This window comes from Pseudomonas sp. B414 (genome assembly GCF_055408445.1).
This window is the reverse complement of the sequence record NZ_JBUZTQ010000015.1, coordinates 1-112,366: the sequence shown is the minus strand read 5'-3', so window position 1 is coordinate 112,366 and position 112,366 is coordinate 1. Positions and strand designations below refer to the sequence as shown.

At 58.1% G+C, this 112,366-nt stretch carries 112 protein-coding genes, 3 tRNA genes, 1 rRNA gene and 2 pseudogenes (1 of these 118 cut by a window edge); 56 read left to right on the top strand and 62 right to left on the bottom strand.

The genetic code is table 11. The annotated features are described in order from the left end of the window. Nucleotides 1–261, bottom strand: partial view of a Nif3-like dinuclear metal center hexameric protein gene (locus ACZRMH_RS14765; RefSeq protein WP_464014003.1) — the beginning only. 498 nt of this gene lie to the left of the window's left edge; the window shows 261 of its 759 coding nt (coding positions 1–261); the start codon lies at nt 259–261; its stop codon lies beyond the left edge, outside the window. Between the two features lie 100 nt (nt 262–361). On the opposite strand from ACZRMH_RS14765, the gene algW reads away from it, so the two are divergent. Further along, a complete protein-coding gene (gene algW / locus ACZRMH_RS14760) occupies nt 362–1,519 on the top strand; it encodes a Do family serine endopeptidase AlgW (protein ID WP_464014002.1) in 1,158 nt (385 codons plus the stop codon). Nucleotides 1,520–1,640: 121 nt separating this feature from the next. On the opposite strand, the gene hisC is transcribed toward algW, so the two are convergent. The 10 genes from hisC to ACZRMH_RS14710 all read right to left on the bottom strand — a co-directional run bounded on the left by hisC (nt 1,641) and on the right by ACZRMH_RS14710 (nt 9,699). Next, entirely contained in the window at nt 1,641–2,693 is a 1,053-nt protein-coding gene (gene hisC / locus ACZRMH_RS14755) for a histidinol-phosphate transaminase (RefSeq protein ID WP_464014001.1), read from the bottom strand. 2 nt (nt 2,694–2,695) lie between these two features. Beyond that, nucleotides 2,696–4,021, bottom strand: a complete 1,326-nt coding sequence (gene hisD, locus ACZRMH_RS14750) for a histidinol dehydrogenase (protein ID WP_464014000.1) — start codon at nt 4,019–4,021, stop codon at nt 2,696–2,698. Between the two features lie 163 nt (nt 4,022–4,184). After that, nucleotides 4,185–4,820, bottom strand: a complete 636-nt coding sequence (gene hisG / locus ACZRMH_RS14745) for an ATP phosphoribosyltransferase (protein WP_016781809.1) — start codon at nt 4,818–4,820, stop codon at nt 4,185–4,187. Nucleotides 4,821–5,001: 181 nt separating this feature from the next. Beyond that, on the bottom strand, nt 5,002–6,267 hold the full coding sequence (murA, locus tag ACZRMH_RS14740) for a UDP-N-acetylglucosamine 1-carboxyvinyltransferase (protein WP_464013999.1): 1,266 nt from the start codon (nt 6,265–6,267) through the stop codon (nt 5,002–5,004). 31 nt (nt 6,268–6,298) lie between these two features. Next, nucleotides 6,299–6,538, bottom strand: coding sequence for a BolA family protein (locus ACZRMH_RS14735; RefSeq protein ID WP_003439919.1), 240 nt, complete (start codon nt 6,536–6,538; stop codon nt 6,299–6,301). 114 nt (nt 6,539–6,652) lie between these two features. Then, the gene (locus ACZRMH_RS14730; protein ID WP_464013998.1) at nt 6,653–6,958 is read right to left on the bottom strand and encodes an STAS domain-containing protein; all 306 of its coding nucleotides are present in this window, start codon (nt 6,956–6,958) and stop codon (nt 6,653–6,655) included. Beyond that, nucleotides 6,955–7,614, bottom strand: a complete 660-nt coding sequence (locus ACZRMH_RS14725) for an MlaC/ttg2D family ABC transporter substrate-binding protein (protein WP_464013997.1) — start codon at nt 7,612–7,614, stop codon at nt 6,955–6,957. Before ACZRMH_RS14725 ends, ACZRMH_RS14730 begins: the two co-directional genes overlap by 4 nt. 11 nt (nt 7,615–7,625) lie before the next feature. Beyond that, nucleotides 7,626–8,093, bottom strand: a complete 468-nt coding sequence (gene mlaD, locus ACZRMH_RS14720; protein WP_464013996.1) for an outer membrane lipid asymmetry maintenance protein MlaD — start codon at nt 8,091–8,093, stop codon at nt 7,626–7,628. Continuing rightward, a complete protein-coding gene (gene mlaE / locus ACZRMH_RS14715) occupies nt 8,093–8,890 on the bottom strand; it encodes a lipid asymmetry maintenance ABC transporter permease subunit MlaE (protein ID WP_464013995.1) in 798 nt (265 codons plus the stop codon). Before mlaE ends, mlaD begins: the two co-directional genes overlap by 1 nt. Next, nucleotides 8,890–9,699, bottom strand: coding sequence for an ATP-binding cassette domain-containing protein (locus ACZRMH_RS14710; protein WP_464013994.1), 810 nt, complete (start codon nt 9,697–9,699; stop codon nt 8,890–8,892). The genes mlaE and ACZRMH_RS14710 overlap by 1 nt, the downstream gene beginning before the upstream one ends. 293 nt (nt 9,700–9,992) lie before the next feature. Here ACZRMH_RS14710 and ACZRMH_RS14705 point away from each other — a divergent pair, with 293 nt between their 5' ends. The 10 genes from ACZRMH_RS14705 to ACZRMH_RS14660 all read left to right on the top strand — a co-directional run bounded on the left by ACZRMH_RS14705 (nt 9,993) and on the right by ACZRMH_RS14660 (nt 17,068). Next, complete coding sequence (locus ACZRMH_RS14705; protein ID WP_464013993.1) at nt 9,993–10,967, top strand: KpsF/GutQ family sugar-phosphate isomerase; 975 nt, start codon at nt 9,993–9,995, stop codon at nt 10,965–10,967. Next, complete coding sequence (locus ACZRMH_RS14700; protein ID WP_016781801.1) at nt 10,967–11,491, top strand: KdsC family phosphatase; 525 nt, start codon at nt 10,967–10,969, stop codon at nt 11,489–11,491. The genes ACZRMH_RS14705 and ACZRMH_RS14700 overlap by 1 nt, the downstream gene beginning before the upstream one ends. Before the next feature lie 8 nt (nt 11,492–11,499). Further along, nucleotides 11,500–12,072 carry an LPS export ABC transporter periplasmic protein LptC gene (gene lptC, locus ACZRMH_RS14695; protein ID WP_464013992.1) on the top strand — a complete coding sequence of 191 codons (573 nt, stop codon included), beginning with the start codon at nt 11,500–11,502 and terminating at the stop codon, nt 12,070–12,072. Beyond that, the gene (gene lptA / locus ACZRMH_RS14690) at nt 12,059–12,604 is read left to right on the top strand and encodes a lipopolysaccharide transport periplasmic protein LptA (protein WP_464013991.1); all 546 of its coding nucleotides are present in this window, start codon (nt 12,059–12,061) and stop codon (nt 12,602–12,604) included. The genes lptC and lptA overlap by 14 nt, the downstream gene beginning before the upstream one ends. Then, nucleotides 12,604–13,329 carry an LPS export ABC transporter ATP-binding protein gene (lptB, locus tag ACZRMH_RS14685; RefSeq protein WP_464013990.1) on the top strand — a complete coding sequence of 242 codons (726 nt, stop codon included), beginning with the start codon at nt 12,604–12,606 and terminating at the stop codon, nt 13,327–13,329. The genes lptA and lptB overlap by 1 nt, the downstream gene beginning before the upstream one ends. 236 nt (nt 13,330–13,565) lie before the next feature. Next, nucleotides 13,566–15,059, top strand: a complete 1,494-nt coding sequence (locus ACZRMH_RS14680) for an RNA polymerase factor sigma-54 (protein ID WP_464013989.1) — start codon at nt 13,566–13,568, stop codon at nt 15,057–15,059. 75 nt (nt 15,060–15,134) lie between these two features. After that, complete coding sequence (gene hpf / locus ACZRMH_RS14675) at nt 15,135–15,443, top strand: ribosome hibernation-promoting factor, HPF/YfiA family (protein WP_016781796.1); 309 nt, start codon at nt 15,135–15,137, stop codon at nt 15,441–15,443. A gap of 12 nt (nt 15,444–15,455) precedes the next feature. Beyond that, on the top strand, nt 15,456–15,920 hold the full coding sequence (gene ptsN / locus ACZRMH_RS14670) for a PTS IIA-like nitrogen regulatory protein PtsN (protein WP_095001138.1): 465 nt from the start codon (nt 15,456–15,458) through the stop codon (nt 15,918–15,920). Nucleotides 15,921–15,922: 2 nt separating this feature from the next. After that, the gene (rapZ, locus tag ACZRMH_RS14665) at nt 15,923–16,780 is read left to right on the top strand and encodes an RNase adapter RapZ (protein ID WP_464013988.1); all 858 of its coding nucleotides are present in this window, start codon (nt 15,923–15,925) and stop codon (nt 16,778–16,780) included. 15 nt (nt 16,781–16,795) lie between these two features. Further along, nucleotides 16,796–17,068, top strand: coding sequence for an HPr family phosphocarrier protein (locus tag ACZRMH_RS14660; protein ID WP_464013987.1), 273 nt, complete (start codon nt 16,796–16,798; stop codon nt 17,066–17,068). A 111-nt stretch (nt 17,069–17,179) separates the two neighbouring features. On the opposite strand, the gene ACZRMH_RS14655 is transcribed toward ACZRMH_RS14660, so the two are convergent. From ACZRMH_RS14655 to pmbA, 6 genes are all read right to left on the bottom strand, one after another. Next, a complete protein-coding gene (locus ACZRMH_RS14655) occupies nt 17,180–18,073 on the bottom strand; it encodes a ZIP family metal transporter (RefSeq protein WP_464013986.1) in 894 nt (297 codons plus the stop codon). A 27-nt stretch (nt 18,074–18,100) separates the two neighbouring features. Continuing rightward, on the bottom strand, nt 18,101–18,712 hold the full coding sequence (locus ACZRMH_RS14650) for a superoxide dismutase (RefSeq protein ID WP_464013985.1): 612 nt from the start codon (nt 18,710–18,712) through the stop codon (nt 18,101–18,103). A 1-nt stretch (nt 18,713) separates the two neighbouring features. Continuing rightward, nucleotides 18,714–19,163: a hypothetical protein gene (locus tag ACZRMH_RS14645; protein WP_464013984.1), complete on the bottom strand. Its 450-nt coding sequence runs from the start codon at nt 19,161–19,163 to the stop codon at nt 18,714–18,716. Between the two features lie 27 nt (nt 19,164–19,190). Continuing rightward, the gene (locus ACZRMH_RS14640) at nt 19,191–20,567 is read right to left on the bottom strand and encodes a class II fumarate hydratase (protein WP_464013983.1); all 1,377 of its coding nucleotides are present in this window, start codon (nt 20,565–20,567) and stop codon (nt 19,191–19,193) included. Continuing rightward, on the bottom strand, nt 20,560–20,955 hold the full coding sequence (locus ACZRMH_RS14635; protein WP_464013982.1) for a FagA protein: 396 nt from the start codon (nt 20,953–20,955) through the stop codon (nt 20,560–20,562). Before ACZRMH_RS14635 ends, ACZRMH_RS14640 begins: the two co-directional genes overlap by 8 nt. 141 nt (nt 20,956–21,096) lie before the next feature. After that, nucleotides 21,097–22,443, bottom strand: a complete 1,347-nt coding sequence (gene pmbA / locus ACZRMH_RS14630; protein ID WP_464013981.1) for a metalloprotease PmbA — start codon at nt 22,441–22,443, stop codon at nt 21,097–21,099. A gap of 107 nt (nt 22,444–22,550) precedes the next feature. On the opposite strand from pmbA, the gene yjgA reads away from it, so the two are divergent. After that, nucleotides 22,551–23,072, top strand: a complete 522-nt coding sequence (gene yjgA, locus ACZRMH_RS14625) for a ribosome biogenesis factor YjgA (protein WP_464013980.1) — start codon at nt 22,551–22,553, stop codon at nt 23,070–23,072. Nucleotides 23,073–23,119: 47 nt separating this feature from the next. On the opposite strand, the gene tldD is transcribed toward yjgA, so the two are convergent. The 8 genes from tldD to mreB all read right to left on the bottom strand — a co-directional run bounded on the left by tldD (nt 23,120) and on the right by mreB (nt 34,439). Then, nucleotides 23,120–24,562, bottom strand: a complete 1,443-nt coding sequence (tldD, locus tag ACZRMH_RS14620) for a metalloprotease TldD (RefSeq protein WP_464013979.1) — start codon at nt 24,560–24,562, stop codon at nt 23,120–23,122. 106 nt (nt 24,563–24,668) lie between these two features. Then, on the bottom strand, nt 24,669–25,496 hold the full coding sequence (locus tag ACZRMH_RS14615; RefSeq protein WP_464013978.1) for a carbon-nitrogen hydrolase family protein: 828 nt from the start codon (nt 25,494–25,496) through the stop codon (nt 24,669–24,671). A 153-nt stretch (nt 25,497–25,649) separates the two neighbouring features. After that, nucleotides 25,650–29,462 carry a YhdP family protein gene (locus tag ACZRMH_RS14610; protein WP_464013977.1) on the bottom strand — a complete coding sequence of 1,271 codons (3,813 nt, stop codon included), beginning with the start codon at nt 29,460–29,462 and terminating at the stop codon, nt 25,650–25,652. 75 nt (nt 29,463–29,537) lie between these two features. Beyond that, nucleotides 29,538–30,995: a ribonuclease G gene (gene rng / locus ACZRMH_RS14605; protein WP_464013976.1), complete on the bottom strand. Its 1,458-nt coding sequence runs from the start codon at nt 30,993–30,995 to the stop codon at nt 29,538–29,540. 56 nt (nt 30,996–31,051) lie between these two features. Then, a complete protein-coding gene (locus tag ACZRMH_RS14600) occupies nt 31,052–31,657 on the bottom strand; it encodes a Maf family protein (protein ID WP_464013975.1) in 606 nt (201 codons plus the stop codon). Nucleotides 31,658–31,708: 51 nt separating this feature from the next. Continuing rightward, a complete protein-coding gene (gene mreD, locus ACZRMH_RS14595; protein WP_464013974.1) occupies nt 31,709–32,197 on the bottom strand; it encodes a rod shape-determining protein MreD in 489 nt (162 codons plus the stop codon). Continuing rightward, the gene (gene mreC / locus ACZRMH_RS14590) at nt 32,197–33,210 is read right to left on the bottom strand and encodes a rod shape-determining protein MreC (RefSeq protein ID WP_464014012.1); all 1,014 of its coding nucleotides are present in this window, start codon (nt 33,208–33,210) and stop codon (nt 32,197–32,199) included. Before mreC ends, mreD begins: the two co-directional genes overlap by 1 nt. 191 nt (nt 33,211–33,401) lie before the next feature. Further along, nucleotides 33,402–34,439, bottom strand: a complete 1,038-nt coding sequence (gene mreB, locus ACZRMH_RS14585) for a rod shape-determining protein MreB (RefSeq protein WP_003439856.1) — start codon at nt 34,437–34,439, stop codon at nt 33,402–33,404. Between the two features lie 210 nt (nt 34,440–34,649). On the opposite strand from mreB, the gene gatC reads away from it, so the two are divergent. The 5 genes from gatC (at nt 34,650) to ACZRMH_RS14560 (ending at nt 39,455) form a co-directional block, all read left to right on the top strand. Next, a complete protein-coding gene (gene gatC / locus ACZRMH_RS14580; protein WP_016781778.1) occupies nt 34,650–34,937 on the top strand; it encodes an Asp-tRNA(Asn)/Glu-tRNA(Gln) amidotransferase subunit GatC in 288 nt (95 codons plus the stop codon). A 15-nt stretch (nt 34,938–34,952) separates the two neighbouring features. Continuing rightward, complete coding sequence (gene gatA, locus ACZRMH_RS14575) at nt 34,953–36,404, top strand: Asp-tRNA(Asn)/Glu-tRNA(Gln) amidotransferase subunit GatA (protein ID WP_464013973.1); 1,452 nt, start codon at nt 34,953–34,955, stop codon at nt 36,402–36,404. A 10-nt stretch (nt 36,405–36,414) separates the two neighbouring features. Then, nucleotides 36,415–37,860: an Asp-tRNA(Asn)/Glu-tRNA(Gln) amidotransferase subunit GatB gene (gene gatB / locus ACZRMH_RS14570; protein WP_464013972.1), complete on the top strand. Its 1,446-nt coding sequence runs from the start codon at nt 36,415–36,417 to the stop codon at nt 37,858–37,860. A gap of 135 nt (nt 37,861–37,995) precedes the next feature. Beyond that, nucleotides 37,996–38,367 (top strand): septal ring lytic transglycosylase RlpA family protein, encoded by a 372-nt coding sequence (locus ACZRMH_RS14565; RefSeq protein ID WP_464013971.1) that lies wholly within the window; start codon nt 37,996–37,998, stop codon nt 38,365–38,367. Nucleotides 38,368–38,417: 50 nt separating this feature from the next. Further along, the gene (locus tag ACZRMH_RS14560; RefSeq protein WP_464014011.1) at nt 38,418–39,455 is read left to right on the top strand and encodes a calcium/sodium antiporter; all 1,038 of its coding nucleotides are present in this window, start codon (nt 38,418–38,420) and stop codon (nt 39,453–39,455) included. Between the two features lie 2 nt (nt 39,456–39,457). Here ACZRMH_RS14560 and ACZRMH_RS14555 read toward each other — a convergent pair whose 3' ends face one another. Next, the gene (locus tag ACZRMH_RS14555) at nt 39,458–40,399 is read right to left on the bottom strand and encodes an AEC family transporter (protein WP_464013970.1); all 942 of its coding nucleotides are present in this window, start codon (nt 40,397–40,399) and stop codon (nt 39,458–39,460) included. Between the two features lie 64 nt (nt 40,400–40,463). Beyond that, entirely contained in the window at nt 40,464–41,021 is a 558-nt protein-coding gene (locus tag ACZRMH_RS14550; RefSeq protein WP_464013969.1) for a hypoxanthine-guanine phosphoribosyltransferase, read from the bottom strand. Nucleotides 41,022–41,186: 165 nt separating this feature from the next. Between ACZRMH_RS14550 and upp the strand changes: the two genes are divergently transcribed. Then, complete coding sequence (gene upp / locus ACZRMH_RS14545) at nt 41,187–41,825, top strand: uracil phosphoribosyltransferase (RefSeq protein WP_095001117.1); 639 nt, start codon at nt 41,187–41,189, stop codon at nt 41,823–41,825. Nucleotide 41,826: 1 nt separating this feature from the next. Then, a complete protein-coding gene (locus ACZRMH_RS14540) occupies nt 41,827–43,101 on the top strand; it encodes a uracil-xanthine permease family protein (protein ID WP_464013968.1) in 1,275 nt (424 codons plus the stop codon). Between the two features lie 125 nt (nt 43,102–43,226). On the opposite strand, the gene hemH is transcribed toward ACZRMH_RS14540, so the two are convergent. Together hemH and ACZRMH_RS14530 are read right to left on the bottom strand one after the other, a co-directional pair. After that, nucleotides 43,227–44,252: a ferrochelatase gene (hemH, locus tag ACZRMH_RS14535; RefSeq protein ID WP_464013967.1), complete on the bottom strand. Its 1,026-nt coding sequence runs from the start codon at nt 44,250–44,252 to the stop codon at nt 43,227–43,229. Nucleotides 44,253–44,260: 8 nt separating this feature from the next. Beyond that, nucleotides 44,261–45,169 carry a TIGR01777 family oxidoreductase gene (locus ACZRMH_RS14530; protein WP_464013966.1) on the bottom strand — a complete coding sequence of 303 codons (909 nt, stop codon included), beginning with the start codon at nt 45,167–45,169 and terminating at the stop codon, nt 44,261–44,263. Between the two features lie 192 nt (nt 45,170–45,361). On the opposite strand from ACZRMH_RS14530, the gene ACZRMH_RS14525 reads away from it, so the two are divergent. The 10 genes from ACZRMH_RS14525 to ACZRMH_RS14480 all read left to right on the top strand — a co-directional run bounded on the left by ACZRMH_RS14525 (nt 45,362) and on the right by ACZRMH_RS14480 (nt 54,788). After that, complete coding sequence (locus ACZRMH_RS14525) at nt 45,362–46,348, top strand: NAD(P)/FAD-dependent oxidoreductase (protein ID WP_464013965.1); 987 nt, start codon at nt 45,362–45,364, stop codon at nt 46,346–46,348. 170 nt (nt 46,349–46,518) lie between these two features. Further along, nucleotides 46,519–47,487, top strand: coding sequence for a YbgA family protein (locus tag ACZRMH_RS14520; protein ID WP_464013964.1), 969 nt, complete (start codon nt 46,519–46,521; stop codon nt 47,485–47,487). 2 nt (nt 47,488–47,489) lie between these two features. Further along, entirely contained in the window at nt 47,490–48,425 is a 936-nt protein-coding gene (locus tag ACZRMH_RS14515) for a MerR family transcriptional regulator (protein WP_464013963.1), read from the top strand. A gap of 12 nt (nt 48,426–48,437) precedes the next feature. Then, on the top strand, nt 48,438–49,883 hold the full coding sequence (gene phrB / locus ACZRMH_RS14510; RefSeq protein WP_464013962.1) for a deoxyribodipyrimidine photo-lyase: 1,446 nt from the start codon (nt 48,438–48,440) through the stop codon (nt 49,881–49,883). Next, the gene (locus ACZRMH_RS14505) at nt 49,876–50,646 is read left to right on the top strand and encodes an SDR family NAD(P)-dependent oxidoreductase (protein ID WP_464013961.1); all 771 of its coding nucleotides are present in this window, start codon (nt 49,876–49,878) and stop codon (nt 50,644–50,646) included. The genes phrB and ACZRMH_RS14505 overlap by 8 nt, the downstream gene beginning before the upstream one ends. Further along, complete coding sequence (locus ACZRMH_RS14500; protein ID WP_464013960.1) at nt 50,643–51,890, top strand: NAD(P)/FAD-dependent oxidoreductase; 1,248 nt, start codon at nt 50,643–50,645, stop codon at nt 51,888–51,890. The genes ACZRMH_RS14505 and ACZRMH_RS14500 overlap by 4 nt, the downstream gene beginning before the upstream one ends. Then, nucleotides 51,887–52,687 (top strand): DUF1365 domain-containing protein, encoded by an 801-nt coding sequence (locus ACZRMH_RS14495; RefSeq protein ID WP_464013959.1) that lies wholly within the window; start codon nt 51,887–51,889, stop codon nt 52,685–52,687. The genes ACZRMH_RS14500 and ACZRMH_RS14495 overlap by 4 nt, the downstream gene beginning before the upstream one ends. Then, nucleotides 52,674–53,945 carry a class I SAM-dependent methyltransferase gene (locus ACZRMH_RS14490; protein ID WP_464013958.1) on the top strand — a complete coding sequence of 424 codons (1,272 nt, stop codon included), beginning with the start codon at nt 52,674–52,676 and terminating at the stop codon, nt 53,943–53,945. Before ACZRMH_RS14495 ends, ACZRMH_RS14490 begins: the two co-directional genes overlap by 14 nt. Next, entirely contained in the window at nt 53,938–54,426 is a 489-nt protein-coding gene (locus ACZRMH_RS14485; RefSeq protein ID WP_464013957.1) for a DUF2878 domain-containing protein, read from the top strand. The genes ACZRMH_RS14490 and ACZRMH_RS14485 overlap by 8 nt, the downstream gene beginning before the upstream one ends. Nucleotides 54,427–54,482: 56 nt before the next feature. Next, the gene (locus ACZRMH_RS14480) at nt 54,483–54,788 is read left to right on the top strand and encodes a YkgJ family cysteine cluster protein (protein ID WP_261739662.1); all 306 of its coding nucleotides are present in this window, start codon (nt 54,483–54,485) and stop codon (nt 54,786–54,788) included. 167 nt (nt 54,789–54,955) lie between these two features. Here the strand turns inward: ACZRMH_RS14480 and ACZRMH_RS14475 are convergent, their stop codons facing one another. The 6 genes from ACZRMH_RS14475 to hemA form a co-directional block, all read right to left on the bottom strand. Then, a complete protein-coding gene (locus ACZRMH_RS14475; protein WP_464013956.1) occupies nt 54,956–55,474 on the bottom strand; it encodes an acyloxyacyl hydrolase in 519 nt (172 codons plus the stop codon). Between the two features lie 82 nt (nt 55,475–55,556). Next, entirely contained in the window at nt 55,557–56,348 is a 792-nt protein-coding gene (gene murI, locus ACZRMH_RS14470; RefSeq protein ID WP_464013955.1) for a glutamate racemase, read from the bottom strand. Further along, nucleotides 56,341–57,096, bottom strand: coding sequence for a molybdopterin-synthase adenylyltransferase MoeB (locus ACZRMH_RS14465; protein WP_464013954.1), 756 nt, complete (start codon nt 57,094–57,096; stop codon nt 56,341–56,343). Before ACZRMH_RS14465 ends, murI begins: the two co-directional genes overlap by 8 nt. Beyond that, a complete protein-coding gene (gene prmC / locus ACZRMH_RS14460) occupies nt 57,090–57,920 on the bottom strand; it encodes a peptide chain release factor N(5)-glutamine methyltransferase (protein WP_464013953.1) in 831 nt (276 codons plus the stop codon). Before prmC ends, ACZRMH_RS14465 begins: the two co-directional genes overlap by 7 nt. Continuing rightward, entirely contained in the window at nt 57,921–59,003 is a 1,083-nt protein-coding gene (prfA, locus tag ACZRMH_RS14455; protein WP_464013952.1) for a peptide chain release factor 1, read from the bottom strand. Nucleotides 59,004–59,005: 2 nt separating this feature from the next. Next, on the bottom strand, nt 59,006–60,289 hold the full coding sequence (hemA, locus tag ACZRMH_RS14450; protein WP_464013951.1) for a glutamyl-tRNA reductase: 1,284 nt from the start codon (nt 60,287–60,289) through the stop codon (nt 59,006–59,008). Between the two features lie 202 nt (nt 60,290–60,491). Between hemA and ACZRMH_RS14445 the strand changes: the two genes are divergently transcribed. The 19 genes from ACZRMH_RS14445 to ACZRMH_RS14355 all read left to right on the top strand — a co-directional run bounded on the left by ACZRMH_RS14445 (nt 60,492) and on the right by ACZRMH_RS14355 (nt 75,586). Next, nucleotides 60,492–62,216, top strand: a complete 1,725-nt coding sequence (locus ACZRMH_RS14445) for a tetratricopeptide repeat protein (protein ID WP_464013950.1) — start codon at nt 60,492–60,494, stop codon at nt 62,214–62,216. A gap of 3 nt (nt 62,217–62,219) precedes the next feature. Further along, the gene (lolB, locus tag ACZRMH_RS14440) at nt 62,220–62,846 is read left to right on the top strand and encodes a lipoprotein insertase outer membrane protein LolB (RefSeq protein WP_464013949.1); all 627 of its coding nucleotides are present in this window, start codon (nt 62,220–62,222) and stop codon (nt 62,844–62,846) included. Nucleotide 62,847: 1 nt separating this feature from the next. Further along, complete coding sequence (gene ispE, locus ACZRMH_RS14435; protein WP_464013948.1) at nt 62,848–63,708, top strand: 4-(cytidine 5'-diphospho)-2-C-methyl-D-erythritol kinase; 861 nt, start codon at nt 62,848–62,850, stop codon at nt 63,706–63,708. 37 nt (nt 63,709–63,745) lie between these two features. After that, nucleotides 63,746–63,820, top strand: a tRNA-Gln gene (locus tag ACZRMH_RS14430). A 45-nt stretch (nt 63,821–63,865) separates the two neighbouring features. After that, nucleotides 63,866–64,807 carry a ribose-phosphate pyrophosphokinase gene (locus ACZRMH_RS14425; RefSeq protein ID WP_019825119.1) on the top strand — a complete coding sequence of 314 codons (942 nt, stop codon included), beginning with the start codon at nt 63,866–63,868 and terminating at the stop codon, nt 64,805–64,807. Between the two features lie 139 nt (nt 64,808–64,946). Continuing rightward, nucleotides 64,947–65,534 (top strand): 50S ribosomal protein L25/general stress protein Ctc, encoded by a 588-nt coding sequence (locus ACZRMH_RS14420; RefSeq protein WP_016781750.1) that lies wholly within the window; start codon nt 64,947–64,949, stop codon nt 65,532–65,534. 165 nt (nt 65,535–65,699) lie between these two features. Then, nucleotides 65,700–66,284, top strand: a complete 585-nt coding sequence (gene pth, locus ACZRMH_RS14415) for an aminoacyl-tRNA hydrolase (protein ID WP_003439790.1) — start codon at nt 65,700–65,702, stop codon at nt 66,282–66,284. 23 nt (nt 66,285–66,307) lie between these two features. Then, complete coding sequence (ychF, locus tag ACZRMH_RS14410; protein WP_464013947.1) at nt 66,308–67,408, top strand: redox-regulated ATPase YchF; 1,101 nt, start codon at nt 66,308–66,310, stop codon at nt 67,406–67,408. A gap of 131 nt (nt 67,409–67,539) precedes the next feature. Then, nucleotides 67,540–68,613 carry an FUSC family protein gene (locus ACZRMH_RS14405; RefSeq protein ID WP_464013946.1) on the top strand — a complete coding sequence of 358 codons (1,074 nt, stop codon included), beginning with the start codon at nt 67,540–67,542 and terminating at the stop codon, nt 68,611–68,613. A 234-nt stretch (nt 68,614–68,847) separates the two neighbouring features. Further along, on the top strand, nt 68,848–69,765 hold the full coding sequence (locus tag ACZRMH_RS14400) for a sigma 54-interacting transcriptional regulator (RefSeq protein WP_464013945.1): 918 nt from the start codon (nt 68,848–68,850) through the stop codon (nt 69,763–69,765). Nucleotides 69,766–70,075: 310 nt separating this feature from the next. Beyond that, on the top strand, nt 70,076–70,312 hold the full coding sequence (locus ACZRMH_RS14395; protein WP_464013944.1) for a hypothetical protein: 237 nt from the start codon (nt 70,076–70,078) through the stop codon (nt 70,310–70,312). A gap of 78 nt (nt 70,313–70,390) precedes the next feature. Beyond that, nucleotides 70,391–70,759 carry an EscI/YscI/HrpB family type III secretion system inner rod protein gene (locus ACZRMH_RS14390; RefSeq protein WP_464013943.1) on the top strand — a complete coding sequence of 123 codons (369 nt, stop codon included), beginning with the start codon at nt 70,391–70,393 and terminating at the stop codon, nt 70,757–70,759. Between the two features lie 8 nt (nt 70,760–70,767). Then, entirely contained in the window at nt 70,768–71,550 is a 783-nt protein-coding gene (gene sctJ, locus ACZRMH_RS14385; RefSeq protein WP_464013942.1) for a type III secretion system inner membrane ring lipoprotein SctJ, read from the top strand. After that, nucleotides 71,537–72,103 carry a type III secretion protein gene (locus tag ACZRMH_RS14380; protein WP_464013941.1) on the top strand — a complete coding sequence of 189 codons (567 nt, stop codon included), beginning with the start codon at nt 71,537–71,539 and terminating at the stop codon, nt 72,101–72,103. Before sctJ ends, ACZRMH_RS14380 begins: the two co-directional genes overlap by 14 nt. Next, complete coding sequence (gene sctL / locus ACZRMH_RS14375) at nt 72,081–72,698, top strand: type III secretion system stator protein SctL (RefSeq protein ID WP_464013940.1); 618 nt, start codon at nt 72,081–72,083, stop codon at nt 72,696–72,698. Before ACZRMH_RS14380 ends, sctL begins: the two co-directional genes overlap by 23 nt. Nucleotides 72,699–72,713: 15 nt before the next feature. Next, nucleotides 72,714–72,932, top strand: coding sequence for a type III secretion protein (locus tag ACZRMH_RS14370; RefSeq protein ID WP_464013939.1), 219 nt, complete (start codon nt 72,714–72,716; stop codon nt 72,930–72,932). After that, entirely contained in the window at nt 72,932–74,968 is a 2,037-nt protein-coding gene (gene sctC, locus ACZRMH_RS14365; protein ID WP_464013938.1) for a type III secretion system outer membrane ring subunit SctC, read from the top strand. The genes ACZRMH_RS14370 and sctC overlap by 1 nt, the downstream gene beginning before the upstream one ends. After that, nucleotides 74,965–75,165 (top strand): HrpT family type III secretion system protein, encoded by a 201-nt coding sequence (hrpT, locus tag ACZRMH_RS14360; RefSeq protein WP_464013937.1) that lies wholly within the window; start codon nt 74,965–74,967, stop codon nt 75,163–75,165. Before sctC ends, hrpT begins: the two co-directional genes overlap by 4 nt. Nucleotides 75,166–75,199: 34 nt before the next feature. Continuing rightward, on the top strand, nt 75,200–75,586 hold the full coding sequence (locus ACZRMH_RS14355; protein ID WP_464013936.1) for a type III secretion system chaperone: 387 nt from the start codon (nt 75,200–75,202) through the stop codon (nt 75,584–75,586). Nucleotides 75,587–75,610: 24 nt separating this feature from the next. On the opposite strand, the gene ACZRMH_RS14350 is transcribed toward ACZRMH_RS14355, so the two are convergent. The 12 genes from ACZRMH_RS14350 to sctW form a co-directional block, all read right to left on the bottom strand. Next, entirely contained in the window at nt 75,611–79,996 is a 4,386-nt protein-coding gene (locus ACZRMH_RS14350; protein WP_464013935.1) for an AvrE-family type 3 secretion system effector, read from the bottom strand. 68 nt (nt 79,997–80,064) lie between these two features. Further along, nucleotides 80,065–81,165 carry a type III secretion system export apparatus subunit SctU gene (gene sctU, locus ACZRMH_RS14345; RefSeq protein ID WP_464013934.1) on the bottom strand — a complete coding sequence of 367 codons (1,101 nt, stop codon included), beginning with the start codon at nt 81,163–81,165 and terminating at the stop codon, nt 80,065–80,067. Further along, entirely contained in the window at nt 81,162–81,959 is a 798-nt protein-coding gene (gene sctT / locus ACZRMH_RS14340; RefSeq protein ID WP_464013933.1) for a type III secretion system export apparatus subunit SctT, read from the bottom strand. Before sctT ends, sctU begins: the two co-directional genes overlap by 4 nt. Nucleotides 81,960–81,972: 13 nt before the next feature. Beyond that, on the bottom strand, nt 81,973–82,233 hold the full coding sequence (gene sctS / locus ACZRMH_RS14335; protein WP_464013932.1) for a type III secretion system export apparatus subunit SctS: 261 nt from the start codon (nt 82,231–82,233) through the stop codon (nt 81,973–81,975). A 7-nt stretch (nt 82,234–82,240) separates the two neighbouring features. Then, nucleotides 82,241–82,894 carry a type III secretion system export apparatus subunit SctR gene (sctR, locus tag ACZRMH_RS14330; protein WP_464013931.1) on the bottom strand — a complete coding sequence of 218 codons (654 nt, stop codon included), beginning with the start codon at nt 82,892–82,894 and terminating at the stop codon, nt 82,241–82,243. Continuing rightward, a complete protein-coding gene (locus tag ACZRMH_RS14325; RefSeq protein WP_464013930.1) occupies nt 82,891–83,883 on the bottom strand; it encodes a FliM/FliN family flagellar motor switch protein in 993 nt (330 codons plus the stop codon). The genes sctR and ACZRMH_RS14325 overlap by 4 nt, the downstream gene beginning before the upstream one ends. Next, a complete protein-coding gene (locus ACZRMH_RS14320) occupies nt 83,880–84,266 on the bottom strand; it encodes a type III secretion system HrpP C-terminal domain-containing protein (RefSeq protein ID WP_464013929.1) in 387 nt (128 codons plus the stop codon). The genes ACZRMH_RS14325 and ACZRMH_RS14320 overlap by 4 nt, the downstream gene beginning before the upstream one ends. After that, the gene (locus ACZRMH_RS14315) at nt 84,245–84,691 is read right to left on the bottom strand and encodes a hypothetical protein (protein WP_464013928.1); all 447 of its coding nucleotides are present in this window, start codon (nt 84,689–84,691) and stop codon (nt 84,245–84,247) included. Before ACZRMH_RS14315 ends, ACZRMH_RS14320 begins: the two co-directional genes overlap by 22 nt. Then, nucleotides 84,678–86,036 (bottom strand): FliI/YscN family ATPase, encoded by a 1,359-nt coding sequence (locus tag ACZRMH_RS14310; RefSeq protein ID WP_464013927.1) that lies wholly within the window; start codon nt 86,034–86,036, stop codon nt 84,678–84,680. Before ACZRMH_RS14310 ends, ACZRMH_RS14315 begins: the two co-directional genes overlap by 14 nt. Then, nucleotides 86,033–86,980 (bottom strand): FHA domain-containing protein, encoded by a 948-nt coding sequence (locus ACZRMH_RS14305; RefSeq protein WP_464013926.1) that lies wholly within the window; start codon nt 86,978–86,980, stop codon nt 86,033–86,035. The genes ACZRMH_RS14310 and ACZRMH_RS14305 overlap by 4 nt, the downstream gene beginning before the upstream one ends. Beyond that, on the bottom strand, nt 86,977–89,070 hold the full coding sequence (gene sctV / locus ACZRMH_RS14300) for a type III secretion system export apparatus subunit SctV (protein WP_464013925.1): 2,094 nt from the start codon (nt 89,068–89,070) through the stop codon (nt 86,977–86,979). Before sctV ends, ACZRMH_RS14305 begins: the two co-directional genes overlap by 4 nt. After that, nucleotides 89,067–90,173, bottom strand: a complete 1,107-nt coding sequence (sctW, locus tag ACZRMH_RS14295) for a type III secretion system gatekeeper subunit SctW (protein ID WP_464013924.1) — start codon at nt 90,171–90,173, stop codon at nt 89,067–89,069. Before sctW ends, sctV begins: the two co-directional genes overlap by 4 nt. Nucleotides 90,174–90,438: 265 nt before the next feature. Here sctW and ACZRMH_RS14290 point away from each other — a divergent pair, with 265 nt between their 5' ends. After that, nucleotides 90,439–90,963, top strand: a complete 525-nt coding sequence (locus ACZRMH_RS14290; RefSeq protein WP_464013923.1) for an RNA polymerase sigma factor — start codon at nt 90,439–90,441, stop codon at nt 90,961–90,963. Nucleotides 90,964–91,046: 83 nt separating this feature from the next. On the opposite strand, the gene ACZRMH_RS14285 is transcribed toward ACZRMH_RS14290, so the two are convergent. After that, nucleotides 91,047–92,264: an MFS transporter gene (locus ACZRMH_RS14285; RefSeq protein ID WP_464013922.1), complete on the bottom strand. Its 1,218-nt coding sequence runs from the start codon at nt 92,262–92,264 to the stop codon at nt 91,047–91,049. Nucleotides 92,265–92,436: 172 nt separating this feature from the next. Between ACZRMH_RS14285 and ACZRMH_RS14280 the strand changes: the two genes are divergently transcribed. Further along, a tRNA-Met gene (locus ACZRMH_RS14280) sits at nt 92,437–92,513 on the top strand. 763 nt (nt 92,514–93,276) lie between these two features. After that, nucleotides 93,277–93,561: a DUF3077 domain-containing protein gene (locus ACZRMH_RS14275; protein ID WP_464013921.1), complete on the top strand. Its 285-nt coding sequence runs from the start codon at nt 93,277–93,279 to the stop codon at nt 93,559–93,561. A gap of 210 nt (nt 93,562–93,771) precedes the next feature. Here ACZRMH_RS14275 and ACZRMH_RS14270 read toward each other — a convergent pair whose 3' ends face one another. The 6 genes and pseudogenes from ACZRMH_RS14270 to ACZRMH_RS14245 all read right to left on the bottom strand — a co-directional run. After that, complete coding sequence (locus tag ACZRMH_RS14270; protein WP_464013920.1) at nt 93,772–94,116, bottom strand: cupin domain-containing protein; 345 nt, start codon at nt 94,114–94,116, stop codon at nt 93,772–93,774. A 186-nt stretch (nt 94,117–94,302) separates the two neighbouring features. Continuing rightward, nucleotides 94,303–94,378 (bottom strand) — tRNA-Phe (locus ACZRMH_RS14265). A 98-nt stretch (nt 94,379–94,476) separates the two neighbouring features. Then, entirely contained in the window at nt 94,477–95,877 is a 1,401-nt protein-coding gene (locus ACZRMH_RS14260; RefSeq protein WP_464013919.1) for an FAD-binding oxidoreductase, read from the bottom strand. A 291-nt stretch (nt 95,878–96,168) separates the two neighbouring features. Further along, the gene (locus ACZRMH_RS14255) at nt 96,169–97,047 is read right to left on the bottom strand and encodes a Dyp-type peroxidase (protein ID WP_464013918.1); all 879 of its coding nucleotides are present in this window, start codon (nt 97,045–97,047) and stop codon (nt 96,169–96,171) included. 97 nt (nt 97,048–97,144) lie between these two features. After that, nucleotides 97,145–97,576: pseudogene (locus tag ACZRMH_RS14250) on the bottom strand (methyl-accepting chemotaxis protein); the annotation flags it as partial. A 108-nt stretch (nt 97,577–97,684) separates the two neighbouring features. Further along, a pseudogene (locus tag ACZRMH_RS14245) lies at nt 97,685–98,371 on the bottom strand (PAS domain-containing protein); the annotation flags it as partial. Between the two features lie 323 nt (nt 98,372–98,694). Here ACZRMH_RS14245 and ACZRMH_RS14240 point away from each other — a divergent pair. Continuing rightward, nucleotides 98,695–100,113, top strand: a complete 1,419-nt coding sequence (locus tag ACZRMH_RS14240) for a short-chain fatty acid transporter (RefSeq protein WP_464013917.1) — start codon at nt 98,695–98,697, stop codon at nt 100,111–100,113. Nucleotides 100,114–100,218: 105 nt separating this feature from the next. Here the strand turns inward: ACZRMH_RS14240 and ACZRMH_RS14235 are convergent, their stop codons facing one another. After that, a complete protein-coding gene (locus tag ACZRMH_RS14235) occupies nt 100,219–100,518 on the bottom strand; it encodes a DUF3077 domain-containing protein (protein ID WP_464013916.1) in 300 nt (99 codons plus the stop codon). Nucleotides 100,519–101,051: 533 nt separating this feature from the next. Next, on the bottom strand, nt 101,052–101,696 hold the full coding sequence (can, locus tag ACZRMH_RS14230) for a carbonate dehydratase (protein WP_464013915.1): 645 nt from the start codon (nt 101,694–101,696) through the stop codon (nt 101,052–101,054). 151 nt (nt 101,697–101,847) lie between these two features. Here can and ACZRMH_RS14225 point away from each other — a divergent pair, with 151 nt between their 5' ends. Continuing rightward, the gene (locus ACZRMH_RS14225) at nt 101,848–102,231 is read left to right on the top strand and encodes a serine kinase/phosphatase (protein WP_464013914.1); all 384 of its coding nucleotides are present in this window, start codon (nt 101,848–101,850) and stop codon (nt 102,229–102,231) included. Nucleotides 102,232–102,347: 116 nt separating this feature from the next. On the opposite strand, the gene rimI is transcribed toward ACZRMH_RS14225, so the two are convergent. Beyond that, nucleotides 102,348–102,800, bottom strand: coding sequence for a ribosomal protein S18-alanine N-acetyltransferase (rimI, locus tag ACZRMH_RS14220; RefSeq protein ID WP_464013913.1), 453 nt, complete (start codon nt 102,798–102,800; stop codon nt 102,348–102,350). Continuing rightward, entirely contained in the window at nt 102,793–103,569 is a 777-nt protein-coding gene (locus ACZRMH_RS14215; protein ID WP_464013912.1) for an energy transducer TonB, read from the bottom strand. Before ACZRMH_RS14215 ends, rimI begins: the two co-directional genes overlap by 8 nt. Nucleotides 103,570–103,713: 144 nt before the next feature. Between ACZRMH_RS14215 and mksB the strand changes: the two genes are divergently transcribed. The 3 genes from mksB to mksF are packed head-to-tail and all read left to right on the top strand — an operon-like array spanning nt 103,714 to nt 108,468. Beyond that, complete coding sequence (mksB, locus tag ACZRMH_RS14210; protein ID WP_464013911.1) at nt 103,714–104,991, top strand: Mks condensin complex protein MksB; 1,278 nt, start codon at nt 103,714–103,716, stop codon at nt 104,989–104,991. Further along, the gene (gene mksE, locus ACZRMH_RS14205) at nt 104,981–105,631 is read left to right on the top strand and encodes an Mks condensin complex protein MksE (protein ID WP_464013910.1); all 651 of its coding nucleotides are present in this window, start codon (nt 104,981–104,983) and stop codon (nt 105,629–105,631) included. Before mksB ends, mksE begins: the two co-directional genes overlap by 11 nt. Next, nucleotides 105,628–108,468 carry an Mks condensin complex protein MksF gene (gene mksF, locus ACZRMH_RS14200; protein ID WP_464013909.1) on the top strand — a complete coding sequence of 947 codons (2,841 nt, stop codon included), beginning with the start codon at nt 105,628–105,630 and terminating at the stop codon, nt 108,466–108,468. Before mksE ends, mksF begins: the two co-directional genes overlap by 4 nt. 56 nt (nt 108,469–108,524) lie before the next feature. Here mksF and ACZRMH_RS14195 read toward each other — a convergent pair whose 3' ends face one another. From ACZRMH_RS14195 to rrf, 4 genes are all read right to left on the bottom strand, one after another. Further along, on the bottom strand, nt 108,525–110,828 hold the full coding sequence (locus tag ACZRMH_RS14195) for a PqiB family protein (protein WP_464013908.1): 2,304 nt from the start codon (nt 110,826–110,828) through the stop codon (nt 108,525–108,527). Further along, entirely contained in the window at nt 110,821–111,444 is a 624-nt protein-coding gene (locus ACZRMH_RS14190; RefSeq protein ID WP_464013907.1) for a paraquat-inducible protein A, read from the bottom strand. Before ACZRMH_RS14190 ends, ACZRMH_RS14195 begins: the two co-directional genes overlap by 8 nt. Beyond that, nucleotides 111,431–112,090 carry a paraquat-inducible protein A gene (locus ACZRMH_RS14185; protein WP_464013906.1) on the bottom strand — a complete coding sequence of 220 codons (660 nt, stop codon included), beginning with the start codon at nt 112,088–112,090 and terminating at the stop codon, nt 111,431–111,433. Before ACZRMH_RS14185 ends, ACZRMH_RS14190 begins: the two co-directional genes overlap by 14 nt. Before the next feature lie 189 nt (nt 112,091–112,279). Then, nucleotides 112,280–112,366, bottom strand: a 5S ribosomal RNA gene (gene rrf / locus ACZRMH_RS14180); the annotation flags it as partial.

Genomic DNA, 112,366 nt, shown 5'->3' with positions numbered 1-112,366 from the left:
GGTTTTCAGGCGGCGCTGCTTCATGCCGGTAACGCACGGATCTTCACCTTTCCAGAAGTAGCCATGATGCACCAGCACTAGATCAGCCTGAGCCTCGACTGCGGCATCCAGCAATGCCTGGCTGGCGGTCACACCACTGACAATACGCATCACCTGCGGGCGGCCTTCGACCTGCAGGCCATTGGGGCAATAATCGGCGATGGCGGCACAGTTAAGGTAACGATTTGCTTCTTCTACCAGCGTGCTCAGGGAGACAGCCATAAAAGACTCCTAAATATAGCGTTCAGAGCCGGGCGGCCCTCGTATAATGGCGCCATTATGGGCCGTCAGAATGGCTCTGCAACCTTCAGGACTGAGTTCAATGTTTAAGGCTTTGCGTTTCTTTGGCTGGCCACTGCTGGCTGGCGTGCTTATCGCTTTGCTGATTATTCAGCGTTACCCGCAATGGGTTGGGCTGCCGAGCCTGGACGTCAATCTGCAACAAGCCCCGCAAACCAGCTACATGCAGCAAGGGCCGGTGACCTACGCCGATGCCGTGGTGCGTGCGGCTCCGGCGGTGGCCAACCTGTACACCACCAAAGTGGTGAATAAAAACGCCCGCCCATTGTTTGAGGATCCGCAGTTTCGCCACTTTTTCGGTAACAACGAACCCAAGCAGCGACGCATGGAGTCCAGCCTGGGTTCGGCAGTACTGATGAGTCCCGAAGGCTATCTGCTGACCAACAACCACGTGGTCGCCGGTGCCGATCAGATTGTGGTAGCGCTCAAGGATGGCCGTGAAACCCACGCCCGGGTTATCGGCAGCGACCCGGAGACCGATCTGGCGGTACTGAAGATCGACCTGAAAAACCTGCCGGCCATTACCATTGGCCGCTCGGACACCCTGCGCATCGGTGATATTGCCCTGGCCATCGGTAACCCGTTTGGCGTTGGCCAAACCACCACCATGGGCATCATCAGTGCCACCGGGCGCAATCAGTTGGGCCTGAACAATTACGAAGACTTTATCCAGACCGATGCCGCGATCAACCCCGGCAACTCGGGTGGTGCGCTGGTAGATGCCAACGGCAATCTGACCGGGATCAACACCGCGATCTTCTCCAAGTCCGGCGGCTCGCAAGGCATCGGCTTTGCCATCCCGATCAACCTGGCCATGGAAGTCATGAAATCGATTATCGAGCACGGTCAGGTGATTCGTGGCTGGCTAGGGATCGAGGTGCAGCCGCTGACCCAGGAACTGGCCGAGTCGTTTGGCCTGAGTGGTCGTCCGGGGATTGTTGTGGCGGGGATTTTCCGTGATGGCCCGGCACAGAAAGCCGGTTTGCAGCTGGGGGATGTGATTCTGAGTATTGATGGCGAGCCTGCCAGCGATGGTCGTCGCTCGATGAATCAGGTGGCGCGGATCAAGCCTTCGGACAAGATCACGATCCAGGTAATGCGCAACGGCAAAGAGCTCAAGCTTACTGCCGAAGTAGGTCTGCGCCCGCCGCAGGAACAACCGCCGCAGACGCAAGAATAAACGGTAAATACCCTGTGGGAGCGGGCTTGCTCGCGATAATATCGACACGGTTTGACTGAGTGACCGCGCCGCCTGCATCGCGAGCAAGCCCGCTCCCACACCCTGGTTAAAGGGGCGGGCTTTAAATATCTGACAACCCTTCAATCAACGCCGCATTCTGCTCCGGCGTACCAATGCTGATCCGCAGGAACTGGGCAATGCGCAGTTGCTTGAAGTGACGCACGATCACACCCTGTTCGCGCAATTTGGCCGCCAGCGCCGCCGCATCGTGTTCCGGGTGACGGGCGAAGATAAAGTTCGCCGCCGACGGCAGCACTTCAAAGCCCAGCGCCTGCAACTGCCCGACAACCTGTTCGCGACTGTCGATCACCAACTGGCAGGTCTGCTCGAAATACTCACGATCAGCAAACGCGGCCGCAGCACCGGCAATCGCGATACGATCCAGCGGATAGGAGTTGAAGCTGTTCTTGATCCGCTCCAGCGCTTCGATCAGATCCGGGTGACCCACCGCCAGCCCGACCCGCAAGCCGGCCAGGGAACGGGACTTGGACAGGGTCTGGGTCACCAGCAGGTTCGGGTAGCGATCCACCAGGCTGATGGCCGTCTCGCCACCAAAGTCGATATAGGCCTCATCCACCACCACCACTGAATCGGGGCTGGCCTTGAGGATCTGCTCAATGGCGTCCAGCGCCAGCAGGCAACCGGTCGGGGCGTTGGGGTTCGGGAAGATAATTCCGCCATTGGGCCGGGCATAGTCCGCAGGCTGGATCTGGAATTGTTCATCCAGCGCTACAGCGTCAAATTCGATGCCGTACAAACCGCAGTAAACCGGATAGAAGCTGTAGCTGATATCCGGAAACAGCAGCGGCTTGTCGTGCTGAAACAGGCCATTGAACACATGGGCCAGCACTTCGTCCGAACCGTTGCCCAAAAACACCTGGGCGGTCTGCACAGCGTAGTAGTCAGCCACTGCCTGCTTGAGCAGATCGCTGTTCGGGTCGGGGTACAAACGCAGGTTGTCGTTGATCTCGCCCTGCATCGCTGCCAGCGCTTTAGGCGATGGCCCGTAGGGGTTTTCATTGGTGTTGAGCTTGACCAGTTTGGTCAGCTTCGGCTGCTCGCCCGGTACATAAGGCACCAGCTCTTTAACGAATGGACTCCAGAACTTGCTCATGCTTATTGCCCCTGTTCGTCGGCGATGATGCGGTATTCGGCACTGCGGGCGTGGCCGGTGAGCGATTCGCCGCGTGCGAGAATCGAGGCGGTCTTGCCCAGGTCGGAAGCACCCTGCTCGGAGCAGAAGATGATCGAGGAGCGCTTCTGGAAGTCATACACACCCAGCGGTGACGAAAAACGCGCGGTGCCGGAAGTCGGCAATACGTGGTTCGGCCCCGCACAGTAATCACCCAGGGCCTCGGAGGTGTGACGGCCCATAAAGATCGCGCCCGCATGGCGGATCTGCGGCAGCCAGGCTTGCGGGTCGGCCACCGACAGCTCCAGGTGCTCCGGGGCAATGCGGTTGGCAACGTCGATGGCTTGCTGCATGTCGTTAACCAAAATCAACGCACCACGACCATTGATCGAGGTTTCGATGATTTCGGCTCGCTCCATGGTCGGCAGCAGTTTGGCGATGCTGGCCGCCACCTTGTCGAGGAACTCGGCATCGGGGCTGACCAGAATCGCTTGCGCGTCTTCGTCGTGCTCGGCCTGGGAGAACAGGTCCATGGCAATCCAGTCCGGGTCGGTCTGGCCGTCGCACACCACGAGAATTTCCGAAGGACCGGCAATCATGTCGATACCGACCTGGCCAAATACATGGCGCTTGGCAGTCGCAACATAGATATTGCCCGGCCCGACCACCTTGTCGACTTTCGGCACGCTTTCAGTGCCATAGGCCAGTGCCGCAACGGCTTGCGCGCCGCCGATGGTGAACACCCGGTCAACGCCAGCGATGCAGGCGGCGGCCAGCACCAGTTCATTGATTTCACCACGGGGGGTTGGCACCACCATCACCACTTCGGTGACACCGGCGACCTTGGCAGGAATGGCGTTCATCAGCACCGACGACGGGTACGAGGCTTTACCACCCGGCACGTACAGGCCGGCACGGTCCAGTGGCGTGACTTTCTGGCCCAGCACCGTGCCGTCTGCTTCGGTGTAGCTCCAGGAGTCCTGCTTCTGTTTCTCGTGGTAGCTGCGTACACGCTGCGCGGCTTTTTCCAGCGCTTCACGTTGTGGCGCGGTGATGCGGGTCAGGGCCAGCTCCAGACGCTCGCGTGGCAGGATCAAGTCCGCCATGGAGTTAACGGCCAGCCCGTCAAAGCGCTGGGTGAACTCAACCAGGGCAGCGTCGCCCCGCTCACGCACGGCTTTGATGATATCGAGCACACGCTGGTTGACCGAGTCGTCAGACACACTTTCCCAGCTCAGCAGATGATCCAGATGCTGCGCGAAATCCGGGTCAGCAGCGTTGAGTCGGCGAATTGCAGTGGGAGCGGTCATAGCGAGGGCCTCGGTAATGGGCGAATGCTGGGAATTTATGATGTTGCAGATCTCAGGCACCACAAGACTACCAAGCCATCCGCGTGGGTACCTGAGATTTCTGGCGGTTACACGGATGGGTGGGCGCAACGTCGGGCTCTATGCCGGTAGTCGCGCGGGCGGGTCAGCCGCGGTGTCGCGATTCCACTGCCTTGCGCAGGGTATCGATCAGGGCTTGAATGCGGGCGTGCTGCATTTTCATCGAAGCCTTGTTGACCACCAGACGGGAGCTGATGGCGGCAATGAATTCCTGGGGTTCCAGGCCATTGGCACGCAAGGTGTTGCCGGTATCGACCACGTCGATGATCTTGTCCGCCAGGCCAATAAGCGGCGCCAGCTCCATCGAGCCGTACAGCTTGATGATGTCGACCTGACGGCCTTGCTCGGCGTAGTAGCGCTTGGCGACATTGACGAACTTGGTGGCAACGCGCAGGCGACCTTTGGGTTCAGCGACACCGATGGCACCGGCAGTCATCAGCTTGCACTGGGCAATCTGAAGGTCCAGCGGCTCGTAAAGGCCCTGGCCACCGTACTCCATCAGCACGTCTTTGCCGGCCACACCGAGGTCTGCCGCACCATGTTCAACATAGGTAGGCACGTCGGTAGCACGAACGATCAGCAGGCGTACATCCGGCTGGGAGGTCGGGATAATCAGCTTGCGGCTTTTGTCCGGATTCTCGGTCGGCACAATGCCCGCTTCAGCCAGAAGCGGCAGGGTGTCGTCAAGGATACGGCCCTTGGACAGTGCAATGGTCAACATGGGAAACGTAAGTCCTTATCAGGGTACTTTTGCCCGGTCGCAATCGGCGCCGGACAAGCATCGAGCCTGATATCAGGCTCGACTTGAACGATTCGAGGCCAGGTAAGGTAACGCTTGCAAGCCGTTACGTCACCTGGCAGCTGGACACTATCCCTGTGCCCATGCAGCCAGACAGCAAAAACTAGCCCGGAACGCGGCGGATTTTGGCGCCCAGCATTTGCAGTTTCTCTTCGATGCACTCATAGCCACGATCTATGTGGTAGATGCGATCGATCAGGGTGTCGCCTTCAGCTACCAGAGCCGAGATCACCAGGCTGGCCGAGGCACGCAGGTCGGTCGCCATGACTGGCGCGCCCTTGAGGGTTTCAGTGCCGGTAACGATGGCCGTGTTGCCTTCAACCTGGATCTTGGCGCCCATGCGGTGCAGTTCGTACACATGCATGAAACGGTTTTCGAAGATCGTCTCGATCACTGCGCCCGTGCCTTCGGCAATGGCGTTGAGGGAGATGAACTGCGCCTGCATGTCGGTCGGGAACGCCGGGTACGGAGCTGTACGCACGTTCACCGCTTTAGGGCGCTTGCCGTGCATGTTCAGTTCGATCCAGTCTTCACCACAGGTGATTTCAGCACCCGCTTCCTTGAGCTTTTCCAGTACGGCTTCAAGGATGGTCGGATCAGTGTCCTTGACCTTCACACGGCCACCGGTCACGGCTGCGGCTACCAGGTAAGTACCGGTTTCGATACGGTCCGGCATGACGCGGTAGGTCGCTGGGTGCAGCTCTTTGACGCCATCGATGGTGATGGTGTCAGTGCCGGCACCGCTGACCTTGGCGCCCATGGCGTTAAGGAAGTTGGCCAGGTCGACGACTTCAGGCTCGCGTGCAGAGTTCTGCAATACGCTGCGGCCATTGGCCAGAGCTGCGGCCATCATGATGTTTTCAGTACCGGTCACACTGACTGTATCGAAGAAGAAGTTGGCACCGTGCAAGCCGCCTTCAGGCGCTTTGGCTTTGATGTAGCCGCCTTCAACGTCAATCACTGCACCCATGGCTTCAAGGCCGCGGATGTGCAGGTCAACCGGACGCGAACCAATGGCGCAACCGCCTGGCAACGCCACTTCGGCGTAACCGAAGCGGGCAACCATCGGCCCCAGCACCAGGATCGACGCACGCATGGTTTTCACCAGTTCGTACGGGGCAACCAGGGTCTTGATGGTGTTCGGGTTGATTTCGACGCTGAGCTTTTCATCGATCACCGGCTCAATGCCCATGCGACCGAACAGCTCGATCATGGTGGTGATGTCATGCAAATGCGGCAGGTTGGCTACAGTCACCGGCCCATTGCACAGCAGGGTCGCTGCCAGGATCGGCAGGGCGGAGTTCTTCGCCCCGGAAATGCGGATTTCGCCATCAAGACGGGCACCGCCGGTAATAATCAATTTATCCATAACAATCTCGACGCCAATGGGCTCAGGGGGCTCAGGTGCGCTCGGCCCAGGCCGCGCTGCTGAAGAATTTCATAGTGACCGCATGGATGCTGCCATCAGCGATCCACGGGTTCAAATGGGCATAGATGCTTTGTTGACGTTTGACCGGGCTCAGAGCCACCAGTTCGTCACTAATCACGTTCAGCTGAAAGTTGCAGCCTTCGCCCTCAACTTCTACCTGGGTACCAGGCAGCTTTCCTTCAAGAAAGCTCTTCACTTCTACGGCCTGCATGCTCAACCTCAATCGGCGCCTAACGCGCGCGGGTCGGCCATCATACAAAAAAGCCCCGCGCCTGCGAACCCCGCATAGCAGGACTCTGACGGGGGGCTTTTGTATAAGTGGCTATTAATGATGTGCCAACAGTTCGGTCAAACCCGAGACCTGGGCGATTTCGCGCATGTCTTCGGGCATGGCACGAATGCTCAATGGCTTGTTCAGGGCTTGCGCATCACGGATGTAACACAGCAACAGTGACAAACCGACGCTGCTGGATTTTGTGACCGCAGAGCAATCTACAACCAGCTCCCTGGCCAGGGCTTTGTTGATCAGGGCCTGGCCATCAGAACGCAAACGAGGGCCCGTGCGAAAATCGAGTACGCCACTGAGACGCAGCTCGCTCTCGCCGGCCAGTGTTACAGCCGCCTCGCTCATTGGCCTGCAGCCTTGGGCGAAGCCGCATCGGTGGTCTGCTTGGCCTTGGCCACTTCGCCAGCCCAGTTATCGATGGTTTTATCCAGGTTGTTACCGTTGCGCTGCATGGCATCGGCGAACTGGTCACGGAACAGCTTGCCAATATTGATGCCGTTGATGATCACGTTGCGCACTTTCCACTCGCCGTTAACCTTGTTAAGGGTATAGGACAAAGGATAAATGGCACCGCTATCGCCTTTTACGGTCATGTCGACGCTGGTGCGATCGCCGCTTTCATCCTTGGCTGGCCCAACGGTGATGCCCTGATTCTTGAATTCAAGCAAGGCGTTGCCGTAGAACTGCATCAGGCTGCGCTTGAAGTTCTCTTGAAAACGCTGCATCTGCGCAGGCGTGGCATTGCGCGAGTACTTGACGGTCATGATGCTTTTGGAGATGCCATCAACATCTACAGCAGGGCCGACAATTTCGTTCAGGGCATCGTAGAACTTGCTCGGGCTTTGCTTGTACTGTTCTTTGTTGGCAGCCAGGTCGGCCAGCAACCGGGTCGTTGTGTCTGAAACGATGTCATGGGCAGACTGCCCTGGCGCAGCATTCGCCGCCAGCGGAAGAGCTGCAGCCAGAATTACCAGCAGGCCACGGCGCAAGAGAGAAATCATCTGAAAGCTCCTTATTTGGCTTCTTTGCTAACGGTATTGAGCAGGAATTTACCAATCAGGTCTTCAAGAACCAAGGACGACTGAGTGTCGTGAATGGTGTCCCCATCCTTGAGCACGGCGTCTTCACCGCCCACGCTCAGACCAATGTATTTTTCGCCCAGCAGGCCCGCGGTGAGAATAGACGCTGTCGAATCGACCGGCAGATTATCCACCGCCTTCCCCACCTGAAGAGTGACACGGGCCCTATAGTTGTCACGGTCCAGATCAATCGCCGTTACCTTGCCGATAGTCACGCCAGCCATGGTGACTTTGGCGCGCACGGTCAGGCCGGCAATATTGTCAAAATCGGCATAAAGCTTATAGGTATCGGTGCTCGCAGTCGGGGACAGTCCGCTGACCCGCAGGGCAAGCAACAGCAAAGCCAGGATGCCAGCCAGCAGGAACAGGCCGACACCGATTTCCATGGTGCGGTTTTGCATCAGAAATCTCCAAACATCAAGGCAGTCAAAATAAAGTCCAGGCCGAGGACTGCCAGTGAGGCATACACCACGGTCTTGGTAGTGGCACGGCTGATCCCCTCTGAAGTGGGCTCGCAGTCATAACCTTGAAACACGGCAATCCAGGTCACCACAAAGGCAAAAACGATGCTTTTGATGATCCCGTTAAGTACGTCACCACTGAAGGTTACGCTGTTTTGCATATTGGCCCAGTAGGAGCCGTCGTAGACGCCCAGCCAGTCCACTGCAACCCACGATCCGCCCCAGATGCCGACCACACTGAAAATCATCGCCAGCACCGGCAGGGAAATAAACCCGGCCCACAACCGCGGCGCAACGATGTACTTGAGCGGGTCGACCCCGATCATTTCAAGGCTCGACAGTTGCTCGGTGGATTTCATGTTGCCGATTTCAGCCGTCAGCGCAGACCCGGCACGACCGGCAAACAGCAAAGCCGTGACCACCGGCCCCAGCTCGCGCAGCAGGGTCAGGGCAACCATCTGCCCTACCGCCTGCTCGGAACCATAGCTGGAGAGGATACTGAAGCCTTGCAGCGCCAGTACCATGCCGATAAAAATGCCGGACACAACAATAATCACCAGCGACATGACGCCGACGGAGTGCAGTTGCTTGAGCAAGAGCCCAAAACTGCCACCGATACCGCCACGCCCCAGCAATGCATGAAACAGGAAAACCGTCGAACGCCCCAGCACCGCGACGATATCGATCCCGGCCCGACCAAACAGGCCGATACGGTCCATTAATGAAGTCTTGCGCATCAGCGCTTCCCCAGTAGATCGGTTCGGTAGTCCGACGCCGGAAAGTGAAACGGAACCGGGCCATCCGGATCGCCGGTCATAAACTGACGAATGCGCGGATTATCGGCGTTCATCAATTCTTCAGGCGTACCCTGCCCCAGCACCTGGCCATCACCAACGACATAAAGATAGTCGGCGATACTCGCGGTTTCGGCCAGATCGTGGGAAACCACAATACTGGTGATACCCAGCGCATCGTTGAGCAGACGAATCAGGCGCACCAACACGCCCATGGCAATGGGATCCTGGCCCACGAAGGGCTCGTCATACATCAGGATTTGTGGATCCAGGGCAATCGCCCGCGCCAAGGCCACCCGACGCTTCATGCCGCCGGACAACTCATCGGGCATCAGGTCGATAGCCCCGCGCAAGCCCACCGCCTGCAATTTCAGCAACACGATGTCACGAATCATTTCTTCCGGCAGCTGGGTATGCACCCGCAGCGGGAAGGCAACGTTCTCGAACACGTCCAGATCGGTAAACAGCGCACCGCTCTGAAACAGCACACCCATATCCTTGCGGGCATCAAACAAATCACTGCGCGACAGGGTCGGCAGGTTTTGATTGTTGACCCACACTTCGCCGCTGCTGGGACGCAGTTGCATGCCCATCAGGCGCAATAGTGTGGTTTTGCCGCAGCCCGACGGGCCCATGATTCCCGTGACCTTGCCACGAGGAATACGAATATCGACATTATTGAAGATGCTGCGCGTACCGCGCTTGAAGGACACTCCCTTCAGCTCGACCGCGTAGGCGTTATCGGCGCTCATCTAAACTCCTTGCGATGCAGCCTCTGCCTCTCACCCGGACACCAAACTTCATATTAAAGAAGCACGCGTTCCCTGGCGGGCCGAACTGGCGGCGAACTATACCACTGCTGATAGTGACCGCCCAAGACCGAAGGAGTGCCGCTTCAGCCTCAATACAGTGAAATAAAGAGGTTTTTTCTGTAAGCAGGTGAGTAGTTTGCGTATTGAGACAACAAAGCACTGCGATCAAGCGTGAGGGAACGTCGCATAACCGCTATAATCCTGGCCTTTTCTCAGGCTACCCGACTTCAACCATGAGCCAATCCAGCGACCTGATTCAATCCGCCCAACGCACCATCCGCCTCGAAATGGAAGCCGTAGAGGGCTTGCTGGCCCATATCGACGCAGATTTCGTACGCGCTTGCGAGATGATTCTGGCAAGTAAAGGCAGGGTAGTCGTGGTCGGCATGGGCAAGTCAGGGCATATCGGCAACAAGATTGCCGCTACCTTGGCCAGCACCGGCACCACGGCGTTTTTCGTCCATCCGGCAGAAGCCAGCCACGGCGACATGGGCATGATCACCCGCGATGACATCATCCTCGCCCTGTCCAACTCCGGTTCAACCGCCGAAATCGTTACCTTGCTGCCCCTGATCAAACGCCTGGGCATCAAGCTGATCAGCATGACCGGCAACCCTGAGTCGCCGCTGGCCAAGGCCGCCGATGTCAGCCTTGACGCACGTGTAGCCCAGGAAGCGTGCCCATTAAATCTGGCACCAACCTCCTCCACTACCGCGACCCTGGTACTGGGTGATGCCCTGGCCATTGCGCTGCTGGAAGCCCGCGGCTTTACGGCGGAAGACTTTGCCTTCTCGCACCCTGGTGGCGCACTGGGCCGTCGCCTGCTGCTCAAGGTTGAGAACGTCATGCACTCCGGCGAAGAGCTGCCGCAAGTCGTACGCGGTACCTTGCTCAAGGAAGCCCTGATGGAAATGACCCACAAGGGCCTGGGCATGACTGTGGTGATTGAAGAAGACGGTCGACTGGCCGGGATCTTTACTGACGGCGACTTGCGCCGCACCCTGGACCGCGAAATCGATATCCGCAATGCCACCATCGATGCCGTCATGACCCCACACGGCAAGACCGCCCGCGCGGACATGCTGGCGGCAGAAGCCCTGAAAATCATGGAAGACCACAAAATCAGCGCGCTGGTGGTGGTCGACCAGCAAGACCGCCCGGTGGGCGCCTTGAACATGCACGATCTGCTACGCGCAGGAGTAATGTAATGACCCAGGAACTTCTCAAGCGCGGCAAAGGCATCAAACTGGCCATTTTTGACGTTGACGGCGTGTTGACCGACGGTCGCCTGTACTTCCTCGAAGATGGCAGCGAATTCAAGACCTTCAACACCCTCGACGGCCAGGGCATCAAAATGCTCATGGCCGCCGGAGTGCAGACGGCAATCATCAGCGGTCGCAAAACCCCGGTAGTCGAGCGTCGCGCGCAAAACCTGGGCATCCCGTACCTGTACCAGGGCCGTGAAGACAAATTGGTGGTACTGGACGAGCTTCTTGGCCAACTCAACCTAAGCTATGAGCAGGTTGCCTACCTTGGCGATGACTTGCCTGACCTGCCGGTTATCCGCCGGGTGGGGCTGGGCATGGCAGTGGCCAACGCCGCCAGCTTTGTCCGCGAACATGCCCACGGTGTTACCCAGGCACGTGGCGGTGAAGGTGCCGCCCGCGAATTCTGCGAGCTGATTCTGCGTGCCCAGGGCAGCCTGGACGCAGCCCACGCCGCCTACCTATAGAGCCTTCTATGCTGAGCAAAAAGATTCGCCAAATAGTGCTGTTCGCAGTGATTGCTTCGCTGTTTGCAGCTGTTGGCTACTGGAATATCAGACCGGAGCGTTTTCTCGACACCCCTACCCTGGCTGTTGATGAACACGCTATCGACTACTACGCCACCAATGCCCGCAGCCTGCAGTTTTTACCCGACGGCAAGCTGCAGTACGAATTGACCTCCGACAAGCTTGAACATTTGAAGGCTTCAGAGGTCACTCTTTTGACCAACCCCGACATGAACCTGTATCGCGGCACGGTCTACCCGTGGCACGTGCAGAGCGAACGCGGCGAAGTCAACCCGGACGGTACCGAAGTCGAGCTGATCGATTCGGTGCGCATTGCGCGCACCGACGAGAAAAAACGCACCACCATTATCACCAGTACCCGCATGACTGTATTCCCGCAGAAGGAATATGCGCAGACCGAGCGAGACGTTAGAATCGACGGCGCTGGCGGCGTAACGACTGGCAAGGGCATGAAAGCATATTTGAAAGACGGCAGGATGGACCTGCTGTCCAACGTAAGAGGACAGTATGAGTCTCGTTAAAACCCTCCCTTTATTGCTCAGTTTGAGCGCAGCACTGGGAAGCGTGAGCGCCTGGGCTCTGCCGAACGACAACGAACAACCTATCCGCATCCAGGCCAACGAGGCGCAACTGGATGACAAGCAAGGCGTTGCCACCTACAAGGGCGATGTCATCATCACCCAGGGCTCGATGAAAATCACCGGCAACACTGTGACCATTACTCGCAACGCAGCGGGCGAAATCGACGTGGTGACTTCCGTCGGTAACCTGGCTTACTTCGAGCAATTGCAAAAAGCTACCGACCCTAAACCGGTCCAGGCTTATGCCGTCACCATTCAATACCATGCGCCGCAAAACCGCATCGTGCTGATCGACAAGGCCAAGGTCATCAACGACGGCAACACCACCGAAGGCGAGAAAATCGTCTACGACACGGTCAAGCAAGTCGCCAACGCCGGCCGGGCCACGGGTGCCAATGTCACCGCGCCACGCCCGCGCATTGACATGGTAATCCAGCCCAAGAAGAAAACCGACCAGCAGAAGGCCCAGTAATGGCAACTCTGAAAGCCCAGCATCTGGCCAAAAGCTACAAGAGCCGTCAGGTCGTGCGTGATGTCAGCCTGTCGATCGACAGCGGGCAAATCGTGGGCCTGCTCGGCCCTAACGGCGCGGGTAAAACCACGTGTTTCTACATGATCGTCGGCCTGGTGCATGCCGATCAGGGCCGCGTCCTGATCGACGATCTGGACGTCAGCCATGAACCAATGCACGGTCGCGCACGCGCCGGTATCGGTTACTTGCCGCAGGAAGCCTCGATCTTTCGCAAGTTGTCGGTCGCCGACAACATCATGGCGATCCTCGAAACCCGCAAGGAACTCGACAAGGCAGGCCGGCGCAAAGAGCTGGAAAGCCTGCTGCAGGAATTCCACATCAACCACATTCGCGACAACCTGGGCATGAGCCTGTCGGGTGGTGAGCGTCGCCGGGTAGAAATTGCCCGCGCACTGGCCACCGCGCCCAAGTTTATCCTGCTCGACGAACCCTTTGCCGGGGTTGACCCGATCTCGGTCGGCGATATCAAGCAAATCATTCACCACCTCAAGGCCAAGGGCATTGGCGTACTGATCACCGATCACAATGTGCGCGAAACCCTCGATATCTGCGAAACCGCCTATATCGTCAACGACGGCCAACTGATCGCCGAAGGTGATGCTGAAACGATTCTGGCCAACAAGTTGGTGAGAGAAGTTTACCTGGGTCACGAGTTCCGCCTGTAAGGCAAGGCAACTCCCGGACACCAAAGCGCCTGACCAGCAAAAAGCCTACCGGCTATTTACTGGCCCGGCGCGCGACAGGCCGCACAAAACTGACGCCATGGCCACTAAACTAATTTAGACCGCCCCCTAGGCAAACGCACCAGTTTCAGGCATATAATTTGCTTATGTTTGGCGCTCACGCGCCCTGTAGTGGATGGCGCCATGTGCGCCGGCGAATAAGGTGTTAAGCCCCTGCCATGAAACCATCGCTAGTCCTGAGAATGGGCCAGCAGCTGACAATGACACCTCAGCTGCAACAGGCCATCCGCCTGCTCCAATTGTCGACCCTCGATCTGCAACAGGAAATCCAGGAAGCTCTGGAATCCAACCCGATGCTCGAGCGCCAAGAAGAAGGCGACGACTTCGACAACGCAGACCCTCTTGCCGACAACATTGAGCAAAAACCCAATACCGACGTTCAGGAACCCACCTATCAGGAGTCCGCGCAAACCGTAGACAACCTGGAAGAAGGCGACTGGAACGACCGCATCCCCAATGAATTGCCGGTCGACACCGCCTGGGAAGACGTCTACCAGACCAGCGCCAGCAGCCTGCCAAGCAACGATGACGACGAGTGGGACTTCACCACCCGCACCTCTGTCGGTGAAAGCCTGCAAAGCCACCTGCTCTGGCAATTGAACCTGGTGCCGATGTCGGATACCGACCGCCTGATCGGCGTAACCCTGATTGATTGCATCAACAACCAGGGCTACCTGGACGAAAGCCTCGAAGAAATTCTCGAAGCGTTCGACCCGGAACTGGATATCGAGCTCGATGAAATCGAAGCCGTTCTGCACCGTATTCAGCAGTTCGAGCCTTCGGGCATTGGTGCACGCAATCTGGGCGAGTGCCTGCTGCTGCAATTGCGTCAGCTGTCAGCCAAGACACCCTGGCTGAACGAAGCCAAGCGCCTGGTCACGGACTACATCGACCTGCTGGGCGCACGCGACTACAGCCAGCTTATGCGTCGCATGAAGCTCAAAGAGGATGAACTGCGCCAGGTCATCGAACTGGTACAAAGCCTCAATCCGCGCCCGGGCTCGCAGATCGAATCCAGCGAAGCCGAATACGTCGTACCTGACGTGATCGTGCGCAAGGACAATGACCGCTGGCTGGTAGAACTCAACCAGGAGTCGGTGCCGCGCCTGCGGGTGAACGCGCAGTACGCAGGTTTTGTGCGCCGCGCCGACACCAGCGCCGACAACACCTTTATGCGCAACCAGCTGCAAGAAGCCCGCTGGTTTATCAAAAGCCTGCAAAGCCGCAACGAAACCCTGATGAAAGTGGCGACCCAGATCGTCGAGCATCAGCGCGGGTTTCTGGAGTATGGCGACGAGGCCATGAAGCCTCTGGTGCTGCACGACATCGCCGAAGCGGTGGGCATGCACGAATCCACCATCTCGCGGGTGACCACGCAAAAATTCATGCATACCCCACGGGGTATTTATGAGCTGAAGTACTTTTTCTCCAGCCACGTCAGCACCTCTGAAGGCGGTGAATGCTCCTCCACCGCGATCCGCGCCATCATCAAAAAACTGGTTGCTGCGGAAAATCAGAAAAAGCCGTTGAGTGACAGCAAGATCGCTGGTTTACTGGAGGCACAAGGTATTCAGGTAGCCCGTCGCACCGTCGCCAAGTACCGCGAATCCCTCGGGATAGCGCCTTCGAGCGAACGCAAGCGTTTGATGTAAGCCACGGACCCCGGCGTTTCAGTGGCAGGCTGCTCGGCCTGCTGCTTTATGCAATGGCATCAAAGGAGAAACTGTATGCAAGTCAACATCAGTGGACACCAACTGGAAGTCACCGAACCGCTACGCGCATACATCGGCGAAAAACTCGACCGACTGGAGCGTCACTTCGACAAGATTACCAACGTACAGGTAACGATGGCGGTCGAAAAACTGAAACAGAAAATCGAGGCCACCTTGCACATCCATGGAGGAGAAGTCGTTGCCAACGCCGAGCATGACGACATGTATGCCGCCATTGATCTGCTCACTGACAAGCTTGATCGCCAACTGAAAAAGCATAAGGAAAAGACCCAAAGCCTGCTCCAGGGCGCAACCGGTCGTTAATACTCCCTACCCATGATCCGACTTGAAAGTATCCTGACCCCCGGCCGTTCCTTGGTGAACGCGCCGGGCGGCAGTAAAAAGCGCGCACTCGAACACATTGCCAACCTGATCAGCCGCGAAGTGCCTGGTCTGGAAATGCAGGATGTATTCGAGAGCCTGATTGCCCGTGAAAAACTGGGATCCACCGGTTTTGGCAACGGCATCGCCATACCCCATTGCCGCCTCAAGGGCTGCGAGTCGCCTGTCAGCGCCTTGCTGCACCTCGATGCTCCCATAGATTTCGACGCCATCGATGGCGCGCCGGTCGACCTGCTGTTCGTTTTGCTGGTGCCAGAAGCGGCAACCGATGCACATCTGGAACTGCTCCGGCAGATCGCCAGCATGCTCGATCGTAAAGACGTACGCGAAAGACTGCGTAATGCACCCAGCAACGAAGCGTTGTATCAGGTTGTTCTGGACGTACAGAACGGTCATTAATCATGCGCTTAGTCATAGTCAGCGGACGCTCCGGCTCCGGTAAAAGCACTGCCCTCGCCGTTCTTGAAGACAACGGTTTCTATTGCATCGACAACCTGCCTGCCGGTTTGCTGCCTGAACTGGCCGAGCGGGCGCTGATTCATACTGAATTGGCGCAACCGCTGGTAGCCGTGTCGATCGATGCACGCAACCTGCCAAGCCATCTGTCGCGCTTCCCGCAGTTGCTTGAAGAGGTTCGCAGCCGTCATATCCAGTGCGATGTCCTGTACCTGGATGCCGACGAGGAGACCCTGCTCAAGCGCTTCTCGGAAACACGCAGGCGCCACCCGCTCAGCAGCGCAAGCCGCTCGCTGGCCGAAGCCATTCGCGATGAAACCCAGTTGCTTGGGCCAATCGTTGACCTCGCTGACCTGACCATCAACACCACCAATCTGAACCTGTATCAGCTACGTGACACCATCAAGTTGCGCCTGCTGAACAAGCCTGAGCCCGGCACCGCCTTTTTGGTCGAGTCGTTTGGCTTCAAGCGCGGGATGCCGGTAGATGCCGATTTGGTGTTTGACGTGCGCTGCCTGCCCAACCCCTACTGGAAGCCCGAGTTGCGTGAGCAATCCGGGCTGGACCAGCCGGTGGCGGAGTATCTGGCCGCACAACCAGATGTAGAGGAGATGTTTCAGGACATCTCCAGCTACCTGCTTAAGTGGCTGCCGCGCTTTGCTGCCAGCAACCGTGCCTATGTGACCATTGGTATTGGCTGCACAGGCGGGCATCACCGCTCGGTGTACCTGACTGAACGCCTGGGCAAATGCCTGCAAGAAACTCTGAAGAACGTCCAGGTTCGCCACCGCGACCTAACTTGAAGGATCTACCCCGCGATGCCTGCACTGGAAATTGAAATCATCAACAAACTGGGCCTGCACGCCCGGGCGTCAGCAAAGTTCGTCGGTGTCGCAGGGCAGTTTCCGTGTCAGGTCCGGGCAGGTCGCACACCTGAGTCCATGGTCGATGGCAAAAGTATCATGGCCATGATGATGCTTGCAGCTGGCAAGGGCACCACCATCCACCTAAAGACCGAGGGTGAGCAAGAGCAGGAAGCGCTGGATGCGCTGGCCAAGCTCATCAACAACTTCTTTGATGAAGGCGAATAAAGCAGCAACACCGATCCTGTGGGAGCGGGCTTGCTCGCGATTCAGGCGCCTCGGTCTATCTGATTGATCGAGGTGATGCTATCGCGAGCAAGCCCGCTCCCACAGTAGTTTTTACCCCAGCGCCGTATCCATCACCATCATCAGGCAAAAGCCGACACACAAGCCCAGGCTCGCCAGTTTCTCGTGACCATTGCGCCGGGACTCCGGTATCACTTCCTGGGTCACCACCAGCAGCATCGCCCCTGCGGCCAATGCCAGCCCCAACGGCAACAACACCTCAGCCAGATTCACCAGCCAGGCGCAGAGCACAGCAAACACCGGCTCAACCAAACCTGAAGCCGCACCAATCAGGAACGCCTTGACCCGCGACATCCCCGCCCCAGCCAGCACCAGAGCAATCACCAGACCTTCCGGCACATCCTGCAAGGCAATGCCCATGGCCAGGCTATCGGCATCAGGCATGCCGCCACCTGCCGACACCCCTACCGCCATGCCCTCGGGAATGTTATGCGCCACTATCGCAATCACAAACAACCAGATGCGCGGAGCAATGACCGGCTCACCGGGGCGGCCGACAAAAACCTCCGGCCCTGCACCCGAGACCTTGCGATCCACCAGAAACAGGCAGAATGCGCCCAGCAAAATACCTGCGCTGACCAGCCCGCTGGAAGCCCAGGGTGACAAACCCAGGCTTTGGGCGGCAGCAATGCCCGGCACGATCAACGAAAAAGCCGTAGCTGCCAGCATTACCCCGGCACCAAAGCCAAGCAAGGTATCACTGACCGCCATCGGCATCTTGCGAATCACCAGCACCGGCACCGCACCCAATGCAGTCCCCAGCGCACAGAGCGAACCACCCTGCAGCGCCCGCAGCAACTTCGGCTCCAGATCCAGCCAGACCAGACCCTTGGCCACCAGCAAGGCCATGCCCGCTAACAGCAAGAGCGTGCCGAGGGCATAGCGAAACATTCGTACCCCACCGACCGCCATTATTTGCGTGCCCATAATCCGCCTGAATCCTTTTAAGTGGGCTCAGCCGATCGCTGCTTGATAACGGCGCGCCACTTCGGGCCAATTAATCACGTTATAGAACGCGTTAATGTATTCCGGACGGCGATTCTGATAACGAAGGTAGTAGGCATGTTCCCAAACGTCCAGCCCCAGAATCGGCGTATTACCGTTCATCAGTGGGCTGTCCTGGTTGCCACTGCTTTCGATCACCAGTTTTTTTTGCGGGGTCACGCTCAGCCAGGCCCAACCACTGCCAAAACGGGTCAACGCCGCCTTGGTGAAGTTCTCCTTGAATACCTCAAGGCCACCCAGTTGCTCATCAATGGCCTTGGCCAGCGCACCTTCAGGCTTGCCCCCGCCTTTAGGGCTCATGACTTCCCAGAACAACGAGTGGTTGGCATGCCCGCCGCCCTGGTTAATCACGGCAGCCCGCAGCTTTTCGGGCAACTGGTTGACACTGGCTACCAGTTTTTCCACCGGCCACTGTGCCCACTCCGTGCCCTCCACTGCCGCGTTCAGGTTGTTGATGTAAGTCTGGTGATGCTTGGTGTAGTGGATTTCCATGGTTTGCGCATCGATATGCGGTTCAAGCGCGTCGTAGGCATAAGGCAAGGCAGGCAAGGTATAAGTCATATCAATGTGCTCCTAAGTGATGGCCGCTAACAGTCGAGAACTCATGGCTGGTCTGAGCCACATTGCTTTTGAGCAACAGATTGGAGCGCGGGTATTCACCGTGCTCGCTGATGAAGTTCAAAAGCTCTACATAGGTTTTGCTGCTCTGGCGCAGCGCAGCTTCACGCAGTGCTAGCGTCAGGCGCGTGTTCTGCATGGTTTGCAGCAACCTCTGATGGATCGCACAGAGGTACTCCACGCTTTCCTCTGGCTGGTTGAGGCGCAAATGCAGATCCGCCAGGTTGTGGTGCGAAATGACACAGGCCGCCACTGCTTCGTCGGCATCACTCCAGCGCTCGAACAACACCTGTGCCAGCGCGAGCGCCTGCAGGTAATGCTCTCGGGCATCAACCAGCTCGCCTTCGGCGAAACAGCGATTGGCTCTTTCGATCGTGCGTTTCCAGTGCTCCATGTGAGCCTCCAAAGCAGTGTCGATGGGTTAAACGCCGCCAGCAGTCAACTTCTCGGGATCGAGTAATACTTCAAGCTGGCTACGTGGCAGATCGGTGTACTCAAGCGCCACATCAATCACCGGGCGCCCTTGCTGGTAGGCGGTCTTGGCGATTTCAGCGGCCTTCTGATAGCCGATGATCGGGTTAAGCGCCGTCACCAGAATCGGGTTGCGCGACAGCGCCTCTTTGAGCTTGGCCTCGTTGACCTTGAAGCTGGCAATGGCCTTGTCGGCCAGCAAGCGGCTGGAGTTGGCCAACAACTCGATGCTGCTCAGCAGGTTCTGGGCAATCACCGGTAACATCACGTTCAGCTCGAAGTTGCCGGACTGACCGGCGATGGTGATCACCGTGTCGTTACCGATCACCTGGGCGGCAACCATTGCCGTGGCTTCCGGGATTACCGGGTTGACCTTGCCCGGCATGATCGAGGAGCCTGGCTGCAAGGCTTCAAGCTCGATCTCGCCCAGGCCGGCCAAGGGACCGGAGTTCATCCAGCGCAGGTCGTTGGCAATTTTCATCAGCGACACCGCGGTGGCCTTAAGCTGCCCCGATACGGATACGGCGGTGTCCTGCGAACCGATCAGGGCAAACAGGTCCTTGCCCGGGGTGAACTTCACCTGGGTCAAAGCACTAAGCTGCTGGCTGAACAAGGCAGCAAACTGCGGGTGCGCGTTAATCCCGGTGCCTACCGCCGTGCCACCCTGGGCCAGCGACTGCAATGCTGGCTGCAAGTTGTGCAGGTGCTCGATATTGGCCTTGAGTTGCTGCGCCCAGCCGTTGAGCACCTGGCTCATACGCACAGGCATGGCGTCCATCAAGTGGGTTCGGCCAGTTTTGACGTAGACGTGAACCTGTTCGGCCTTGTGCTCGATAACCTGCACCAGATGCGTCAGTGCCGGCAGCAACTGTTCATGCAGGCCCAAAGCGGCGCTGACGTGAATGGTGGTGGGGATAATGTCGTTGCTGCTTTGCCCGCAGTTGACGTGATCATTGGGGTTGACCGGCTCACCCAGCAGACGCGTGGCCAGGGTTGCGATCACTTCATTGGCGTTCATGTTGGAGCTGGTGCCCGAACCGGTCTGGAAAATATCCACCGGAAAGTGCTCCATGAAGTCACCCGTCAGCAGGATCTGCGCAGCCTCGACAATGGCCTCGCCCTGGGCCGCACTGATCTGCTTGAGCTCGACGTTAGCCTGGGCAGCGGCGGCCTTGGCCAGAATCAGTGCGCGAATGAATTGCGCAGGCATGCGTTGATGGCTGATGGGGAAGTTGTCCACTGCACGCTGGGTCTGTGCGCCATACAGCGCCGCCTCAGGCACGCGCAACTCGCCCATGCTGTCACGTTCGATACGAGTGTTACTCATCGGGAAATCCTTGCACCAGTTCTGTTAAAGAAATTGAAGGTTCGAGCTCGCAGGTCGCCAACTGCCAGGCAAAGCTTTGCCAGCGCTTGAGTCGGCAGTTGCAAAGGGCTTGGGTTTCGAGGTCGCGCAGCGGACGCCAGGCGTGGTCCAGACACTGGGTGCGCCAGTGCCACGGCAGCGCGGTGTCGGTTGCAGTGTCCAGCAGCAGCCGGAAGGTGGTGACGGCAATCATCCACGGCGAGGTTGCCGTGCAGCCCGCAAGGTAGCGGCCTTCAGCCAGGTAGTGCTCGATCAGGCGCGGCTCGTTTGGCGCCAGCCCGCAACGGATCTGGCGGCTCATCCAGCGCCAGCTTTCTAGATAAGGCCCTTCACGCAAGGCAGAACTCATGACCCAGGCTCACTCGATAATGAGATTCATTATTAAGCGATATTGATTATCAAAACAAGCCTGCCAAAGGATGAGATGCACAAACACAAAAAAGGCGTATCACCGATTCAGTGATACGCCTTGGCATGGAACAGCGCAGCGTTAGCTACCCGCCACCATCATGCGCTCGATCAACACCGAGCCGGTGCGGATGTTGCTGCGCAGTTCCAGATCGTTGCCCACAGCCACGATCTGCTTGAACATGTCGCGCATGTTGCCGGCAATGGTCACTTCCTGCACCGGGAACTGGATCTCGCCGTTTTCCACCCAGAAGCCCGCTGCGCCACGGGAGTAATCGCCCGTAACCATATTCAGGCCACTGCCCATCAGTTCGGTAACAAACAAGCCGCGGCCCATGCGACGAATCAATGCAGCTTGATCCTCGTCACCGTGAGTCACGAACAGGTTATGCACACCGCCCGCGTTGGCGGTGCTTGGCATGCCCAGCTTACGGCCCGAATAAGTGCTGAGGATGTAGGACACCAGTTCGCCATCCTTGATAAACGGCTTGGCGTAGGTGGCCAGGCCATCGTTATCGAACGACGAACTGCCCATGGCGCGCATCAAATGCGGACGCTCATCCAGGGTCAGCCATTCAGGGAAGATCTGCTGGCCCATGGCATCCAGCAAGAACGACGATTTGCGGTACAGGTTGCCTCCCGAGATCGCCCCCAGGAAGCTGCCAAACAAACCACCGGCCAGTTCGGCCGAGAACAGCACCGGCACTTCACAGGTCGGCACCGGGCGCGAGCCCAGACGGCGAGCAGCGCGTTCAGCGGCGCGCTGGCCAATGGTGGCTGCGTCCATCAACAACTCACCCTGGCAATTGACGTCATACCAGTAGTCGCGCTGCATCTGGCCGTCGCCTTCAGCGATCATCACGCAGCTCAGGCTGTGGCGGGTCGAGGCCGAGCCGCCGATAAAGCCGTTGCTGTTGCCGTATACGCGACAACCCTGATGGGTGCTCAGCGTGGTGCCATCGGCATTCTTGATCCGGCTGTCTGCCTCGAACGCTGCCGCCTCACAGGCCAGGGCCTTTTCAATAGCCTGCTCCGGGGTAATGTCCCAGGTGTGGAATACATCGAAGTCTTTCAGGTCACGGGCCATCAGGCTGGCATCTGCCAGGCCCGAGCTCTCGTCTTCAGAGGTGTGTTTGGCAATTGCCAACGCTGCCGCAACCGTTTCGCGGATAGCATCCGGGCCGGTGGCCGAGGTGCTGGCCGAGCCTTTGCGCTGGCCAACATAGAGGGTGATGCCAAAACCCTGGTCGCGATTGAACTCGACGGTTTCGACTTCACGCTGACGTACCGAGGTCGACAAACCCTGCTCCAGCGACACCGCAACTTCGCAGGCACTGGCGCCCTGGCGCTTGGCTTCGGCAATGATTTGCTCGACCTGCTCCTGCAGTGCCGGCAAGGCCTGCGGGCCGACGCTTTGTACTGCACTCATGGTTTTCTCCACTCAAATTCTGTTTTCGGCAGGGCCGCCGAGCGACCGGGCCGGACAAGCGGCCCCCGACTGGTTATCATGGCGGCGTTTCTTTGCGGACTGCCACCATGGTTGATTCTTACGACGACGCCTTCGACGGCGAAAAAAGCAAATCGCAGGTCAAACGCGAGCTTCATGCTCTGGTTGATCTGGGCGAGCGTCTCACGACACTCAAGCCTGACTTGCTGAACAAAATGCCCCTGACTGACGCTATGCGTAAGGCTTTGGCAGATGCTCCAAAACACACGGCCAATATTGCGCGCAAGCGCCATATGATGTTCATCGGCAAATTGATGCGCGATCAACCGCTTGAAGAAATTCTTGCCATGATCGATCAAGTCGATGCCTCTTCTCGCCAGTACAACGAACGCTTCCATAACCTCGAGCGCTGGCGTGATCGCCTGATCGAAGGTGATGACGCGGTACTGGAAAAGTTTGTTGCCGAGTTCCCTGAGGCTGACCGCCAGCAAATGCGCTCGGTTATCCGTCAGGCCAAACACGAGCTGGCTCATAACAAGGCACCGGCCTCTAGCCGCAAATTGTTCAAGTACATCCGTGGGTTGGACGAGACTCAACGCGGTCTGCGTTAAGCCTCGTACCCGCAAAGGCTGCCTTGCAGCCTTTGCGGGACTCTTTATCAACCGCCTGTACCGCCCACTGTAATCGCGTCAATCTTCAGGGTTGGCTGCCCAACGCCTACCGGCACCGACTGCCCGTCCTTGCCACAAGTCCCCACGCCGCTGTCCAGCGACAGGTCGTTACCGACCATCGACACCTTGCTCATCGCTTCCGGCCCGTTGCCAATCAGGGTTGCGCCTTTGATCGGGTAGGTGATTTTGCCGTCTTCGATCATGTACGCCTCGCTGGTGGAGAACACGAACTTGCCGCTGGTGATATCGACTTGCCCACCACCCAGGTTGGCGCAGTAAATGCCCTTTTTCACCGAGGCGATAATTTCGCCCGGATCACTCTCACCACCCAGCATGTAGGTGTTGGTCATACGTGGCATCGGCAGATGTGCGTAGGACTCACGCCGACCGTTACCGGTGCGGGCCACGCCCATCAGGCGGGCGTTGAGCTTGTCTTGCATATAGCCCTTGAGCACGCCGTTTTCGATCAGTGTGGTGCACTCGGTCGGGGTGCCTTCGTCGTCCACGCTCAAGGAGCCACGGCGACCGGCCAGGGTACCGTCATCGACGATGGTACAGAGCTTGGAAGCGACCATTTCACCCATACGGCCACTGTAGGCCGAACTGCCCTTGCGGTTGAAGTCACCTTCCAGGCCATGGCCCACGGCTTCGTGCAGCAATACACCGGACCAGCCCGAACCCAGCACCACAGGCATGGTGCCTGCCGGTGCTGGCACAGCTTCAAGGTTGACCAGAGCCTGGCGCAGCGCTTCACGGGCATAGCCCATGGCGCGGTCATCTGTAAGGAAATAACGGTAGTCGGTACGCCCGCCGCCGCCATGCCCGCCGCGCTCACGACGGCCGTTTTGCTCGACGATGACGCTGACATTGAAACGCACCAGCGGGCGAACGTCGGCAGCCAGGCCACCGTCAGTAGAAGCTACCAGAATCCGCTCCCAGACCCCGGCCATGCTCACGGTCACTTGCTGGATACGCGGGTCGAGGGCACGGGTGGCCGCATCGATACGCTTGAGCAGTTCGACTTTTTCAGCGCGGCTGATGACTTCCAGCGGGTTGTCCGAGCCGTAGAGCTGGGCCACGTCCTGGCTGGTGAACGCCTGCACCGTGCCGTTTTGCCCGGCGCGGGAGATCGAGCGGGCAGCACGGGCGGCCAGCCCCAGGGCTTCCAGGGTGATGGCGTTGCTGTAGGCAAAACCGGTTTTCTCGCCAGACTGGGCGCGTACGCCCACGCCCTGATCGAGGTTGAAGCTGCCTTCCTTGACGATGCCGTCTTCCAGAGCCCAGGACTCGGAAATCTGACCCTGGAAATACAGGTCTGCCGCATCAATGCCCGGCCCGGCCAGGTCGCCCAGTACGTTTTGCAGGCTTTCAATGGTGACACCGCCCGGTGCCAACAGGTGTTCGCTGACTGAGGTCAACAACTCGCTCATATTCACTCCGTCTTGGCCCTTGCATCAGCATCTTTGAGTGCTGAACCCACGGGCCTGAAAATTGGTCTTGCCTTGAACCTGCGGGAGCGGGCTTGCCCGCTCCCGCCTAAATCAAATGGGTGTTGAACCGCCGATGGCTCACCACCGGCATGCGCGCCCTGATATCCGCCTGCTCAACGGCGTCACGCGCGGCCAACAATACGCCCTCACCTTGCGCCTGCTCGGCCAGCACGCGCCCCCAGGGATCGACAATGGCTGCATGGCCCCAGGTTTCCCGCGGGCCCGGGTGTACGCCACCCTGGGCCGCTGCGAGCACATAGCATTGGGTTTCAATCGCACGCGCACGAATCAGGATGTCCCAATGCGCCGCCCCCGTCACGGCCGTAAATGCCGAGGGCGCGGTAATCAGCTCAGCGCCAGCAGCGCGCAACTCGCTGTACAACTCGGGAAAGCGCAGATCGTAACAGACGCTCAGGCCCAGCTTGCCCACTGGCGTATCCGCCACCACTACGCGTTTACCCTGAGCATAGTCGTCGGACTCACGGTAACGCCCACGATTGTCTGACACATCCACGTCAAACAAGTGCAGTTTGTCGTAGCGGGCCACTTGCTCGCCCTCGCCGTTGATCAACAGTGAGCAGGCATTGACCCTGGCTTCAGGCTGGCCCTCGGGCGGCAAGGGTAAAGTCCCGGCCACTATCCATAAGTTGAGGTCGCGGGCAGTCTGTTTCAACCATGGCAGGATCGGGCCCTGGCCCAATGCCTCGGCGCGACCGATATCGGCAGTATCGCGACGGCCCATGGCGGCGAAGTTCTCGGGCAGCACCGCCAGTTGCGCGCCGCCAGCAGCCGCCTGTTCCAGCAGCCGCCGAGCCTGAACCAGATTGGCCAGCACATCGCTCTGGCTAACCATTTGAATGACTGCTAGCGACATGGTGAATTCCTGATCGAGATAAACCTTATGTGGGAGTCGGGCTTGCCCGCGATGCAGGCGACCCGGTTGTTCTGACCGATCGCAGTGAGGCCATCGCCGGCAAGCCGACTCCCACAGATGTTGTGAGGCCCGAGCCTGCCGGCAATGCTACTCCTAGTTTTTTTCAAAAGGCTTGTCGAAGGTGATCTTCGGATCGTTCCACGGGCCTTGAATGCTGTATTGCACACTGGCGAAGCGCGAAACCTGATCACCGATCAGCTTGTTGAGCAAAAACACCGCACCGCCTACCGCCGGGCCACCCACCAGCAATGCGGCCAGGGGCAGGTTGTTGGTCACCGGCAAGGTCACCAGCAGCTTGGCATTGACCCGGTCGGTGACCATGTTCAAGGTGCCATTAAGCTCCAGATTGGTAGACGGCCCGGTCATCAGGATCGGTTTGCCAGTGGTGTATACACCGTTGCTGGCATTGAGTACGCCCTTGACCCGGTCATAACTCAAACCTTTGCCAAACAGGTCGGAGAAGTCCAGGCGCAGACGGCGACCAATGGCGTTGAAGTTCAGCAGGCCAAAGATGCGCAGCACCTGAGCGCTGCCATCGACCTCGACAAACTGGCCTTTATTGAGCGTGGCGTCCAGTGTGCCGGAGAAACGCTTGAGGCCGATCCAGGCCGGTGAACCCGGCCAGTTGCCGTCCACGTCCAGATGAAAATTTTCACTGGTCACACTGGGTGCAAAGCCCCAGTTCTTCAATACGTTGCCCAGGTTGCCGCCGCCCAGGCGCCCCTGATACCAGCTCTTGCTATTACCTGCGACGCCTTCCCAGCCGCCCGAGCCTTCGAGGAGCAAGCCCTTAAGACCCAGATTGAGACTGTTAAGAGCAATACCGCGGTTGTTCGGGCGTATTTTCAGTGACCAGGCACCAAGCAGGTCAGGCCCCTGATAGAGCTGACGAATAATGATATCCAGTGCCGGAATTTTACGCGGGTCAACCGCGGCCAGCGGGTCCGGCGCATTATCGTCAGCCACAACCTTGGGGTCGGGGGCTGGCAGTCGAATGCTCTGCATCGTCACCACAATCGGCGCGTTTTTCGCATCCGGCAAGGTCACAGCACCTATGGCCTGTTTGCTGTCGATTTGTAGCGCCCAGGCTGCGGCGGTGCGCTTCATGATCAAGCGCACCTGATCCAGCTGGGTGCCGAAGGCAATCAATTTGCCGACCTTGAAATCGGCACTGTTGAGCAGTTGCTTGGCACTGCCACCCGGGTCATTACCGGCATAGCGCTCAACCAGCGCTTGCCATGGGGCAACGTCCAGTTCCGACAGCACGCCACGAATACGCAGGCCTTTGCTGGTGGGCAACAGCGGAGTGCCATCACCGAGGAACAGTTCACCACGGCCGTCTTCAAACTTGCCGTTGGGTGCGGCGAAGGTCAGGTTGGCCAGGTCGCCATAGTCAAACCAGTAGCGGCGCTCAGCCCCTTGCAGGGTCATGCGGAACACGCTGTTGCGGCTTTCATTGGCCGCCAGGCCGAAGGGTGCTGGTAAATCGACCACTGCCCCTCTAAGGCTGGAACTGACCCGCAACTGGCTGTCAGCACCGTCCAGGGTGAGTTGTAGCTGATAGGGCAAATCACCCGTAATCGGGATCGGCTGATCGAACTTGAGCCAGTCCGTCAGCTTTTTAACCCCCACCTGGCCGCTGGCCACAACGCGAGTACTGATACGGCCAGGCTTGCCGTCGGCAAAAATCTGCGCCGTGATCGGACGATCAAACGCCCGGGCGCTGATGCCCTTGCCACTCAGGCCCTTGGCGCTGTCGAAACGGAAATCGCCCTTGAGATGGGTCAGTTCAAACTCGGGCTCGCTGATTTTCAAACGGGCCTTGTCAGTGTTGAAATCCACCACCACTTTCGGCTCTACGCCTTTTTCCAGCGGGATATCCAGATCGACACGGCCCTTGAGCGAGCCCTCACCCTGCCAGCCGGCAAAGGTTTCAGCAGTACCGATGGGCGCCTCCTGGAGGATTTTCAGGCCATCACCCAGCCCGCCATCAAAGTCACCATCCAAAAACAGGTGGCTGACCTTGCCACTGGGCACATGGGGAATGCTCACGGCAACGTTGCGCACCTGGGTGTCGAGTAACTGGCCTTTGCTGGCCATGATCCGCACACCGCTGTCTTCGATAAACACATCACCCGAGACATTGCGCACATGGGGCCAGCCAGGCTGGAACGCCAGTTCGGCACCATGCACCTTGAAGAACAGGCTGATATTGCGCGCCGCCGCAACCGCATCGTGGCTCAGCGAGCCTTGATACTGGAAAAAGCCCTCTTCCACCGCACCCTTGATAATCGCCGTGCTCAGCCACTCGGTCAGCGCTGGGCTCAAGACTTCAGGCAGGTATTTGGGAGTGAAACTGCCGTCACCATCGGTCAGCCCCACCCGCAGGTCCATGTAGTCTTCCTGGGAGTGGTCGAGGTGAATACGGATCAAAAAGTCGGCCGCGATCTTGCCCTCTTCCCCCAGCACTTTGATGTACGGGGCAATCAGGGTGAAGCTGTCTTTATTCAGGGTCCAGGTCAGCAAGGCATTGGCTTGCAGGTACTGCCAGGGTTTAGCGAAGATCGGCTGCAGATGCAGCATGAAGTCCTTGCTGTCCAGGCGCAATTCACCCTTGCCCAGGTCGCCACTGATCAGGCCGCTGACATTGCGCGCGGCAGGAGCACCGTGGGTGGCATCAAAGCCGACCTGCTGCAAATTTGCAGCGAAGCTGAGTTTTTGATCGTCCGTGGCATCAGGACGGAAGTCGACCAGCACATTGCGCAGCGTCCCGGTGACCTTGAGCTGATCGACCACCTTGGCCACAGCGTCAGACCAGGGCGCCAGCGAGTCGAGCAGTGGCGTAATCGGGGTCAGGTTCAGGCGGTCGGCCTGCAAGTGCCAGCGCTGCTGCTCCTTGTCGGTGGCCGCGAACTGCTGCAACTGCATGCGGGTTTGCCAGCGGGTTTCACCCAGGTTCATGGCCAGTGAATCGAGCGCCACCTTGTAACCCTGCGTACCCCGCTCAGCCCAGGCATGCAACGCCAGATTATCAATGGTTTCAGGCTTGCGATCAGCGTAGGCACCCTTGAGTCTTGGCGCATTCAAGCGCGCCACCGCGCTCTGTACCGAGCCTTTGCTCCAGTTGAACCAGAGCTCGCCTCCGGCCTTGAGTTCAGACATTTTCCACGGCGCGATCAGCGAAGCCGGCAGCCACTTGGCCCAATCACTTTGCGGCAAGCTCACATAAGCCTGGGCTGCACCGTCACGCCAGCGACTGGCCTGGACCTGGGTTTTCAGGCTCAGCGCTACAGGCTGGCCATCGGGCAAGGTGAACCGGGCATCGAGGCGCTGATCCGAAGCGCCGACATCCAGGGTCAGGCCCATATAGGTCAGGGTCAGCGGCGCTTGCTTGTAGGGTTCGAGAGTCACCTGGCTATCGAGCACGGACAACTGGGCCACGTGCTGCAATTGATTGAGCAGTTGCTCGGGGTCCAGCGGCTGGTCGTCCTGTACCGGCAAGCCTTCGAGAGTCCAGTGGCCGTCCTTGTCCTGGCGCAAGCTCAGTTGCAAGCCATTGAGTTGCACGCGGGCAATGCGGATATCGCGGCTCATCAGGCTGGCCCATACATCAGGCACCACCTGCACTTCGTCCAGACGCAGGGCGCTGTTGCCCTCGCCGACCATCACATCGTGGGCCCGCAACACCGGCGCCATGCCGCTCCAACTGCCCTCCAGGCTGCCGATGGTCAATGGCATGCCCAAGGCTTCGCGCGCCTTGTTCTGGACTTCTACGCGGTATTCGGCAACCAGGGGCGCAAGTTCGCGGCCCAGGCTGACGTACAGCGCAGTCAGCACCAACACCAGGGCGCACGCGCCCAACCCCCAACGGGTCAGCGCGGCAAAAAAGCGTGTCAGACGCTCCATGTCAGGTGGCCCCTTCAATAATGATCGAAGGGGCTGAGTTCAGCCCCTTTTTAACGCCATACGACGCCTGAGACTTCAGAGCAGCACCACGTCGTATTGTTCCTGGGAATACATGGTTTCAACTTGAAAGCGGATCGTACGGCCGATAAATCCTTCCAGCTCCGCAACGTTGCCCGACTCTTCATCCAGCAAACGATCAACCACTTTCTGGTTGGCCAGTACCCGATAGCCTGTCGCCTGATAGGCCCGGGCCTCGCGCAGGATTTCACGGAAAATTTCGTAGCAGATGGTTTCCGGGGTTTTCAGCTTGCCGCGGCCCTGGCAGCACACGCAAGGCTCACACAGCACCTGCTCAAGGCTTTCGCGAGTACGCTTGCGTGTCATCTGTACCAGGCCCAACTCGGTAATACCGATGATATTGGTCTTGGCGTGATCACGCTCCAGTTGTTTTTCCAGGGTGCGGATCACCTGGCGTTGGTGCTCTTCATCTTCCATGTCGATAAAGTCGATGATAATGATGCCGCCCAGGTTGCGCAGGCGCAGTTGCCGGGCAATGGCGGTGGCCGCTTCGAGGTTGGTCTTGAAGATGGTTTCTTCAAGGTTGCGATGGCCCACAAAGGCGCCGGTATTGACGTCGATAGTGGTCATGGCCTCGGCCGGGTCGACCACCAGATAACCGCCGGACTTGAGCGGCACCTTGCGATCCAGGGCTTTCTGGATTTCGTCTTCGACACCATACAAATCAAAAATCGGCCGCTCGCCCGGGTAGTGCTCAAGGCGATCGGCAATTTCCGGCATCAACTCGGCAACAAACTGAGTGGTCTTCTGGAAGGTTTCCCGCGAATCGATGCGAATTTTCTCGATCTTTGGACTGACCAGATCACGCAGCGTACGCAGCGCCAGGCCCAGGTCTTCATAAATCACTGTCGGCGCACCAACGGTTTGAATCTGAGCCCCAATCTGATCCCACAAGCGACGCAGATAGCGGATATCCATCAGGATTTCATCCGCCCCGGCACCCTCGGCTGCCGTGCGCAGGATAAAACCACCGGCTTCCTTGATACCTTCCTGGGCCACACAATCACTGACCACCTGTTTAAGGCGCTCACGCTCGGCTTCATCTTCGATCTTCAGCGAAATGCCGACATGAGCCGTACGCGGCATATACACCAGATAACGCGAAGGAATCGACAGCTGAGTGGTCAGGCGCGCACCTTTGGAACCAATCGGATCCTTGGTGACCTGCACCACCAGGCTCTGGCCTTCGTGCACCAGGGTACTGATGCTTTCAACAGCCTGGCCTTCACGCAGGGAAATTTCGGAGGCATGAATAAACGCCGCACGGTCCAGGCCGATATCGACAAAGGCCGCCTGCATGCCGGGCAAAACCCGGACGATCTTGCCTTTGTAGATATTGCCGACAATGCCCCGGCGCTGGGTACGCTCGACATGCACCTCTTGCAGAACACCGTTCTCTACCACCGCCACGCGCGATTCCATCGGCGTGATGTTGATCAGGATCTCTTCACTCATGGCTGGGTCTCGTTCAGGCGTCATCACAGTAGTGCCACGTCTCGTAGGTGCGGTATTCAGCGCACGGTAAGGTTTTGCCAACAGGGTATGCCGAAATGCCCGAGCAGTTCTGCGGTTTCGCACACGGGTAATCCCACAACAGCGGAATAACTGCCATTGAGCCCCGCTACAAACACCGCAGCCAGGCCCTGAATGGCGTAACCACCGGCTTTATCCTGGGGTTCACCGCTAGCCCAGTACAAGCGGGCTTCTTGTTTGCTGATGTTTCGAAAGCGTACCTGGCTGCGTACCACTCGGGTTTCGCAACGCACGGCGTCAATAATTGCGATGGCGGTCAACACTTCATGCTCTCGACCCGACAGCGCCATGAGCATAGCCAAGGCGTCGGCCTCGTCGACCGGTTTACCGAGAATGTGCGCATCGAGCACTACGGCCGTGTCGGCCCCCAGCACGCAAAACCCATCGTCCGGCATGGAGGTCAGCAGTTGTTGGCGTCCAGCCCGGGCCTTTTCGAGCGCCAGGCGCTCGACATAGGCCACAGGGGATTCATTCGGGAGGGGAGTTTCGTCAATGGCTGCGCTGACCGTTTCAAACGGCACGCCGATTTGAGTCAGTAACTCGCGTCGGCGCGGTGAGCCAGAGGCCAGATAAAGCGAAGTCATCAAGACATCTCCCTGTCGAGGTGCACAAACCAGGAAATGGCTCGTATCCAGTTAATTGATTTTGAAACGTCGGCACAGCCCGCGAAGGCCGTAGCTGATCCAGGGCCACAACAAGGCACTGACCACACCCGGCAATACCAGAGCCAGGGTCGGCTGGCGATTACCGGTCAATGCACTGAGCCACAACTGGGCAAGCTGGGCCAGGCCAAATATCACCAGCAGCACCAGGCATTGCTGCCACATCGGGAACACCCGCAGGCGCTGCTGAAGTGACAGGACCAGGAAGGTAATCAGGGTCAGGGTCAGGGCGTTCTGCCCCAGCAAGGTGCCGTACAGCACATCTTCCGCCAGGCCCAGGCAGAACGCAGTGACCATGCCCACTTTATCCGGCATGTACAAGGCCCAGAAGGCCAGCAGCAAGGCCAGCCAGAGCGGGCGCAGGATTTCCATGAACTGCGGCATCGGTGAAATGCTGAGCAACAGGCCGATGGCAAACGTCAGCCAGATGATCCAGCCATTTCTCGAACGGGTACTCGCCATTATTGCCTCTCCCGGGTAGTAGCCGGCACAGCGGCTGGCGGCTTGACTGCGGCGGGGGTTGCAGGTTTTTTCACGGCCTTGGGATCGCTGACCACCGGGGCTGGAGCCACAGCTGCCGGTGCAACAGGCGCAGCAGGTACGACCGGCTTGGGCACTGTCGCCGGAACAATTGGCGGCGCTTCACCGTTCTGTTCAGCTTCCTGGGCCTTGGCCGCATCATTGGCGCGCTCTTCCGGGGTGCGGCTGTCGCTGAACACCAACAGCAGGTAGCGACTGCGGTTCAACGCCGCCGTCGGCACTGCGCGCACAATGGCAAAAGGCTGACCCGAATCGTGGATCACCTCATTGACCGTAGCCACCGGATAGCCAGCAGGGAAGCGCTGCCCCAGGCCCGAACTGACCAGCAGGTCGCCCACTTTGATATCCGCAGTGTCCGCCACATGACGCAATTCCAGACGCTCGGGGTTACCCGTACCGCTGGCAATCGCACGCAAACCGTTACGGTTCACCTGCACCGGAATACTGTGGGTGGTATCTGTCAGCAACAACACGCGGGAGGTGTAAGGCATCAGCTCAACCACCTGCCCCATCAGCCCGCGCGCATCGAGCACCGGCTGCCCCAATACAACGCCGTCGCGCTCACCCTTGTTGATGATGATGCGATGGGTGAAGGGGTTTGGGTCCATGCCGATCAACTCGGCCACTTCAACCTTTTCGTTGACCAGCGCCGAAGAGTTGAGCAACTCACGCAGGCGAACGTTCTGCTCGGTCAAGGCAGCCAGCTTTTGCATGCGGCCTTGAAGCAGAAGGTTTTCGGTTTTGAGTTTCTCGTTCTCGGCTACCAGTTCAGTACGACTGCCGAACTGACTGGCCACACCCTGCCACAAGCGCTGCGGCAAATCGGTGATCCAGTAGGACTGCATCAGCACCAGCGACATTTGACTGCGCACAGGCTTGAGCAACGTGAAGCGAGCGTCCACTACCATCAGCGTGACCGATAGCACGACCAGCACCAGAAAGCGCACGCCCAATGAGGGGCCTTTGGAAAAGAGCGGTTTAATAAGCCGCTCCTCCGGGGCAAGTGTTCAATTTATTCATACGGCTTCAAGCGGCCTGGATGAAGATTGACAAAAGATAAACGCCAAAAGGCAGCACTGCAAAGTGCTACCTTCTGGTGATAACCAAAGGACTGCACCAGACGATCTTATTCGCTGGAGAGCAGGTCCATTGTGTGTTTATCCATCATTTCCAGCGCACGGCCACCGCCACGCGCAACGCAGGTCAGCGGGTCTTCGGCAACGATAACCGGCAAACCGGTTTCCTGGGCCAGCAACTTGTCGAGGTCACGCAGCAAGGCGCCACCACCGGTCAGCACCAGGCCACGCTCAGCGATATCCGAAGCCAGCTCTGGCGGAGACTGCTCCAGCGCGCTTTTCACAGCCTGAACGATGGTTGCCAGCGACTCTTGCAGAGCTTCTAGCACTTCATTGGAGTTCAGGGTGAAGGCACGTGGTACGCCTTCTGCCAGGTTACGGCCGCGCACGTCAACTTCACGTACTTCACCGCCCGGGAAAGCTGTGCCGATTTCGGTCTTGATGCGCTCGGCAGTCGATTCACCGATCAGGCTGCCGTAGTTGCGGCGCACATACGTGATGATCGCTTCGTCGAAACGGTCGCCGCCAACCCGTACGGATTCAGCGTAAACCACACCGTTGAGGGAGATCAGCGCGATTTCGGTGGTACCACCACCGATATCGACAACCATCGAACCGCGTGCTTCTTCTACCGGCAAGCCGGCACCGATGGCAGCAGCCATTGGCTCTTCGATCAGGAACACTTCACGGGCACCGGCACCGAGTGCCGATTCACGAATGGCGCGACGCTCTACCTGAGTCGATTTGCAAGGTACGCAAATCAGGACGCGAGGGCTGGGTTGCAGGAAGCTGTTTTCATGCACCTTGTTGATGAAGTACTGCAGCATTTTTTCGCAAACGCTGAAATCGGCAATAACGCCGTCTTTCATCGGACGAATGGCAGCAATGTTGCCCGGTGTACGGCCGAGCATGCGCTTGGCCTCGGTGCCGACGGCAACGACACTTTTCTGGTTACCGTGTGTCCGAATGGCCACAACCGATGGTTCATTCAGGACAATACCGCGCTCACGCACGTAAATAAGGGTGTTGGCAGTGCCCAGGTCGATGGAAAGATCGCTGGAAAACATGCCACGCAGTTTCTTGAACATGGGAAAGGGACCCTAGGCAACGCGTGGGTAAAAAAGTGCGGCAAACTCTAACAACGACAGGGATTTTGGGCAAGGCGCCAATATGTTAAATTGGGCGCTTTTCTGAGCACCAACTCCCATAATCGCGGCCATGTGACCGTAGAAATGCGGTAGTGTTCCGACAATCTAACACACGGATCGCATCCGTCCTGTTTTCCACTGGAGAATCCCATGGCGCTAGACCGCTCCGACGTGGAAAAAATCGCTCATTTGGCCCGTCTTGGCCTCAATGATGCCGATATTCCACGCACCACCGAAGCCCTTAACAGCATTTTGGGGCTGATTGATCAGATGCAGGCAGTCGACACCACCGGTATCGAGCCTCTGGCCCACCCACTGGAAGCCAGCCAGCGCCTGCGCGCAGACGTCGTGACTGAAAGCAATCATCGCGAGGCTTATCAGTCCATCGCACCAGCGGTCGAAAACGGCCTCTATCTGGTTCCGAAAGTCATCGAGTAAAGGGAAAGAGCCTGCATGCATCAATTGACTCTGGCCGAGATCGCCCGCGGACTCGCCGATAAAAAGTTTTCTTCCGAAGAGCTGACCAAGACCCTGCTGGCGCGTATCGCCCAGCTCGACCCTCAGCTCAACAGCTTCATCACCATCACCGAAAGCCTTGCGCTAGAGCAGGCCAGGGCCGCTGACGCACGTCGCGCCAACGGTGAAAGCGGTGCCCTGCTGGGCGCCCCGATCGCGCACAAGGACCTGTTCTGCACCCAGGGCGTACGCACCAGCTGCGCTTCGAAGATGCTCGATAACTTCAAGGCTCCGTACGACGCCACCGTGGTCGCCAAGCTGGCCGCAGCAGGCACCGTCATGCTGGGCAAGACCAACATGGACGAGTTCGCCATGGGGTCGGCCAACGAATCGAGCCACTACGGCGCAGTGAAAAACCCGTGGAATCTTGAGCACGTACCCGGTGGTTCTTCGGGTGGTTCGGCTGCCGCCGTTGCCGCCCGTCTGTTACCTGCAGCGACCGGCACCGACACTGGCGGATCTATCCGACAGCCGGCAGCCCTGACCAACCTCACAGGTCTGAAACCGACATACGGTCGTGTTTCGCGCTGGGGCATGATCGCTTATGCCTCCAGCCTCGATCAGGGCGGCCCTTTGGCGCGCACGGCCGAAGACTGCGCGATTTTGTTGCAAGGTATGGCCGGTTTCGACCCGCAAGACTCCACCAGCATCGACGAACCCGTACCGGACTTCAGCGCCAGCCTTAATGGTTCGCTGCAAGGCCTGCGTATCGGTGTGCCAAAAGAGTTCTTCAGCGAAGGACTCGACCCGCGCATTGCCGAACTGGTGCACAACAGCGTCAAGGAGCTGGAAAAACTCGGCGCCGTGATCAAGCCCATCAGCCTGCCGAACATGCAGCACGCGATTCCTGCGTACTACGTGATCGCCCCGGCTGAAGCTTCGTCCAACCTGTCGCGTTTTGACGGCGTGCGCTTTGGCCATCGCTGCGAAAACCCGAAAGACCTTACCGACCTGTACAAGCGCTCGCGCGCCGAAGGCTTTGGCCCGGAAGTACAGCGCCGGATTCTGGTCGGTGCCTACGCACTGTCGGCGGGCTACTACGACGCTTACTACCTGCAAGCGCAAAAAATCCGCCGCCTGATCAAAAACGACTTCATGACCGCGTTCAACGAAGTCGACATCATCCTCGGCCCAACCACGCCTAACCCGGCCTGGAAAATCGGCGCTAAAAACAGCGACCCGGTTTCGGCCTATCTGGAAGACGTCTACACCATTACCGCCAACCTCGCGGGCCTGCCGGGCCTGTCGATGCCAGCCGGTTTTGTCGACGGCTTGCCAGTGGGCGTGCAGTTGCTTGCGCCTTACTTCCAGGAAGGTCGCCTGCTCAACGTTGCGCACCAGTATCAGCTCAACACTGACTGGCACACGCGCTCACCTGCCGGCTTCTGAGGAGAAACATATGCAATGGGAAGTTGTGATCGGGCTGGAAATTCACTCCCAGCTCGCCACCCAATCAAAGATTTTCTCCGGTAGCGCCACCACCTTTGGTGCCGAACCGAACACCCAGGCCAGCCTGGTAGACCTGGGCATGCCCGGCGTACTGCCGGTGCTGAACCAGGAAGCTGTGCGCATGGCCGTCATGTTCGGCGTCGCGGTTGATGCCGAGATCGGTCAGCACAACGTGTTTGCCCGCAAGAACTACTTCTACCCGGACCTGCCCAAGGGCTACCAGATCAGCCAGATGGAGCTGCCGATTGTCGGCAAGGGCCACCTGGACATCACCCTGGAAGACGGCACCGTCAAACGTGTCGGCATTACCCGTGCGCACCTTGAAGAAGACGCTGGTAAAAGCCTGCATGAAGACTTCAGCGGCGCCACCGGTATCGACCTGAACCGTGCTGGCACACCGCTGCTGGAGATCGTTTCCGAACCGGACATGCGCAGCGCCAAAGAGGCCGTGGCCTACGTCAAGGCGATGCACGCCCTGGTGCGCTACTTGGGCATCTGCGACGGCAACATGGCCGAAGGCTCGCTGCGTTGCGACTGCAACGTCTCGATTCGCCCGGTAGGCCAGGCCGAGTTCGGTACTCGCTGCGAGATCAAGAACGTCAACTCGTTCCGTTTTATCGAGAAGGCAATCAACAGCGAAGTGCAGCGTCAGATCGAACTGATCGAAGACGGCGGCAAGGTCATTCAACAGACCCGCCTGTACGACCCGAACAAGGACGAAACCCGCGCCATGCGCAGCAAGGAGGAAGCCAACGACTACCGTTACTTCCCCGATCCTGACCTGCTGCCGGTGGTCATCGAAGATTCGTTTATCGAAGAAGTGCGCGCCACCCTGCCGGAACTGCCACCGCAAAAGCGCGAGCGCTTCCAGTCGCAGTTCGGCCTGTCGGCCTACGACGCCAGCGTATTGGCTTCGAGCCGCGAGCAAGCGGACTACTTCGAGAAAGTCGTAAGCATCAGCGGCGACGCCAAGCTGGCGGCCAACTGGGTGATGGTTGAGCTGGGCAGCCTGCTCAACAAGCAGGGCCTGGACATCGACCAGTCGCCGGTCAGCGCCGAGCAATTGGGCGGCATGCTGCAGCGCATCAAAGACAACACCATCTCCGGCAAGATCGCCAAAGTGGTGCTGGAAGCGATGGCCAATGGCGAAGGCAGTGCCGACGAAGTCATTGAAAAGCGCGGCCTCAAGCAAGTGACCGACAGCGGCGCCATTGAAAGGGTGCTGGATGAAATGCTGGCGGCCAACGCGGACCAGGTCGAGCAGTACCGTGCGGCAGACGAAGCCAAGCGCGGCAAGATGTTCGGCTTCTTTGTGGGCCAGGCCATGAAAGCCTCCAAAGGCAAGGCCAACCCGCAACAGGTCAACGAACTGCTCAAGAGCAAGCTCGAAGGCTAAAGCAACTCAAACTGTGGGAGCGGGCTGGCTCGCGATGGTATCGACGCGGTTTTTACAGACACACCGCGCCGCCCGCATCGCGAGCAAGCCCGCTCCCACAGGATTTGGGTTTACTCAGCAATATAAGGATTCCCCATGAAGCGGCTACTCGGCGCCTGCGCCCTGCTCAGCTTGCTCGCCGGCTGTGCCAGCCATGACATAGACCCTCGCGGCTATGACAAAACCGGCATTGCCTCCTATTACGGTTCTCGCCACCACGGCAAGCGAACCGCCAGCGGCGAACCATTCGACCAGAATGCCCTGACCGCTGCCCACCCCGCCCTGCCCTTCGGCACGCGGGTGCTGGTCACCAATTTAAGCAACGACAAATCGGTCGTGGTGCGCATCAATGATCGCGGGCCGCATACCCGTGGCCGTCTGATCGATCTTTCGCGCAAGGCCGCCCAGCAACTGGATATGCTGCGTACCGGGACTGCCAAAGTCCGGGTGCAGGGCTTGAGTGATTAATTGAGGGAGTTGTCGCCATTTTGGGTTTGAGCGCGCTATCACCGTGGAACCTGCTGCAACTGCTCTGCGGCCTCGTACTGTTGATCGCCGGAGCAGAATTGCTGGTGCGTTGTGCCGTGCGCATGGCCGCCAACCTGAAGGTGCGCCCCCTATTGATCGGCCTGACGGTAGTGGCACTGGGCAGCAGCGCACCGCAGCTGACCGTTAGCCTGCAAGCCGCCCTCAGTGACTCCACCGACATTGCCGTGGGCAGTGTGATCGGCAGCAATATCTTCAACATCCTGGTCACCCTCGGGCTCTCGGCGTTGATTATCCCGTTGCGTGTGTCCCGCCAATTGGTGCGCCTGGATATCCCGCTGATGATCCTGGCCAGCGGCCTGGTGTTTGCCCTGGCCCTGAACAAGCAACTCGACCGCCTGGACGGCGTCATCCTGCTGGGCGGCCTGCTGATCTACCTGGCCCTGCTGCTGCGCCAGTCGCGCCACAGCGGCCATCATCACAGCAACCACGACCTGCCCCGCACCTCCTGGCTGCATAACATACTGCTGATGCTCAGCGCCCTGGCTCTGCTCGGGCTTGCTGGCCATTTGCTGCTTGGTGCTGCGGTCACGGTTGCCACCGAACTGGGGTTGTCGGAGCGGATCATCGGGCTGACCATCATTGCGGTCAGCACCTCGCTGCCGGAACTGGCCACTTCCCTGATCGCAGCCTTGCGCGGCCAGCGCGAGATTGCCGTCGGTAACGTGATTGGCAGCAACGTATTCAACTTGCTGGGAGTGCTCGGCCTGACTGCCCTGGTGGCACCCGCGCCCCTTTCCGTCTCGCCCAATGCCCTGGCGTTCGACTTGCCAGTGATGCTGGGGGTCGCAGCGCTGTGCCTGCCGGTGTTCTACACCGGCTACCGTGTCACCCGGGCTGAAGGGCTGCTGTTTCTGGGGCTGTACCTGGCCTATGGGCTGCACGTGGTGTCTTTCACCACCGGCATGCCGCTGGCCGGTAAACTTGAACACCTGATGCTGCTTTATGTGTTGCCGGCGCTGCTGCTGTTTCTGCTGTTCAGTACCCTGCGCGCCTGGCGCAGGCAATAAGACTAAATCCAGCCGCCCCACTGCAACACAAAGATGCCGATATTGGTGGTGATTGCTGCCATCAAGGTGGTGATCACGATAATCGCTGCCGCCAACTCATGATTGCCGTTGGCTGCCCGCGCCATGACATAACTGGCTGCAGCGGTCGGGCTGGCGAAGTAAAGGAATAAAATCCCCAGTTCCGGCCCGCGAAAACCGCAGAGCCAGGCGCCCAAGGTGGCCAGCAGCGGCATGCTGATCATTTTCACCAGGCTGGCGCTCAGCGCCAAATCACCACTTTTACGCAAACTCGCCAACGACAGCGTGCCACCGATGCAAATCAGCGCCAGCGGCAAGGTCATCGCCGCCAGGTACTCACCCGATGCCTGCAACCAGCCAGGCAGGCTGATCTTGAACAGAGCAAACGGTATTGCCGCCAGAACACTGATGATCAGCGGGTTTTTCAGCACGCTTTTGCAGATGCTCCACGGGTCGGACTTGATTACCGGGCTATAAACAGCCAGCACAATGGTCGACAGGGTGTTGTAGAGCAGGATTACCAGGCCGGCGAGCACTGCCCCCAGGGAAATCCCGTAGTCGCCGTACATGCTGGCCGCCAGGGCCAGGCCGATAACCCCGTTATTGCCGCGAAATGCACCTTGGGTGTAGATCCCGCGATCCTCACGGGGGCAGCGCCAGATCGACCAGCCCCAGGCCAGGGCAAAGCTGAGAAAAGTCGCCACGACAAAATAGGCCAGTACCTTGGGCTGCAAAGCCGCCCTCAGGTCCGCATGCAAAATCCCCAGAAACAACAACGCCGGCATGGTGACGTTAAACACCAGTGCCGACGCAGTATGGATAAAGTTGTCATTGATCCAGCCCACACGCTTGAGCACCACGCCCAGAAACAGCATGGCAAACACCGGGGCGGTAATCGTGAGCGTCTGAAGGAATATGGCCAGCATGTCAGCGCTCTCGTGGAGGTATAGCGGGTTGAAGCTCTCCAGGGGAAAGCTTCAGCGTCCTTTCTTACATACCTTTAACGGCATAAATACCAGCGGCATTGCGCCAGTAGCCTTTGTAGTCCATACCATAGCCGAAGACATAGCGATCAACGCACGGCAGACCGACGTAATTGGCCTTCAGGTCCGGACGCGCCTTGCGGTCATGGTCCTTGTCGATCAACACCGCGGTGTGCACCTGACGGGCACCGGCGTGTTTGCAGAACTCGACGATCGCGCTCAGGGTATGACCTTCATCGAGAATGTCATCGATGATCAGAACGTGACGGTCGATAAACGACACTTCCGGCTTGGCTTTCCAGAACAGGTCGCCGCCAGTGGTTTCATTGCGATAACGCGTAGCGTGCAAATATGACGCTTCAAGCGGAAATTTCAGATGGGTGAGCAGCTTGCCGGAAAAAATCAGGCCGCCGTTCATCACACAAAATACCACTGGATTGGTCTCGGCCATTTCAGCCGTGATTTGCGCGCCAACGCGGGCAATGGCCGCCTCGACTTCAGCTTCGGTGTACAGGCAGTCAGCCTCTCGCATGATTTGACGGATATGCTCGAGATCAGCAGACATGACGCTCTCCAGGGGGGGTTGTGCAAGAAAAGCGGGCAAAGGTACGCATCCGCATGGCTCAGATCAAGCATTTATGGACTAACGTGCAGTAATGTCTGTAGGACATCACCCCGGATTAGATTAATCTAGGCCGGTTTTTTTGCCTGCCCCCCGGAGTTTTTCCCTATGCCTATCCGTGAGATACGCCATCCGCTAATCCGTCACAAACTCGGCCTGATGCGTCGTGCTGACATTAGCACGAAGAATTTCCGCGAGCTCGCTCAGGAAGTCGGCGCTTTGCTGACCTATGAAGCCACCAGTGACCTGACCCTCGAAACCTACGATATCGACGGCTGGTGTGGCACTGTCCAGGTTGAAAAAATCGCCGGTAAGAAAATTACCGTCGTCCCTATCCTGCGCGCCGGTATCGGCATGCTCGAAGGTGTACTGAGCCTGATCCCGGGCGCCAAAGTCAGCGCTGTGGGCATTGCCCGCAACGAAGAGACCCTGCAGGCGCACACCTACCTGGAAAAACTGGTACCGGAAATCAACGAGCGTCTGGCGATGATTATCGACCCGATGCTGGCCACGGGCTCCTCGATGGTTGCCACCATTGATCTGCTGAAAAAAGCCGGTTGCAAGGAAATCCGCGCCATGGTGCTGGTTGCTGCACCTGAAGGGATTGCTGCTGTTGAAGCCGCTCACCCGGACGTGACCATCTACACCGCCTCCATTGATGAGCGTTTGAACGAGCACGGCTACATCATCCCGGGCTTGGGCGATGCCGGCGACAAGATCTTCGGCACCAAGCAAAAGGACATTTAACATGCAGGACGAGTTCAACGACCCGCTCTGGCGCCAGATCATCTCTGGCGCGCAGATGCTCTTCGTGGCCTTTGGCGCGTTGGTGTTGATGCCTTTGATTACAGGCCTGGACCCTAACGTTGCGCTGTTCACGGCGGGTCTCGGGACTCTGCTGTTCCAGATCGTGACCCGGCGTCAGGTGCCGGTCTTTCTGGCTTCGAGTTTCGCTTTCATTACCCCGATCATTCTCGCCAAGGGTCAGTTCGGCCTGGCTGCGACCATGGGCGGCGTGATGGCAGCCGGTTTCGTGTACACCTTTCTCGGTTTCGCGGTAAAGCTCAAGGGCACCGGTTTTATTGATCGCCTGCTGCCACCTGTGGTGATCGGCCCGGTGATTATCTCGATCGGCTTGGCCATGGCACCCATTGCTGCGCATATGGCCATGGGCCGTGCCGAAGATGGCTCCGAGCTGATCCACTACCAGACCGCCATGATGATCTCGATGCCAGCCTTGCTGACCACCCTGATCGTGGCCGTATTCGGTAAAGGGATTTTCCGTCTGGTACCGATCATTGCCGGTGTGCTGGTAGGTTTTGGCATGGCGTTCTACTTCGGCGTCGTCGATACCGCCAAGATCGCCGCAGCGCCGTGGTTCGCCCTGCCGCACTTCACCGCACCCGAGTTCAACTGGCAGGCGATTCTGTTTATCGTCCCCGTGGCACTTGCCCCGGCCATTGAACATATCGGCGGCGTGATTGCCGTGGGCAGCGTGACCGGTCGCGACTACCTGAAAAAGCCCGGCCTGCACCGCACGCTGTTTGGTGATGGCATCGCCACCACCGCCGCTGGCCTGCTCGGTGGCCCACCCAACACCACCTACGCCGAAGTGACTGGCGCGGTAATGCTGACCAAGAACTACAACCCGAAAATCATGACCTGGGCGGCGATCTTTGCCATCAGTCTGGCCTTTGTCGGCAAGTTCGGCGCATTGCTGCAGAGCATTCCGGTGCCGGTAATGGGCGGGATTCTGTGCCTGCTGTTCGGTTCGATTGCGGCGGTGGGCATGAACACCCTGATCCGCCACCAGGTCGACCTGAGCGAAGCACGCAATCTGGTGATCGTCTCGGTAACCCTGGTATTCGGGATTGGCGGTGTGCTGATCGGTACGGGGATGGGGCCTGAGGACTTCGGTCTGAAAGGCATCGCGCTGTGCGCCATTGTGGCGATTGCGCTGAACCTGATCCTGCCGGGCAATGACAGCTGGAAGCACAAGAAAGGTGGTGGGCCGGTTATCTAAACGGCAGCCTCCTTACGTCCTGTGGGAGCGGGATTGCTCGCGATAGCGTCACCTCTATCTGACAGATAGACCGAGTTGACTGCCTCGCGAGCAAGCCCGCTCCCACAGGGGTTGCGGCTATACCGCTACAGCGCCAGCGGCGCCCTTTCACACAATGTATTCAACGCCTTTGCCCACTGCGGGTTGTCATTCAGACAAGGCACCAGCAGCAACTCCTCGCCCCCCGCCTCGATAAACTGCTCGCGCCCGCGATCACCGATCTCTTCCAGGGTTTCGATGCAATCGGCCACAAATGCCGGGCACATCACCAGAATCTTCTTCACCCCCTGCTTGGCCAATGCATCCAGACGCGCCTCGGTGTAGGGTTCGATCCACTTGGCCCGGCCCAGACGGGACTGGAACGCCACCGACCACTTGCCCTCAGGCAAACCCATACGTTCGGCAAATGCCTGAGCAGTACGCAAGCACTGCGCCCGATAGCAGGTCGCCAATACGGCGGGCGATGCATTCTGGCAACAGTCGTCATTCTTGAAGCAGTGGTTACCGGTCGGGTCGAGCTTGTGCAAATGCCGCTCGGGCAAGCCGTGAAAGCTCAGCAGCAGGTGATCATAATCCTGCTCCAGATGCGGCCGGGCGCTCGCCACCAGAGCATCCAGATACTCAGGCTGATCGTAGAACGGCTGCAAGATGGAGAACTGCACAGGTAGTTTTTTTGCCTTTACCACCCGTTTGGCTTCTTCAATCACCGTGGTCACGGTGCTGTCGGCAAACTGTGGGTAAAGCGGCGCCAGGGTGACCTTTTTGATGCCCTGGGCAGCCAGACGGGTCAGCACGGTTTCAATCGATGGCTCACCGTAGCGCATGGCCAGCTCAACCGGACCCTGGGTCCACTCGCTGGTCATTACCTTCTGCAAGCGGCGGCTGAGCTCTACCAATGGCGAGCCTTCCTCCCACCAGATCGAAGCATAGGCATGGGCCGACTGCTCCGGGCGCTTGATCAGGATCAGCGATACCAGCAAACGGCGTACCGGCCACGGCAAGTCGATCACGTACGGGTCCATCAAAAACTGGTTCAAGTAGCTGCGTACATCGGCTACCGAAGTAGACGCCGGCGAACCCAGGTTAACCAGCAACAGCGCGTGGTCGGTCATGCAACATCCTATTTCAGGGGCGGGCGGGCTACATCATCGAGCGCCGCGCGCAAATCGGTGAACTGAAAAGTAAAACCGGCTGCCAGCAACCTCGCAGGTATCGCCCGCTGGCCACCCAACAACAAACCGGACATCTCGCCCAGCAGCACGCGCAATACAAATGCGGGCATGGGCATAAACGCCGGACGGTGCAACACCTGGCCCAGAGTCCGGGCAAACTCGACATTGCGCACCGGATGCGGCGCGCAGGCATTATAAGGACCGCTGGCGGCATTCTCATGCACAAGAAAATCAATCAGGGCGATTTGGTCCTGGATATGAATCCATGGCATCCATTGCCGACCATTGCCTATCGGCCCGCCCAATGCCAGCTTGAAGGGCAACAACAGGCGTGACAAAAAGCCGCCCCCGGCTGCCAGCACCAGCCCGGTGCGCACCAGCACCACGCGGATACCCAAGACCTGGGCACGTTGCGCAGTCTCTTCCCAGGCGATGCACAGGTGGCTCGCGAAATCTTCGCTCACAGGTGGCGAGTCTTCAGTCAGCTCGCGCTCACCGCCGTCGCCATACCAACCCACGGCCGAACCGGAGATCAGCACCGAAGGCCGTTGCTCACGGCTTTCCAGCCAGGCCACGAGGGTTTCGGTGAGGGTGATGCGGCTGCTCCACAACAAGGTCTTGCGCTTGCGCGTCCAGGGTCGATCGGCAATCGGCGCACCGGCCAGATTGATCACCGCATCAATGGGTTCCTGCCCAAGCTCTTCCAGCAGGGCAATGCCCTTGACCTGGGCACCGCATAAACGGGCCACCTGTTCAGGGCGTCGGCTCCATACACTGAGGCGATGACCTTGCGCCAGCCAGTGACGACAGAGCTGACGCCCTATCAAGCCTGTACCGCCGGTCAGCAATATGTGCATGAGTTGATCCTCGCAAGGAGTTTTATCGGGAGCACTGGTCTATTTTTATATAAAGACCTTTTATCGATCTTCGACCTGATTTAAGAATAGGCCACATGGATCTGGAAGAAGCACTAAAACCTATACTAAAAAACAGAATTGTACAGGTATTGCCGACGGCGTAGTCTGTGCAAACAGAGATCGGGGGCCATAATGACTGTACCTATCGCAATTATCGGTGCCGGCATAGCCGGGCTGGCTGCTGCAAACTCCCTGCACAAGGCGGGGCATGCCATTCAACTTTTCGATAAAAGCCGTGGCAGCGGCGGGCGCATGTCGAGCAAGCGCAGCGAAGTCGGGGTACTGGACCTGGGGGCTCAGTATTTCACCGCACGTGACCGGCGCTTTGTCGATGAAGTCCAGAATTGGCAAGCCCAAGGCTGGGCTGTCGAGTGGGAACCGCATCTGTACCACTACAAAAATGGCCTACTGACGCCCTCCCCTGACGAACAGACCCGCTGGGTTGGCACGCCGCGCATGAGCGCCATCACCCGTGGCCTGCTGGGGCAGTTGCCGATCAGCTTTTCCTGCCAGATCACCGACCTGATTCGCGGTGAAAAGCACTGGCACCTGCTGGATGCTGAAGGTGAAGAGCACGGCCCGTTCAGCCACGTCATCATCGCCACACCGGCGCCCCAGGCCACCTCCCTGCTGTCCAGCGCACCGAAACTGGCAAGCACGGCTGCGGGGGTAAAAATGGAGCCTGCCTGGGCCGTAGCCCTGGCCTTTGAGTCACCACTCGATACGGCCATGGAAGGTTGCTTTGTGCAAGGCAGCCCGCTGGACTGGCTGGCCCGCAACCGCAGCAAGCCCGGACGCGACAGCCAGCCTGACACTTGGGTGTTGCACGCGACCAGCGCCTGGAGCAAACAGAACCTCGACCGGCCAAAAGAATCGGTTATCGAGCACTTGCACGGAGCATTTGCCGAGTTGATGCACTTCCCTACCCCAGCACCGATTTTCAGCCTGGCCCATCGCTGGCTCTACGCCCGGCCTGCCGCAGCCCATGAATGGGGTGCATTGGCAGATTCCGACCTGGGCCTGTATGCCTGTGGCGACTGGTGCCTGTCGGGCCGCGTGGAAGGGGCATGGTTAAGCGGGCAGGAAGCGGCGCGCCGATTGATCGAGCACCTTGATTGAATTGCATAACGTAGCAGCAGCCTCGTTCCTGCGGCAGCTGCTACGAGAATTAACATCTCCTTGCGCGAATACTTGTACAAGAAATTTGACTTGTACAAGGCAAGGCCTATGATGACTCTAAGTTGTACATCAACAAAAAGATGTACAAGTAATTCTTGGAGGTTCGTCATATGGCCAGCACCGTCTCTACCCGGCACAAACCGAAAATCGCCATCAGCGCCTGCTTGCTGGGAGCCGAAGTGCGGTTCAACGGTGGGCATAAAGAGTCGCGGCTGTGCAGCCAGGCCTTGAGTGAACACTTTGACTTTGTGCCGCTGTGCCCCGAGGTCGCCATCGGCCTTGGCATTCCTCGCCAGCCAATACGCCTGATAGGCAACCCGACCCAACCCCAAGCTGTTGGCAGCGTCGACAGCACCTTGAACGTAACCACACCCTTGCACAATTACGCCGTGGAAATGGCCGCGGCGCATACCGATATCTGCGGCTACATCTTTATGCAGAAGTCGCCGTCTTGCGGCCTGGAGCGGGTCAAGGTGTATCAGGACGGCGGGCGCCCGGCCGAATTGAGCGGGCGCGGTATTTATGCCCGGGCATTCTGTGACGCCCACCCTGACCTGCCCGTGGAAGAAGACGGTCGTTTGAATGACCCGGTGCTGCGCGAAAATTTCATGACCCGGGTCTATGCCTACAGTGCCTGGCAAGACCTGCTCAAACAGGGCATCACTCGCCGCTCACTGACCGAGTTTCACGCCCGCTACAAATACCAGCTGATGGCCCATCATCCGGTGCAGTACAAAACCCTCGGCCATTTGCTCGGCAGCCTTGGCAAGCAAGACCCGCGCAGCATCGCACCGCAGTACTTCAGCGAATTGATGAAAGCGCTGAAAAAATGCGCCACCCGCCGCACCCATACCAATGTGCTGCAACACATCAGTGGCTACCTCAAGCAATCCATCAGCCCTGAAGACAAGCAGGAAGTGCAGCAACTGATTGGCCAGTACCTGCACGGCATCGTGCCACTAGTGGTACCGCTGACCCTGCTCAAACACCACTTTCGCCTACACCCTGACCCTTACATCTCGCGCCAGGTTTACCTGCAGCCGCACCCGGAAAACCTCAGCCTGCGCAATGCGATCTGACCATGGATGATGACCTGATCATGTCCAACACCCCTGACACCGACTACAGCCAGGCCTTGGCTGAAGGCTGGTTGCCCATCCGCGAAGTGTCACGTATCACTGGCGTTAATGCCGTGACCTTGCGCGCCTGGGAGCGCCGCTATGGCCTGATCGTGCCGCACCGCACGGCCAAGGGCCATCGCCTGTTCTCAACCGAACATATCCAGCGTATCCAGCACATTCTGCTGTGGCTTAACCGCGGGGTGTCGGTCAGCCAGATCAAGCCGCTGCTCGACACCCCTGCCACTCAAACCGAAACACCTGACAATGACTGGCTGGCGTGGCGGCAAACCATGATCGAGTCCATCAGCGAGCTGGCCGAGCGCCGCCTGGATGACTGCTTCAATCAGGCCATGTCGCTCTACCCCGCCCGCCCGCTCTGCGAGCAACTGCTGCTGCCCTTGCTGAACGATCTGGAGCAGCGCTGGCAAGGGCAATTCGGCGCGCAACTGGAGCGCGTGTTTTTCCACTCCTGGCTGCGCAGCAAATTGGGCGCGCGAATTTATCACAACAACCGCACGCTCAAGGGCGCACCGGTATTACTGATCAATCAGTCGGATCTGCCTTTCGAGCCGCAGCTGTGGCTCACCGCCTTGCTGGTCAGCAGCAGTCACTGCCCGGTCGAGGTGTTCGACACACCAGTGCCCAGCGGGGAACTGGCATTGGCCGCCGAACGTCTCAGCGCTAGCGCCGTAGTGCTCTTTTCAAGCAAAACCCTCAACACCCAGCAGTTGCCAAAACTGTTGAGCGGTATCCATTGCCCGATCCTGATTGCCGGACCAACGGTATGCATCCACTTCGATCTGTTGTCCGTAACTACAACCGAGATCGCAGGATTGTGCCTGGCCCACGACCCGCTTGAGGCCCATCAACGCCTCAGCCAACTCGGCCTTTTATAGCAAGGAATTGACATGCAACTGATCTGGCTGCGCAGCGACCTGCGCCACATTGACAACACCGCTCTGAGTGTCGCGGCCAAGCGCGGCCCGACCCTGGCCGTGTACCTGATCAGCCCCGAGCAATGGCTGGCCCATGACGATGCGCCGTGCAAAGTCGACTTCTGGCTGCGCAACCTGCGCACCCTGAGTGACAGCCTGCAACAGCTCAATATCCCGCTGCTGATTCGTACTGCACCCACCTGGGAGCAAGCACCTGCAGTGCTTCTTGAGCTGTGCCAACAGCACGGTATTGAAGCCGTACACGCCAATCAGGAATACGGCATCAATGAAACCCGTCGTGACACGGCCGTGGCGCAAACCCTTGAAGCCCAGGGCATCGAGTTTCATGACTATCTGGACCAGTTGCTGTTCCAGCCGGGTAGCATCCTGACCCAGTCCGGTTCGTATTTTCAGGTGTTCAGCCAGTTCCGCAGAATCTGCTACAACCGTCTGCATATGGCCTTGCCACAACTTGTCGCCAGCCCCAACGCACAAGCATCGCTGAAAATAGAACGCGACAGCATTCCTCAATCCGTTGCCGGTTTTGCAACGCCCGGCCAATCGCTGCAGGCGCTTTGGCCAGCCGGTGAGGCAGAAGCCCGCCAGCGCATGGCGAACTTCGCCGATGAGCAGATCCACTACTACCAGGATGAACGCGACCTGCCCGCCAAACCCGGCACCAGCCAGCTGTCGGCCTATCTCGCAGCGGGGGTGATCTCACCGCGCCAATGCCTGCACGCCGCACTGCAAAGCAACAATGGCGAATTTGAAAGCGGCAGCCCTGGCGTATTCACCTGGATCACGGAGTTGCTGTGGCGCGAGTTTTACAAACATATTCTGGTGGGTTACCCACGAGTCTCGCGCCATCGCGCCTTTCGCCCGGAAACCGAATTTCTGCCCTGGCGTAATGCCCCGGATGAACTGGCCGCCTGGAAACAGGGGCGCACGGGTTTTCCGATTATTGATGCGGCCATTCGCCAACTGCTGGAAACCGGCTGGATGCACAACCGCCTGCGCATGGTAGTGGCGATGTTCCTGACTAAAAACCTGCTGATCGACTGGCGCGAAGGCGAGCGTTTTTTTATGCAGCACCTGATCGACGGTGATCTGGCCGCCAATAACGGCGGCTGGCAGTGGAGTTCATCCACCGGCACCGACTCGGTGCCGTATTTCCGCATTTTCAACCCGCTGACCCAATCAGAGCGCTTCGACCCCGAAGGTAAATTTATCAAGCACTGGCTACCTGAACTGGCAGACCTGAATAAAAAACAGGTACACAACCCGGCTTCAATTGGCGGCCTGTTTGGCGTAGCCAACTACCCGGCCCCCATTGTCAACTTGAGCCAAAGCCGCGACCGTGCCCTGAGTGCGTTCAAGAACCTGCCCTCACGGCAGATGCTCGAGGTGAGCCATGGTTGACCCACGGCGGATCTGGCTCACGGGCGCCAGCAGCGGGATTGGCGCGCAGATGGCCGAGGTGCTGCTCGACAGCGGCGCCCGGCTAGCGCTGACCGCCCGCACACTGGAGCCGCTAAAGGCCTTGTCCGACCGTTACCCCGGACAGGTACTGCTGGTGCCCGGCGACCTGACCGATAGCCTGCAGGTACGCGAAATCGGTAAACGCATCGCGCAAGCCTGGGGCGCGCTGGACACCGTAATCCTCAACGCCGGCACCTGTGAATACGTGGATGTTCGCCAGTTCGACGCAGCCCTGATCGAACGCGTGGTGCGCACCAACCTGCTGGCCAGCAGCTATTGCCTGGAAAGTGCTCTCCCTCTGCTGCGTGCAGGTTCACGCCCGCATCTGGTGGGTGTCGTCAGTTCGGTCACCTACTGGGCGCTGCCACGGGCCGAAGCCTATGGCGCGTCAAAGGCCGGCCTGCGCTACTTGCTCGAATCGCTGCGGATCGATCTGGCCCAGGAACATATAGACGTCACCCTGGTCAGCCCCGGGTTTGTCGACACGCCGCTTACCGAGCACAACGACTTCCCGATGCCCATGCGCTGGCCCGCGCAAAAGGCGGCACGGCATATTTGCCAGCGCCTGGAAAAACGCCCGCTGGAAATTGCCTTCCCCACCCTGTTTATCGCCACGTTGCGACTCTTGGCGAATCTGCCAAAACGCCTGCAAGTCGCACTCGGCAAACGCCTGGCTCGTACCTCTGACGGTAAACCATCATGAAGATCGCAATCATCGGCAGCGGTATTTCAGGGCTGACCTGCGGCTACTTGCTGCACAAGGAACACGATATCAGCGTGTTTGAAGCCAGCGACTGGGTCGGTGGCCATACCCATACCGTCAATGTCAGCGTCAAAGGCCAGTCCTATGCCGTGGACACCGGTTTTATCGTGTTCAACGACTGGACTTACCCCAATTTCATCAAGCTGATGGAGCAGTTGGGGGTTAGCTCCAAAGCTACGCAAATGAGCTTTTCAGTGCACGACACTGACAGCAATCTCGAATACAACGGCAACACCCTCAACAGCCTGTTTGCCCAGCGCAGCAACCTGTTATCGCCCGGCTTCTGGGGCATGCTGCGCGATATCTTGCGCTTTAACCGCGAAGCCATCCGCGACCTGGACGAGCAACGCATTGCCAGCGACACCCAGCTGGGCGACTACCTGCAGCAGCGGGGCTATGGCTCACGTTTTATCGAGCACTACATCGTGCCGATGGGGGCCGCCATCTGGTCCATGTCCCTGGCCGACATGCTGGCCTTCCCTGTGCAATTTTTTGTGCGGTTCTTCAAGAATCACGGTTTGCTCAGCGTCAGCAATCGCCCGCAATGGCGTGTGATTGAGGGCGGTTCCAGCAGTTATATAAAACCGTTGAGCGCAGGGTTTGCTGACAAAATCCGCCTCAACTGCCCGGTGATCCAAGTCGCGCGCAATGAAGAAGGCGTTCTGGTGCATAGCGTTGGTGGTACTGAAGCCTTCGATAAGGTGATCTTTGCCTGCCACAGCGACCAGGCCCTCAAACTGCTGGCCAAGCCCTCGACTGCCGAGCAGCAAATTTTGGGCGCGATGCCCTATGCCGACAACGACGTGGTACTGCATACCGATACCCGTTTGTTGCCAGATCGAAAACTGGCCTGGGCCAGCTGGAATTACCGCCTCGGCGGTGCAGGGCAAAAACGCGCTGCCGTGACCTACGATATGAATATCCTGCAAGGGATTGAGAGCGAGACCACCTTCTGCGTCAGCCTCAATCAAACCGCTGCGATTGACCCGCTCAAAGTGCTGGCCAGTTACAGCTATGCCCACCCGCAATACAGCCTTGACGCCATCGCCGCACAAGCGCGCTGGCAAGAACTGGTGGGCGCACAGCACAGCTACTTTTGCGGTGCTTATTGGGCCAACGGCTTTCATGAAGATGGCGTGGTCAGCGCATTGCGCGTGGCCCAGGCCTTTGGCCAGCAGCTATGAACAGCGCCCTGTACAGCGGCTCAATCGCCCATCGACGCTTTGCGCCGACCACCCATGCGTTCCGCTACCAGATCGGTTTGCTGTATCTGGACCTGGACGAACAGGACGCTGTACTCGGGCTTTCACCCCTGGCTGGCAAAAGCCGCTTTGCACCCTTCTCCTTTCGCGAAACCGATTACCTGAAAACGTACACCGCAACCGGCATGCGCCTGATCGATGCGGTACGCCAGCAAGCAGGCATTGCTTTAGGCCATATGCCGCAAGGCCCGATCTGCTTGCTGACACAAGCCCGCAGTTGGGGCCTGTCCTTTAACCCGGTGAGCTTCTTTTACTGTTACGAGGCTGACGGGAAATTGGCTGCCATCTTGTGCGAAGTCACCAATACGCCCTGGCGCGAACGGTACCACTACGTGATTCCGGCCCAGGGCGACGGTTTTCAACATGCCAGCGTAGCCAAGGCCTTTCATGTCTCCCCCTTTCTGCCGCGGGATCTGGAATACCGCATGAGCTTCAGCCCGCCCGGCCCCCGGCTCGGGGTGCATATGGCGGACTGGCAAGGCGAGCTGAAACTGTTCGACGCCACCCTCAACCTGCAACGCACACCGCTGGACCGCACGGGCCTGCATCGCTACTTGCGGCAGTTTCCGTGGATGACCGCGAAAACCTGCCTGGCCATTTACTGGCAAGCCATGCGCCTGTTTCTCAAACGTACACCGATTTTTTCCCATCAGGCCGCCGACGGCGCCTTTCGCATTGCCGCCCTGCAACCCAAGGATCAACGCCATGAAGAGCCATAGCCTGGTGAGCAAAAACTCACGCTCAACCACTCACAATCTAACCAGTGCGCTGCTGCGGCGTGGGGTCATGCGCCAACTTGGCCAACTGAAAAACGGCCATCTGGTCGTCATCGAAAACGGTGAACGCCTGATGTTTGGTGATTGTGGCGCCGGACTGGTGGGCGAAGTACAGATTCACGACACCAGTGTCTGGGGCATGATCGCCAGCAACGGCTCGATCGGTGCCGGCGAGGCCTTTATTCATGGCTATTGGAGCTCGCCCGACCTGACCAAGGTGGTACGGGTGCTGGTCAGCAATATGCAGGTGCTCGATGCCATGGAAGGTGGCCTTGCCCGCCTCGGCCGTCCGCTGATCCGCGGCTTGCACTGGGTCAATCGCAATACCCGCAAAGGCTCGCAAAAGAATATTGCCGCCCACTACGACCTGGGCAATGAGATGTTCGAGCAGTTTCTCGACCCGACCATGATGTATTCAGCCGCACAGTTTTTAACGGCTGACGACACTCTGGAGCAAGCGCAGCTCAACAAGCTGGAACGCATCTGTCAGAAACTCGACCTCAAGCCTGAAGACCATTTGCTCGAAATCGGCACCGGCTGGGGCAGTATGGCGTTGTTCGCAGCCCAGCATTACGGCTGCAAGGTCACCACTACAACGCTGTCCAAAGAACAATTCGACTACACCCAGGCCCGTGTCGAGGCTCTGGGCTTACAAGACCAGGTGACTTTGCTGCTGGAGGACTACCGCGATCTGACCGGGCAATACGACAAGCTGGTGTCGATCGAGATGATCGAAGCGGTGGGGCATCACTTTCTGTCGAGCTATTTCAAGCAATGCTCCCACCTGCTCAAGCCCCGCGGCCTGATGCTGCTGCAAGCCATCACCATTCGCGAGCAGCGTTACGAACAAGCGAAAAGCAGCGTGGACTTTATCCAGCGCTATATTTTCCCCGGTGGCGCATTACCCAGTGTGCAAAAGATGCTCGAAATCGTCGGCAAGGACACCGACATGAATCTAATGCATATGGAAGACTTCGGCCTGCATTACGCCAAGACCCTGCGCCTGTGGCATGAGAACTTTCGCCGCGCCCACGGTCGTCTGACGGAACTGGGCTACGACGAATACTTTCTGCGTCTGTGGGAGTTTTACCTGTGCTACTGCGAAGGTGGCTTTCTGGAGCGCAGCATCGGCACCGCACAACTGTTGCTGGCCAAACCGCAGGCCATGCCCGAGCCATTGCTCGGCCGCTTCAATGCTTAAGAATCTGGCCAACGCCGGGCTGTTCCAGCTCGGCTGGTTTGCCTGTGTGCTGGGCGGCAACAGTCTGTGGTTACTGCTGGCGGGCGGCGCCCTGCTGGCTCACTTGCTGTGGATAAGTCGCTCGCTGGCTGAGGTACGACTGGTGGTCGTCGTGTGCGTGCTGGGCAGCGCGGTGGACAGCCTGCTGCTCAATGCCGGGGTGTTCGCCTTCAAGCAACCCGGCATCTTGATTCCGTTCTGGCTGGTGCTGCTGTGGGCACTGCTGGCCATCACCTTGAATCATTGCCTGGCCTGGACCGCCAAACCCTGGTGGCGGGCTGCCTTACTGGGTGCCATCGGTGGATCGCTGTCGTATTACGCGGGGCAACGTCTGGGGGCGGTGCAATTCCCCCAGGGGCTGTGGCCGACTTTGCCAGGGTTGGGACTGTTGTGGGCGGCATTGTTTCCCTTGTTGCAATGGATTGCAGGCAAATATCGGTAACTGCGTTCATCAGCACATTCACACCTGATGGCGGCACTGCCTTACACTGCGCGCCTATGACCAACATCCCCCTGACCGAAATTACCGAACCCGCCGTCACCTGTTCGACGTGCGCGGCGTGCTGCTGCCAGCTGGAAGTGATGCTGATCACCGACACCGGCGTGCCCGAGCGCTTTATCGACAACGATGACTGGGGTGGCGAAGTGATGCTGCGCCTGGATGATGGCTGGTGTGCGGCCTTGGACCGCAACACCATGATGTGCACCATCTACGAGAAACGCCCGCTGATTTGCCGCGAGTTCGAAATGGGCGAAGTCGAATGCCTCAATGAACGCCAGGGCATTGCAACGGCGTATCGCTAGACAGCCATTTTTCCAGGAGCTGTGTGGTCTGGCTGGCAAACCGAGGCGATGCTATCGCGAGCAGGCTCGCTCCCACATAATGAGCCCGACAAGGTCCGAATTTTGTGAGCAGCGCAAAACCTGTGGGAGCTGGCTTGCCTGCGATGCAGGCGGCGCGGTCTGGCAGGCTACAGCGGCATCGTGTAATGCAGCGCATAGCTTTCTACGCCGTCATTGGTGCTGGAAATCCCGGCATTGGAGTAGTGAGTTGCACGGACCCCGACCTCATGCCCACCCGCAAAGCGCAGGCCAAAGCCAATTCGGTCTTCAAACTGGAACGCCGTGCCCAGCTTGTTGCCTTCGACTTCGGTATGGGAAAACAACGCCACCCCGATCCCGGCCTCAACATAGGGTTTAACCCTTTCACCGGCAAATTCGTACACCAGCACGGGCGAGAACGACAGGCTGTTACTCGCGGATGACTTGTCACCTTCCCAGTAGGTGTAAGCCCCATCCCAATAACCAGTAAGACGCCCCACATCACTTTGCAGCCAGCTTTTATCCCAATCGGACTTCAAGCCCAGACGATAGGTCTTGGTTGATTCGCTGGTGTGTCCTACCCCAAATTCAAGCCCGGCAGCCTGTGCCGTCAAACTTTGCCCCAGTGCTGTGGCTGCAAGCGCAGCCAAAAAAAACAGTCGCTTCATAAGAAAATCCTATTTTCATATGCCCATGTCGGTAGTTATGCGCTTCACCAGGCAGGCGTAATGACCCATAGATCAGGTTTTTTTACAGACCGAAGCTTCGCACAACACCAGATTTATTCCACAACATAGGTAGGATATTTCCCAAGTGTTCAGGTGAAGCACTGGTCCAGAACCGGGTTTCAGCAGGCGGGCCAACTGCCAGCAGCTCTTGCTCAGCCAACAAGCGCTTGAGCTGGCGGGCCACGGCGGCGCCGGTATCGATCAGGGTGATCGAAGAGGGGAGCATCTGACTCAACAGAGGCTTGAGGAAGGGGTAATGGGTGCAGCCCAGAATAATGGTATCGCAACCTGCTGCCAGCAACGGTTCAACATAGCCGCGCAACAAGGTGCGCAAGGTTTCGCTGTGCAGGTCGCCCGTTTCGATCAGTTCCACCAGGCCCGGGCAAGGTTGGGTAATCACCCGCACATCACTGGCAAAGCGATCGAGCAAGGCGGCAAATTTGGCGCTTTGTAACGTGCCAGTGGTAGCCAGCACCCCCACCACACCGCTGCGGGTGGCCGCTGCCGCCGGTTTGACCGCAGGTTCCATACCGACCATGGGCCAGCTCGGGTAACGCTGACGCAAATCCGCGACCGCTGCCACTGTCGCGGTGTTACAGGCCAGCACCAGCGCCTTGGCGCCTTGCTGCTGGAAAAAATCAGCCATCACCGCGCAGCGCTGACGAATAAACTCGGGGCTTTTTTCGCCATAGGGGATATGCCCGCAGTCAGCCACGTAAAGCAGCGACTCGTTTGGCAATAGAGCGTGTATCTCCTTGAGAACCGACAAGCCGCCGACACCGGAGTCGAAAACGCCAATTGGCGCCTCACTCATGGCCAGTCCCGCACACGCTGCAGGCAGGGTCGCGCTTGACCCGCAATTCGCGAAAACGCGTGCTCAAGGCATCGACCAGCAACAGTCGGCCCACTAGCGGCTCACCAAAACCCGCCAATAGCTTGAGTGCTTCAAGGGCTTGCAAACTGCCGATCACCCCCACCAAGGGGCCAATCACTCCCGCTTCGCTGCAGGTCAGTTCCGCTTCGCTGCCGTGCCCGTACAGGCAGTGGTAGCAAGGGCTGGTGCTCTGGCGCGAATCAAATACCGACAACTGCCCCTCAAGGCGAATCGCCGCGCCGCTGACCAAAGGCTTGCGCGCCGCAACACAGGCCCGGTTCACCGCCTCACGGGTGGCAAAGTTGTCGCAGCAATCGAGCACCAGATCCACAGCAGCAACGGCGTCGGCCAGCGAATCGGCATCCAGCGCCGAGCGATGGGCAATCAGTTTGATCTGCGGATTGATCAGGCGCAGCCGACGCAATGCCGAATCGACCTTGCTCTCGCCGATATTGGCAGTGTCATGAATGATCTGACGCTGCAAATTGGTCAGGTCAACACTGTCGAAATCGGCCAGGTGCAGCTCGCCGACACCGGCGGCTGCCAGGTACAGCGCAACGGGCGAGCCAAGCCCACCCAGGCCGACAATCAACGCCCGGCTGTTTTTCAGCTTCAACTGGCCGTCGATATCCACCTGTTGCAACAGGATCTGTCGGCTATAGCGCAACAGCTCCTCATCGGTCAGCACGGCAGGCGACCCAAAGTGATGCGCTCGTGGCCGCCCAGATCCTTGCGGCTTTCAACCTGAGCAAAACCTGCGTCCAGCAACAGCTGGCGAACAGCGGCGGCCTGGTCGTAACCATGCTCAAGCATCAACCAGCCCCCCGCATTCAGGTGCTGCGCAGAGGCGCTGATGATCTCGCGGATATCGTCCAGGCCGTCGGCTCCGGCGACCAGAGCGCTTTCAGGCTCGAAGCGCACATCGCCTTCAGCCAGGTGAATGTCACCGGCCGCTATATAAGGCGGGTTGCTGATAATCAGGTCAAAGCGCTGGTCGGCCAGGGCACTGAACCAGTGACTGGTAAACACATTGACGTTTTCCAACTGCAAACGCTGGCGATTGCGTTCGGCGAGGGCCACGGCCTCAAGTACGCGATCGACTGCGGTAACATGCCAGGCGCCACGCTCACTGGCCAGGGCCAGGGCAATTGCACCGCTGCCAGTGCCCAGATCCAGCACCTTGGCCGGGGTTGCAGGCAGCAGGTCCAGCGCGGTTTCCACCAGCAACTCGGTGTCCGGGCGCGGGATCAGAGTATGCGGTGCCACTTCCAGATCAAGGTTCCAGAAGCCCTGTTGGCCCAGAATATAGGCCACCGGCTCACCAGCACGGCGACGCAGCAAGTACTCGGCGAAGGTCAACGCCGCTTCGCTGCTGACAATTTTCTCGGGCCATGTGTGCAGATAACTGCGCGATTTGCCCAGGGCAGCGGCCAACAAAAGTTCCGCATCGAGACGGGCCGTTGGCGAATCAGGCAGTTCGGCAGCACGCAACAAGCTGGCAATAATAGTCATTTATTCACCCAGGGCTGTCAGTTGATCAGCCTGAAATTCCGCCAATAGAGGCTCGATAACGGCATCAACGCCGCCAGCCAGTACGTCATCCAGGGAATACAGGGTCAGGTTGACGCGATGGTCGGTCACTCGCCCCTGCGCGAAATTATAAGTGCGGATGCGCTCGGAGCGATCCCCCGAGCCCACCAGCGACTTGCGCTCGCTGGCAATGGCATTGGCCGCGGCGCTGGTTTGCTGGTCATTCAATTTGGCCGACAGCCAGGACATCGCCCGCGCCCGGTTTTTATGCTGGGAACGCTCTTCCTGGCACTCCACCACAATACCTGAAGGCAAGTGAGTAATTCGAATCGCCGAGTCGGTCTTGTTGACGTGCTGACCACCCGCACCCGAAGAGCGGTAAGTATCAACGCGCAAATCGGCCGGGTTGATCTCGATGGCTTCCTGCTCGTCCGGCTCGGGCAACACGGCCACGGTACAGGCTGAAGTATGGATACGGCCTTGGGACTCGGTGGCGGGTACACGCTGCACGCGGTGCACACCGGACTCGAACTTCAGCTTGCCGTACACATTCTCGCCTTCGACACGGGCAATGACTTCTTTATAGCCGCCATGCTCACCGATGTTCTCCGACAGGATTTCCACCCGCCAGCCACGACGCTCGGCGTAACGCGAGTACATGCGAAACAGGTCACCGGCAAAAATCGCCGCCTCGTCGCCACCGGTACCGGCGCGAATTTCGAGGAACACGTTGCGCCCGTCGTTAGGGTCCTTGGGCAACAGCATGCGCTGCAGGTCTTTTTCCAGCTCGATCAGCCGCTCTTTGGCTTCACGAACTTCTTCGACCGCCATTTCACGCATGTCCGGGTCACTGTCCTTGAGCAACGCCTGGGCGCCTTCAAGGTCGGCCTGCACTTTGAGCCACTGTGCATAAGCCGCAACAATGGGTTCAACTTCGGCGTATTCCTTGGAATAGGCGCGGAATTTGGTCTGATCAGAAATGACTTCGCCATCGCCAAGCAACGCGGTCAGTTCTTCAAAACGGTCCTGGAGGATGTCCAGCTTATTAAGCAGTGACGCTTTCATTACTATTTTTTATCCGCAGAGCTATGCGATGAGCCCTCACCGAGGGCAAAAAGTTCTTGGGCCATGGCCAGCGCATCGAGGCGGCCTTCGGCAGAAAGCTTTTTCAACTGGACGCTGGGGGCGTGCAGCAATTTATTGGTCAGGCCGCGCGCCAGTTGTACCAGCACCTCTTCAGGGTTGCTGCCGTTGGCGAGCATGCGCTGAGCCTTTTGCAGTTCCTCGTCGCGCAGACGCTCACTTTGCTGGCGGTAGGCTTTAAGCACATCCACAGCCGCCAGTTCACGCAAGCGCACCATAAAATCGTCAGCGCCGATGCTGACCAGCTCTTCTGCCGCCTGGGCCGCGCCCTGACGACTCTTGAGATTCTCAGCAACCACTTCATGCAAGTCATCGACGGTATAGAGGTAAACGTCGTCCAACTCGCCGACTTCAGGCTCGATATCGCGGGGAACAGCAATATCGACCATAAAGATCGGCTTGTGCTTGCGCAGCTTCAGGGCGCTTTCGACCGCGCCTTTGCCCAGAATCGGCAACTGGCTGGCCGTGGAGCTGATCACGATATCGCTGTGTACCAACTCTTGAGGAATATCCGACAGCAATACCGCGTGGGCGCCAAACTGCTCAGCCAGGGTGCTGGCGCGCTCAAGGGTGCGGTTGGCCACCACGATACGCTTGACTCCCAGGTCATGCAGGTGACGGGCGACCAGGGTAATGGTCTCGCCTGCACCGATCAGCAAGGCCTGACTGCGTTGCAGGTCACTGAAGATCTGCTTGGCCAGGCTAACGGCGGCAAAAGCGACCGAAACCGGGTTTTCACCGATGGCGGTGTCGGTGCGCACTTGCTTGGCCGAATTGAAGGTGGCTTGAAACAAGCGCCCCAACAACGGCCCGACAGTACCCGCCTCACGCGCCACGGCGTAGGCCGACTTCATTTGGCCGAGGATTTGCGGCTCGCCCAGCACCAGTGAGTCCAGCCCCGACGCCACGCGCATCATGTGACGAACGGCAGCATCGTCCTCATGGATATAGGCGCACGCACGCAACTCATCGAGGCTCAGATTGTGATAGTCAGCCAGCCACTTCAGCACGGTGTCGGCGCTGAGGTGGTCCTGCTCTATATAAAGCTCACTGCGATTGCAGGTGGAGAGGATCGCAGCTTCGCGACTGTCGGTTAGGCGGCAGAGCTGCTGCAAGGCCTCAACCAACTGCTCTGGAGTAAAAGCCACGCGCTCGCGGACGTCTACTGAAGCAGTCTTGTGGTTAATACCGAGTGCAAGGAAGGCCATTCAATATCGCTGATGATGACGAGAAGCCGACAATTGTCCTACTTCGCCAGATTGAGAACAACCATTGCTGACTATTGTCTCTATAGTTAACGTCTGTTGAACACATCATCAGCCCCCGGATATCGATAGTCGCACCTGTTATGGTTTGCACCATCGCATGTGTCATGATGCCCAGACCGCAGGTAAGTCGCCCATCTCTTATATGAATAGATCCTCCGCGTTGCTCCTCGCCCTCGTCCTTCTCAGTGGCTGCCAGGTCCTGGCCCCCACGTCCCCGGATGATTCATCCGCGGCCGAAGACGTCACCTCCGTCCCGGAAAAACCCACGGTCTACAGCTCGTTCAGCGAAGAAACGCTGTACAGCCTGCTGAGCGCCGAATTGGCCGGTCAGCGTAATCGCCTGGATATCGCACTCGATAACTACGTGACGCAGGCGATCAATACGCAAGACCCCGGCATCTCCGAGCGGGCCTTTCGTATCGCCGAGTACCTGGGCGCCGACCAGGCCGCACTGGATACTTCGCTGATCTGGGTCAGAAATGCCCCGGACGATATTGAGGCGCAACGTGCTGCTGCCATTCAATTGGCGCGTAATGGCCGTTATGACGAATCCCTGGTGTACATGGAGAAAGTTCTGCAGGCCAAGGGTGATACTCACTTCGATTTCCTGGCCCTGTCGGCCGTAGAAACCGATGCAGAAACCCGTGCGGGCCTGCAAAAGAGTTTTGACAGCCTGCTGGCCAAACACCCGGACAACGGCCAGCTGATTTTCGGCAAGGCCTTGTTGATGCAACAGGACGGCGATGCCGAAGGCGCGCTGAAACTGCTGGAAAAGAACCCGCCGCAAAACGGTGAGGTCGCCCCGATCCTGTTGCGCGCGCGCTTGCTGCAAAGCCTCAACCGTGGCGATGAAGCGTTGCCACTGCTGAAAAGAAGCATCCGCCAGTACCCCGACGACAAGCGTCTGGGCCTGACCTATGCGCGCACTCTGGTCGAGCAGAACCGCATGGCCGAGGCAAAAGTTCAGTTTGCCAGCCTGGTGGAGCAATACCCCGAAGACGATGAACTGCGATTCTCGCTGGCACTGGTTTGCCTGGAGGGCAAGTCCTGGGACGAGGCCGAAGGCTATCTGCAAGAGTTGCTCGAACGCGACAGCCATGTCGACTCGGCGCATCTGAACCTGGGCCGGATCGCCGAAGAGCGCAATGATCCCGAGGGCGCACTGATCGAGTACGCACTGGTAGGCCCCGGCAATGAGTATCTGCCTGCCCAACTGCGCCAGGCGGACATTCTGGTCAGTCACGGCCGAGGTGCCGAGGCGTCAAAAAAACTGGCAGCAGCCCGTGGCGAACAACCTGACTACGCCATTCAGTTGTACTTGATAGAAGCAGAAACCCTGGCCGCGAACAATCAGACCGAGCGTGCCTGGAGCACTCTGCAACAAGCACTCAAGCAATACCCCGACGATATGAACCTGCTGTACTCACGGGCCATGCTGGCCGAAAAACGCAACGATCTGGAGCAGATGGAGCGCGATTTACGCGCCATCATCAAGCGCGAGCCTGACAATGCCATGGCATTGAACGCACTGGGTTATACGCTTTCGGACCGGACAACCCGTTATGCCGAAGCAAAAACGCTGATCCAGCAAGCCTACGACCTGAGCCCCGATGACCCGGCAGTACTCGATAGCCTGGGCTGGGTGAATTTCCGCTTGGGCAATCTCGATGAGGCCGAACGCTTGCTGCGCCAGGCGCTGGAACGCTTCCCGGATCAGGAAGTAGCCGCTCACCTGGGTGAAGTCCTGTGGGCAAACGGTAAGCAGCGTGAAGCGAAAAAAATCTGGGGCACTTTTCTTAAAGAAAATCCTGACAGCCCTATTCTGCGCAAAACCATTTTGCGCCTGACCGGATCAGAGACTCTTTAACTCATGTTTTTTCGTCCAATGCGCCATCTTGTTGTTTTTAGCCTGATCGCCCTGCTCGCCGGTTGCGCGGGCTTTGGCGCCCGCGAGTCCGTTGAAGGCCACGGCAGCCCGGCCTTGTGGTCGGCGCACAAAAAGCAGCTGACCCAACTCGACGGCTGGCAAATCAACGGCAAAGTCGGCATTCGCGCCCCGAAAGACTCCGGCAGCGCCACGCTGTTCTGGCTGCAACGTCAGGATTATTACGATATCCGCCTGTCCGGTCCGCTGGGCCGAGGTGCCGCGCGTCTGACCGGACGCCCGGGCAGTGTGCTGCTGGAAGTCGCCAACCAGGGCCGCTATGAAGCACCAACGCCTGAAGAATTGCTCGGGGAACAATTGGGCTGGAGCCTGCCCGTGTCGCATCTGGTCTGGTGGGTACGCGGCTTGCCTGCACCCGGCAGCAAAAGCCGCGTGACACTCAATGGCGATAGCCGCCTGGCCAACCTGGAACAGGACGGCTGGAAAATCGAGTACTTAAGCTACACAGAGCAAAACGGCTTCTGGCTGCCAGAGCGGGTCAAACTGCACGGCCCGGATCTGGACGTCACGCTAGTGGTTAAAGATTGGCAACCTCGCTTGTTGGGTCAATGAAATGCAAGGCCATTTAGATAAAAACCCCCTGGTATTGCCCTCCCCGGCAAAACTGAACCTGATGCTGCACATCCTCGGTCGACGCGAAGATGGCTATCACGAACTGCAAACGCTGTTTCAATTTCTCGACTACGGCGATGAAATGACCTTTGCCGTGCGTGAAGATGGCGTTATTTGCCTGCACACCGAATTTCCCGGGGTTACTCACGACGACAATCTGATCGTGAAGGCGGCAAAAAAACTCCAGGCGCAATCCGGTTGCACCCTGGGGATCGACATCCGGATCAAAAAAATCCTGCCCATGGGCGGCGGCATCGGTGGCGGCAGTTCAAATGCTGCGACCACCCTGCTCGCGCTCAACCATCTTTGGCAACTGGCCTGGGATGAAGACCGGCTGGCAGCACTGGGCCTGACTCTGGGGGCCGACGTCCCGGTTTTCGTACGCGGCCACGCCGCATTTGCTGAGGGTGTCGGGGAAATTCTTACGCCCGCAGAGCCGGAAGAACCCTGGTATCTCGTGCTTGTCCCGCAAGTATCTGTAAGTACTGCAGAAATATTTTCAGATCCGTTGTTGACACGTGACTCTTTGCCCATTAAAGTGCGCCCCGTTCCCAAGGGAAACAGCCGAAACGACTGCGAAGCAGTAGTGAAGGAGCGTTATCCAGAAGTACGTAACGCTTTGAATTTGTTAGGTAAATATACCGAAGCAAAATTAACTGGAACTGGAAGTTGTATATTTGGGGCCTTCCCAAACGAAGCAGATGCTGATAAAGTGCTGCACCTTCTTACAGAGACCCTTACAGGGTTTGTAGCGAAAGGAAGCAACGTTTCGATGTTGCATCGCACGCTACAGAATTTGTAAAAGGAAACGGGTACACGGTACTCGTAGCAACAGATACAGGGGCGTCGCCAAGCGGTAAGGCAGCAGGTTTTGATCCTGCCATGCGTTGGTTCGAATCCAGCCGCCCCTGCCATTTCTTATACTCATCCAGGTTACCCTCAGCCTTCAGGTACTGCGCGTGTCCAAGATGATGGTCTTTACGGGGAACGCTAACCCCGATCTGGCTCGGCGTGTCGTACGTCAGCTGCATATCCCACTCGGTGACATCTCTGTCGGAAAATTTTCTGACGGCGAAATTACCGCTGAGATTAATGAAAATGTCCGCGGTAAAGACGTTTTCATCATTCAGCCGACTTGTGCTCCGACCAACGATAACCTGATGGAACTCGTCGTGATGGCTGATGCCTTCCGCCGCTCCTCAGCGACTCGTATTACTGCTGTTATTCCTTACTTTGGTTATGCCCGTCAGGATCGCCGTCCGCGTTCCGCACGTGTGGCTATCAGCGCAAAAGTTGTTGCTGACATGCTTACCGTAGTCGGCATCGATCGTGTTCTCACGGTTGATTTGCATGCTGACCAAATCCAGGGTTTCTTCGATATTCCTGTAGATAACATCTACGGCTCCCCAGTTTTGGTGGATGACATCGAAGATCAGCGCTTTGAGAACCTTATGATTGTGTCCCCGGATATCGGCGGCGTCGTGCGTGCACGTGCTGTTGCCAAGTCCTTGGGCGTCGATCTGGGTATCATCGACAAACGCCGTGAGAAAGCCAATCACTCGGAAGTGATGCATATCATCGGTGATGTCGAAGGGCGTACCTGTATTCTGGTTGATGACATGGTCGATACCGCCGGCACTCTGTGCCATGCGGCTAAAGCCTTGAAAGAGCATGGTGCTTCCAAAGTGTTCGCCTACTGCACACACCCTGTGCTGTCGGGTCGGGCAATCGAGAATATCGAAAATTCCATGCTGGACGAGCTGGTGGTGACTAACACCATTCCGCTGTCCGCAGCCGCTCAAGCCTGTTCGCGTATCCGTCAACTGGATATCGCACCGGTTGTGGCTGAAGCGGTTCGCCGCATCAGCAACGAAGAATCGATCAGCGCGATGTTCCGCTAAGGGCCCTGCCCTTTCTGGACTTCTGCTGACGAAAAGCGCCCCGCCCCAGCAATCCGTTGGGGCGGGGCTTTTTTGCCCATACCGTCCATGGCGCTGGTCGCAATCGTCAGGGCGGATGTGGTTATTTTGGAGATACAACATGAACGATTTTACTCTGAATGCTGAAGTGCGTTCCGACCTGGGGAAAGGTGCGAGCCGCCGCCTGCGTCGTCTCGCAAGCCTGGTTCCAGCTGTAGTTTACGGTGGCGACAAAGCCCCTGAATCCATCAGCATGCTGGCTAAAGAAGTTGCCAAACTGCTCGAAAACGAAGCTGCTTACAGCCACGTTATCGAACTGACCGTTGGCGGCGTTAAGCAAAACGTGATCATCAAAGCTCTGCAACGTCACCCGGCTAAAGGCCACGTGATGCATGCTGACTTCGTTCGCGTTGTTGCTGGTCAAAAGCTGACTGCGATCGTTCCAGTTCACTTCGTTGGTGAAGCTGCTCCGATCAAGAAAGGCGGCGAGATCTCGCACGTTGTTGCGGAAATCGAAGTTTCCTGCCTGCCAAAAGACCTGCCTGAATTCATCGAAGTTGACCTGGCTAACGCCGAAGTCGGCTCGATCATTCACCTGTCGGACATCACCGCTCCTAAAGGCGTTGAGTTCGTAGCTCTGGCACACGGTAACGACCTGGCAGTAGCCAACGTTCACGCTCCACGTGTTGCACCAGAAGCAGCAGAGTAATTCATTACTCTGTAGTTGGAGTCTTGAGAAACATCGCGAGCTAACACGCAGCGAGTAAAGCGGACAAGATCGCGAAGTTTACTCACGTAAACCCGCTTTTTTGTCCGTTTTCGCCGCTAACCGTTAGCGGCGATGTTATCCACACTCCATAGAAGGGCCCTTGTCGTGACCGCCATAAAACTGATCGTTGGCCTGGGAAATCCAGGCACCGAATACGAACAGACCCGGCATAACGCAGGGGCCCTTTTTGTTGAGCGTCTCGCGTCGGCGAACGGGGTAAATCTTGTTGCTGATCGCAAATATTTTGGCCTGACCGGGCGATTCAGCCACCAGGGTCAGGATGTTCGTCTGTTGATTCCCACTACCTATATGAACCGAAGCGGCCAGGCCGTTGCGGCGCTTGCCGGTTTCTACCGGATTGCGCCCGAATCCATACTGGTGGCCCACGACGAACTCGACCTCCCACCCGGCGTTGCCAAGCTCAAGCTGGGCGGCGGCCACGGAGGTCATAACGGACTGCGCGACATCATCGCGCAACTGGGAAACAACAATAATTTCTATCGTCTGCGGCTTGGCATTGGCCACCCGGGCGTCGCCAGCATGGTGTCCAACTTTGTCCTGGGTCGTGCGCCTCGCGCCGAACAGGAAAAACTGGACGCCAGCATCGATTTTGCCCTCGGCGTGCTGCCGGATATCCTCGCCGGGGAATGGAACCGTGCGATGAAAAACCTGCACAGCCAGAAGGCCTGACTCTTTTACCGAGGGGATACACCATGGGATTCAATTGCGGCATCGTCGGCTTGCCTAACGTCGGTAAGTCCACCCTGTTCAACGCCCTGACCAAATCCGGTATTGCGGCCGAGAACTTCCCCTTCTGCACGATCGAGCCGAACACCGGCATCGTGCCGATGCCCGACCCACGTCTGGACGCGCTGGCTACCATCGTCAAACCGCAGCGCATCCTGCCAACCACCATGGAATTCGTCGATATCGCAGGCCTGGTGGCCGGTGCATCGAAAGGCGAAGGCCTGGGCAACAAGTTCCTGGCCAACATCCGTGAGACCGATGCTATCGCTCACGTGGTCCGCTGCTTTGAAGATGAAAACGTGATTCACGTTTCCAACAGCGTTGACCCGAAACGCGACATCGAGATCATCGACCTTGAGCTGATCTTTGCCGACCTCGACAGCTGCGAAAAGCAACTGCAGAAAGTGGCGCGCAACGCCAAAGGCGGCGACAAGGATGCCGTGGCTCAAAAAGCCCTGCTGGAACAGCTGATCGCCCACTTCACCCTGGGCAAGCCGGCACGCAGCCTGATCAAGAACATGGATGCCGATGAGAAACAAATCATCAAGGGCTTCCACCTGCTGACCACCAAGCCAGTGATGTACATCGCCAACGTGGCTGAAGACGGTTTTGAGAACAACCCGTTGCTCGACGTGGTCTTGGCCATTGCCGAAGAAGAAGGCGCAATCGTGGTTCCGGTCTGCAACAAGATCGAAGCTGAAATTGCCGAGCTCGACGACGGCGAAGAAAAGGACATGTTCCTGGAGGCCCTGGGCCTTGAAGAGCCAGGTCTGAACCGCGTAATCCGTGCCGGTTACGAAATGCTCAACCTGCAAACCTACTTCACTGCAGGCGTTCAGGAAGTTCGTGCCTGGACCGTGAAAGTGGGCGCTACCGCTCCTCAGGCCGCTGGCGTTATCCACACCGACTTCGAAAAAGGCTTTATCCGCGCTGAAGTTATCGCCTACGACGATTTCATCAAGTTCAACGGTGAAGCTGGTGCGAAAGAGGCCGGTAAATGGCGTCTGGAAGGCAAGGATTACATCGTTAAAGACGGTGACGTCCTGCACTTCCGCTTCAACGTGTAATACACCACACGTATAAAAAACCGCGCCCAGGCGCGGTTTTTTTTGGCCGGGTGTTTTTATCGGGCAAACCATCCCCCGGGCAAAAGGTCTATGGTAAGTCTCAAGGCCAACCAGACTGATCGGGAGTTGCAATGCTCGCCAAGGTGTTTATCAATCGCTTCACCACCCCACTGATCGACCGGATAAGCTTTCGCTGGTCTTCCGCCTGGCGCGATGCACTGGCTTCAGCCATCGCTGCCGCATTGGCCTGGGTGCTGGCCAAGCATTTGTTCGGCCACGTCCACCCGGTATTTGCGGCCATCAGTGCGGTGGTGTGCCTGGCCCCCGGCCTGCCCAGCCATGGCAAGCAGGCAATTGGTTTGATGGTGGGCGTTGCCACCGGGATTATCGTCGGTGACGCGGCCTTATGGCTGCCGGATGCTTACCCCTTGCTGCGCATTGGCTTTGCCACCTTCTCTGCCATCGCCATCGCAGCCTTGTACGGGCTGGGGCCGGTGGTACCGATTCAAGCCGGGGTTTCGGCTGTGCTGATGCTCGCCGTCGGCCCTGAAAGTGCCGGCGTGGTGCGTATGCTGGATGTGCTGGTAGGCGCTGGGGTGGGGCTGGTCTTCAGCCAGGTGCTGCTCACCCCCAACCCGATTGGCATTATCGATAGCTCGGCAAAAGACTTGCTGGAAAAACTCGCCTCGGGTTTTGACAAAAGCCTGCAGGCACTCGACGAAAAAGACGCCGACAAAGCGCAAAACGCGGTACAGATTTTCTCCCGCGCCCATGACAGCCTTATAGCCCTGGAGAACGGCATCAGCATGGCCCGCAATACCGCTCGCTGGACCTTGCGCGGGCGCTTTGTGTCACGGGAAGTAAAAGGTATCGCCAGCCGCTACGAGCGCCATGCCGTGCGTTTGTACGCCAGCTCTTTACTGTTCTCGGAAGCCTTTGCCGATGCCTTGCGCAAGGAGCAAGGCCCGGCCCCCGCCTCATTGCACGAGCGACTGGCAAACGTCGCCTCAGGGTGTGCCTCTATCGCCACTGACAGTGAACGCCCGGTGTTGATCCCGGTATCAGCCACTGAGCTGGCCGACGCGGTGTCTGCCCCTTGGCAACTGTGTTTACAGCACTTGAGCACCGTTGAAAGTGCTCTGTTGACCTTTGGTTTTACCACGCAAAGCGAAAGCACAAAAAACACGGAAGAAACCAAACGTTAAGCAGCAACAATACCTTTGCCCTACGGGTAAAGAACTAGATCCTACATATGCAAGCACCATTTCCTACTGCATCTACTTCTCTTGACTCAAGACATACAACCTTCCAGGCACTAGGCTTTTATAGCCAAGACAGCACCCTGCTTTCAGAGCCGGTGCCCCTGTAGCACTGTTTATCCAGGCAGGCCGTGGCGTTCTACCTTCCCCAATAAAATAAATAAGGCGGGAGAAAATTCAATGCTGTCTTCCCAACCTGGCGACGAAGCTTATCAAACCTACGCGTTCGAAGAAACGGAGCTCGACGCCACCATCAAAAGCACTGCCACGCTGAATATAGATATATTGCTTGAAGGGGAAACCGGTACGGGCAAGGATACGCTGGCAGAGAGGCTGCATTTTTTATCCGGGCGCCAGGGTGATTACATTGCAATAAATTGCGCCGCCATTCCCGAAAGCCTGGCGGAAAGCCAATTATTCGGCGTCAGCCAAGGTGCATATACCGGGGCTATGCAATCACGCGCAGGTTTTATTGAAGCGTCTCACATGGGCACGTTATACCTTGATGAAGTAGACAGTATGCCGCTGACCTTGCAGGCCAAGTTACTGCGCGTACTGGAGACACGCGGTGTAGAACGGTTGGGGTCGACAAAATTCATACCGGTGAACATGCGCGTGATCGCCTCGGCTCAATCCTCTCTAGCAAAAATGGTGGAACAAGGTAAGTTCAGGCGCGACCTGTATTATCGCCTCAATGTTGTGAGCCTGCATTTGCCGCCTTTAAGAGAGCGGCGCGAGCAAATAATCCCCCTGTTCATGAATCTGATTCAGCGTGAAGCACACCACTTCAAGTCGTCTATACCTGTACCTTGCACTTCCTTGCTGCAACACATTATTTGCCATGACTGGCCCGGTAATGTACGGGAATTACGCTCTGTCGCCAAGCGGCTGGTGCTGGGCATAACGCCTCTCTCAAGCGGCCCGGAAACACCGATCGTGGGCCAACATAACTTGAAGGTACGTTTGCAAAAAATTGAGCAACTGCTTATTCAGGACGCCTTACGACGCCATTTAAACAATGTGGATGCCGTTGTCCTTGAGCTGGGCATTGCCAAGCGCACGCTGTACAACCGAATGAAACAACTTGAAATCACCTGACTCTTATAGACTGGAACCCACTGACTAAATATAGACACTCAGACAACGAGTCAATAACTGACTCACTTCAAATTTGAACACCGAGGTGTAAATATGTTGCCCATGCTTTCCCTTTTAGCCCCTCTTGTATCACCCCTCATAAAAAATGCTCTTGGCGTATTCGGAAATATTGGTAATATGCAGGCCGCAGGCAATATATCAAAAATAAGCATCAACAATATTAACAACGTTATAAACAACATCAGCAATAACAACAATAACAATAATAACAAAATCAATTACTGATAATTAAAAACAAAAGGAATACAACATGATACATTCCATATTCCAATCACTCGGAAATCTATTTAACAGTGGTGGCAGATCCACCAATGACCCGCTCGAAGCCCAAAAAGAATACAACAACAAAATGGCTTGGAAAATGTACCACGACAATGTAGAAAAAGCCGATAATGATCACCGTTCAACAAAGGCAAACAACCGAATGGACTCACTCAATAAAATGATGAATGCCATGAGCGAGCAAATCAAAAAAATAAACTTCTAACCTTATAGCGAGCGCCTTTTTTTAAATAAATAGGCGCTTAACCGAACGCCCCATGCCAACCTGAGCTTATATATAATTATGAAGCCCTCCCTACTTTCCGGCGCCCTTCAGTCAACGTCCATATCCTCAGATGCGCATCTCCATGCGGCTGAGGCCTCAGATATAAATTGGTTCAACTCCCTGTTGAAAACTACTTCGGTAAACGCTTTATATCCTGCCATGACCGACAATAAGATTGCTAATCCACTGATCCAGCGCTCAGAGCTATTACAAGAACTTTCTAACAAAGCAGCACGGGCACTGCAGAAAGTCAGCGCCAGCACTGACCCCATCGACTCACTAAAATCAACCCGGGCCATGTCAGCATTTCACCTAGAAACAGTGCTCAGCGCCAAAATGATCAGTAAAACAACCCAGGCAATCGAAAAGCTCACCAACCTGTCTTAGGTATGCCCATGGCGTCGCGCCTTATCAAAAGCCTGTTGCTGCTGCTCGTTGTGTGTGTGAGCGGTTGCGGTGAAAGCGTGGAACTTCACAGTCGGCTATCCGAACAGGAGGCCAATGAAGTTATCGCCGAACTCGCAGACAAGCAGGTTAACGCCCAAAAGGTTGCAACCAAGAGCGGTGTCTCGGTGCGCGTCAACGCGCAAGATATCAGCCGGGCTATCAAGACACTGGCGGCGGCCGGACTCCCCAGAGCTGCGCGCTCGACATTGGGTGAGATCTTTCGCAAAGAAGGCGTTATTTCTACCCCTCTGGAGGAACGCGCCCGTTATATCCATGCACTGTCACAAGAACTGGAAGCCACGCTGTCAAATATTGACGGCGTTATCGTGGCCCGTGTGCATGTGGTGCTTCCAGAACGGGTGGCTCCGGGCGAAGCTGTCCAGCCTGCATCCGCCTCGGTTTTTATCAAACACGATGCCAGGCTCGACCCCGACAGCATTCAGTCCCGGGTACGGCGCATGGTCGCCAGCAGCCTTCCGGGCATGGCCACAGCCTTGGATAACCCGCACAAAATAACCACGGTATTTGTCCCGGCCGAAGCGTTTCAAGACAAGCAGCAACTGCTTTACTTCGGCCCGTTTCTGGTGCCGGAGCAAAACCTCGGTTTCTGGAAAAAAACCTTTGCAAGCGCGGTCCTGGTGTTCCTTATTGCGATCATCACCCCTGTCGCGTGGTTAAAACTGCGCCATAAAGCCCCTCACCCTGGCAAGGCTGTGCATGAGCGAAACTGACCAGTGGGTGCAGTGGTGGGCCTGCGCCTGGTATCACGCGCACCCGGAGTGGCACAGTGGATATGATGTGACCCCTGCCCTTGCACGCAACCGGCACTCAGCCGTGAGCAAGGCCTTCGCCATCGAGCCCTGCCTGCCCGGCGCCCCCTCTGGCAGCTTGATTTACCTGGCTCTCGCGCAATCGGCGCAACACGATCATATGCTGCAACTGCTCGACATGACTTGCCGTCCCTTGCCGCCAGCTCAACTGAATACAACCCAGAACCTCTGGTGCCAACGCCTGGCCAAAGCCTTGCACACTCAGGGCTGGCTCGGGCCAACCGACGATGCCCTGCAATTGCTCAGGGCATGGGTGGAGCCTGCGGTATGGCAACGGCTGCGCCTGCGTTTTGCCCCGGCAAGAATCATTGTGCTGGAGCAAACACCGGTGCTGGCCATACCTGCGGGAAAACTTGAGCAACTTTGGCAGGCCGTGCTCTGGTACGCGCGCACTTTCAATTCAGACGCAACCCGCACCGAGGCTCAAAACCATGCTGTCGCGACGCTCACTTGAACTGCGGCCCGACCTGCCGGGGCTGCCCCAGACGTTGATTACCCGCGAAGATCTCATCGACTGCGGTCTGGCCAGGCAAGTGCTGGCACAGGCACACGCCCGGGCGGACGAGATCTTGAGTCATGCTCAAGCCGCATCCGAAGCCCTGTTGAAAAAGGCCCATGATGAGTTCTGGCTACAGGCCAATGCGCAACTTGAGCGCTGGCAACAGCAACACAGTGCCCTGTGCCAAGGCATCGAATCGAGTGCATCGGAGGTGGTTAATCAGGCCTTGCAACAACTGCTCGATGACGTGCCGCAACAAGGTCGTATCACCGCCTTGCTGGAGCAATTGCTGCGCACGCAATGCCCACCCCTGAGCGCAACCCTGCGCTGCCACCCGCAGGCCCTTGAGCACGTTCGCCAGTGGCTCGGCAGCCAGCCGGACAGCCCCTGGCAGCTGCAAACCGACGATCACCTCGACACCCAGGCGCTGGTGCTGGTGACCGCATGCGAGGATCTGCGCATCGACTGGGCTGGCGCCAGTGCATTGCTGCGTTCACAAGCCTGTGAAGGAACCAGGCACGCAGTACCTGCCACAGAGTCATACACATGACCTGATGGAGGATGTATGGCTTCGTTCGAAAGTATCCAGCGCCGAATCGACACCCGCTTTGCCCAGGCCCAGAAAAACCTCGATGAAATCGCCATGAGCGATCAATACGGCCTGGAAGATTCAATCCGCTTCTATGAGGCTTCACGAAAAATGGCCAGTGCAACGCTTGCACTCACCGAGCAAACCCGGTTCAAGCACAGCCTGACCAAAAGCATTATCGATGCCGTGCAGTGATGAGCCGGATTAAAGGCCTCAGCCAGATGCTGTTGTTGCCGTATCTTTTTATTTTGATACCGCATGCCACTGCCGCCGTCCCCGATGAGTGGAAAAAAACACCCTATGCCCATGAGGCAAGCAATCAGTCGTTGCGCGATTTCCTGAGGGACTTCGCGCATGCCGCAGGTCTGCAACTGCAGATTGATGGCTCGCTCTCAGGTGTCGTCAACGGCAGGCTGCGCGCCGAAACGCTGTCGGGCTTGCTCGAGCGGTTGGCTCTTGAGCATCGCTTCCAGTGGTTTGTCTATAACAACACGCTCTATATCAGCGCGCTGGACCAACAAGGTTCAGCACGCCTGGAAGTGGCGGACAACACCATCGCCGACTTGAAAACAGCGCTGAGCCAAATCGGCTTGCTGGATGAGCGATTCGGTTGGGGTGAGTTGCCCGAGATCGGGGTAGTGCTGGTTTCAGGCCCCCCACGCTACATTGAACAAATCAGACAATTCAGCCGCAAACGCTCGGAGCCTGCCAACAAACAGAATGTGTTGAGCTTTGCGCTGCAGTTCGCCAATGCCGCAGATCGCCAGATCGACTATCGGGGTGAAAAGCTGACCGTGCCTGGTATTGCCAGCCTGTTGCGTGGCCTGCTCTCGTCTCAATCATCGGCCATGCCCGGTATTGAACCTGGCGCCAGCGCCTCGCCGCTAACGAGCCTCGCCGCATCGCTTTCGGGTGGGCCTGCGGCCCCTGTGCCAAAACCGGTGTTGGCGCCCTCTGGCGGGAGCAGTATTCGGGTGCAGGCCGATGTGCGCAACAACAGCGTGCTGATCTACGATGCCAGCGAGCGTCGGGCACTGTACCAAGCCCTGATTGGCGAACTGGATGTGCCACGCAAGCTGGTGGAAATAGACGCCGTGATTCTGGATATCAATCGCACTCAACTCAAGGCGCTGGGGGTGAACTGGGGGTTTCAAAACAGTCGATTCCAGGCAGGTGCAGGAGGGCTTGCGGGCAATACCCCATCAACCATAACCATCGCCCGGTTTGATCGCTTTGTGGCGGATGTGAAAGCCCTCGAAGAACGCGGCCTGGCCACTGTGGTGTCCAATCCGTCGATCATGACGCTGGAGAACCAGCCAGCCGTGATCGATTTCAATCGCACGCAGTACATCAAGGCCGTCGGCAAAGAAGTGGCAAACATCACGCCGGTCACCACAGGCACCAGTTTTCAAGTCGTACCCCGGGTGATCACCGCCAACGGGGCGAATCAGATTCATTTGATCATCGATATTGAAGACGGCACCTTCGCCAGCAACACAAACCCCGATTCAACCCCGGATGTGCGCAAAGGCAAGGTCAGTACCCAAGCGGTTATCAGCGAGCAGCAATCCCTGGTCATTGGCGGCTTTCATGTTGCAGAGGAGGTCGACAGCCGCAATCAGGTCCCCTTGCTGGGGCGTATTCCCTGGCTGGGCAAGCTGCTGTTTACTTCCTCGCAGTACACCAAAAACCGTCGTGAGCGGCTATTTATCCTGACCCCGCGACTGATTGGCGATCAAACCCACCCTTCCCGCTACCTGCCGCAGGCGGATCAGGCCGTGCTGGAGGCCGCATCAAGCACTTTGGTACGGCGTGAGGCACAGCATCCACCGGTGGTCAAACGCGACGATATCACGCAAACCCTCGCCCACTTGGTGTCTGGCCGTGTACCAGAACAGTTCACGGCCAAGCCGATGCCCGTCAACGCAGGCGTGCGGTGCACAACACCCACCTTTCTGCAGGCTGATCCCGACCGCCACCAATGGTACGAAAGCGCGCAGTACAACGTGGCCGTGCTGGTTTTGCAAAACCGCAGCCAGAACCCTGTGCGCCTGGATGAAAGCGAATGCAGCAATGCCAACACCCTGGCGGTCAGTGTCTGGCCACAACCCTGGCTTGCCCCCGGCGAGCGGGCGGAAGTGTTAATTGCTACCCGAGCGCACGACCCGAGCCAGCCAGCAGTTATGCCGCGCCCGTCCTTGCTCACCCCCCCTCGGAATACCGCCCCATGAGCCGTTTGATCGCGATTGTCATGGCCGCAGGCGTGCTGCTGCTCCAGGGTTGCACCACCCATTGCCGGGGTGACTCCTGCAGTCGCCCGGCGTCCAGCGCCAGCGCGCTGGTGGTCTGGTGGCCCCCAGCGATGCGCGTAGAAACCGGCCCTGATGCCATGCAGCCTGACCACCAAATTGTTCCCCTTGAGCAATAGCCTGTATCCCTAAACTTCCAGTCGAGAGCCCTCAATGAGCCAACACCCGCAACTGCTCGCAGCACTGAGCCAGCACCTGAACATCGAACTGCAACTGGAGAACGGCGTATGCGCGCTGTTCAACAGTCAGAATCAAGAAGTGTGCGTGATTGAACTGTTGCCCCAGAGCAGCAGCGCCGTACTGCATTGCGCAATCACTCCAGATATCCCGGCCCAAGAGCACTACGAAAAGTTGCTCAAACTCAACTTCCAGCCCGACAAGCTGCAGGGTTGCTGGTTGGCACTGGATGAAGCTGATGGCCTGCGTTTGTGCACCCAGTGCCCGGTCGAGTTTTTAACCGGGCACGGGTTTTGCGAGTGGGTCACCGGGTTTATCCAGCAGGTGGTCGACACCCGCCAGTTGTTGGCCCGGCCTGCCTGAAAAAGCCGCAGGCCGGGTATTTCGTTACACCTGGGGTCTGCGGCTATCGCGGACCTTTTGATCCTGCAACTCCGGGTGCAGCTCTGTGTTCTGCGGCGTGGAGGCAGCATCCTTGAGCTTCATGCGTACGGGTGCATTCGGGTCCCGCCCATATTCAAGCTCGGCGTTGAGCAGTTTGTGGGTATGACTCAAGGCTGCACTGCTGCTGAAGGACAAGATAGGCGTAGGTAAAGTCATGCTGTGGGTGCGGCTTGCCGTGTAACCCACACTCATGGTTTTGACCCGCAGGTTGTCCGTGTTTTTCAGTGCCTGCTGCACATCGTAGTCAGGGTTGCGGCCATCCCCGACCTTGCTTTCGATCGTGCGTAGCACATCCGGCTTGACCTCCAGGCCGATGGTCACCGAAGTACCTTTGCTGCTCTCCAGATCCTTGAGGGCCCGCGCCAGTTCTGGTTGCTCAGTCAACAGTTTGAGAATGGCCGCCTTGTTCGCAGGCGCAGCATCGTCCAGCCACTCGTGACTGGAGCCACCGTTCAATCCTACATAGGACACTGTACTTTCCACTGAACTCAGTTCGCGTTTGCCCTGCACGACCAGTTCTTGCTGGTGAAGCAGTTTTTGCAACTGATCCTTGAGTGCATGGTGTTCTTCGGGCCGGGTGGCAGGTGCCGGTATTGTTTCGAATAGACGATGCAGGCTCTGCAATTGTTCACCCGCATCGCCCTGTGCCGGCGCAGTGGCCTGAAGTTGCGCTTTTAATTGCGGGGAGTGCCTGGACAAGGCAACACGTAGCGTATCGATTTGCGCCTGCTGAACCGCCGCAGGCTGTTTGAAGGTAAAGCGCATGGCTCGGGCCGAGTTACGATCAAAACCGACTGCGAGCGAAATATCCGACGCAGTAAACGCTGCGAAACTTACATCCCCAGACCCGACATTCACTATCCCCATTGTGTTAAGAGGTCCAACCCCTAGCGACACCCCTCCGCTGCCAAGCATCTGCAAGTTCTCGCCCTTGGTTCGGGTAATCTGGTGCTGCCCCTGGCTCACTGCGGTGCTTTGATCAAAATGGGCCAGATTAAGGCCAGCAGCAGCATTTAGAAATGTACGCACCACATCATCCAGGGACTGTGATTTCTCCGGCACCACAAAGTCTCCCCTGGCCTGCACATGGGAAGACACACTCAAGTCCAACGTGTTTTTGGAGCGTTGACCACTTTGATGGTTGCTCCCCAAGTCCAGCAAGTCAAAGGCGTCCCCCCCGCTCCCTGCGAGAATATCCATCATGGCCGGGAAGTCCGCCTCCTTCACATCAAAGCTGACACTCTCAGCCTTTTCCCGTGAAGCCGTCAGGCTCGCCTCCGCCCCCACTCGAACTCCAGCACCGAACATGTTCCCCACGGGCGCCAATACCGTGGCACCGCCCAACGATGCACTGGCCCCATGGGTAGTGCCCATATTGATATCGATAGTGGCGCCTGAGTCAGTTCGGCTGATCGTTATGCCATTGGCCTTGGTCCTGGATGCACCGACAAAAACTTCAAGCACCGGCACCGGCGCCATACCAAAAGCAAACATCACCGCCGTCTTCTTTTTACTGCGGCTGGAAGCAATGGATTGCCCGCTGTCGGATTGCTGGATCTGCTGCATCAAAGCCTCTTTGATATCAGCCTCCCCGTCCAGCCCCAAAGCACGGGTGATATGAAAGTTCAGCGCTGACCCAGGAGTACTCAAATCCTTGGACAGTAACTTGAAGTTTTTATACAGGGTCTCCGCTTGTGCAAAACTGTTGATCTGTTGTGATGCCTTCTTGTGCACAGGGCTGTCGTGATAATCCTCCATCACGGTTTTAAGTGCCTCGGTGATCCGCGCCTGATCGGGGGCATGGCCCTCCAGTCGGGTGGTCAATGCCTCCAGCCTGGACAGTGTGCGGGCATGTTGAATCAGGTCACTCTCGACCAGTGCTGTCGGGTTACTCAGGTCACGCTTTTGCTCAGCATTCCATGACGACAGGGCAACCCCCTGTTTTTCATAACTGCGCAACAATGCAGCCGTGGTATTGGTTTGTGAAGGTGCCAGGTTTTCAAAGGCCAGGCGCATTTGCCCCAGACTGCTCAACGAGTGCTTGCCAGGTTTATCGGGCACTGCCAGTGGCTGCTCAGGGATCACCCTGGCGCCCTTCAAGTCACCCAGGCGGACGGCCAGTGGCTCGCTATTTTTTTCGACCAGCGCCAGAGAGGACTTCAGAGTGCTGGCCAATGCTTGCGTCGATTCCTGCTTGCTCAATCGCTCAAGGCGCGTCGTCAGATCCTCAGCGCGTGGCGCCGTTTTCGCCAGTGCATCCAGTTGGCCGCGCAAGGCCCGGGCATCGGCGTAAAGCCCCTCCAGCCCGGCACGCCCGGCGAAATGATGCTGGATATCGCGACCTGTTTCCTTGAGACCTTCAATGGGTTTTATATGGGCACCGATCCCTTTAAATAGCCCTCGATCGCGATCCAACCCTTCAGTTCTGTGCCCGACAAAAGACGAGGTCACCGCCCAGGCAGTGCCGTTGTTTTGGCTTTTGATTTCTCCACCGCCCAGCACTTCACCCAGAGAACCGGGGCGGGTATTGAGCGAAGGTTCTACAGGCTGCCATTTCGGTGAGCCATCCAGTGAATGACTCAATTGCACGTTTTTTCCGCCCCAGCTGGCGATTAGCTGCTGGTCCGGGCCCATGCGCAACGATGTCAAAGGCTCATTGCCCGGTAACGGTACTGGCGTCCAGCTGGCAGCTGCCGAGGACGGGGTTTGCCATTGGGCTTTTTCCAGTTTCAGCAACTTGCCCGATTCAGTCTGGGCATAAAGATGCCCCTGGTGATCCAGGGCCACCGTTTTCAGTGTTTGAGCCAATGGCAAGGGCAGCGCTGTTGCAGTTCCGTTGATATGGGTGTGCAATTGCTGTTGAGAGTCCAGGGTTACAAAGTGCTTGGCATTCTGCACGGCAAAACCGGTGATCTCATGTCCGTCACTCCCGGCCATCACTTCATCGAACCCGACCTGGGTACGGGCAGCATTGTGGGGAGCCAGCTCATAACTGGCGCCCATTTGTAGCGGTTCACGGGTTTTGTGGGTTGCCAAGGCTTTCAACTGGCCTTCTTGCAACACATACGCACGACCATCCAGGCCACGCTGCAGTTGGTCGATATCAAGGTGGTCGGTCTTGTCCCAGTGTTGCGCTTGCGCGTCCCAACACAACAAGGTGCTGGCCTCCAGCGCAACCTTGCCCCGTTGCCCCAGATCCACCGTATTGGCGAGCCCACGCATCCCGGGCTCGGGGAGCCCTTTATCGATCACCTTGAGTATGACATCGCTGAGGTTCCAGCCCGGTGCCTGGCCGGGCGCATCGGTCAGCGGGTTGCTATGCAGTTGATTGCGCGCATCGAGGAGCAGGGCATTGAGCTGGCCATGATCGTCATGCATAAAGCCTTTGAAACTGACGGCGCCCTTGTGCATGGCCTCGAACTGTTCAACGGGGACGGGTAACAGGGTCAGGCGCCCGCCCTCGATGCTGCGCAGGTCCCCGCGCAAGAGTTCGCCCTGCGGGTCTATGGCATACAAGGTGTCCCCCGACAGCCCTATGCGGGTTAACTGCACCGGCTTGCCCGATTCACCTACAGGCACAAGAGCCGCAGCGGGCGTGTTCGCACCGCGGCTGACCTGCAACGCGGAGCCCGAGGCAGAAGCCTGCAGACTGACCTGCGTCTTGCCCTCGACACTGATATCAGCGACACCCTGCGGCACTTTTATCAGCACGCCCTCTTTGCTCAGGCCAAGTCGGCTGTAACTTGCCTGATCCTTGTCGGGCAACCAGCCATGAGCCTGCGTGTCAAAACGGTATAAATGCTGGTCGACTAATCGAAACTGGCTGCCGTCTGCGGTGGTTTGCACTCCACTGATCTGCCCCAGATGAGCGCGGCCGGGGTCTGCCACGGGTAGCGCTTGAGCGGCCAGGGTTCGACTGCTTTTGAGCACCCCTGCGACAGCCGGGGTGGACTGGAGATAAAATACATTGAGTTTTTCGTCCAGCAGCCGCAGCCCCTTGCCTGAATGCTGCGGGTCTTGCATAAAGCGCTTGGGCAACTGATTAAGCCGGTCCGCAATATCCTGGCCGACGTGCGAGCCTTCAGTGTGAACCTTGCCATTGGACAGCTTGGCACTGAAGGTCATGGAGGGTTCGTGATAGCTGCGAAACTGGGTCAGTTGCACTGGCTGCGGGGTGCTGCGCCCCAACCGGAAAAGATCGGTACAACGCTTACCAATTCTGCGCGAAGCAGTTTTTTGCTGGATCTCGTCAACAGCAGAACGGGTTGCACCCAAGGGCGCGCCCCGACTTAATTCAGCACGGATCGGATCTATGGGTTCTGGGGGCATGGCAGACTCGACTCTTTAGGATGATAGTCACTGAGTGACCTTAAAATGCCGCTTGGTTCCAGCCCGGTTTAACGTCGCTCAAGCTCTGGCAGCACGAGGGTTTCACTGCGCGCCTCATCATCCAGCTCTCGCAAGGTGCGATAGACCAGCGCGACGGCCTGCAAGGTGTCGCGACCAATGCACTGGCCCAGCTTGGCCTGGTATAAGGTGCGGGTCAGCCAGACACACTGGATCACGGGCACATCCGCCGCTTTGGCCCGCTCGATCATGCGCCGCGCCGGAGCATCGGCTCCTTTAGCGACCAGTATCGGCAAGGGAGTTTGTGGAGGCCGGTAGTACAGCGCGACAGCGAAATGGGTCGGATTGACCAGCAACATATCGGCTTCTTCCAGCGGCGGCAGCTTGACCGCATGCTCCTCCTGGGCCAGCTCTTGAGCCAGCGCCCGTCGCATCATCTTGATATAAGGATCACCCTCCAGGCCCTTGTACTCCTTGACTACTTCGACATAGGTCATGCGCATGCGCTTGGCAAAAAAATACTTTTGCAACGCCAGGTCGACCAGTGCGAGTACCAGCAACAAGGCAAGGCATACATGCAGCAAATAGCGGAACAGGGTAATCAGCGCATCGATATAGCCAGGTAAATCGACGTTGACCAGCCCCACCAACGCCCCCAGGGAAGGCCCGATCACCAGGTAAAGCACTACACAGATCAGCAGCGCCTTGATCAGGCCGGTGAAGAGGGTCATCAGTGACTGCGCCGAGAACATCTGCTTGGCCTGGTTGACAGGGTTGAGCCGATTGAAATCCGGGGTGAGGACTTCAGGGGAAAACAGAAAACCGAATTGCAGCCAACTGCTGATCAGTTTCATCACAATGGCCGTAGCCGTCATCAGCAAGGCAAAACCAAAAAATACGTAGCCTGCCTCGACAATGACCTCTTGCAGCGAACGGGCAAAGGGTTGCCCTATCCGCGCAATCGGCAACATCAGCAATTGCTCCAGGCGTTGCATGCTGCTCTGGGCCTGGACCAGAGCCATTTCGCTGATGGTTGCCAGCGCCAGCAGTTTGCCGATGTCCTGACTCTGCGCAACCTGGCCTTTTTTACGCTGGTCCTGAAGCTTTTTTTTGCTCGCGGCGTATTTCTTTTCGCCTGAGTCATCACTCATGGCGACGGCACCTTGAACAGCAAGCCAAGTGAGTATTTGAGATCCCCCAGCAGGCCCATGCGCCCCACAATCAAATCCTGCAATTGCGCCAGATACAGCAACAGAAAACACAGCCCGGCCAGGCTCTTGGCCGGCATCGACAACACAAACACCTGCAACTGAGGGCTGTAAAGGCTCAGCAGGGCAACGGCAAATTCAACAATCAACAGCAGGGCTATAAACGGCGCGGCGTACAGCACCATGTGCGTAAAGGTATCGCCCAGCAGGGTTAAAAACACCGCAAAGCCGTCCGCAGCCGGAGCCGGAAACCAGAGCGCAGCAGGCCAGATCAGGTAACTGTCCCAGATCACCTGGGTCAGGCTGCCCAACCCCAGGGTGACTATCAGCAAAAAAATACTCAATTGTTTGAACATATGCCCGATGGGTGTGGCATCTGGCCCCAGTGAAGGGTTGAGCTGCCCACCGATCAAGGCGCCCCGCTGGTTGTCCAGCAAGGCTCCGACCGATTCGAACAACCAGAAAGGCATGGACAACAGAATGCCCAGCAAGAAGCCCAGCACCGCCTCTTTAAGCATCAGGCCGCTGAGCGCCAACAGGCTGTAATCCATGCCCGACAAGGCGTGATGAATACCCGGGGTGGGCATCAAGGCCAGCGCAAACACAATGGCATGGCGAGGCATGCCGCGCACATGCTGAAAGCAGAACGCCGGGACCAGATAAAAGCATGGATACAGCCGCGCCATGGCAATGGCGAGGCTGGGCAGGTACTCAAGCACGGGTATCGGTGGCGTCATCACGCGGGTCCTTTTAGAGCGCCGAGCGCGCGGCCATGTCAAAGGTGAGGTTGATCAACTGAATCAACTCCACTCCGATCCAGCGCCCCGTAAGCGCCAGCGTGATCCCCACCGCGACCAGCTTGATGCCGAAGGGCAATGTCTGGTCCTGTATCTGCATCAATGCTTGCACCAATGACGTCAGCACACCCACGACAACGGCCACGATCAGGGGTGGTGCAGACAGCACCACCACCAGCAACATGCCCTGTTTGAACAACAAAATCGGGTCCATGGGCACCTCACAGAAAGGACAGGAAAAGACTGTCCAGCAGCCGTGTCCAGCCCGATACCAGAACAAACAGCAGCAACTTGAGCGGCAGAGAAATGGTCATGGGTGAAACCATTTGCATGCCCAGGGCCAGCAGCAGGTTAGACACGATCAAGTCGATGACGATAAACGGGATATAGATCAAAAAACCGATCTCGAAGCCTGCCTGCAATTGCGACAGCACAAAGGCCGGAACCAGCAGAATCAAGTCATCACGGCTGACCTGGCGGGCCAGTTCGGCTGGCCACAGGCGTGCGGTGTTATCCAGCAGATGGCTGAGCACGTCGGGGTCGGTGTTGCGCGACATAAAGCCTTGCAACGGCTTTACTGCCTTTGCGCCGCTGTCCTGCAGGGCTTGCACGCTGCTCAGGTCCACCGGCGACTCCTTGAGGATCTGCGAAATCTCGTACCCTACCGGCGCCATTACAAACAGCGTCGCAGCCAGCGCAATGCCGTACAGCGCCATGCTCGGTGGCACCTGCTGCACGCCAATGGCGTTACGGGTAATCATCAGCACAATGCAGATTTTCAAAAAAGCAGTGCACACCACCAACAGCATGGGCATCAACGACAAGGCACCGAGGAACAGCGCCAGCAGGAAGGGATCAACCCCTTGAACGGTCATTGCGAAAAGTTGATGCGCGACAGTTGCAGGCCCAAGCGCCCGTCGACCTCCACCAACTGGCCGAGGCCCACCGCCCGGTCGCCGTAATACAGCCCGGCCATGCCCGTGCCATAGCCGTCAATGTTCAACACCATGCCGGGGGCCAACTGACGCAGTTCGCCCAGGCTCAATTTGAGCGCGCCGCAGCGCACGCTCAAATCCACCAGCAACGCTTCAAACGGCTCCTCGCCCTCAAACCCGGCAACCTCTGTACCCGCACACTGAACTTCATCCACAGCTGACTCCTCGATAGAACCAATACTCAGGCTACGGCGCCCGCCTTCATCATCAATCTGCACCTGCAAGCGCAGCCGCCCGATACTTAACCAGCCAACACCCTCCGCGCTGAACGGCGGTTGCTCCGGTACCAGCACGTCACCGATGCGCACCCCGCGCAGTTGTTCAATTGCCAGCCGCAGGGAGCCAAGCACCACGGGCACAGGCACCACGAACGCCTCGGGCAATGGCTGCCTGATTGCCTGCCAGCCTCCTGCGTCATACAGCTTGAGCAAATTTTCGGGCGCCATCATCAGCCGACCGACACTGCGTGACTGCCCAAGCACCACGCTGACCCGGCATTCAAAATCGCCCTGCTGCACAACGGCAAGGGGCCGAAGGTAGCCAAGCAACCCGCTGAGTTGCGTGCTCATGCGCTGCTCGAAATGCGCCCAGAACCATGAGTGCGGATCATTGCCGGCATCTGCCAAAACCACCGGGCACTCCCCGAACAAACTGAGCAGGGGCCCCGCGTTACTCAGGGTGAGCACCCCGCATTGACTCTCGAATGAGTGTGATACCCCGGTTTCTGGCGCCAGGCCCGGCTCCAGCACAAGCTCTGCCGGCTCACCTGCGGCCTGAAACACAAAACGAATGCCGCGCCCCAAGCGCCGATAAGCCGCGACCTTGCGGGCATCGAGACACGGCCATACGATTGGCTTCACCGTCCTCATCTGCGCTCCTGCATCACTTGGACCCTGACCGGTTGGCCCAGCTGCCGGGCCAGCCGACGCTGGCAATGTTGCTGCTGGCTGGCGAGCCATTGCCGAGTGGTGTATTGATCGGCGGCCAGGGAAATACTCCAGGTGCGGCGCTCATACCGGGCGCTGACGTTAATCCGCCCACGGCGAGCAAGATCAATCACAAACTGCAAAGGCCATTGCCCGACCCACGCCATACGGGGCATCAAGTGTTCGGATAACGTCCGCATCAGCCCGGCATCAGGCCCTGACAGGTTGTCAGCAAACAGTTTGCTGTCTGCTTCGAACCCAGATTCAGCACTCCCATAGTCATAAAATGGCACCTGCAGCGGCATCAATCCTGAGGGTTGGGACATGCCCCCTCCTCTGCCAGCAACAGCAACATCTCGCGAAACTTTTCTACCTGCCGCTGGCACTCGGATGCTTGCTTGCGGGCACGCTCGACAGTCGCGTCTGCATGGCTCTGTTGCTCAAGCAACGATTGCCAGGCGTCTACTTGCTGCGCCGTGTGCGCCGCGCCCTTGCGCAAGGCCTCATCCCAGCCCGACAACATTTGCCGGGATACGGCCTGCCCCTGATAGCGGTTCAACAAAGCGGCCCGTTGGCGGCTTTCGTGCAGACGGGCTTGTTCAACAGCCGTGCGGGCCTGTTCGATACGCAGGTTTAACCCTCGTTGCTCCAGCAGTGCTTTGTGCAACAGGCGGTCGGCGCGGTCTGCCCGCAAGCCGCGCAGGCGCTGCAGGGCTTGGGTTGCCAACAGGGCGTCATCAGAGAGGGACATGAACGGTCAGCTCCCTCAGTTGCTCAAGGGTGGCCTGAAACCCTGAGGGTTCACGCAGATCCTGTCGCAAAAAATCATCCACCCGCTGGCGGCTCTCGACGGCAAGGTCAGTCAGGGCATCACTGCCGGCCTGGTATTCGCCCAGTTTGAGCATCAGCTCGATCTGCTGATGGGCACTTAGCAAACGCCTTAACGCCGTGGTGTTGTGCACATGCTCAGGGGCGGCAATATTGCCCAGGATCCGCGACAGGCTGCCCAGCACATCAATCGCCGGATAATGGCCGCGCTCTGCCAGTTTTCGTGACAGCACAATGTGCCCGTCCAGCAGGGAGCGCACTTCATCTGCGACAGGGTCGGCCATGGAGTCCTGCTCGATGAGTACGGTATAGATCGCCGTAATGGCCCCCTCCTGAGTCAGGCCTGCTCGCTCCACCAGGCGCGGCAACATGCTGTAAACCGAAGGCGGCAACCCGCCGCGCCCCAAAGGTTCGCCAGCGGCCAGGCCGATTTCCCGTTGCGCGCGGGCAAAGCGGGTCAGGGAGTCGATCAGCAATAAAACCCGCTGGCCCTTGCGCCGAAAACCTTCGGCCAGGGCGGTAGCCGTAAAGGCTGCCCGCGCACGCTCCATGCTTGAACGATCAGAGGTCGCACACACCAGAACGGCTTTGGCCCGCAGCCCGTCGTCCAGTTCATGGTCAAGAAACTCACGCAGTTCACGACCGCGCTCGCCAATCAAGCCAAAGACAATCACATCGCAATCAACGTTGCGGGCGATTTCGGCCAGCAAGGTGGTCTTGCCGCAACCGGCACCGGCAAACAGCCCTACCCGCTGGCCCTCCCCCAGGGTCAGCAACCCGTCAATGGCCCTCACCCCGGTAGGTAAAGCGCGGCCTATGCGTGGCCGTTGAGTGGGCAGCGGCGCCTCGCCGATCACGGCACAGGCCTCATCACAAGGCGGCCTGACAAAGGCGCCCCCGGAATGGCCAGCAAGCGGTCGGCCAAATCCGTCGAGCACCTGCCCCAGCAGATCATTGCCGACGCGAACCTGGTGCTCAGCCCCCAGGCGCTCAACCGCCGCCCCGGCGCTTATGCCTTCGAGGCCCGCCAGGGCACTGAGGGTCGCGTCCTGCTGATCAAAGCCGATGATCTCAGCCAGGATCCATTCATTGCCCGTAGTCCGGATCTGACACAAATCGCCAATTCGGGCCTGGGGCAAACGGCACTGCAACAACATGCCGTTGACCCGCAGCACCCGACCGCACACGGTCACCGGTGAAAAACCCGCCAAGTGCGTGAACTGCCCTTGCCGCCAGCGCTCAAGGCGCTCTTCGAGAGCCAGGCTCACCAGTTCACCTCATGGCGCTGCTTTCCTTCAAACAGCACCCGCCGACTATCGATCGCCGTCAGGCGCAAACCATCGACCTCATCACCAAAAAACAGCCGACGTCCGTCTGCCAATACAACATGGGCCTTTTGGCCACCGATTATCTGGACGATCCTGAAGGGCAACGCCGTGCTGATTTCCTGAACCTGGTTGATGATCGAAACCGGGGTTTCAAACTGCGTCCAGAAACGATTGAGCATCCGCGAAACCAGCGCCAGCGGGTCTTTGCCGACATTACCGGCGAGAGTGATCTGATCAGCGGCCACCTCCAGCCGGACCTGGTTGCCCAGCTCACGCTCGATCAACATCTTGAGCAATTGCTGATGCACCTGATGCGTTGTTGCAAGCTGGCGCCGATCACTGCCAGTCGGAAGCTTCGGGGCGACTGCCCGAGCCTCATTCGAGGGTTGCCAGGCCAATGCGGCCACTATCAGCAAGAGCAGGCAAAGGGGGGCCGCCAGCCATTTTTTCCTGCGCCTGGCAGGCCCTGTGCCGCTGTGATCGGGGGCGACCTTACCCGGTATGGGTGCTGGCTCATCCACCCAGGCACTTTGCCCATTGGCGACACACAAGCGGATACCGCCAATGGAAAAAACCGCACCCGGATTAAGATCGGCGATCCGGGCCCGGACAGCGCCGGTTTCATCCTGCAACAGCCCTTCCTGCGCCTGCACTGACCAGCGCCCGTCAGTGCAGTGCAACTGGGCATGCCGAGCCTCAACTCCCGGGTCATATAACTCCAGGTCCATGTCCTGATGCGCACCGATGCTCCAGCGCTCCCCAAACAAAGGCAATGCAGCCCCCTGGTGCAAGCCGCTCAGTACTCGCAACTCGAACAGCAGGCCAGGCGCCACCGCATCGAACTCAACGGCTGCGCCATCGGCGAAAACATGCCCCGAACTCAAGACACAACCTCACGCAGCAACCCTTCAAATTCCAGGTCCAGACGCCCGAGCACCTTGACCTTGGCCGAGCCCATCAACTCAGCAAAGGACATGACCGGTACATGGTTGAACTCATCGAACAATAACGTACGCAACGGGCTGCGCAGATCGTGTGCTACCAGCAAGACACTTTTTTCGCGCTTGCGCGGAGCAAAGGCTTCCTTGAGCAACTCCACAAGTCGCGTGCTGTGTTCATCGTCCAGGGCAAAAAACACCCCCGACTGGGTTTGGCGCAAAGCCTCACGAAAAATGTTTTCGCTGTGGGGAGACAACAGCCAGGCATGCAGACCGTCAGCCTGACTGTACAAATGATAGATCTGCGACTTCAGGGCAATACGCGCATAGTCCGCCAGCGCTGTCACTTCGCGTTCGTGCTGGCCATGTTCGGTCAGTACCTCGACGATCAGGCGGATGGCGCGCAAAGGCACCCCCTCACTGGCCAGGCGCTGCAGAACGCCGGAAAATCGCGAGACCGGCATGATGCGCTGCAGCTCTTGAACCAGTTCAGGCTGGCTTTGCTCAAGCCAGCCGAGGATCGACTTGCTCTCCTGAAGCCCCAAAAACTGCGGGCCGCTGATCATCATGGCCTGATGCATGCGCTCAACAATCAAGGTGTGGGCCGTAAATGACTCCATGCCTTCGCGGGCCAGCAACGGCTCCTCAGGCGCCAGCCATAGCCAGTCCAGTTCATCACGCTCCTCGCTGCCTTTGAGCGCATCCGCCGGGGCATCCGCGACACTGTCCCGGGCCACGGCCTGCCGCTCATCAAAGGTGGCCTTGAACATGGGGACTTCGTGAATACAAAAGCGAAACTCATCCTCGAACAACGTGTCGCTGTATTCGATTTCAAAGCAGGGCAGTGTCAAGCCGACACGGGTGACGATGCTGTTGCGCACCTGCCGAATATCGTGAATCAACCGAAGGCTGCGCTCCAGGCCTTGATGCGCACTGGCGAACTGCAACAAGTAAGGTCGCGATGGTTCAAAGGACCTCAGGTCCTCTTCACCATTTTGCTCAGGGGCAACCTGCGGTGCTTGGCCCTGTTGCTGCGGCTCGGGTTTCCTGCTTTTGCGCCACAGGTAAAACCCCAGCGAGAAGGTACACAGGGCAATAAAGCCAAATACCGGGGCGGGCATTCCGGGCAATAGTGCAAACGCCAGCATCCCCCCCGAAGCAATCATCCAGCTCTTGGGCTCACTGGTGATTTGCTGGCCGATTTGTGCCCCGATATTGCTGCGTGGCGATTGGTCATCGGGGGCCACACGGGTGATGATCATCCCCGCGGTCAAGGCGATCAGCAGCGCCGGAATTTGTGCGATCAGGCCATCGCCAATAGTCAATACCGAATACAGAGATATGGCCTCGCCCGCACTCATCCCGTGCTGCAACATGCCCGTGGAAAACCCGCCCAGGATGTTGATCACCACAATCACCAAGCCTGCGATGGCGTCCCCTTTGACAAATTTCATGGCACCGTCCATCGCGCCGAACAGCTGGCTCTCGCGGGACAACTCCTCACGCTTGTGACGGGCCTGTGCGCCATCGATCAAACCACCGCGCAGGTCACTGTCGATGGACATCTGCTTGCCTGGCATCGCATCCAGGCTAAAGCGCGCAGCCACCTCTGCCACACGCTCCGAGCCCTTGGTAATCACCAGAAAATTGACGATGGTGATGATCAGAAAAATCACCAGCCCCACCGCCAGATTCCCCCCCACCACAAAATTGCCGAAGGCCTCGACAATATCGCCAGCATCCTGCTCCAGCAGGATCAGCCGAGTCGTGGCAATCGATAGCGCCAGACGAAACATCGTGGTGAGCAGCAAAAGGGAAGGAAATGAAGAAAATGCCAAAGGGCTTGGCAGATAAAACGCCAGCACGATCAACAGGCAGGCAAAGCAGATATTGACTGCGATCAGCACATCCACCAGCCAGGTCGGCAACGGCACGATAAAGATAAACACAATGCCCAGCACCACCACGGCCCCGAGCACTTCGCCCGAGCTTGCCACACTGGCAAGGCCTTTATTGAGCCACTGAACGAGCCTCATCGAATGGGTCTCGACAACCCTGGCGACAGTTGGACAATACCTTCGGCTTGAGTGTGCTCACCCATCAGGCTCAAAAAAGACTGCAACGCATCCTGACGGCTTGCTGGGTCACTCCAGATAACCAGCGGCAGGCGCTGAATCAACGGATAGACCTGATTGAGCGAGACCAGTTGGCTGGAAAGGCTCTCGCCACCCAATGCCCAACTCAGGCTTTGTACCTCATCACCATCAATGCCCGTACCCGCATACCCCAGCAGGCGCTGCAACAGGGAGACTGCCGACAGCTCGGCCCGCCGTTCACTGGATGGCATTCGGTCAATAAAAAGCCGGCAACTGTGCAAGATGCTGCTCAACTGGGTACAGCTCTGGAGCCCGATCAACAAAGTACGTAGCTTGATAGTTGGCACCGAAGGACGGTGGGCAGCGAGATCATCCGCAAGGGCGCGCCCCATCATGCGCAATCCGTCATTGACCCCCTCCTCACCAAACAACTCCAGCAAGGCCTGGGTGATACTCACCAGTGATTGTTTGAGCACCACGCTGGAGTAATACACCCTGCGAATCGCCTGGCACAGCACGGCATCGCCTGCCGCTGTTTTCAACGCCAGCGCAATATTCAAACCCGCCTGAATTTGCTGGGGGAAGCGGTTTTGCAAGCGGGCCTGAGCGTCCTGCGCCAGCACGCTCTCGCGTTCACGCCCCTGCGCCTGGGCCTGAGCCGTCACGAACTGCAAGACCACACTGGTGCGGGCCGGGTCATCGCCGGTCAACGCCAGCACATGCTCAACACCCGCGCTTGACATCAACTCCTGACGAACTTGCCGGGCCAACCGCCCCAGGCTGACCTGAGCGGGATGCCCTAACTGCTCATAGAGCTCGTTCAACTGCTGGATACCCTGAATCCTCTGTACCTGGGTATCCACCGTGCGCAGCTTTCGTTGAGACAGCTCCTTGGTGCTGCTCTCGACCTTCTGACTGAACAACATGCCGACTTCTTCGGCGGCACTTTGCACAGAAGACTGCGGCGTTTGCGCCTGAACGGCTCCGGGAGAGAGCAGCGGGCTCAATAACTGCGCGGTATCGTTTCGCCCGTCAATTCTCATAAGAGTGCCCAGTCAGAAGGTTTCGTTGACCTCTGTGGTCGGTCACAGGCAAACGGTTCCCAGGCAACTCAATCGACATCACTTTTGCCAAAACCGGCACAACCACAAGGCCCGCAGCGCAAGATCCGGCACAGCATTGGCCTTTCTAAAATTAAATCCTGAAAGAAAACAACGAGATAGCCGACGACCTGTGGTTGGCACACGCGATGCTTAGGAAGTCTTCATCGGAACCATTTCGATAGCACTCACCCTGAGGATAAAAAAAATGGACCACCTTGATGATGCTTCCCCCCCTGCCCCCAACCTTCTGGACCTGTCGACTGACCTGCAGAAAAAGCTCAAAGCGTTTATCCACAAACGCGTGCTCAACCCCGAAGATGCGGACGATATTTTTCAGTTGACCTGCCTGGAGGCGTGGCGCAGCAAAGACCGCTTCAACGGCCAGGCGACCTTGAGCACATGGATGTGCGGTATTGCCCAGAACCTGATCCGCAATCACTTCCGCCGACTGTACGCAAGGCCGGTGCATTGTGAGTTTGACGAGATGATGTGCCATGAACAGGAATGCGCACGCGACCTGGATGGTCAGTTCGAGGTGCACAGGCGACTCGAACTGACGCTGATGGCCATCAACCAACTGCCAGCCGAGATGCGCAATACGCTCTACGCATCAGTGGAAAGCGGCGGCAGCTATCGCGACACGGCCAGTGCACTGGATATTCCCATAGGGACGGTTCGTTCCCGTATCTCGCGGGCTCGCGAGCAGCTCAAAATGACGACCTGCCGCTAGGACCCTCCACGGACATCTGCTTAGAGACGCCCTGGCCCAGAGCCGGCGTGAAGAAAGGCCAGGGAGTGGCCCCCACTACCGACTCAGACTTTTTTCGTTCGCGGCAGCAAAATCGCCAGCACACCGAACAACGGCAAATATGAGCACAGGGTGTACACATACTCGATGCCATGAATGTCTGCCAAATGCCCAAGCAGCGCAGCACCAATCCCGCCAAAGCCAAACATCAGGCCAAAGAAGATACCGGCAATCATCCCCACATTGCCCGGCACCAACTCCTGGGCGTACACCACGATGGCAGAGAATGCCGAAGCCAGAATAAAGCCGATGATGACACTGAGCACACTGGTCCAGAACAGGTCGGCATAAGGCAGCAGCAAGGTAAACGGCGCGACCCCGAGAATCGAGAACCAGATCACCGCCTTGCGGCCGATGCGATCGCCAATGGGCCCACCAAAGAATGTTCCCGCCGCGACAGCCCCCAGAAACAGGAACAGATACAGCTGCGAAGTGGCGACCGACACGTCGAACTTCTCGATCAGGAAGAAGGTGTAGTAACTGGTCAGACTGGACATGTAGAAGTACTTAGAGAACACCAGCAAGCCGAGCACCACCAGCGCACCGAGCACCCGCTGTTTTGACAGCCCATGAGTGGCCTTCTGGCCGGCCTTGAGTTTGAACAGGTTCAAATGGTTGCGGTACCAGCGGCTGATGACATACAGCAGCCCGACGGCGAACAGCGCAAACAGACCGAACCAGGCCACGTTACCCTGGCCAAAGGGAATGATGATTGCCGCTGCCAGCAACGGCCCAAAGGCCGAGCCGGCATTACCGCCGACCTGAAAGGTCGATTGCGCCAGGCCATAGCGCCCGCCTGAGGCCAGCCTTGCCACACGGGAAGCTTCGGGGTGGAAAGTTGAAGAGCCGACACCTACCAACCCGGCTGCCAGCAGAATCAGCGCAAAACTGCCAACCTGGGACAACATCAAAATCCCGACCAGGGTGCACACCATACCGGCTGGCAGCAATAGCGGATTGGGATGACGGTCAGTGTAGTAACCCACCCACGGCTGCAATAGCGAGGCGGTAAGCTGAAACGTCAGGGTAATCAGGCCGATCTGGGTAAAGGTCAGGTCATATTTGGCCTTGAGCATCGGATAGATCGACGGCAGGACGGCCTGGATCAGGTCATTGATCAGATGCGCCAGAGCCACGGCGCCGATAATACGCATGACAAGAGGGCTGGACTGAGGGACTGGAGAGGACGCGATTGTAGTTGTTTGAGCGTTGCTAAGAGCCATTGGAGTTTCCGTACGACTGGTGAATGCGCGCTTGCAGGTCCGTCAATGTGCCATTCTTTTACAAGATATTGCCATCCAAACCCTGTAAAACCTTAAGCAATTGATAGCACGAAGATTTTTTTTAGATATTTGCTTGACACACCCCCCGTACGAGGGAATAATGCGCGCCATCGGCTACATAGCTCAGTTGGTTAGAGCATAGCATTCATAATGCTGGGGTCCGGGGTTCAAGTCCCTGTGTAGCCACCAAACGCTTGTTTACAGAAGTCTCCATGAGTCTATAAACAGTACAAGAAGCCCGCCTAGTGCGGGCTTTCTTGTGTCTGGGGGTTTCTCCTTGTCTCCCCCTATACCTTCCCTCCGTGTATCCCCCAAGACGATCTGACAGAACCTGGCAACCTGGCAACCTGGCAACCTGGCAACCTGGCAACCTGGCATCATTTGCCGATCTATAAGCAACTTGCTTACACTAAATCCCGATAAACAGTCTTCTTTGAAACCACAATCATCGCCGTCACGGTAGATGACTATCTGATCGACGATGAATACCGGCAGAGGGAAAGGTAAGCGAGGTAAAAAACGCGATCTGTTTGCCGAGCTAAAGATGCCCTCCTTGCATACTGCCAGCCAGTTAAGAGGACCTGTGGGGCGGCAATAGCCACCATTGCAGTCTTTGTATGTAGACGTTATTGTTTGCGTGTCGCTGCAAATTCAGCGAACGGGTTTGGTCACCCGATTAAATCAAGGTGCAATGCGCCATCGCTGACAACAGGCGCTTTTTTTTCGTCTGTCGCTCACTGTTATGGCGGCTGTGCGCGGGATACCTTCGGGTATGCCGGGTTCCTTGATCCCTGGTTGACCAACCCGCGCACAGCTGCCACCCATTCGCTTGGTCACGAACGTGGCAGCTCCTCAATTCAAGGAGTTATGCCAGATGCACACCCTCAATCCGTCAAAAATTCGCGCCGCCGCTATAGCCGTAGCCCCCCCTTGCCTACATAAGGGGCGACCTATGAGCCCTTCAATATTGATCCACACCGTTGGCGGTGCCAGCTTCGCCAAGTGCAACGTCGAGAACCAACGCCTGTTTACCGTCAACCCCGGAGTCTCGGGCGAAGAAGCGCTGCAGCACGCCTCCCTCCTGATGAACTGCGTCAACACGCTCACGTTCCTCGGTGCCATGGATGACGGCAATGAAGCGCTGAGGTGGGCGTCGCACTATCTCAGCGAAATGGCCAAGGCACTTGTCGATGACGTCACCCTGGGGCTGCAACACGCCCAGGACGGTGACGCATGAACATGTGGGCCGCACCCCTGACAGGCTTGAGTTGATCGTACCCCAAAGAGCGCTGGCTCCGTGGGAGCGAGCCTGCTCGCGAAGGTGGTAAACGATAGCGCGTGGTTACTGGATAATCGCGATGCTCTTGAGGCCTTCGCGAGCTGGCTCGCTCCCACAGTCGGGCGCTCGCAAGGGTTTCAAAATTACCCCTGACGCAGGGTGATGCGCTTATCCCAACCTGACAATATCCACCGATATCTCCACTGCCGGAACCGCCCCCCTGTTCTCAAGCCAGTGTGTGGTGTTCCTGTCCTCAGGCCAGCCTGGGCCCGGGCCATAGTCCGTGGCAATGCCATTGCGATGATCAGTGATCGTGCCCTGCAGAATGTAGACAGTGCCCGGCCTGTCGATATGGTTGTGAACCGGCCCAAACACGCCTCCAGGCTCAATCGTCACCCTGCGCATGCGAAGCTGGCGCCCCGCCATGCCCTCGATCTCAGGGCCCAGATCAATGCTTGCAAGCAATGTCACCGTAACGCCTTGTGTCTCGGGTACCACCTGCTCGTTGCTCATCGCGCTCACCTCAAGGTCATTGCAAAGCCTTACTACAAGTAGAGCCCCGCTATGGCGTGATGAATGACGAGACGACAAAGGGTCAGTTGGCTGCACCTGCAGTGTCAGCCAGGGAGAGGAAAGAAGAATATTGCGCCCACAACAAAAAACCCCTGAAGCCGTGAGGCTTCAGGGGTTTTGCTGTTGTGGTGCCCAGAGACGGAATCGAACCGCCGACACGGGGATTTTCAATCCCCTGCTCTACCGACTGAGCTATCTGGGCAAGGCGGCAATTAAACGTGTTTTACCGCCGGGGCGTCAAGCACGAAATTAAAAAAGACCAATGAATACCTGCGCTTACAACCCCAGGCTAGGCAAACATCAGGCCTGCGGCAGGATTTTGCCCGGGTTCATCAACCCAAAGGGGTCAAGCGCCTGTTTGACCAGATGCATGACACCCAGCGCGGCACCGTGCTCCAGATGCATAAACTTTATCTTTCCCGAACCAATGCCATGCTCGCCGGTGCAAGTGCCCTCCAGGGCAATGGCACGCTCTACCACCCGCTCATTGAGCGCTTCGGCCTCGGCCATTTCTGCTGCGTTATCCGGGTCGACCACCAACCCCAAATGGAAATTGCCATCCCCCACATGCCCGACCATGCCAACGAAAAATGAAACCTTGGCCACATCTTCAGCGGTTTCGGCAATGCATTGGGTCAGCGCGGAAATGGGTACGCAGACGTCGGTACTCCAGATCCGCCCGTTCGGGCGCATGGACTGCATTGCATAGTGAACACTGTGTCTGGCACGCCACAAGGCATTGCGCGCATCCGCATCGGCCGCCGCCTGAAAACCCAATGCCCCATTGCTTTCGACAATGTCCCGGGTCAGTTCAACCTGCTCCGCCACACTGGCCGGGGAGCCGGCGAACTCAAAAAACAGCGTCGGGGTTTCTACCAGGCCCATCTGTGAGAAACGGTTGACCGCCTGCACCGTGCGCGCATCGAGCAACTCGACCCGTGACACCGGAATGCCGTATTGAATGATCGACACCACCGAGCCCACCGCCGCCGCAATCGTCGGAAAAGTGCATACCGCCGCGCAGGTGGTCTCCGGGATGCCGTAAAGGCGCAGCGTGACCTCAGTAATGATCCCCAGCGTGCCCTCCGAGCCGACGAACAAGCGCGTAAGGTCGTAGCCGGCGGATGATTTGCGCGCGCGGCCACCGGTCTTGATCACCTGACCGTCAGCCAGCACCACGGTGAGATTCAACACGTTCTCGCGCATGGTCCCGTAACGCACCGCATTGGTCCCTGAAGCGCGGGTAGCCGCCATGCCGCCCAGGGTACTCTCACCTCCCGGGTCGACCGGAAAGAACAACCCGGTGGTGCGCAGCTCGGCATTCAACTGCATACGGGTAACGCCAGCCTCTACCGTCACATCCAGATCATCCGGGCGCACAGCGATGATTCGCTGCATGCGGCTCAGGTCGATACAGACCCCGCCCAGCGTGGCGCCAACATGCCCTTCCAGTGAAGTGCCACCGCCGAAGGCAATGATCGGCACCCGCTGCGCGGCGCAGAGTTTGACGATGGCCGCGACCTCGGCAGTGGACTCGGCGTAACACACTGCGTCCGGCGGCAAGGACGGGTGGTAGGACTCGCCCCGACCGTGTTGCTCGCGCTCTGCACGGTTAGTGCTCAGGCGCTCACCGAGCAGCTCGCGCAGGGCATCGAGCAAGGTGGGCATGGGTGAAGCTTGAAACACTGGGTTAAAGGCCATGGAAACGTCCATATTATTGTTGGGAGGGACGAATCCAAGGTACAACAATCAGCCACAGTGATCACCGCCAGATCGGCAAGCAGGTTGAAACAACCTGAACATTACTGCCCCATGGGATACAACTCCCCATCAACCAGCCTCGCGACTATCAACCCGCTGGCAAATAAATGCAGGAGTTTACGGGCGGCTTGGGGAGTTGATTTCATGCCGCCAGCCTGAGGCCGGGGCATGAAAAAAATAATCAGACAATTCCTGAAAGGACTGTAGGCAGCTACAAGGTCCGCGCCAGGGTTAGCGAACGGCGCTCAAATCCATACGCCCGTCTTTCAACGGCGGGCACCAGTAATAGCCGCCATTCAACGGGCGGCTGTAGCGGTACAGGCCATCAATAATGCCGTCTTCCATACCGCTCATACGCCGCAGCTGAACTTCGAAAGCGTTCAGCGTGCGACCAAAGGCCACGAACATCAGCCCGGACTTGCCGTTTTCAGTCCAAGGCATGGAGCGACGCACGATAAAGGCTTCCGGCGAGAAGCTCTCCTGAGCGGTGCGTTTGACGTGGGCCGAGTCCGGAGCATCGTCCAGCTCTTCGTTGTCGCTCTTGCGACGGCCCATGATGTTGTCCTGCTCCTCAGACGGCAGCGCTGCAAAGCCGTTCAGGTCATGCTGCCACTGCTGCACGGCAACAAAACTGCCACCGTCCAGCCCCGGCCCGGCATTGGCAACGATGCCAGCGTCAACAGCGGCCTCGTCTACCGGGTTTTCAGTACCATCTTCGTAGCCGGTCAGGTCACGGTCAGTACCATAGCGGAACCCCTCAGTCACCTGCAGCAGGTTGAAAGCCGGCGCCAGCGCCGTTTCAATGGCCTGGCTGCGATGCAGCAACTCACCACGATCTTCACCCAGCAACCACAGCCACAGTGCGTGCTGGGTCGACGGGTTTTCAACCATCGCATTGAGTGCCGGAAACACGCGCAAGCCCGGGACTTTAGCGCCCAGGGCCAATACCAGCGGCGAACCAAAACCGGCCACCACGCTTTTGCCATCCACCCACTGCGACAAGGTGTCGAGTGCAGCCGGCAAAGCTTCTACTGACTTGAGGGCGAAAAACATGTAACGCGCTTGCGAAGGTATCGGTTTGGCAAGAATGCTCGACTGGTAGAGACTCATAGAAACTCCTTTGGAAAGTCTGGAGTTTACTCCTACCAGTACTTTTTCCGTCACTCAGAGGTTATTTTTCTTAAGTTCAACCCCTGAAGATCAAGGCTCAGGACGACAGTTGGTTGGCAAACTGGCCGACAGCGTTGACCACTTTCTGTGCGCCATCCTGAATTTCAACGATCACTGTGCCTGCCTCGGCGGCCAGCGCCAGCCCTTCTTCAGCCTGGAGTTTACCGTCTGCCATCAAGGCAACGGCGTTACGGGCCATGTCCTGGTTTTGCCGCACAACGCTGATGATCTCTTCGGTGGCCTTGCTGGTACGCGAAGCCAATTGCCGCACTTCGTCAGCCACCACGGCAAAACCACGGCCCTGCTCGCCCGCACGCGCCGCCTCGATAGCCGCGTTCAGCGCCAGCAGATTGGTTTGATCAGCAATCGAACTGATGGTCTTGACGATACTGCCAATCACTTGCGACTGATCGTTCAAGGCCTCGATACCGTCCCCCGCCTGCTGCATGTGCCGGGCCAGATCGCGCATCACCTCAACCGCCTGGGTCACCACCCTGGTACCGCGCTGGGCGCTGCTGTCGGTTTGCAGCGAGGTGCTGTAGGCAATTCCTGCCGCTTCGGATACCGCCCTCTCCTGATGGATCTGGTCGGTAATCACCGTGGCAAATTTCACCACTTTGTACAGGTTGTTTTTGGCATCGCGGACCGGGTTGTAGGTGGCCTCCAGCCAGACATCACGGCCGTGGCTATCGATACGCTGAAAGCGTGCAGCCACAAACTCACCCGCATTCAAGCGCTGCCAAAAGGCCTGATATTCAGCGCTGTTCTGCTCTTGCGGGGTACAGAACATACGGTGATGTTTGCCCTGGATCTGCGCCAGGGTGTAGCCCATGCCGTGGAGAAAACGTTCATTGGCCGTAATGACTTCACCCTTGAGGTTGAACTCGATGACCGCCGTGGAGCGCAGCAACGCGCTCATGAGGTTTTCATGGTCACGGGAGGTTTCAATAGTGCGGGTCAGGTCGCTGGAGAAAATCGAAATGCGCAGCACCCGCCCGCCGGAATCCAGAGTCGGCTGCACGATCGAGCGCAGCCAGGCTTCCTGCCCATTGCCACGCAACAAGCGCACGGTGCCGCTGAAATGCTCCTTGCGGGTCATGGCCGTTTTGAAGCGGCGGTAGTGCTCGTCGTTTTTCAGGTGTACAGGCACCAGCTCATCAATATGCCGGCCCAGCAGAGCGGTGCTGGCGTAAAGCATTTCCTGGATGAAGTTGTGGTTTGCCGTTTCGATACGCCCGTCAGGATCAAGAGACAGCACCAGCATTTCGCGGTCCAGGCTCTCCTTGACTTGTTGAAGGCTGGACAATTCTTCGCGAAGAGCCGACAGCTCTTGCTTCAAGCGTTTGTTGAACATGGGATACCTGGGAGAAATGGAAAACGGCGTGCAACAACATCGGCTTTAAGCGGATTTTCTGGAGAGGCGAAAACGACCGTTCATCCAGAAAAAACACTACTGAATCAATCGGCATAAACCATTCAGCCAATCACGGACCATCGGAAATACGCTCGGATTGATTTACTGTGCTCGCCAGGCAAGTGCTCTGGTGCAAGCCATCCAATAATCATAAGAAAACCGAGGTAATTTCCATGTCCGCCGAGATTGCAGACAGCCGCTCTGCTCGCTTTGCCCTGCGTTGCTCGAACTGGGCCGAACGCTGGTTCCCCGACTCCTGGGTGTTCGCCGCTGTGGCGGTAATTACCGTGGCGCTGGCCACGATGTTGATGGGCGCCAAACCCACCGATGCCGCCATGGCGTTTGGTGACGGCTTCTGGAGCCTGATCCCGTTTACCATGCAAATGGCTTTCGTCGTCATTGGCGGTTATGTGGTGGCCAGCTCGCCACCTGCGGTCAAATTGATCGATAAATTGGCACAGGTACCGAAAAACGGCCGCCAGGCCGTGTGCTGGGTGGCACTGATTTCAATGGTCGCTTCGTTGCTCAACTGGGGGCTGTCGCTGGTGTTTGGCGGTCTGCTGGTACGCGCCCTGGCTCGACGCACCAACTTGCGCATGGACTATCGCGCTGCCGGTGCTGCCGCCTATTTGGGACTCGGTGCGGTGTGGGCACTGGGGCTGTCGTCGTCGGCTGCACAATTGCAGGCCAACCCGGCCAGCCTGCCGCCGTCGATCCTGGCAATCACCGGGGTTATCCCCTTCACCGAAACCATCTTTCTCTGGCAATCCGGCGTATTGCTGGCGGCGTTGGTGGTCGTGTCGCTGATCGTGGCCTATGCCACCGCGCCCGGCCCGGATTCAGCCCGTGATGCGGCCGCCTGCGGCATTGATCCGAGCTTCAATACGCCCAAGCTGCCACCGCGCACACGGCCTGGGGAATGGCTGGAATACAGCCCACTGCTAACCATCTTGCTGGTGCTGCTGGCCGCCGGCTGGTTGTTTCACGAGTTCTCGACCAAGCCTGCGATCAGCGCCATTTCAGGGCTTAACACTTACAACTTTCTGTTTCTGATGCTCGGCGCCCTGCTGCACTGGCGCCCGCGCAGTTTTCTCAATGCCGTGGCCAGCGCTGTACCCACCACCACCGGGGTGATGATCCAGTTCCCGCTGTACGGTTCGATTGCGGCACTGATGACAGTGGTCCAGGGCACTGACGGGCAAACCCTGGCCCATCATATCTCGACGTTTTTCGTGCAAATCGCCTCTCACGATACCTATGCATTATTGATGGGTGTGTATTCGGCGATTCTGGGCTTTTTCATTCCGTCGGGTGGCGGCAAGTGGATTATCGAAGCGCCCTATGTGATGCAAGTGGCCAATGACCTGGGCTACCACCTGGGTTGGGCGGTTCAGATTTACAACGCGGCCGAAGCCCTGCCGAACCTGATCAACCCGTTTTACATGCTGCCGCTGCTGGGCGTGCTGGGGTTAAAAGCGCGGGACCTGATCGGTTTTTCGTTTGTGCAGTTGCTGGTGCACACGCCGCTGGTGCTGTTTTTGCTGTGGGCGCTGGGGACCACATTGACGTATACGCCGCCTGTCATGCCGTAAAGCCCTCACCCCAACCCTCTCCCGGAGGGAGAGGGGGCCTGATCGGGGAATATTTCAGAATCTCTGCAGCCTGATGGTACTGAGTTGAATCCTGCATCAACTCGGTCAGTCCCTTCTCCCTCTGGGAGAGGGGCTCTTGATTTTCGCGCCAGCCAACAATGAATCAACCACACCGCGCGCCATCTCGACGCCGTGAATCACGCGCCATAACTGCTCGGCATCAAAGCCGGTGAGATGGGGGCGGATATCGTCGGCGTTGTTTTCCACCCCTTTGAGCAACAGCGAAACGTCGCGCAATGCGGCATAGGCGTTAATGCCGGGGTTGATGCTAAACAGGGAGGTGCCCGAATGGGCAGTGGTTTCGAAGGAGTCGAGGGGTGGGTCGGGGACTATTTTTTTGCTCATCATACTTTCCTGTGCTGGCTGAGAGACTGCTACTAACCGCTGCCAGGCGGATAGGGTGGCAGCTGCGTGCGGGCTGACAGGCCGAGGGAAAATACCAAAAGCTCGGTGCACTCGAAAGTGCCCCGCACGCAGCCGCCATAACACAGGGAAATGTGCAAAGCGCTGAATTTGGTATATCCGAACAGTCTGTCAGGACCGGTCACTGAACTCAGTGACAGGCCGAGACTATCCACGCATTTTCAGCGCCGCAAGGCGTTGGGGATTCTCTCGGAAACTTCCCGCGAGGGAAAGCGAAGAGGCAGGTGCAGACGTTGCAAGTTGTGTGGGAAACACGCTACTTCGATGTGCGTTTCAAGCCCAAAAGCCCCTCACCCCCAACCCTCTCCCAGAGGGAGAGGGAGCCGATCGGGGAATATTTCAGAATCTCTGCAGCCTGATGGTACAGAGTTGAATCCGGCATCAACTCGGTCATTCCCCTCTCCCTCTGGGAGAGGGTCAGGGTGAGGGGCTTTTGATTTTAAATATTTACCTGCTTAAATCGGTCCCACCGGGCGCAAACGATACTGCGGCGGCAACTGGTCAAGGCCACTGATGGTGGTGTTCAGGCTTTTCCAGCGACCGTCCTTGATCCCGTAAATGCAGCCGTGAACCGACAGCTTCTGCCCACGATGCCAGGCGTTTTGCACAATATTGGTGTGCCCTACGTTTGCCACCTGCTGGATCACGTTCAGCTCGCACAAACGGTCTACACGCTCTTCCTCGGTCGGCAACAGCGCCAGCGCCTCACGATTTTCGTAATACAAATCGCGAATCGAACGCAGCCAGCCATCGATCAGGCCCATCTGCTGGTCCTTCATGGAGGCACGCACGCCGCCACAGCCATAATGGCCGGTGACCAGAATATGTTTGACCTTCAATACATCGACCGCGTACTGAATCACCGACAGGCAATTCAAGTCAGTGTGCAGCACAACATTGGCCACGTTACGGTGCACAAACAGATCGCCGGGCAACATGCCCACAATCTCGTTGGCCGGTACACGGGCATCCGAACAACCAATCCATAGGTATTCCGGCGTTTGCTGGCGAGCCAGCTTGGCAAAAAAGTCGGGATCTTCCTGCTTGATCGCATCGGCCCAACGCTCGTTGTTATCAATCAGATCTTGTAGTTCGTTCATGCTGTGAAGCCTCAAGAGTTGATGCGCTGTTATGACAACCGACCAGCGGTCGGGGTCACGTAAATCGATGGCATTCCGGCGGTCGGTTGGGTGGAATCTTCAGCAGTGGCTACAGTCATCGTATTAAGGCCCCAGAGCAGGAGCAATTGCCATGACTGATTCACGTCGCCCCTACGGGGCACCACAACCCGCGCCTATCGATGATATCGAGGACGCCATGGGCTCAGTCGAGCCACTGGATTTTGATGATGACGACAGCTACGAGCCCATCAGCGATTTATTTGTCGACGACGAAAGAGTCAAGCACCGGTCGGCGCTGGATGATGAATTGGACCTGGGCCTGAATGAAGACGACCTGGAGCAGGAGATGCTGATCCGCGAAGACGGCGCCCGTGATGCCAAGGAAGCCGCACAGAGTCCGAACGCCGCGGCTGACTGGGATTTGAGCCTGGTCGATGAAGACGAGATAGGTGCTGGCAAAGGCCTGGATGAAGCAGAACTGGCGGAAATCGACCCAGTGGGTCGCAAGCGTTAAGTCAGTACAGGCACCTGTGGGAGCGGGCTTGCTCGCGATTGAATCGACGCAGTATCACTGATCCACCTCCGCGCCTGCATCGCGAGCAAGCCCGCTCCCACAAAAAATCAGCGTATTCAGTCAACCAGCGTACAGGCCATCACCACTGCATCTTCACGACCACCCACTGCCGGGTAGTAGTCGCGACGACGGCCGATTTCGTTGAAACCATAGCGCTCATACAACTTGAATGCAGCGGTGTTGCTGTCGCGCAGCTCAAGGAAGCATTCGCGGGCTTCGTGCTGGTAGGCAATCGACATCAGTTGTTCAAGCAGCTTGAGCCCCAGACCACGGCCCTGGCTCTCGGGTTTGACGGTGATATTGAGCAGGTGCGCTTCGTCGAGGATGATTTGCACCACGCCATGCCCCACCTGCTGCTCACCTTCAAACATCAGCCAGATGTGGTACTTGCCCAGGCCATCGAGAAAAATCCCACGGGTCCAGGGGTGGCTGAAAGCCGCGTATTCAACCTTCAATACCGCATCAAGGTCCGCCTCGGTCATCGGGCGGAAAGTTACAGCATCACTCATCGTTTTGTTTCCAGCGCGCCAAAAGCCTGCGCATGGCTTGCCACACATCCGCTTTGCGTTGTGGCTCATCCATTAAGAGTTCCAGGCCCGGCAACGCCCATGCGTGGCCCAGCCCTTCGATTTCGAGTTCACTATTGAACGCTTCGGCATCCGCCTCACCGGCAAACCGCACGGCCGGCAGCCCCACCAGCCACAAGCAGGCACATTCGGCCTCTTCCAGCCTGGCCATAAGAAAGCCCTGCACAAACTCGCGTGCCGCGTCGGGGCCTTGATCGACATTGCCGCGCCTGAGCAACGGCCAGCGCACCGGTTCGCCAATGATTTGCGGGCTATCGGGCAAGCCGGCGGCGCGCAACATATCTTTTAACAATAAATAAGCCGGGTCACGACTCTGGAAGGCGCTGCCTGTGGGTAACTCCACCAGCACCAGACAACGCCCGGCACGCAGCAATTGCAGGGCAAAACGCGGCGGTGGCAATTGCACGACCTTGGCCGGGGGCGGGGCCGTTTCGGCTTTAACCTCGGGCTTGCTGGCAGGCCGCGGGGTAATCGAAGGGCGCGGCACTTCGATCCGTGGACGCTCTGCAGGCTTGCCCGGCGCGACCGCTTCCTTGACCACAGGCCGTGTGATGACAGGCTCTGCAGGCGGTTCGGGAAGCACCAGCAGCTCTGGCCGCGAAGGGGCGGCAAACGGCAATTCAGTGCGCGGCAACCAACTGACCACTTGCATGGCAGTCAAAAAAGCGCGGCGGCGGGACTCGTTCAACAAGGGTCGGCCATCTGTGGATAACTAAAGAGGGGGGATTCTACCGCCCTTCTGCCTTTCCCGCCCGCAGTTGATCTGGCAAGTGATGACTCCACCCCACGTTGCAGTACAATCGCGACCTTTCATTGCCAATTGACCGGCCCTTCCATGATCGAACCCAAGCGCGTTTTACGTGCCCTCGCCGAGCACTGGGCACTCCTTGAGCCTTTGTGTGAACACTTCGACCAAGGCACCCTGAGCCTCAACGAATTACGCCTGCAACTGGCAGCCCATCAGGTGGACAGCACGCCGCAGGACATCACCAGCGTGCTCGACAGCTGGATCCGCCTGGATATTCTGGTGCCGGTCGCCAAAAGCCCCAACCGCTTCGAGCTCAATGCCCAGATCCACGACTTTCTGGCGTACTTGCGGCACGAGCACCGTCTTGGTCTGTGCCTGGAAATCGAAGCCTACCTGCGCCATCTGGAGCGTCTGGCGGGTTATATCCAGGATGCGTTCGACATCCGAGACGGTCATGATCTGGCACGCCAGCTGCGTTTGCTCGACATGCGTGTACGCGATGTATTGAAAAAACTCGCCAACGACGAGCAAGCGCTGGTGGCCGTAGCCGAGCGGGCCAAGACCAGCGATCGGCAAATACCACTGCGCCAGCGTTATGCCGAAGTCCTGGCGACATGGGACGAATACGTCGAACCGATGATTCAACTGGTAAACGCCGACGGCGCCTTTGAACAAGGCGTACGCAAGGTCGAGATCGTGCTGCTGCGCATGCTCAGCGAGCAACAACGGCTCGGCCATCTGGTGGACGACGACATGCTGCTGCGCACCCATGCGCGCATCCTCGAAATGCAAACCAGCGCCCAGATGACCCTGCGCCACGCCCGCGAGTTGTTGCTGCCGCTGCGTGAAGAGGCACGCCGGCACAACGCGGTAACCCGCGGCGCAGCGCTGGCCCTGGCAGCCATCCGCCGTAAAGGGCTGGACGCGGTACCGCAAGCTTCGATGCCCATGTTCACCCGCCCGCAAAGCACCTTTTTGGGCAGTGCCAGCCAGGTTGAGGCTTATGTCTATGCCCTGGCCCGCTTCGAAGCCAAACCAGCGAAATTCCCCAAGGCGCACAAGGTCCACCGCGGCGAAACGCCCAAGGCCCCGCGCACGGTCAAGGAAATGCTCGATCGCTGCAGCGACGCGCTGCCGATGCCAGATTTGATGGGCTGGCTACTGGCACAAGAGCCGGACGGTGACACCGACGAATTGCTGTACTGGTTCTCGCGCCTGTCCCGTGAAAAACGCTTCGTGCGCGAGCGCCTTGAGCGCCGCGATTACCACACCCACGAACATCTGGTCAGCCTGCGTTCCTTCGCCCTGCTTTCCCACAGCGAAGATGCGACCCCGACTACTGCGAGCCCTCTGCATGCATCTTGATCTTTCCGAACTGTCCCAACTGGCACCGATCTTTCGCGAGCTGTTCAAGGGCTATCACGTCAGCCGCCGCGACCCGGAACTGTACGCGCAACTGTCAAACTTCCAGGATCAATATCGCGCACTGTTCAAGGCCCTGGGCTTTGAACTGGTATGCGATACCCGCGGCTTTTATTACTTCGTGCCTGACACCACCACCGCGCAAGTCAACAAGACGGCGCAACGCCTGGCGCTGTTCACCTTTATCATTGTCGAACACCTGGCCGATCAAGGCCGTGACCCGATTGCCGTGCTCGACGGTGGCAGCCTGGGCCGCGACGAACTGCCCGCACTGCTGGAAAAATACCGCGATCTGTTTGTCCAGGCTGAAGTCACTACCCACGAAGAGCTGGAAGAAAAGATCATGCGCCGCATGACCCAGCTCGGTTTTGCCAGCGAAGAGCCAGGCATCTACCGTTTTCTGCCACCGATGCACCGTTTTCTCGATGTGTGCCTGTCAGTGCAACAGGACCGCGATCTGGCGGCCAGCCTACATAGCATCCTGCCATTGCCGACACCGGTTCTTCTCGATGACGACATTGACGACGACGAAGCCGCATTGGCCCGCGCCATTGCCGACGAGCAACAGGAGATCGACGCATGAGCCAGGAACGTTACGGCATTCGCCGCTTTGCCCTGCTGAACACCGCCGGTTACAGCCTGGGGCTGTTCCCGCTGGAGCATCCGCTGTCGGTCTACGGGGCGAACAACCTCGGCAAGTCGGCATCGATCAACGCCTTGCAGTTCCCGATTCTGGCGCGCATGTCAGATATGAGCTTCGGCAAATACAGCCTCGAACAGTCGAGGCGCTTCTACTTTGCGTCGGACACCAGCTACATTCTGGTGGAAGTCTCCCTGCCCCACGGCCCCCATGTTATCGGCGTGGTCGGACGCGGCCCGGGCGGTGGTTTCGGCCATCAGTTTTTTGCCTACGCGGGCAAGCTGGACCTGGCCCACTACCAGAAAGACGACACCTGTCTGCGCCAGAAAGAACTGTTCAACAACCTTGAGCGTAACGGCCTCAAAGCCTACGAACTCAAGCCCGATGAATTGCGGCGCTTGCTGGTGGGCGGGCATACCTCGATCCCGCTGGACCTGACCCTGATCCCGCTGCGCTCCACCAGCGAACAGAGCCTCAAGACCTTCCGCGCGCTGTTTATCAACCTGCTGCATATGCGCGAAATCACCGCCGCGAAACTCAAGCAGCTGTTTCTCGATGCCTTCGAGCACAGCCTGCGTTCGGGCAGCGTCGATTATATTGCCGCGTGTGAAGAAGCCTTCCGCGATGTACGGCGCATGGAGCAGGACTACAACGCTCTGGTAGGCGCCGGGCCCTTGGTTGAGTCGCTGGCTGCCGGTGTTCATCAGCGTGACGTGCTGCGCGGCAAGCTGCATCGCCTGTCGCCGCTGCTCGATTCGCTACTCGGCACCTGGCAGGACTACGCCGGGGCCCGCAAGGAAGAGCTGCTGATCCAGTCCGAACACTACCGCAACCAGCAAGACTCACTGCAAAACGACCAGCGCAGCAGCACACAAGAGCTGATGCGCCTCGAACGGGAGATAAGCGGCACTCAACGCTGGCTCGGCGAGTTGTCGGTGCTCAAGCATCGCTTCGCCCTGGTTGACGATGTCAAGGTGCTGGAACAGCAACTGCTGAGCGCCAAGGATGCCCACGACGAGCTGGCGGGCGCGCTGGCGCAATCGCGTCAGTTCAGTGCCGAGGATCTGGACGAGCGCCTGCGCGATCTGGAAAAACGCCTCAAGTCAGTCAAGCAGCAACTCGATCACGCCGACAACAACAGCTACGCCCGACTGCGCGAAGAATTTTCGCAACAGGATGTGGAGCGCCTGATGCGTCTGTTCAACAGCGCCCTGTTCAGCTTGCCCCTGGGCGAGCACGGGATTGCCCTGGATGACAGCGATGCCTGGGTCAAGTCGCTGGAACTGATCCTCGATGGCTTTAAAGGCGAGCGTTTCGAGGCACCAGGCCTGTCTATCGATCTCAGCCATATCGAGCCCCCTGCCCTGCAGGCTCTGGCTGACCGCGCAGCCTTGCGCGAGCAAAAAGAGCGTCTGGAAAAAGAACTCAAGCAGCTGAAAACCCAACAAGCCGTGACCTCGGATCGTGCCGCAAGTAAGACCGAAGCCGAGTCGCTGTATCAGCAGGTGCTGGACGCGCAGAAAGCCCTGGAAGACTTCCGTCGCAGCCAGACGTTAGGCGCAGAAGAAGGTGAGAAGCTCGAACAACTGGCCCAGGCCGAAGCCGCACAGGACGAGTTGAAGCGCTCCAGCGATGCCTTCACCGAGCGCGTACAGCAATTGTCAGCCAAATTGCAGCTGGTGGGTCGCCAGATCGGTGATATGGAAGCCAAGCAACGCACCCTGGACGACAGCCTGCGCCGCCGTCAGTTGCTGCCCGCAGACTTGCCGTTTGGCACGCCGTTTATGGACCCGGTCGACGATTCGATGGACAACCTGTTGCCATTGCTCAACGACTACCAGGACAGCTGGCAAGGACTGTTGCGCTGCGACGGTCAGATCGAAGCGCTGTACGCCCAGGTACGCCTTAAAGGCGTGGCCAAGTTCGACAGCGAAGACGATATGGAGCGGCGCCTGCAGTTGCTGATCAATGCGTATGCGCACCGTACCGAAGAAGCCCTGACCCTGGGCAAGGCGCGTCGGGCCGCAGTGACCGATATTGCCCGCACGCTGCGCAATATCCGCAGCGACTACGACAGCCTTGAGCACCAACTGGCGCTGTTCAACCGCGAGATCAACAAGCGTCAGGTGTCCAACCTCAAGAGCTTTCGCATCGTCCTGGCGCCCAACAAGGAGGCGCTCAAGCATATCGATCAGATTATCCACAGCGCCGGTCAGTACGAAGAAGGCGAAACCCTGTCGGTCTTCGACCTCAGCCATAGCGCCGAGCAGGACAACAAGAACGAAGAGGCCAAGGAGTATCTGGCGCGACTGGTAGCAGCCAACCATAACCAGTTGGGCCTCAAGGACCTGTTTGAGCTGGCCTTCGAGATCACCAAGGTCAATGGTCAGCCGGTGATTCATACCGATATCGACGGTGCAGCGTCCAACGGTACGACCATGACCATCAAGGCGCTGACCAACATGTACTTGTTGCTGCACTTGATGGACCGCGACCAGGCAGGGCGTATTCGCTTGCCCTACTACCTGGACGAGGCCGCCGACATCGACGAAAAGAACCAGACCGCGCTGCTGGAAACCAGTTTGCAGTTGGGCTTTGTGCCGATCCTGGCCAGTGTCAAGCCGCAGGTCTGTGCCCATGTGGCCATCGACCTTGAGGGCGGCAGCGGGCCGAACGGGATTTACATTGATGAGGACGACTGGAAATACATCCGTCGTCATGACGAGGTGAAACCTGACGCGCTGACGGCTGTTGAAGAACCCGAGCTGGACGAAGTCTGAGGCTGAATCCCAAGCATAAAAAAACCGCGATCACTGATCGCGGTTTTTTTTGGCGCTTATTTACCCAACGGAATCTTCGGCGCCCATTGCAGCCATTCATCTTCGAACTTGTCGAACAACGGGAAGGTCTGCTCGGGGCGAGCCTGATTACCCATCTTGTCGCCATCCGGCGTGGCGAAGGCAATGCCGCCCTGCACCAGGGTTTCCAGCGACTCGGTGCGAATCGTTGCGCCTTTGAACAAACCGAAGTCGACACCAAAACCGCTGGTGTTCCAGAAGCGGCTACCGCTGCGCACCAACGGCGCGTAACGCGGCTCGATCAGGATATGCACCAATACGCGATCGGCGGTATTGCCCAGCTCATATCCAGTGACTTTGCCCACGGTGACTTCGCGGTAGGTCACCGGCACGCCTTCCTTGAGCGAACCACGACGGGCTGCACTCAATACCAGGCTCAGCCCGGCCTGGGAAACGGCAGCATCCGGTGCTTGCTCCAGAGCAACAAAGCTTGTCTGGCGTCCCAGTTGCTTGCCCGCCGGTTGCACTTCAAGGTACTGGCCAGTGACCAGCGTTTCGAGGTTAGCCGTTTTCATCAGGCCAAGCTCAGGCTTGACCACCCAGAATTGGCTGCCAACCCGCGCAATCCTCTCAGGCACTTCGGTAATACGCGCCTTGAGCAGAACCGATTGCAGGTCCTCGCTCAGGTCAACGCTCTCGATCTTGCCAACATCCAGCCCCTTGAAGCGGATCGGTGTCCCCTCACGCAGGCCATCGGCACGGGCTACCTTGATCGTCACGGCCACACCTTGCTGCATGGCTGCATCACGGTCAGTAAACAGGCGGAAACGCGGGATACGCTTTTGCAGCGGTGCCTTGGCTTCCGGCGTTTCAAAGGCAATCCCGCCAGCCATCAGGCTTTGCAGGGACTCACTTTTAACCTGGATACCGCCAGTCAAACCACCGCTCAACGTGATACCGCTGGCATTCCAGAAACGGGTCGAAGCATTGACCAGATTCTCGTATTCCTTCTCGATATGTACGCCGATCACCAACTGCTTTTTGGTGCGGGAGAACTGATAACTCTGAACCGAACCGACTTTAACCTGCTTGTAGAGGATCGGGCTGCCGACATCCAGCGAACCCAGGTTCTCGGTGAAGAGCACCATATGCAGGCCCGGCGAGCGCAGGTCCAGCGGTGGTGCTTTGGGCCGGGCAACGAACTCGCGTTCAGGGGTGCTGCCCTTGTCACCCGGACGAATGGCGATGTAGTTACCTTTGACCAGCGCTTCAAGCCCGGTGATACCGGCCAGCGAGATCGACGGCTTGACCACCCAGAACTGGGTGCCCTGTACCAGGTAATCTTCGGCCAACGGGTCGAGGGTCAGCTCGGCACTGGCGCTGGTCAGGTCCGGGTCAACCTTGAGGCCCTTGAGACTACCGACCTGGATACCTTTGTACATCACGGGCGTACGGCCGGCCTGCAGGCCTTCAAAGTCGCTGAGTTTGACTTTGACCTTGATCCCGGCCTGCGCCGCATCGAAGTCTTCATAGAGACGGAACGGCAAGTTGGTATCGGTGGGCGGACTGTCCTTGCGGTTCTCCGGGGTGGCAAAGGCAATACCACCGGCCACAATACTGGCCAGCGATTCGCTGCGCAGTTTCACACCCGACAGATTGGCGTCGATGCTGATGCCGCTGGCATTCCAGAAGCGCGTGTGTTTACGCACCAGATTGGCGTAGGTCGGCTCGATAAAGACTTTAATCTCAACGGTGCTCTGGTCTTCAGAAAGCACATAGCTTTTGATCTGGCCAACCTGAATCTGTTTGTAGAACACCGGGCTGCCACGGTTCAGCGAACCGAGGCGGTCAGCCTTGAGGGTCAGGTGCAGGCCGGGCACGGAGTCAGCCAGCGGCGGCTCCTGTGAGAGCGCCTTGAACTTGCGCGCAGGCTCGCCATCGGAAGGGCTGACTGCAATATAGTTACCCGAGACCAGGGTTTCGAGGCCAGTGATACCGGCCAATGACACGCTGGGCTTGACCAGCCAGAAGCGGGTATTGGTCTTGAGGTACTGCTGCACGTCCTTGTCCATCTCGACCGTGGCGATAACACCTTTACTCGGGCCATCCTCATCCAGAGCCAGAGTCTTGACCTTGCCTACGGGCATGCCCTTGTAGACCACTTCGGTCTTGTTGGCGACGATGCCCTCGCCACTTTCAAAGCGCACCTGAATATCGATACCGGTTTCGCTGTAGGCGCGCCATCCCAGCCAGCCACCGATCACCAGGGCAATAAGGGGAAGGATCCAGATCGCCGACCAGTTGGAAGCCGGGCGGGTTTTAGCGGTAGGCAAGTCACTCATGGTCGTCGTCCGACTCCGTATTATCCCAAATCAGTCGGGGATCAAAAGTTACAGCTGCAAGCATCGTTATCACCACCACACTGGCAAAGGCCACTGCGCCAAGATTGGCTTCGATACTGGCAATGCGTCCAAAATTCACCACCGCCACCAAAATGGCGATGACAAAAATATCCAACATTGACCAGCGGCCAATGAACTCAATAAATCGGTACATGATGATACGTTGCCGGGCAGACAGAGGCTGATGGCGCTGGACCGAAAACAACAGCAAGGCGATGCCCACCAGTTTGAAGGTTGGCACCAGGATACTGGCAATGAATACAACGGCTGCAATCGGGATCATGCCGTGCTGCACCAGCTCTATGACTCCCGCCATGATCGTGCTCGGAGAACCCTGGCCCAGTGAGTTGACCGTCATGATCGGCAACAGGTTGGCCGGGATGTAGAGAATGGCCGAGGTCAGCAGCAATGCCCAGGTACGCATCAAACTGTTTGGGCGCCGCGCATGAACCAGAGCACCGCAGCGAGTGCAGGTCTGCTCGTCGGTTTCGGGGTCTTGCCTGTTCAGTTCGTGGCACTCGCCACAGATCAAGATACCCGCATCAATCGCCCGCATGAATATCCTCCCCGGACAGCGCTTGCCAGATCTGGTGAGGCGACATCACCACTTCGAGCCAGACTTGTACCAGCAGCAAGCTGACAAAGCAGACCAGACCCAAGCCAAGATTCAACTCTGCCAGATCCGCCAGTTTTACGATCGCCACCAGTACACCCATCAGGTATACCTCAAGCATGCCCCAATCGCGCAGATGATGATAAATACGGTAAATCAGCAAACCGTAGCTGCGTCCGATATTCCAGCGAATACTGAGTAACACGGCTAGCTGGCAGAGCAACTTGAGCAGCGGGATCCCCATACTGCACAGGAACACAACCACCGCGATACCCTGCATGCCGGTATTGAACAGGCCAAGCACACCACTCCAGACCGTGTCTTGCGACGCCTGGCCCAGTAGGTTGAGTTGCATGATGGGTAAAAAGTTCGCAGGTACGTAGAGCAACAGCGCAGCGATCACAAGCGCAAGGCTGCGTTCAACCACCTTGTACCTATGGGCATAGAGCTCGTAACCGCAGCGCGGGCATTGGGCTTTCTCACCGAGAGCGAGATGCGGCTTGCGCATCAACAAATCGCACTCATGACAGGCCACCAACTCGTCCAGCGGTAATTCTGACACCCTGCGGGGGTCAACCGGATCTGGCATATAGGGAGTCTCAGGCTCAGAAAATGACTGGGCCTATTCTAGTGCGCGGGCTCCAAAATAACTGTGCCTATTTCTAGGACTTTAGCTACACGCGATCTGATGATCGATGCGTACAGCCTGGTCAGAACTTTTTTGCCCACAAAAACAAACCCCCTGTCTGCGTTAGCAGACAGGGGGTTTGGAATTTAATCTTGACGATGACCTACTCTCACATGGGGAAACCCCACACTACCATCGGCGATGCATCGTTTCACTACTGAGTTCGGGATGGGATCA

Bases quoted from the DNA above. Each gene is read 5' to 3' on its own strand.
- algW (WP_464014002.1), top strand. From the start codon at position 362: ATGTTTAAGGCTTTGCGTTTCTTTGGCTGGCCACTGCTGGCTGGCGTG.
- hisC (WP_464014001.1), bottom strand. From the start codon at position 2,693: ATGAGCAAGTTCTGGAGTCCATTCGTTAAAGAGCTGGTGCCTTATGTA.
- hisD (WP_464014000.1), bottom strand. From the start codon at position 4,021: ATGACCGCTCCCACTGCAATTCGCCGACTCAACGCTGCTGACCCGGAT.
- hisG (WP_016781809.1), bottom strand. From the start codon at position 4,820: ATGTTGACCATTGCACTGTCCAAGGGCCGTATCCTTGACGACACCCTG.
- murA (WP_464013999.1), bottom strand. From the start codon at position 6,267: ATGGATAAATTGATTATTACCGGCGGTGCCCGTCTTGATGGCGAAATC.
- ACZRMH_RS14735 (WP_003439919.1), bottom strand. From the start codon at position 6,538: ATGCAGGCCGTAGAAGTGAAGAGCTTTCTTGAAGGAAAGCTGCCTGGT.
- ACZRMH_RS14730 (WP_464013998.1), bottom strand. From the start codon at position 6,958: ATGAGCGAGGCGGCTGTAACACTGGCCGGCGAGAGCGAGCTGCGTCTC.
- ACZRMH_RS14725 (WP_464013997.1), bottom strand. From the start codon at position 7,614: ATGATTTCTCTCTTGCGCCGTGGCCTGCTGGTAATTCTGGCTGCAGCT.
- mlaD (WP_464013996.1), bottom strand. From the start codon at position 8,093: ATGCAAAACCGCACCATGGAAATCGGTGTCGGCCTGTTCCTGCTGGCT.
- mlaE (WP_464013995.1), bottom strand. From the start codon at position 8,890: ATGCGCAAGACTTCATTAATGGACCGTATCGGCCTGTTTGGTCGGGCC.
- ACZRMH_RS14710 (WP_464013994.1), bottom strand. From the start codon at position 9,699: ATGAGCGCCGATAACGCCTACGCGGTCGAGCTGAAGGGAGTGTCCTTC.
- ACZRMH_RS14705 (WP_464013993.1), top strand. From the start codon at position 9,993: ATGAGCCAATCCAGCGACCTGATTCAATCCGCCCAACGCACCATCCGC.
- ACZRMH_RS14700 (WP_016781801.1), top strand. From the start codon at position 10,967: ATGACCCAGGAACTTCTCAAGCGCGGCAAAGGCATCAAACTGGCCATT.
- lptC (WP_464013992.1), top strand. From the start codon at position 11,500: ATGCTGAGCAAAAAGATTCGCCAAATAGTGCTGTTCGCAGTGATTGCT.
- lptA (WP_464013991.1), top strand. From the start codon at position 12,059: ATGAGTCTCGTTAAAACCCTCCCTTTATTGCTCAGTTTGAGCGCAGCA.
- lptB (WP_464013990.1), top strand. From the start codon at position 12,604: ATGGCAACTCTGAAAGCCCAGCATCTGGCCAAAAGCTACAAGAGCCGT.
- ACZRMH_RS14680 (WP_464013989.1), top strand. From the start codon at position 13,566: ATGAAACCATCGCTAGTCCTGAGAATGGGCCAGCAGCTGACAATGACA.
- hpf (WP_016781796.1), top strand. From the start codon at position 15,135: ATGCAAGTCAACATCAGTGGACACCAACTGGAAGTCACCGAACCGCTA.
- ptsN (WP_095001138.1), top strand. From the start codon at position 15,456: ATGATCCGACTTGAAAGTATCCTGACCCCCGGCCGTTCCTTGGTGAAC.
- rapZ (WP_464013988.1), top strand. From the start codon at position 15,923: ATGCGCTTAGTCATAGTCAGCGGACGCTCCGGCTCCGGTAAAAGCACT.
- ACZRMH_RS14660 (WP_464013987.1), top strand. From the start codon at position 16,796: ATGCCTGCACTGGAAATTGAAATCATCAACAAACTGGGCCTGCACGCC.
- ACZRMH_RS14655 (WP_464013986.1), bottom strand. From the start codon at position 18,073: ATGGGCACGCAAATAATGGCGGTCGGTGGGGTACGAATGTTTCGCTAT.
- ACZRMH_RS14650 (WP_464013985.1), bottom strand. From the start codon at position 18,712: ATGACTTATACCTTGCCTGCCTTGCCTTATGCCTACGACGCGCTTGAA.
- ACZRMH_RS14645 (WP_464013984.1), bottom strand. From the start codon at position 19,163: ATGGAGCACTGGAAACGCACGATCGAAAGAGCCAATCGCTGTTTCGCC.
- ACZRMH_RS14640 (WP_464013983.1), bottom strand. From the start codon at position 20,567: ATGAGTAACACTCGTATCGAACGTGACAGCATGGGCGAGTTGCGCGTG.
- ACZRMH_RS14635 (WP_464013982.1), bottom strand. From the start codon at position 20,955: ATGAGTTCTGCCTTGCGTGAAGGGCCTTATCTAGAAAGCTGGCGCTGG.
- pmbA (WP_464013981.1), bottom strand. From the start codon at position 22,443: ATGAGTGCAGTACAAAGCGTCGGCCCGCAGGCCTTGCCGGCACTGCAG.
- yjgA (WP_464013980.1), top strand. From the start codon at position 22,551: ATGGTTGATTCTTACGACGACGCCTTCGACGGCGAAAAAAGCAAATCG.
- tldD (WP_464013979.1), bottom strand. From the start codon at position 24,562: ATGAGCGAGTTGTTGACCTCAGTCAGCGAACACCTGTTGGCACCGGGC.
- ACZRMH_RS14615 (WP_464013978.1), bottom strand. From the start codon at position 25,496: ATGTCGCTAGCAGTCATTCAAATGGTTAGCCAGAGCGATGTGCTGGCC.
- ACZRMH_RS14610 (WP_464013977.1), bottom strand. From the start codon at position 29,462: ATGGAGCGTCTGACACGCTTTTTTGCCGCGCTGACCCGTTGGGGGTTG.
- rng (WP_464013976.1), bottom strand. From the start codon at position 30,995: ATGAGTGAAGAGATCCTGATCAACATCACGCCGATGGAATCGCGCGTG.
- ACZRMH_RS14600 (WP_464013975.1), bottom strand. From the start codon at position 31,657: ATGACTTCGCTTTATCTGGCCTCTGGCTCACCGCGCCGACGCGAGTTA.
- mreD (WP_464013974.1), bottom strand. From the start codon at position 32,197: ATGGCGAGTACCCGTTCGAGAAATGGCTGGATCATCTGGCTGACGTTT.
- mreB (WP_003439856.1), bottom strand. From the start codon at position 34,439: ATGTTCAAGAAACTGCGTGGCATGTTTTCCAGCGATCTTTCCATCGAC.
- gatC (WP_016781778.1), top strand. From the start codon at position 34,650: ATGGCGCTAGACCGCTCCGACGTGGAAAAAATCGCTCATTTGGCCCGT.
- gatA (WP_464013973.1), top strand. From the start codon at position 34,953: ATGCATCAATTGACTCTGGCCGAGATCGCCCGCGGACTCGCCGATAAA.
- gatB (WP_464013972.1), top strand. From the start codon at position 36,415: ATGCAATGGGAAGTTGTGATCGGGCTGGAAATTCACTCCCAGCTCGCC.
- ACZRMH_RS14565 (WP_464013971.1), top strand. From the start codon at position 37,996: ATGAAGCGGCTACTCGGCGCCTGCGCCCTGCTCAGCTTGCTCGCCGGC.
- ACZRMH_RS14555 (WP_464013970.1), bottom strand. From the start codon at position 40,399: ATGCTGGCCATATTCCTTCAGACGCTCACGATTACCGCCCCGGTGTTT.
- ACZRMH_RS14550 (WP_464013969.1), bottom strand. From the start codon at position 41,021: ATGTCTGCTGATCTCGAGCATATCCGTCAAATCATGCGAGAGGCTGAC.
- upp (WP_095001117.1), top strand. From the start codon at position 41,187: ATGCCTATCCGTGAGATACGCCATCCGCTAATCCGTCACAAACTCGGC.
- ACZRMH_RS14540 (WP_464013968.1), top strand. From the start codon at position 41,827: ATGCAGGACGAGTTCAACGACCCGCTCTGGCGCCAGATCATCTCTGGC.
- hemH (WP_464013967.1), bottom strand. From the start codon at position 44,252: ATGACCGACCACGCGCTGTTGCTGGTTAACCTGGGTTCGCCGGCGTCT.
- ACZRMH_RS14530 (WP_464013966.1), bottom strand. From the start codon at position 45,169: ATGCACATATTGCTGACCGGCGGTACAGGCTTGATAGGGCGTCAGCTC.
- ACZRMH_RS14525 (WP_464013965.1), top strand. From the start codon at position 45,362: ATGACTGTACCTATCGCAATTATCGGTGCCGGCATAGCCGGGCTGGCT.
- ACZRMH_RS14520 (WP_464013964.1), top strand. From the start codon at position 46,519: ATGGCCAGCACCGTCTCTACCCGGCACAAACCGAAAATCGCCATCAGC.
- ACZRMH_RS14515 (WP_464013963.1), top strand. From the start codon at position 47,490: ATGGATGATGACCTGATCATGTCCAACACCCCTGACACCGACTACAGC.
- phrB (WP_464013962.1), top strand. From the start codon at position 48,438: ATGCAACTGATCTGGCTGCGCAGCGACCTGCGCCACATTGACAACACC.
- ACZRMH_RS14505 (WP_464013961.1), top strand. From the start codon at position 49,876: ATGGTTGACCCACGGCGGATCTGGCTCACGGGCGCCAGCAGCGGGATT.
- ACZRMH_RS14500 (WP_464013960.1), top strand. From the start codon at position 50,643: ATGAAGATCGCAATCATCGGCAGCGGTATTTCAGGGCTGACCTGCGGC.
- ACZRMH_RS14495 (WP_464013959.1), top strand. From the start codon at position 51,887: ATGAACAGCGCCCTGTACAGCGGCTCAATCGCCCATCGACGCTTTGCG.
- ACZRMH_RS14490 (WP_464013958.1), top strand. From the start codon at position 52,674: ATGAAGAGCCATAGCCTGGTGAGCAAAAACTCACGCTCAACCACTCAC.
- ACZRMH_RS14485 (WP_464013957.1), top strand. From the start codon at position 53,938: ATGCTTAAGAATCTGGCCAACGCCGGGCTGTTCCAGCTCGGCTGGTTT.
- ACZRMH_RS14480 (WP_261739662.1), top strand. From the start codon at position 54,483: ATGACCAACATCCCCCTGACCGAAATTACCGAACCCGCCGTCACCTGT.
- ACZRMH_RS14475 (WP_464013956.1), bottom strand. From the start codon at position 55,474: ATGAAGCGACTGTTTTTTTTGGCTGCGCTTGCAGCCACAGCACTGGGG.
- murI (WP_464013955.1), bottom strand. From the start codon at position 56,348: ATGAGTGAGGCGCCAATTGGCGTTTTCGACTCCGGTGTCGGCGGCTTG.
- prmC (WP_464013953.1), bottom strand. From the start codon at position 57,920: ATGACTATTATTGCCAGCTTGTTGCGTGCTGCCGAACTGCCTGATTCG.
- prfA (WP_464013952.1), bottom strand. From the start codon at position 59,003: ATGAAAGCGTCACTGCTTAATAAGCTGGACATCCTCCAGGACCGTTTT.
- hemA (WP_464013951.1), bottom strand. From the start codon at position 60,289: ATGGCCTTCCTTGCACTCGGTATTAACCACAAGACTGCTTCAGTAGAC.
- ACZRMH_RS14445 (WP_464013950.1), top strand. From the start codon at position 60,492: ATGAATAGATCCTCCGCGTTGCTCCTCGCCCTCGTCCTTCTCAGTGGC.
- lolB (WP_464013949.1), top strand. From the start codon at position 62,220: ATGTTTTTTCGTCCAATGCGCCATCTTGTTGTTTTTAGCCTGATCGCC.
- ispE (WP_464013948.1), top strand. From the start codon at position 62,848: ATGCAAGGCCATTTAGATAAAAACCCCCTGGTATTGCCCTCCCCGGCA.
- ACZRMH_RS14420 (WP_016781750.1), top strand. From the start codon at position 64,947: ATGAACGATTTTACTCTGAATGCTGAAGTGCGTTCCGACCTGGGGAAA.
- ychF (WP_464013947.1), top strand. From the start codon at position 66,308: ATGGGATTCAATTGCGGCATCGTCGGCTTGCCTAACGTCGGTAAGTCC.
- ACZRMH_RS14405 (WP_464013946.1), top strand. From the start codon at position 67,540: ATGCTCGCCAAGGTGTTTATCAATCGCTTCACCACCCCACTGATCGAC.
- ACZRMH_RS14400 (WP_464013945.1), top strand. From the start codon at position 68,848: ATGCTGTCTTCCCAACCTGGCGACGAAGCTTATCAAACCTACGCGTTC.
- ACZRMH_RS14395 (WP_464013944.1), top strand. From the start codon at position 70,076: ATGATACATTCCATATTCCAATCACTCGGAAATCTATTTAACAGTGGT.
- ACZRMH_RS14390 (WP_464013943.1), top strand. From the start codon at position 70,391: ATGAAGCCCTCCCTACTTTCCGGCGCCCTTCAGTCAACGTCCATATCC.
- sctJ (WP_464013942.1), top strand. From the start codon at position 70,768: ATGGCGTCGCGCCTTATCAAAAGCCTGTTGCTGCTGCTCGTTGTGTGT.
- ACZRMH_RS14380 (WP_464013941.1), top strand. From the start codon at position 71,537: ATGAGCGAAACTGACCAGTGGGTGCAGTGGTGGGCCTGCGCCTGGTAT.
- sctL (WP_464013940.1), top strand. From the start codon at position 72,081: ATGCTGTCGCGACGCTCACTTGAACTGCGGCCCGACCTGCCGGGGCTG.
- ACZRMH_RS14370 (WP_464013939.1), top strand. From the start codon at position 72,714: ATGGCTTCGTTCGAAAGTATCCAGCGCCGAATCGACACCCGCTTTGCC.
- sctC (WP_464013938.1), top strand. From the start codon at position 72,932: ATGAGCCGGATTAAAGGCCTCAGCCAGATGCTGTTGTTGCCGTATCTT.
- hrpT (WP_464013937.1), top strand. From the start codon at position 74,965: ATGAGCCGTTTGATCGCGATTGTCATGGCCGCAGGCGTGCTGCTGCTC.
- ACZRMH_RS14355 (WP_464013936.1), top strand. From the start codon at position 75,200: ATGAGCCAACACCCGCAACTGCTCGCAGCACTGAGCCAGCACCTGAAC.
- ACZRMH_RS14350 (WP_464013935.1), bottom strand. From the start codon at position 79,996: ATGCCCCCAGAACCCATAGATCCGATCCGTGCTGAATTAAGTCGGGGC.
- sctU (WP_464013934.1), bottom strand. From the start codon at position 81,165: ATGAGTGATGACTCAGGCGAAAAGAAATACGCCGCGAGCAAAAAAAAG.
- sctT (WP_464013933.1), bottom strand. From the start codon at position 81,959: ATGACGCCACCGATACCCGTGCTTGAGTACCTGCCCAGCCTCGCCATT.
- sctS (WP_464013932.1), bottom strand. From the start codon at position 82,233: ATGGACCCGATTTTGTTGTTCAAACAGGGCATGTTGCTGGTGGTGGTG.
- sctR (WP_464013931.1), bottom strand. From the start codon at position 82,894: ATGACCGTTCAAGGGGTTGATCCCTTCCTGCTGGCGCTGTTCCTCGGT.
- ACZRMH_RS14325 (WP_464013930.1), bottom strand. From the start codon at position 83,883: ATGAGGACGGTGAAGCCAATCGTATGGCCGTGTCTCGATGCCCGCAAG.
- ACZRMH_RS14320 (WP_464013929.1), bottom strand. From the start codon at position 84,266: ATGTCCCAACCCTCAGGATTGATGCCGCTGCAGGTGCCATTTTATGAC.
- ACZRMH_RS14315 (WP_464013928.1), bottom strand. From the start codon at position 84,691: ATGTCCCTCTCTGATGACGCCCTGTTGGCAACCCAAGCCCTGCAGCGC.
- sctV (WP_464013925.1), bottom strand. From the start codon at position 89,070: ATGAGGCTCGTTCAGTGGCTCAATAAAGGCCTTGCCAGTGTGGCAAGC.
- sctW (WP_464013924.1), bottom strand. From the start codon at position 90,173: ATGAGAATTGACGGGCGAAACGATACCGCGCAGTTATTGAGCCCGCTG.
- ACZRMH_RS14290 (WP_464013923.1), top strand. From the start codon at position 90,439: ATGGACCACCTTGATGATGCTTCCCCCCCTGCCCCCAACCTTCTGGAC.
- ACZRMH_RS14285 (WP_464013922.1), bottom strand. From the start codon at position 92,264: ATGGCTCTTAGCAACGCTCAAACAACTACAATCGCGTCCTCTCCAGTC.
- ACZRMH_RS14275 (WP_464013921.1), top strand. From the start codon at position 93,277: ATGAGCCCTTCAATATTGATCCACACCGTTGGCGGTGCCAGCTTCGCC.
- ACZRMH_RS14270 (WP_464013920.1), bottom strand. From the start codon at position 94,116: ATGAGCAACGAGCAGGTGGTACCCGAGACACAAGGCGTTACGGTGACA.
- ACZRMH_RS14260 (WP_464013919.1), bottom strand. From the start codon at position 95,877: ATGGCCTTTAACCCAGTGTTTCAAGCTTCACCCATGCCCACCTTGCTC.
- ACZRMH_RS14255 (WP_464013918.1), bottom strand. From the start codon at position 97,047: ATGAGTCTCTACCAGTCGAGCATTCTTGCCAAACCGATACCTTCGCAA.
- ACZRMH_RS14240 (WP_464013917.1), top strand. From the start codon at position 98,695: ATGTCCGCCGAGATTGCAGACAGCCGCTCTGCTCGCTTTGCCCTGCGT.
- ACZRMH_RS14235 (WP_464013916.1), bottom strand. From the start codon at position 100,518: ATGAGCAAAAAAATAGTCCCCGACCCACCCCTCGACTCCTTCGAAACC.
- can (WP_464013915.1), bottom strand. From the start codon at position 101,696: ATGAACGAACTACAAGATCTGATTGATAACAACGAGCGTTGGGCCGAT.
- ACZRMH_RS14225 (WP_464013914.1), top strand. From the start codon at position 101,848: ATGACTGATTCACGTCGCCCCTACGGGGCACCACAACCCGCGCCTATC.
- rimI (WP_464013913.1), bottom strand. From the start codon at position 102,800: ATGAGTGATGCTGTAACTTTCCGCCCGATGACCGAGGCGGACCTTGAT.
- mksB (WP_464013911.1), top strand. From the start codon at position 103,714: ATGATCGAACCCAAGCGCGTTTTACGTGCCCTCGCCGAGCACTGGGCA.
- mksE (WP_464013910.1), top strand. From the start codon at position 104,981: ATGCATCTTGATCTTTCCGAACTGTCCCAACTGGCACCGATCTTTCGC.
- mksF (WP_464013909.1), top strand. From the start codon at position 105,628: ATGAGCCAGGAACGTTACGGCATTCGCCGCTTTGCCCTGCTGAACACC.
- ACZRMH_RS14195 (WP_464013908.1), bottom strand. From the start codon at position 110,828: ATGAGTGACTTGCCTACCGCTAAAACCCGCCCGGCTTCCAACTGGTCG.
- ACZRMH_RS14190 (WP_464013907.1), bottom strand. From the start codon at position 111,444: ATGCGGGCGATTGATGCGGGTATCTTGATCTGTGGCGAGTGCCACGAA.
- ACZRMH_RS14185 (WP_464013906.1), bottom strand. From the start codon at position 112,090: ATGCCAGATCCGGTTGACCCCCGCAGGGTGTCAGAATTACCGCTGGAC.